This window comes from Streptomyces sp. NPDC025784 (genome assembly GCF_055558435.1).
Genome location: NZ_JBVHMN010000007.1, coordinates 189323 through 301944 on the forward strand (window position 1 = coordinate 189323; position 112622 = coordinate 301944).

The following is a 112622-nucleotide window of genomic DNA, read 5'->3' on the forward strand; positions in this document are numbered from 1 at the left end:
GTTCCCCGCGCCCCTGAGGGGGCCCGGCCGGGGGCGGCGGTTCGTGGGTGGGGCTGTGCCTGGTTCCGGTCCGTGGTGTGCCGCGGGTGGGTGGGGGCTGGTCGCGCAGTTCCCCGCGCCCCTGAGGGGGCCCGGCCGGGGGCGCGAGGAACTGCGCGCCGAGCCACGGGGCACCCACGCAGGACCGCGAGGCCTCAGCCGCATACCCCCAGGGGCGCGGGGAACTGCGCGCCGAGCCACGACGTGCCGGGGCTGGATCGCGAGGCCTCAGCCGCATACCCCCCAGGGGCGCGGGGAACTGCGCGACCGGCCCCCACCCACCCGCACAGGACCCGGCTCCCGACCACGTCCCCCCCGGGGGTCGCGGGGGACTGCGCGCCCAGCCCGCATCGGCCCGCGCAGGGCGACGGACCCGGGGGCTTCCTGGGCGCCGCCGCCCCGGGACGAGGGACGGCGGGGCCAGGACCCTCCCCGTCGCGCGGTACCTTCGTGCCGCGACCGGGCGCGGCGCAGCACTCGCGGTCGCGCCAGCCGAGAGGGAGAGTGAACCGTGAGCAAGTTCGTGCGGCCGGCAGCCGAGGGCGCGGACCCGTTCGGGACGGCGCGCCTGCGACGGGGCGTACTGGACGCCTGGGCGACGAGCCCGGCCCGGTTCCGGGAGGACGCCAACGCGGAGGAGGACCTGGTCCTCGGCGGTTACCGCGACCGGCTCGTGGTGGAGCTCGCGCAGAACGCGGCGGACGCGGCGGCCCGGGCGGGCGTACCCGGCCGCCTGCGGCTGACCCTCCGCGACGGCGTGCTCGTCGCCGCCAACACGGGAGCCCCTCTCGACGCGGCGGGCGTGGAGTCGCTGTCGACGCTGCGCGCGTCCGCGAAGCGGGACGCCCCCGACACGGCGGTCGGCCGGTTCGGCGTCGGCTTCGCGGCCGTCCTCGCGGTGACCGACGAGCCCGCCGTGGTGGGCCGGCACGGCGGTGTCCGCTGGGCCCTCGCGGAGGCCCGGGAACTGGCCGCCGACACGGCCCGGCACAGCCCCGGACTGGGCGACGAGATCCGCCGCCGGGACGGCCATGTGCCCCTGCTGCGCCTCCCGTTCGCGGCGGAGGGCACCGCTCCGGACCCGTACGACACGGTCGTGATCCTGCCGTTGCGGGACCCGGCGGCCGAGGCTCTCGCCGAGCGGCTGCTGAAGAACGTCGACGACGCCCTGCTGCTGGCCCTGCCGGGCCTGGAGGAGGTGGTCGTCGAGGCCGGGGCCGAGGAGGTCCGCACCTTGCGGCGGCGCGCCGAGGGCGACGGTGTCGTGGTCGAGGACTCCCGGGACGGCACCAGCCGCTACCGCACCGTCTCCCGCCAGGGCCCGCTGGAGGCGTCGCTGCTCGCCGACCGCCCGGTCGAGGAGCGGCTGCGCCCGTACTGGTCGGTGACCTGGGCGGTGCCGGTCGACGGCGACGGTTCGCCGGCCCGCCCCCGCACCAGCCCGGTCGTGCACGCGCCCACGCCCAGCGACGAGCCGCTGGGGGTTCCCGCGCTGCTGATCGCCTCGCTCCCGCTGGACACGACCCGGCGCCACGCGGCGCCGGGCCCGCTCACCGACTTCCTGGTGCAGCGCGCGGCGGACGCGTACGCGGAGCTGCTCGCGGCCTGGCGGCCGGTGGACACCGGGATCATCGATCTGGTGCCCGGCCCGCTGGGCAAGGGCGAACTGGACGGGGCGCTGCGCCAGGCGATCCTGGACCGGCTGCCGCGCACCGCGTTCCTGCCGCCGGCGGCCCCGCTCGACCAGGCACCCGAGGTTCCGGCCGACTGGCCGGAGGGCGCGGCGGTGGAGAATCCGGCCGCGCTGCGGCCCCGGGACGCCGAGGTGGTCGAGGGAGCGGGCGCGGAGACCGTCCGGGTGCTCGCCGAGGTGCTGCCCAGTCTGCTTCCCGCCGGGCTCGAACGCCGGGTGGAGCTGCGGACCCTGGGCGTCGCCCGGGTGCCGCTGACGGAGGCGGTGGACCGGCTGGCGGGCCTGGAGAAGGACCCGGCGTGGTGGCACCGGCTCTACGACAGCCTCGCGGGCGTGGACCCGGACCGGCTCTCCGGACTGCCCGTGCCGCTCGCCGACGGCCGGACGACGATCGGACCCCGGCAGATCCTGCTGCCCACCCCCGACGGCACGGGGTCCGCCGCTCCGGACGCCCTCGCCCGGCTCGGCCTGAAGGTCGCCCACCCGGATGCCGCCCATCCGCTGTTGGAGAAGCTGGGCGCCCTCCCGGCGACCCCGCGTGCCGTGCTCACGACCCCGCAGGTGCGGGCCGCCGTCGCCACCTCGCTCGACGACGAGGGCGTGGCGTGGGACGAGGACGCGCCGGACGCGGAGGAGCTGGCGGACACCGTGCTCGCGCTGGTCCGCGACGCCGGTCTCGAACCGGGCGACGAGCCCTGGCTGGGCGCGCTCGCCCTCCCGGACGACGAGGGGGAGCCGGCGCCCGCCGGTGAGCTGGTGCTGCCCGGCAGTCCGTTCGCGCAGGTCATGCGTGAGGGTGAAGTCGGCTTCGTGGACGCCGAGTTGGCGGAGCGCTGGGGCGAGCAGCCGCTGGCGGCCTGTGGCGTGCTGGCCGACTTCGCGCTCGTGCGTGCCACCGACGTCGTCCTCGACCCGGACGAACTGGAGCCGCGCGACGGGGACTTCGCCGAGCCCGACGACGCGGGACTGCTCGACGCCGTCGACGTGTGGTGCGAGGACGTCCTCGACCGGCTGCCCGACACGCCCGTGCCGCCGGTGGCCACGGAGATCGTCGCCGTGCGGGATCTGGACCTGGTGGACGACGAGCGGTGGCCGCAGGCACTCGCCCTGCTCTCGCAGCCGCCGCTGCGGGACGCGCTGACGCAGCCGGTGCGCATCCTGCTGCCGGACGGGACGCACGAGATCGTCCGGCCCTACACGGCGTGGTGGCTGCGCGGGCACCCCGTCCTGGACGGACGGCGCCCTGCCGGACTGCGGGCCGCCGGCGGCGATCCGCTGCTGCACGGCCTGTACGACGAGGCCGACGCCACCGGATTCGACGACGAACAGGTGCTGCGGGCGCTGGGTGTCCGTACCTCGGTGGCCGCCCTCCTCGACGAGCCCGGCGGTGCCGCGGAGCTGCTCGACCGGCTCGCCGACCCGGACCGCGAGGTCTCCGGCTCCCAGCTGCATGCCCTGTACGGCGCGCTGGCGGATCTCGATCCCGAACAGGTGACGCTGCCGGACGAGCTGCGGGCCGTCGTGGACGGGGAGGTGCGGGTCGTGGACGCGGCCGACGCCGTGGTCGTCGACTCGCCCGACCTGCTGCCCTTCACGGACGGTGTCCCGCTGCTGCCGGTACGGCCGTCGCGGGCCGCCGATCTCGCCGAGCTGTTCCAGGTGCGGCGGCTCAGCGAGTCGGTGACGGGCGAGGTGACGTCCGAGGGTGCCGAGCACGAGGTGCCGGCGTCCGTGCGGGTCCTGCTGGGGCCGTCGGTGCCCACCTCGTACGTCGAGCACGAGGAGCTCGTCGTCGACGGTGTCGAGCTCGACTGGCGGCGGACACGGGACGGGGTGCTGCACGCCTCCACCCTGGAGGGCGTGGCGGCCGGGCTGGCCTGGGCGGCCGGTCAGTGGCCGCGCCGCTTCGAGGTGGCGGCCCTGCTGGAGGACCCCTTGCGCACCGAAGAGCTCGCGCGGGACCGCTGGTTCGACTGAGCCGACGCGGCCGGGACGGGGAAGCGCCGAGGGGCGTTTCCCCACGCGTCGCCATGGCGTTGGTAATACGCGCACAAAGTCTTCATCTGCCGTACAACCTTTCGCCGCGGTCGCAGATCTGATCTTCGAGTCAACAGACTCCACGATCACTTGGGCCCCGTGTGAAGACGAGCCGTACGGAACGAAAGCCGTCGGGGCCCCTTTCTCCACTTGGGGAACGCATGCGCATACGAGCCACCGTGGCCGCCGTCTCCGGCGCCCTGGCCCTCACCGCCTTCGCCGTCCCGGGCGCCCACGCCACCGACTCCGCGCCGTCCTACCGCGCGGGTGTCACCAAGGCGCAGGAAGCCGCCCGCGCGGACGGCAAGGCCGCGTTCAGCACCTCCGCCGCAGCCGACACCGGCACGCCGTACGCCCTCGACGCCACCTTCTCCAACATCAAGGTGAACGGCGGCAAGGCGATCGCCGTCGGCATCAGCAACCACGTCACCGTCCCGGTCACCTACACCATGACCCACGGTGCCGACGTCGACATCGACGCCGTCGACTTCCTGACCGGCCCCTACATTTACAAGGGCTCGTTCGACATGCCGGACAACATGCTGTTCGGCGACGACCCGGCGAGCTGCACCGCCACCTCGTCGACCGTCGCCACCTGCAAGGGCGACATCGACATCTACCCGGCCGAGGGCGAGCTGCTCAACTCGGACGCCGGCAGCTGGCACGCCGCGGCGCTGGCCATCGCCTACAACGGCGAGGACTGGACCAGCGACGACATCAACTGGGACAACGTCGGCATCGCCGACCAGGGCGGCTTCGCCTCCCCGAACGTCCAGCGCTACTCCAAGCTGACGGTCAACGCCTCGCCGGAGCCGGTGAAGAAGGGCAAGACCATCACGGTCACGGGCAAGCTGTCCCGCGCCAACTGGGAGGACAACCTCTACCACGGCTACACGGGCCAGTCGGTGCAGCTGCAGTTCCGCAAGAAGGGCAGCGACACCTACACCACCGTCAAGACCATCAAGACGGACAGCACGGGCAACCTGAAGACGACCACGACGGCCTCCGTCGACGGTTACTACCGCTACAGCTTCGCGGGCACCTCGACCACCCCGGCCGTCAAGGCCACGGGTGACTACGTCGACGTCCAGTAGTCGCTCGTCCGGTGTCCCCGCGCCTCGTCACGAGGCGCGGGGACACCGCATTTCCGGATCGTGACGTCCCGGCGGCGCCGTGGGGAGCGCCGCCCGGATTCATGGCGTGCAGCCGGCGTACTGCGGTGCGGCTCCAGTTCCGCAAGAAGAGCAGCAGCACGTACACCACGCTCAAGACGGTCAGGACCGACAGCACGGGCAACCTGAGGACGACCACCACGGCCACGGTCGACGGTTGCTACCGCTACAGCTGCGCGGGCACCACCACGACCCCCGCCGTCAACGCCACGGGTGACGGCGTGGACGTGCGGCAGACGGCTCGCGGGACGCACACCCGGATCACGCGGGGAAGCGGCGGTCGACCCACTTCCACAGGAATTCCAGGGCGGCCGCCGCCACCACCGAGATGCCCACCGCGAGCCACGGCATCGTGGTGCCGACCAGTTTCAGCGCGAAGAAGTGCTGCAGCCCCGGCACCATGAGCACCAGCAGGAACGCCCCGCCCATCGCGGCGACGAGGCAGATCCGCCACCAGGTGTAGGGCCGGGCGATGATCGCGAGGACCCACATCGAGATCAGGAAGAGCGTCAGCGTCGCGGCGCTCGTCTCCGCATCCAGCGAGCCCTCGCCCGTGTAGTGGTGGCGGGCCAGCAGATAGGTGATGAAGGTGGCCACCGCGGCGACCGTGCCGCCCGGGATCGAGTACCGCATCACCCGCCGCACGAAGTTGGGCCTGGCCCGCTCCTTGTTGGGGGCGAGCGCGAGGAAGAACGCCGGGACGCCGATGGTGAGCGTGGACAGCAGGGTCAGGTGGCGGGGCAGGAACGGGTACTCGACCTGCCAGCACACCACCAGCACGGCCAGCAGGACCGAGTAGACCGTCTTCACGAGGAAGAGGGTCGCCACCCTGGTGATGTTGCCGATGACCCGCCGGCCCTCGCCGACCACCGAGGGCAGCGTGGAGAAGCTGTTGTTGAGGAGGACGATCTGGGCGACGGCCCGGGTCGCCTCCGAGCCCGAGCCCATCGACACACCGATGTCGGCGTCCTTGAGCGCGAGGACGTCGTTCACGCCGTCGCCCGTCATCGCGACCGTGTGCCCGCGTGACTGGAGGGCGCCCACCATGTCCCGCTTCTGCTGCGGGGTGACCCGCCCGAACACCGTGCCCTTCTCCAGCGACTTCGCCATCTCCTCCTTCTCGTCGGGGAGGTGGCGTGCGTCCACGACCGAACCGGTCAGGCCGAGCTTTCCGGCCACCGCGCCCACCGACACCGCGTTGTCGCCGGAGATGACCTTGGCCCTGACGTCCTGCTCGGAGAAGTAGCGCAGGGTGTCCGCCGCGTCCGGGCGCAGCCGCTGCTCCAGGACGACCAGGGCGGTGGGCCGGGTGCCGGCCGCGACCTGCGGATCGTCGAGGTCCTTGGTGGCGCGGGCGAGCAGCAGCACCCGCAGCCCCGCCTCGTTGAGCCGCTCCGTCTCGGCGAGCGCCGGGTCCCCCTCGGGCAGCAGGACGTCGGGGGCTCCGAGGAGCCAGGTGCTGGACTCGCCGTTGCCCTCGCTGAAGGAGGCGCCGCTGTACTTGCGGGCCGAGGAGAAGGGCAGCGACTCGGTGCAGCGCCACTCCTCGCTGTCCGGGTAGGCGGCGATGACCGCCTGGAGGGAGGCGTTCGGCCGGGGGTCCGATTCGCCGAGCGCGCCGAGCGCCTTGCGCGCGTACGCCTCGTCGGCGTCCTGGAGGGTCCGCAGCTCGGTGACGTCCATGCCGCCCTCGGTGAGGGTGCCCGTCTTGTCGAGGCAGACGGTGTCGATGCGGGCGAGTCCCTCGATCGCCGGAAGCTCCTGCACGAGGCACTGTTTCCGGCCGAGCCGGATCACACCGATGGCGAAGGCGACGGAGGTGAGCAGGACCAGGCCCTCGGGGACCATCGGGACGATGCCGCCGACGGTCCGCGCGACGGAGTCCTTGAAGCCGTGCTGCTTGACGACGAGCTGGCTGATGACGAGGCCGATCGCGGTCGGGATCATCATCCACGTCACGTACTTCAGGATCGTGGAGATGCCGCTGCGCAGTTCGGAGTGGACGAGGGTGAAGCGTGACGCCTCTTCGGCGAGCTGGGCCGCGTAGGCCTCCCGGCCCACCTTCGTGGCGGTGAAGGCGCCGCCGCCCGCGACGACGAAGCTGCCCGACATCACCTCGTCGCCGGGGTGCTTGACCACGGGGTCGGCCTCACCGGTGAGCAGCGACTCGTCGATCTCCAGGCCGTCGGCCTCGGCGCAGGAGCCGTCGACGACGATCTTGTCGCCCGGCCCGATCTCGATCAGATCCCCGAGCACGATCTCCGACGTGCTGACCTCGGCGGCCACTCCGTCCCTGCGGACGGTGGGTTTCACCTCGCCGATCACGGCGAGCGAGTCGAGGGTCTTCTTGGCCCGCCACTCCTGGATGATGCCGATCCCGGTGTTGGCGATGATCACGTACCCGAACAGGCTGTCCTGGAAGGGCGCCACGACGAGCATGATCAGCCAGAGCGCACCGATGATCGCGTTGAACCGGGTGAAGACGTTGGCGCGGACGATCTCCCCGAGGGAGCGGCTGCTGCGCACGGGGACGTCGTTGACCTCGCCGCGGGCGACCCGCTCGGCCACTTCGGCGGCGGACAGCCCGTCCGCCCGCCTGGAGACGGGTATGGGCACGGGGTGAACGGGGTCGAGTTCGGCGCCCGCGTCGATGTGCGTCATGCATTCGACGGTACGTGCGGATATACGGCTTCACCCGCTGAGCGCCCCAAAGATCCGACCAGGGGAGGACGGGCGGAGCGGGTGTGTGATGCCGTGGGTGTAGGTGGGGATGCAGGCGTGGGGAGGGCCGCCGTCACTCCGCGGCGGTGGCGCCGGTTGCTCCGGTCGTCGCGGCGGAGGCGTCCCGGCCGGCGGCGTCCCGTTTGATCGCGGCGTCGCGCTTGCGGACGTACCAGATGCCGATGAGCCCGAGTCCCGCGCCGGCCAGGCACGTCCACAGCCACCAGAGGTGTCCGTGGTCCTCGAACCAGCCGTAGAAGGGCAGCTGCACCAGGAAGAGGACGAACCAGAGGATCGTGCCGCCGGTGATGGTGGCGACGACGGGGCCCTCCAGGGGCTCCGGCGCCTCGTGCTTGGGGGTCCACTTCGCCATGTGCACAGCTTACGAGGCCGTGCCGCGAGCGTCGCCGGAGCCCGGGTGTGGCCTTGCGCGGCAACGGTCTACGCGCGGAGATAGCGATTTCGGACTCATATGTTCATACTGAAACGGTCTGAGTCTGGCTCTTTCTCTTCGTATGAAACACCAACAGAAGCCTCGAAGAAGCTGCTGGTGATCACTGGAGGGCCGGACTCGATCAGGTTCCCAGCCCGGCGCCTCTCCCCAGCTCTCGGTCCGTCCGAGCGCGGGACCCCCCGATCGCCCGGCGCCCGTAAAGGCCACCAAGGCCCCCGTCCTCATGAGGTCACGCATGTCCACCTCGGCCGTCACCAAGGCCCCCACCCCGGAGCAGCCGGAGCCCCGCCCCGCGCAGGGTGCCCTGGACCGCTACTTCAAGATCTCCGAGCGGGGCTCCAGCGTCCCGCGCGAGATCCGCGGCGGTTTCGCCACCTTCTTCGCGATGGCCTACATCATCGTGCTGAACCCGATCATCCTGGGCAGCGCGAAGGACATGTACGGGAACCACCTGGACAACGGCCAGCTGGTCACCGCCACGGCTCTCACGGCGGCCTTCACGACGCTCCTCATGGGCGTCATCGGCAACGTCCCGATCGCGCTGGCGGCCGGGCTCGGCGTGAACACCGTCGTCGCCCTCCAGCTCGCCCCCCGGATGTCGTGGCCCGACGCCATGGGCATGGTGGTGCTGGCCGGCTTCGTGGTGATGCTGCTGGTCGCCACCGGCCTGCGCGAGCGCGTCATGAACGCCGTGCCGCTGGGCCTGCGCAAGGGCATCGCGATCGGCATCGGCCTGTTCATCATGCTGATCGGTCTGGTCGACTCCGGCTTCGTCTCCCGTATCCCGGACGCCGCCCAGACCACGGTCCCGCTCCAGCTCGGCGCCGACGGTCACCTCAACGGCTGGCCCGTCCTGGTCTTCATCCTCGGCACGCTGCTCACCCTCGCGCTGATCGTGCGCAAGGTGCCGGGCGCGATCCTGATCTCGATCGTCGCGATGACGGTCGTCGCGGTGATCATCAACTCCGTCGCGACGATCCCGTCCTGGGGTCTGACCACCCCGAAGTGGCCGGGCAACCCGCTCGCCACCCCGGACTTCGGCCTGGTCGGCAAGGTCAGCCTGTTCGGCGGCTTCGAGAAGGTCGGCGTGCTGACCGGCGTGCTCTTCGTCTTCACGGTCCTGCTGTCGTGCTTCTTCGACGCGATGGGCACGATCATGGGCATCAGCGACGAGGCCAAGCTGACCGACGCGCAGGGCAACATGCCCGGCATCAACAAGGTCCTCTTCGTCGACGGCATCGCGGTCGCCGCGGGCGGTGCCACCTCCTCCTCGGCCACCACCTGCTTCGTGGAGTCCACGGCGGGCGTCGGCGAGGGTGCGCGCACCGGTTTCGCGAACGTCGTCACGGGCGCGCTGTTCGCCGTGGCCCTGTTCCTGACGCCCGTCGCCACGATGGTCCCGTCCCAGGCCGCCACGCCCGCGCTCCTCGCGGTCGGCTTCCTGATCATGTCCGGCTCGGTCAAGGAGATCGACTGGGCGGACTACACGATCGCCGTCCCCGCCTTCGTGACGATGCTGATGATGCCGTTCACCTACTCGATCACCAACGGCATCGGCATGGGCTTCATCACCTTCGTGGTGCTGCGCCTGGCCGCGGGCCGCGGCCGCGAGGTCCCGGTCGCGATGTACGTGGTGTCGGCGGTCTTCGCCTTCTACTACCTGATGCCGGCGCTGGGCCTGACATAGGCGTCCGCGGTGCGAGGCCCGCCGGGCCGCGTACCGTCGTGCGGGGGCTCATGTGACCCCGTAGAACTTCTCCGTCTCCTCGACCGCGGTCTGGAACCGCTCGTCGAAGTCATCGCGAATGAGCGTCCGGACGACATAGTCCTGGACGCTCATTCCGCGTTTGGCGGCGTGATGCCGGAGCCGGTTGAGCAGCTCCCCGTCCATCCGCAGGCTGAGCACGCTGGTCCCCATGCCGTCGAGAGTCGCGGCAGCCGGGCGGGCGACGGGTCACTTTCCGCGGCGGGCTCACTCATATGAGTGATGTCGTGATTCAGTGGCGCGGTTCACGGGCACCCCGGTGGTCCTTAGCGAGAGTAATGAGTTACGCTAAAGAACATGCCTGACCTCACCCATGGCGACGACGAAGCCGCCGTGAACGCCTTGCGCTCCGCAGTGATGCGCCTGTCGCGTCGACTCAAGCACCAGCGGGTCGACGAGTCGCTGAGCCCCACCGAGATGTCGGTGCTCGGCACCCTCGCCCGCTGTGGCACCGCCACGCCCGGCGAGCTCGCCCGCAAGGAGCACGTGCAGCCGCCCTCGATGACCCGCATCGTCGCGCTGCTCGAAGCGAAGGGGCTGGTCAGGCTGGAGCCGCACCCCGAGGACCGGCGCCAGAAGGTCGTGACGCAGACCGACAAGGCGGAGACGATGCTCGAAGAGAGCCGCCGCAAGCGGAACGCGTTCCTGGCCCGGCTGGTCGAGTCCCTCGACGAGGACGAGTGGGCCAAGCTCCGCGAGGCCGCCCCCGTGCTGGAAAAGCTCGCACATCTGTGACCATCCGCGGCCCTCCTCCGGGAGGGCCGCTCCCGAGAGACCGCCGACGCCCTCCCGTGACGCCGACGTCCACGAATGCCGAGGAGGCGAGCCCTTTTGAGTACGGGATCCGGAGCAGACTCCGCCCCCGCACCAGCCACCCACGACTCCCCGTCCACCCCCCACAGCGACGCGTCCGGCACCTTGGACCGGGCCACCGCGCAGAACCCGGCCGGCCCGAGGAACACGCCCGCCGAGCAGCGCCCTTCCGGGGCCCGGCGCACCTCCCGTTCCTCCATGTTCAGCTCGCTGAGGATCCGCAACTACCGGCTCTTCTTCCTGGGCCAGGTCGTCTCCAACACCGGCACCTGGATGCAGCGCATCGCCCAGGACTGGCTGGTGCTCAGCCTGACCGGCTCGTCCGCCGCGGTCGGCATCACGACCGCCCTGCAGTTCCTGCCGATGCTGCTGTTCGGGCTGTACGGCGGTGTCCTCGTCGACCGGCTGCCCAAGCGTCCGACGCTCCTCGCCACCCAGACCGCCATGGGCCTCACCGGCCTCGCGCTGGCCTTCCTGACCCTCTCCGGCCACGTCCAGGTCTGGCACGTCTACCTCGCGGCCTTCGCCGTCGGTCTCGCCACGGTCGTCGACAACCCGGCCCGGCAGTCCTTCGTCTCGGAGATGGTCGGCCCGGGCCAGCTCCAGAACGCGGTCAGCCTGAACTCGGCGAACTTCCAGTCGGCCCGTCTGGTCGGCCCCGCCGTCGCGGGCGTGCTGATCACCGGGGTCGGCACGGGCTGGGCGTTCCTCTTCAACGGCCTGTCGTTCGTGGCGCCCATCGTCGGCCTGCTGCTGATGCGGGCCCGTGAACTGCACATGGTCGAGCGGGCGCCGCGCGGCAAGGGCCAGCTCCGCGAGGGGCTGAACTACGTCGCCGGCCGCCCCGAGCTGATCTGGCCGATCGTCCTCGTCGGCTTCATCGGCACCTTCGGCTTCAACTTCCCGGTGTGGCTCTCGGCGTACGCGGACGACGTCTTCCACGCGGGCGCCGGAGCGTACAGCCTGTTCAACACGCTGATGGCGATCGGCTCGCTGGCCGGAGCGCTGCTCGCCGCCCGCCGCGGCACGGCCCGGCTGCGCGTCCTGATCGCGGCGGCCATCGGCTTCGGCGCCCTGGAGGTGGTCGCGGCGACGGCGCCGTCCCTGTGGCTCTTCGCGCTCCTCATGGTCCCGATCGGCATCTTCGGCCTCACCGTGAACGTCACCGCGAACACCTCGGTCCAGATGGCCACCGACCCCGCCATGCGCGGCCGGGTCATGGCGCTGTTCATGATGGTCTTCATGGGCGGCTCACCGCTGGGCGCGCCGCTGGTCGGATGGGTCACCGACGCCTACGGCCCGCGCGTCGGCTTCGCCCTCGGCGGCCTGGTGTCCGTGGCGGCCGCGACCACGATCGGGCTGATCCTCGCCCGGATCGGCGGCCTGCGCCTCGCCCTCGGCTGGCACCACGGCCACCCCCGGGTCCGCTTCGTGCCGAAGGAGCGCACGGAGCAGCGCGAGGAACAACTGGCCACGGCGGCCTGACACCGCCTCCGTCGCCCTTCCGGGGAGGGTCGCCCGATGATCCGTTCCCTGGGAGGGTGACGGCATGAGACTTTTTGCGGCGGTACTGCCTCCGGAGCAAGTGATCCGCGAACTCGCCGTCGAAGTGGACGAGTTGGAGCGGATGGCCGGGGCGGACGCCCTGCGCTGGACGGGCCGGCCCGGCTGGCACTTCACCCTCGCGTTCTACGGCGAGGTGGCCGAGAAGACCGTCCCCGACCTGTCGGAACGGCTGGCGCGGGCGGCCCGCCGCACCGGCCCCTTCCCGCTGTCCCTGCACGGCGGCGGCCACTTCGGCGGGCGCGCCCTGTGGGTGGGAGTGGCGGGCGACCTGCGGACCATGCGGCTGCTGGCCGACCGGTCGGAGGCGGCGGCGCGCCGGGCGGGCATCTCCATGGACGAGCACCGCCCCTACCACCCGCACCTGACGGTGGCCCGCAGCCGCACCTCCGCGCGCTTCGCGCCGTACGTCACCGCCCTGGACGGCTTCGCCGGGCGGGAGTGGACGGTGGGTGAGCTGTGTCTCGTCCGCAGCAATCTGCCGACGTCGGGAGTGCCCGGTGAGCAGCCACGTTATGAGACGGTGGCGAGCTGGCCGCTGGGGGTGGGCGACGGGACCGGGGACGAGGCCGGTTAATCTCGAATGCGTGGACCCGAAGACCCGTAACCGGATCATGGCCGGTGTGCTCGTGCTGATGTTCGTCGTGGTGGCGCTGTCGGCGGCGGTCAGGTAGCCGACCGCCGCCGCGCGCCGCCGTGCCCTCGCCGGCTACCAGGCGAACGCCTCCGGGGACGGCCCCGGACCCGGGAAGATCTCGTCGAGCGAGGCGAGGACCTCCTCCGACAGTTCCAGCTCGACGGCGCGCAGCGCCGACTCCAGCTGCTGTGCGGTGCGCGGGCCGACGATGGGGCCCGTGACGCCGGGCCGGGTCAGCAGCCACGCCAGCGCCGCCTCGCCGGGCTCCAGGCCGTGCTTGTCGAGCAGATCCTCGTACGCCTGGATCTGGGCGCGCACGGTGGTGTCGGCGAGGGCGTCGGCGGACCGGCCGCTCGCCCGGCGGCCGCCCTCGACCTCCTTCTTGATCACACCGCCCAGCAGGCCGCCGTGCAGCGGCGACCAGGGGATGACCCCGAGCCCGTACTCCTGCGCGGCCGGGATGACCTCCATCTCGGCGCGCCGCTCGGCCAGGTTGTAGAGGCACTGCTCGCTGACGAGGCCGATCGTGCCGCCGCGCCGGGCGGCGGCCTCGTTGGCCTGGGCGATCTTGTATCCGGGGAAGTTGCTGGACCCGGCGTAGAGGATCTTGCCCTGCTGGACCAGCACGTCGATCGCCTGCCAGATCTCCTCGAAGGGAGTGGAGCGGTCGATGTGGTGGAACTGGTAGACGTCGATGTAGTCGGTCTGCAGGCGCTTGAGGCTGGCGTCGACCGCGCGCCGGATGTTGAGCGCGGAGAGCTTGTCGTGGTTGGGCCACACCTCGCCGTCGGCGGCCATGTTCCCGTACACCTTGGTGGCGAGGACGACCTTGTCGCGGCGGTCGCCGCCGCCGGCGAACCAGTTCCCGATGATCTCCTCGGTACGGCCCTTGTTCTCGCCCCAGCCGTACACGTTCGCCGTGTCGAAATAGTTGATCCCCGCGTCCAGTGCCGCGTCCATGATGGCGTGGCTCGCGGTCTCGTCGGTCTGCGGACCGAAGTTCATGGTGCCGAGGACGAGGCGGCTGACCTTGAGTCCCGTGCGTCCGAGCTGCGTGTACTCCATGACTGCCTAGCCAACGGCGTGGAGTGCGCTCTAGGCAAGGGCGGCGTGGCCGCCCACGCCCGGAAGGGGCTGCCGGCCGGTGCGGCGAGAGTGCGTGCCGGGCGTCGCGACGGGGCGAACGTTGCCTGCCGCGGCACTAGTCGCGCGGGAACTCCCCGGTCCTGACGGTGAGTCCGACGGGCGTGTTCGTCATGTCGACGTCGCCGCCGAAGGCGACGGTCGTCTCGGTGACGTAGTCGCCGTCCTTGGGCTGGGTGAACAGATGGCACTTGCCCTGGTAGGGGTCGGCGACGAGATAGACGGGCACCTCGGCGTTCGCGTACGCGGTCTTCTTGGGGCCGTAGTCGTTGACCGCCGTGGCTTTCGAGATCACTTCGGCCACGAACTCGACGTCCTGGCAGCTCCACAGGCCTTTCGAGTCCTTCTCGGCCTGTTCCGACATGAGGGTCACGTCGGTGGCGAACCCGTTGAGGTGGCCCGGGTAGTCGATGCGCACGTCGGACTTCACGCGCCTGCGCGGGTACTTGGTACGCAGCTGGTCGTAGATGTCCGCGATGATTTCCCAGTGGGTGTCCCGCTGCGGCGACATGAAGACGGCCCCCTCGACGATCTCGACCTTGTATCCCTCGGGGGTGGTCCGCTCGAGCGACCCGAACAGGGCGTCCAGAGTCAGCTCGCCGTTGTCGTCGGCCATCTCGATCCTGTCTTCGAGGACGGTCATCGTGGCGCTCCTCCGCGGCCGCGCCCCGGTCGAGCGCAGCCGCGCGGTTCAACGATACGCACGGTGACCGGGATGCGCCCGGAATCGGTCAGGCGGATTCCGCCAGGTAGGGGGAGCCCAGGTCCCAGGCCTGGTACATGGCCTCCGCGAAGGCCTCGGCGATCTTGTGCTCGCCGCTCGCGTTCGGGTGGGTGCCGTCGTACGTGTCGAGGTGGATGTCGTACGAGGCGGGCGGCGAGGCCAGCAGGAGCGGCGAGCGGGGTTCGTCGAGGTCGGCGACGGCCTTGGCGAGGAGTTCGTTGAAGGCGGCGACGTCGGCGGCGAACGGGGCGTCGGACTCGGCGCGGACGTTCGGGATGACCGGGAGCAGGGCCATCCGTATGCGGGGGTTGGCGGCGCGGGCCTCGGCGACGAAGGTGCGGGCGTTGGCGGCCGTCTGGGCCGCGTTCGTGTAGAAGCCCAGGTCGATCAGGCCCAGCGACACCAGCAGCACGTCGGCCCGGTGCGCACGGACCGTCTCGCGGATCACGGGGGCCATGTGCTGCCAGCCCTCGCCCCAGCCGGCCAGGTGCGCGCGGGGGAAGTCCGGGTCCGCGTACTCGTACGAGTCGGGCGAGCCCGTCGCCTTGTCGTAGAGCGTCTCGCGCGGACCGACGATCTGGAACGGGCCCCCGTACGTCGCGCGCAGGTGCTGCCACATTCGGTAACGCCATGTGTGTTCGCCCGCGCTACCGATCGTCATGGAGTCGCCGACGGGCATGAACCTGAGCATCCGCTCATCATGGACGATCGGCGGGGCCGCCACGGGCCGTGCGGGTGTGAGGCTGGACACGCCGTCCCGGACGCCCGGCGGTGGTGCCGACGGCCCTGAACCGCCCGCCGGGATGGCAGGCTTGGGACCATGCGCCGATCGCTTCCGTTCCTCGCCGGAGCCGCCCTCGTCGTCGTGCTGTCGGCGCCGGCCGTCGCCGACAGCGGTGGCGACGGCGGGTTCACGATCAAGGACCCCCGGATCACCGAGTCCAGCGGCCTCGCCGCCTCGCACCGGCACCCGGGCGTCTACTGGACCCACAACGACAGCGACGACGGGGCGTACCTGTACGCGGTCGACAGCAGGACGGGACGGACCGTCGCCACCGTCACCATGACGGGGGTGGGCGCTCCCCGGGACGTCGAGGCGATCTCCATCGGGCCCGACGGCGACCTCTACGTCGGCGACATCGGCGACAACCTCGGCGGCAAGTGGGACCACGTGTGGATCTACCGGCTGCCCGAGCCGAAGGTGCTGAAGGACCAGACGGTCCGCGCCACGCAGTACGTCGTGAAGTACGCGGACGGTCCCCGCAACGCGGAGGCGCTGATGGTGCACCCGAAGACCGGGCGGGTCTACATCGTCGACAAGAACGAGGACGGCGGTCACCTCTACGAGGGCCCCTCCCGGCTCTCCGCGTCCGGCACGAACGTGTTCCGGCCCGTCGCCCCCGTCGACCTGTGGGCCACCGACGCCGCCTTCTCGCCCGACGGCCGGCAGCTCGCCGTACGCGGGTACTTCGGCGGGATCGCGTACGAGTGGAACGGCGGGAAGATCAAGCGTCAGGGCCGGCTGAACGTCCCCCTCCAGGGGCAGGGCGAGTCGGTCACGTACAGCCCGGACGGTTCGAAACTCATGTACGGCAGCGAGGGCGCGGACAGCGCCGTGCAGCCGGAGGACGCGCCGGGCTCCGCCGATTCCGATGGCAAGTCTCCGTCGAACGGCGGGGGTTCGTCCGCCGACGGGGGTGACGGCGGCGGGTTGAGCGGCGGCTTCAAGGTCGGCGCCCTCGCGGTCGCGGCGGCCTGCGCGGTGCTCTTCGGGTTCAGGCGGCTGCTGCGCCGCAGCTGAGCGGCTCGGCGGGCCGCCGCCCCGTCGTATCTATTGACGTGTCCATGGTCTATCCGTTCCATGGAGGGTGCGCGGTGCATGGGAGCGCTCCCATTCTGTTCCGGGGCCGCGCCTCCCCCGAGAGGACCCATCCCTATGTTCCGCAGCCTGCGAAGAGCGCTGTGCGCCGTGACGGCCGCACTGCTGTTACCGCTGGCGGGTGCGCAGACCGCCCGCGCGGCGGACCCCGGCGCCGGGTACTGGCACACCAGCGGCCGGCAGATCCTCGACTCCGCCGACCGGCCCGTCCGGATCGCCGGGATCAACTGGTTCGGCTTCGAGACCGGCAACCACGTCGTGCACGGCCTCTGGTCGCGCGACTACAAGAGCATGATCGACCAGATGAAGTCGCTGGGCTACAACACCATCAGGCTCCCCTACAGCGACGACCTGTTCAAGGGCACCCTGCCCGACAGCATCGACTTCTCCGGCGGCAAGAACGCCGACCTCCAGGGGCTCGACTCCCTCCAGGTCATGGACAGGATCGTGACGTACGCCGGCCGGGACGGCCTCAAGGTGATCCTCGACCGGCACCGGCCCGACTCGGGAGGGCAGTCCGCCCTCTGGTACACCCCGGCCGTCCCCGAGTCGACGTGGATCGCCGACCTCAAGGCACTGGCGGCGCGGTACGCGGGTCAGGACACCGTCATCGGGATCGACCTGCACAACGAGCCGCACGATCCGGCCTGCTGGGGCTGCGGCGACACGGCCGTCGACTGGCGGCTGGCCGCACAGCGGGCCGGGAACGCGGTCCTGTCCGTCAACTCGCGGCTGCTGGTCTTCGTGGAGGGCGTACAGACGTACAACGGCGTCTCGGGCTGGTGGGGCGGCAACCTGATGGGGGCCGGGCAGTACCCGGTCCAGCTGGACGTGGCGAACCGGGTCGTCTACTCCGCCCACGACTACGCCACCAGCGTGGCCCAGCAGAGCTGGTTCGGCGACCCGTCCTTCCCGGCCAACATGCCCGGGGTGTGGGACAAGTACTGGGGCTACCTCTTCAAGCAGAACATCGCGCCCGTGTGGGTCGGCGAGTTCGGTACGACGCTCCAGTCGTCGGTGGACCAGAAGTGGCTGGCGGCGCTCGTCTCCTACCTGCGGCCGACCGCCACCTACGGCGCCGACAGCATCTCCTGGACCTTCTGGTCCTGGAACCCCAACTCCGGTGACACGGGCGGCATCCTCAAGGACGACTGGACGACCGTGGACACCGTGAAGGACGGCTACCTCGCGAGCGTCAAGGCGCCGGGATTCCCGTCGACCGGGGACGGCGGCGGTGGCGGCGGTGGCGGCGGCACGGCCGCCTGCGCCGCCGCCTACACGGTCAGCAGCGACTGGGGCGGCGGCTTCAACGCCGACGTCAAGGTGACCAACACCGGCACCACCGCACTCACGTCCTGGAAGGTGACCTGGACATGGAGCGGCAGCCAGCGGGTCACCAGCATGTGGAACGCCACGTACACACAGAGCGGGGCCACCGTGAGTGCCGTCAACGCGGCCCACAACGGGGCTGTCCCGGTGGGCGGTTCGGCGGGCTTCGGCTTCGGCGGGGCGCCGGGAGGCGGTGGCACGCCCGCGGTCACGTGCACGGCGGCCTGAAGGCGCGGCGGCACCCCTCCACGGACCCGGGGCACGACGGCGTGACCGGCGCGCCGTCGTGACCGCGGACGAGAAGGAGCCCGGCGCGGTCCACCGCGCCGGGCTCCCTGTCCGCTCACGGGCGGGAAGCGGTCAGAGCTTCTCGATGACGTAGTCGATGCACTTCGTCAGCGCCTCGACGTCCGCCGGGTCGATCGCCGGGAACATCGCGATGCGCAGCTGGTTGCGGCCGAGCTTGCGGTAGGGCTCGGTGTCGACGATGCCGTTGGCGCGCAGGACCTTGGCGACGGCGGCGGCGTCGATCTCGTCGGCGAAGTCGATCGTGCCGATGACCTGGGACCGCTTGGCCGCGTCGGTGACGAACGGCGTCGCGTACTTGGACTCCTCGGCCCAGCCGTACAGGCGGGTCGACGAGTCCTTGGTGCGGGCCGTGGACCAGGCGAGACCGCCCTGGCCGTTGATCCACTCCAGCTGCTCGTTGAGCAGGAAGAGCGTGGCGAGGGCCGGGGTGTTGTACGTCTGGTTCTTGCGGGAGTTGTCGATCGCCGTGGGCAGCGAGAAGAACTCCGGGACGTGGCGGCCGGAGGCGTGGATCCGCTCGGCGCGCTCGATCGCGGCCGGGGAGAAGACGCCGATCCACAGGCCGCCGTCGGAGGCGAAGGACTTCTGCGGGGCGAAGTAGTAGACGTCGGTCTCGGCGATGTCGACCGGGAGGCCGCCGGCGCCGGAGGTGGCGTCCACCAGGACGAGGGAGCCCTCGTCGGCGCCCTGCACCCGGCGGACCGGGGCGGCGACACCGGTGGAGGTCTCGTTGTGGGTGAAGGCGTACACGTCGACGCCCGCCTCGGCCTGCGGCTCCGGGTGGGTGCCCGGGTCGCTCGCGATGACGGTCGGCTCGGCCAGCCAGGGAGCGAGCTTGGCGGCCTTGGCGAACTTCGAGCTGAACTCGCCGAAGTTGAGGTGCTGCGACTTGTTCTCGATCAGACCGTGGGTCGCGACGTCCCAGAACGCGGTGGAGCCGCCGTTGCCGAGGACGACCTCGTACCCGTCGGGGAGGGAGAACAGCTCGCGCACGCCTTCGCGCACCTTGCCGACCAGGTTCTTGACCGGGGCCTGGCGGTGGGACGTGCCGAGCAGGGAGCTGCCGGTCGCGGCCAGCGCGTCCAGCGCCTCCGTACGCACCTTGGAGGGGCCCGCGCCGAATCGTCCGTCGGCGGGCTTGATGTCAGCGGGGATCTGGATGTCAGCCACGAGCCGGAGCGTATCCCTTCGGAGAAACCGGACGGAAACGTGTCCGTTCGATGAGACGACCCCGTCGGCCCGCGGACTTGTCAAGACCTACGAGACGGCCCGGCCCCGCGCGGTCGTGCGGGGCCGGGACCACGGGGTCTACGGGTTCAGCCGCACCGGCAGCTCGAACAGGTCGTTCTGGGTGACCACCGGCTTGTTGCGCAGGTCGGCGGCGGGGACGGCCAGGTCGAGGGACGGGAAACGGGCGTACAGGGCGGGCAGGGCGACGCCCGCCTCCAGACGGGACAGGGCCGCTCCGGGGCATACGTGCGGGCCGTGGCCGAAGGAGATGTGCCGGTTCTGGACCGTGCGGGTGATGTCGAAGTCGCCCGCCGTCGGACCGTGGGCCTGCTCGTCGCGGCCGAGAGCGCCGTAGGAGACGATCAGCGCGTCCCCGGCCGGGATGACCTTGTCGCCGACCGGGACGTCCTCCGTGGCGAAGCGGATCAGGACGTGAGAGGTCGGGGTGGACCAGCGGAGCGTCTCCTCGACGACCGCCGACCAGTCGGCCTCACCCGACAGGACGAGGGCGCGCTGCTCCGGGTGGGTGGAGAGGTTGACCACCGCGTTGACGATGAGCGAGATCGTCGTCTCGTGGCCGGCCGCGACCATCAGCTGGAGCGTGGAGACGATCTCCTCGTCGGTGAGGTGGTCACCGTCCTCGGAGGCGAGGATCAGCGCCGAGGTGAGGTCGTCGCCCGGCTCGGCGCGCTTCGCGGCGACCGTCTCCGCCATGATCCCGGCCAGCTCGGTGAGTGTGGCGATGACCTCCGCGGGCGGGGTCTGCGTCGAGAAGAACTTCTCGAAGAGCTCCTTCAGGCGCGGCAGCCGGTCCTCCGCGATGCCCATGAGGTCGGCCACGACGTACATCGGCAGCGGGTAGGCGAAGTCGGCCTTGAGGTCGACGACCTCGCCCTCCAGGCCGTCGAGCAGCCCTTCGGTCAGCTTGGTGATCCGCTCCCGCATCTGCTCCACGCGGCGCGGGGTGAGGGCCTGCGCGACCAGCGTGCGCATCCGCCGGTGGTCGGCGCCGTCCACGGTGAGCATCGAACGGCCCGGGTTGGCGAGCCCGATCAGCGGCCAGTCCGGGGCGATCTCGCCGCGCTGCCAGGCACCCCAGACGTTGATGTCCTTCACGAGCCGGGGATCGGTCAGCAGCTTCTTGGCCTCGGCGTGGTGCGTGACCGCCCACACCGGTACGCCGCCGGGCAGTTCGACGGCGGCGAGCGGGCCCGCGGCGCGCAGCGCGGCGCTCTCGGCCTCCAGGTCGGTGACGAAGGGGTCCAGGGCTATGCGGGTCTCTTCGGTGCCGGTGGTCATGCGGGGGTGCCTCCAAGGGCGGGGTGGGATGCGGTGGGTGCCCGGGGGCAGCCCCCGGACCCCGGCCGGACGGAGCAGGCCGGCCGGGTGCGCGCGAGGTGTCAGCGCGCGGGTACGGGGGTGAACGTCACCGGCAGTCCGGTCAGGCCCCGCAGCCACGGGGAGGGACGCCTGGTCAGCGACTCGGCGGGTACGGCCAGGTCGATGTCCGGCAGCCGGTCCAGCACGACCTCGATGCCGGTCCGCGCGATGACCTCGGCGACCTCCTGAGCCGGGAACGGGCAGCGGTGCTCGCCGTGGCCGAAGGAGAAGTGGGCGCTGTTGCCGCCGGTGAGGGCGGAGCCGTCGGTGCGGACCTGGGGGTCGGCGTTGGCGCCCTGGAGGCCGAGCAGCAGCAGGTCGCCGGCGCGGACCCGGCGCCCGCCGAGCTGGGTGTCGCGGGAGGCCCAGCGGCCCGCCACGTTCTGGGTCGGGGTGTCCTCCCACAGGACCTCGTTCATGGCCTCGCCGACGCTGTGCCGGCCGCCGAACAGGGAGGCGGCGAACCGTTCGTCCGTGAGCATCAGACGCAGCGAGTTGCCGATCCAGTCGGCGGTCGGCTGGTGGCCCGCGGCCATCATGACCATGAGGTCCTGGACGATCTCCTCGTCCGTGAAGCCGGACGGGTCGGCGAGCATGCGGGAGACGACGTCGTCCGCGGGCTCGTCCTTCCGGTCGGCCAGCAGCTGTGCCATCGACGTGGCCAGGTGCTGCTGTCCGGCGAGTGCGCCCTCACGTCCGTTGACCATGTCGTTGAGGGCGGTGACGAGGCCGGGGCCCTGTTCGTCGGAGAAGCCGTAGAGGCGCGCGAGGACGCGTACCGGCAGCAGGGCCGCGTAGTCCTCGACGATGTCGGTCTCGCCCTTCGTGCACACCGCGTCGATGAGCTCGTCGGCGAACTTCTCCGCGTGGCTGCGCAGTTCGAAGGCGTCGACGGTTTCGAGCGCGTTGCTGATCATCGCGGCGCGTTCACGATGGCGCTCGCCGACGGTGTACAGGATGGAGGGCTGCCTGCGGCCGATCATCGGGAGCAGCGGCCAGTCGTCGGGGATGCGGTCCCACTGGTTCCACAGCTCGGAGTCCCGGCTGAACAGCTGCGGGTCGCCGGTGACCTGGTGCAGTTCGCGGTAGCCCAGCACCAGCCATGCCGGGATGTCGCCGTCGAGCACCACGGGTACGACCGCGCCGTGGTCGCGCCGCATCTCCCGGTACAGCTCGGCCGGTTCGGTCTGGAACCGGGGGCCGCTCAGCGGCACGGGGGCGGGGGTCACAGTGCCGGCTCCGGTGAGTTCGGGGCGCCGTGCGCGGCGGCGCCGTGAGGGGCGTACAGGGAGGCGAGGTGCTCGACCAGGGTGATCAGCACCCGCTTGGCGGACTCCCGGGAGCGGGCGTCGCAGTCGATCAGCGGCACGTGCGGATCGAGGTCGAGTGCCTCGCGGATCTGCGCGGGGGTGTGCGTGGGCCCGCCGAAGTCGTTGCAGGCCACGATGAACGGGGTGCCGTGGTGCTCCAGCCGGTCGATGGCGTACCAGGAGTCGTCGATGCGCCGGGTGTCGACGAGGACGACCGCGCCGAGCGTGCCGGAGAACAGCCGGTCCCAGAGGAACCAGAAGCGCTCCTGCCCGGGCGCGCCGAACAGGTACAGCACATTGTGGGCGTCCAGGGTGATGCGGCCGAAGTCGAAGGCGACGGTGGTGGCGGACTTGCCGCGCACCTCGCTGATGTCGTCCACGGCGGCACCGGCCTGCGTCATCGTCTCCTCGGTGTTGAGAGGACGGATCTCGCTGACGGAGCGGACCAGGGTCGTCTTGCCGACGCCGAAGCCGCCGACGATCACGATCTTCAGGCCGTTGTCGGCCGACGCCTGAAGGGGGGTACGGGCGCTCGCGGGCGCGAGGGCGTCAGAGGTTACGGAGTCCAACGAGCACCTGCTCCAGGATGTCGGGATCGGGGAGACCTGAGGGGACCGCCGCGTGCGGATGGCGGGCGCTGACCCGGCCCGCGGCGAGCAGGTCGGCGAGCAGGATGCGGGTGATGGACACCGGCAGCCGCAGCTCGGCGGCGATCTCGACGACCGCCGTCGGCCGCTCGCACAGCCGCAGGATCGCGGCGTGCTCGGACTGCATGCCCGCCACCGGGTCGCACTCGGCGACCACCAGGGTCACGAGGTCGAAGGGGGTGTCGGGCCCGGACCGGCTGCGCCCTCCCGTGAGGGTGTACAGCCGGTCCGGCGCGTCGTCCCTGCCCGGTCGGCTCATGACGTACGGGGCTGCGCGCTCAGGTGTTCGCCGAGTTGCTCCACGAGTTCGCTCATGTTGTGCCCGACCAGACCCGCGTCGGCGTCCTCGGCGGTGACCACGGCGAGGTGCGCGCCGTCGCCCGCCTCCACGATGAACAGGACCCCGCCGTAGAACTCGGCCATCGCCGAGCGCACGCCGCCGCTGCCGTCGCCGAACTCGACGGACGCCCCGTGGGACAGCGACTGGATGCCGGCGGCGATCGCGGCGAGCTGGTCGGCCTGGTCGACCGAGAGCTCGGGGGTGCGGCACAGCTTCAGGCCGTCGCGGGAGAGCACGAGCGCGTGCCGCGCGCCCGGGGTGCGCTCAAGGAGGCCCTCGATGAGCCAGGAGAGCTTCTCGTCGGCGGTGGTGGTGCCGGTCATGGGGTGGTGTCGCCTTCCGGGTGCGAGTGCGGGGTCGGGTGGATGCTGGGGGACGCCGTCGGTGCGACCGTCTCGTCGCGCGCGGCGTTCTCGGGCCCGTCGGGCGGTACGTCGGCCGCGGGGGCCTGCTGCCGAGCGGCCTCCGCGGCGCCGGCCGCCGCGCCGCGCACCGCGTCGCGGAAGCTGCCGAAGCGGGCGACGGCCCGTGCCTTCGCCTCGTCGGGGGTGCGGGGCTTCGGCTCGGCGGCCGGGGGCGTGGCGTGCGAGCGGCTGCGCTCGGCGTGCGCGAGGGTCCGGCCGCGGCGGCGCTTGGGCAGGCCGCCGGTCGACGGGGCCGCCGCTTCGTGCCGGGGCGAGTCGTGGGAGGGGACCGGGTCCGGGTCGAGGTCCTCGACGGCGCGGGCGGCGGCGTACGACACCTCGGTGCGCGCGCTGACGGCGGGGCGCGATGCCGGGGCGGGGTCGGCGGACAGCGGTGCGGACGGCTGGGTCAGCAGGTCCTGGGGGATGAGCACCAGGACGCCGGTGCCGCCGCGCGCGGAGGGCCGGAAGGACACCGTCAGGCCGTGCTTGCGGGCGAGCCGGCCGACCACGGCGAGGCCGAGCCGGGTACCGGTGAGGCCGCCGAGCTCGGCGACGTCGCCGGACACGGCCCGTTCGGCGCGGCGCAGTTGGACGTCGCCCATGACCAGGCCGCTGTCCTCGACGGAGACGATGACGCCGGCCGGGACCTCCTCCACGTACACGTGGACCTCTGCGGTCGGCGGCGAGAAGTTCGCCGCGTTGTCGAGGAGTTCGGCGAGCGCGTGCATCACGCCCTCGGCGGCGTGTCCGGCGACGGCGGCCTCGCTGGCGGAGTGCACGCGCACCCGCTGGTAGCCGCTGATGCGGCCCATCGCGCCGCGCAGGATCGACTCCATGACGATCGGGCGGGCCCAGCGGCGGCCGGAGCGCGCGCCGGTCAGGACGGCGACCGAGTCGGCGAGCCGGCCCGCCTGCGCGGTGCGGTGGTCGAGGTGGAGGAGATCGGCGAGGACGTCCTCGTCGGAGTGCCTCTCCTCCATGCCGCGCAGGTCGGCGAGCATGCCGGTGGCCAGCGCCTGCATGCGGCCCGCCGCGTTGGCGGTCGCCGAGAGCGCGGCGGCCCGGTCGCCCGAGGCCTGCCGGGCGCGCTGCGCCTGCCGCGCGTTCTCCTCGGTGAGACGGTCCCGTTCGCGGGTGAGCCGTTCCTGCTCCTCGGCCAGTTGCCGCCGCTCCGCGGCGAACTGCTCGGTGAGTTGCTCGCGTTCCGACGCGAACTCCTCGGTCAGCCGGACGCGTTCGCGGGCGGCTGCCTCGGTGAGACGGGTCCGCTCGCGTGCGGCGTCGTCGGCGAGGCGGGCCCGTTCCTGGTTGAACTCCTCGGTCAGCCGGGCCCTTTCCTGGAGGAGCCGTCCGGCGTCCTCGGTCACGGTGTCGAGGCGGCGGCGCGCCAGTTTCACGCTCTGCACGGCGTGCGCGGCCACCGCGACGGCCGCGCAGAGCAGGATCGCGGCGGCGCCCGTGCCCCAGGCGAGCGGTGCGCGCGCCGAGTCGGGAGCCAGGGCGACCGCGCAGGTCACCGCGAGGGCGGCCGGGACGGCGGTGATCAGCGGAGCGGGCGCGACGGCGCGGAAGGTGGGTCGTTCGCCGTGGGGGAGAGGCGGGGTCATCAATCGGTCCTCGGTCGTCTTCTGGGGCGAGAACGTGTCCTCGGTCGTGTCCTGGGCGAGAAGCGACACCCGGTGCTCAACTTGCGATCACTATATGAGAGTTCGTGATCGCATTGGGAAGGTTCTGGGAGCGGTTTCAGGACCCGGGCGCGAAACGGGATGCGCGGAGCACCGGTGGCACCGACGCACGGCGGCATCCTGGGAGGCATGACGGATCTCGGGAAGCAGGGGACACCGGTACCGGCGACCGACGCCCGGGCACTGCGGGAAGGGCTGCGCCGGGCGGTCCGCGGCGAGGTCGACTTCGGCACCACCGCGCGGGCACTGACCACCATGGACGCGTCCAACTACCGCCGCGTCCCGCTCGGCGTCGTGTCCCCGCGCGACGCCGACGACGTGGCGGCGGCGCTCGCCGTCTGCCGCGCGCACGGCGTGCCCGTCGTGGCCCGCGGCGGTGGCACGTCGATCGCCGGGCAGGCCACGGGCACCGGCGTCGTCCTCGACTTCACCCGGCACATGAACGCCATCGTCTCGCTCGACCCGGACTCCCGGACCGCCGTGGTCCAGCCCGGCGTCGTCCTCGACCGCCTCCAGGAGGCCGCCGCCCCGCACGGCCTGCGCTTCGGCCCGGACCCGTCGACGCACGGCCGCTGCACGCTCGGCGGAATGATCGGCAACAACTCGTGCGGATCGCACTCGGTGGCCTGGGGCACGACCGCGGACAGCGTGCGGGACCTGTCGGTGGTCACCGCGCGGGGCGCGCGCCTGAGGCTGGGCCGGGACTGGGCGGGCGAGCCGGCCGGGCTCCGCGACCTGGTGGACGGTGAACTCGCGCGCCTGCGCACCGGCTTCCCGGACCTGCCGCGCCGCATCTCCGGCTACGCGCTCGACGCCCTCCTGCCGGAGCGCGGCGCGGACGTCGCCCGCGCCTTCTGCGGCTCCGAGGGCACCTGGGGGGTACTGACGGAAGCCGTCGTACGGCTCGTGCAGGACCCGCCCGCCCGGGCACTGGCCGTGCTCGCCTACCCGGACGAGAGCGCGGCCGCACAGGCGGCGGCCGGGCTGCTGCCGCACGGGCCGCTGACCGTGGAGGGGATGGCCGCCGATCTGGTGCCGGCCGGGGCCGGGCTGCCGCGCGGCGGGGCCTGGCTGTTCGTGGAGACGGGCGGGGTGTCCGGCGGCGAGGCCCGCGCGCGTGCGGACGCGATCGTGCGGGCCGCCGACGTGACGGACGCCGTCGTGGTCACCGACCCGGCCGGGCAGCGCGCCCTGTGGCGCATCCGCGAGGACGCCAGCGGCACCGCGACCCGGATGCCGGACGGCAGCGAGGCCTGGCCCGGTTGGGAGGACTGCGCGGTGCCGCCCGCCCGGCTCGGGGCGTACCTGCGCGACTTCCGCGCCCTGCTGACGTCGTACGGCCTGCGCGGCACGCCGTACGGGCACTTCGGCGACGGCTGCATCCATGTGCGCATCGACTTCGACCTCGTCAGCACGGCGGGGGTGGCCCGCTTCCGGAGCTTCTCGCAGGAACTGGCCGAGGTGGTCGTCTCGCACGGCGGTTCCCTCTCCGGCGAGCACGGCGACGGACAGGCGCGGGCGGAGCTGCTGCCCCGGATGTACGGCGCCGGCATGGTCGGCCTCTTCGAGCGGGCGAAGGACCTCTGGGACCCCGACCACCTGCTCAACCCCGGCATGCTCGTACGGCCGCACCGCCTCGACGAGAACCTGCGGTTCGCGGCGCTGCCGGGCCGGCCCGTGGACGTGGAGTTCGGGTATCCGGCGGACGGCGGGGACTTCTCGGCGGCGGTGCGCCGCTGTGTGGGCGTCGCCAAATGCCGTACGACCGGGGCGTCGGCGACCGGCGTGATGTGCCCCTCCTTCCGGGCGACCGGCGAGGAGGAGCACTCGACGCGTGGGCGCGCCCGGCTGCTGCACGAGATGCTCGCGGGCGAGGTCGTGACCGACGGATGGCGTTCCACGGAGGTCCGCGACGCGCTGGACCTGTGCCTGTCCTGCAAGGGCTGCCGGTCGGACTGCCCGGTCGGCGTCGACATGGCCACGTACAAGGCGGAGTTCCTCCACCACCACTACGCCGGGCGTCGCCGGCCCGCCGCGCACTACGCGATGGGCCGGCTGCCCGTGTGGCTCGCCGCGGTGTCCCGGACACGTTCCGCCCGGCTGGTCAACGGCCTCGCCTCCGTACGCCCGTTGGCCGCCGTCGCCAAGCGGCTGGCCGGGATCGCGCCGGAGCGGGAGATCCCGCGGCTGGCGGCGGAGACGTTCAGCCGCTGGTGGACCCGCCGGTTCCGGGACCGGGTGAAGGCGTTCGTGCGCGCGCGGCGGCGGCCGGGGCCGCGACCGGCCTTCCCGGGGTTCGGCGGCACCGTCGTGGTGCTCTGGCCGGACACCTTCACCGAGCACCTGTCGCCGTCCGTGGGGCGGGCGGCCGTCCGCGTCCTGGAGGCGGCCGGGCTGACGGTCCTGCTGCCGGCGACGAAGCGGATGACTCCCGGTCCGGCCGGGAAGCGCCGGCCGCCGCGGCCGGACGCGGGCGGTCGGCCCAGGGGACCGGGGACCGGGGCGTCCGACGGGAGCGACCGGATCGGCCCGGGGACCGCGGAGGAGAACGGAGGCCGGCCGCGGGCCGGGGGCTCCGACGGGACCGGAGACGGGCTCCGGACCCGGTGGGGGCCGGTCGGCGACGGGGTGACGCGCGGGCCGGCCGGTCTCTCGCTGCTTCTCGCGCGCCGCCGCAGCCGCGTCTGCTGCGGGCTGACGTACGTCTCCACCGGACAGCTCGACCGGGCCCGTGCCGTGATGCGCCGCTCGCTCGATCTGATGGAGCCCTACCTGGAGGCGGAGGGCATTCCGGTCGTCGTCCTGGAGCCCAGTTGCGCCGCCGCCCTGCGCACCGACCTCCCGGAGCTGCTGCACGACGACCCCCGCGCGGCGCGGCTCGCGGCGGCGGTGATGACGTTCGCCGAGGCCCTGGAGCGCCACGCCCCGGACTGGACCCCGCCCCGGCTGGACCGCCCGGTCGCCGGCCAGACCCACTGCCATCAGCACGCGGTGCTCGGCGACGCCGCCGACCGCCGGCTGCGCGAGGCGGCCGGACTGACCGGCACCCTCGCGGGCGGCTGCTGCGGTCTGGCCGGGAACTTCGGCTTCGAGAAGGGCCACTACGAGGTGTCCAGGGCCTGCGCGGAGGAACAGCTCCTCCCGGCGGTGCGCGCGGCCACGGACGACACGCTGCTCCTCGCGGACGGCTTCTCCTGCCGCACCCAGCTGGCCCAACTGGCCGACAGCGGGGCACGGCACCTCGCCGAGGCGCTGGCGGACGCACTGCCCGACCCCGGCCGAGATCCCGCGGTCGCAGCCGTTCCGCCAGACCGGGGCGGGCCGGGGGCCGACGCGGGTCGGCCGTAACCCGGCCCGGGCGCCCGGGATCCGACGCGGGTCGTCCGGGCTGCGACGGGGGTCGGCCGGGACCCGGTGCGGCATGCCCGGCACGCGACGCGAGGTGGGCCGCTCGGGACCCGGTGCGGCATGCCCGGCACGCGAGGTGGGCCGCTCGGAACCCGGTGCGGGCCGCCGGGCCCGACGCGGATCGGCCGGGATCCGGCGCTGGTCGCGGGGACCCGGCCCGGGCCACCGCGGATCCGACCAGGGCGGCCGGGGTCCGGCGGAACGGCGTCGGCCGGGATCCGGTCCTGTCCACCCGAAATCCCGTGCGGGCCGCCCGGGTCGCGACCCGAGTCGGCCTGATCCCGCTGCGAGCCGCCCGGGTTCCCGACCCGGGCCGCCCGGCACTCGCCCCGGTGGCCCGGCCCCGGCACCTCCGAATCCGCCCCAGGCCGCCCCGGACCGGACGGTGGCCGGGGCCCGGCCGGGGTCCGGGCGGGCATGGCCCGGGGCCCGGCGAGGGGGGCCGGCGGGCGTCGCCGTCCGCACCGTGGGACAGTTCCGTCATGGGTTCACACGCCTGACCAAGTCCATTACTCTGGACTGACAAGTGCAGCATGGTGAACGAATCCCGCGTCGATCCCCTGGAAGGTCCCGTGAACACCCCCAGCGCCGTCCCGTCCTCCCCGGCCTCGGTCGCCCCCGCGATGGCTCCCGCCCCCGCGCCGGGCGCGCCCACGGCGGGCGGACCGGGCCGACGGGGCGCTCTCGGGCCCGTGGGGCTGGTCCTCGCCGGCGGCATCTCCGTGCAGTTCGGCGGCGCCCTCGCGGTGAGTCTGATGCCGCGGGCCGGCGCGCTCGGCGTGGTGACCCTCCGGCTGCTGGTGGCGGCGGTCGTGCTGCTCGCGGTCTGCCGCCCCAGGATGCGCGGGCACTCGCGCGCCGACTGGGGCACCGTCGTCGTCTTCGGTCTGACGATGGCCGCGATGAACGGCCTCTTCTATCAGGCGGTCGACCGGATCCCGCTGGGTCCCGCCGTCACGCTCGAAGTGCTCGGCCCCCTCGCGCTCTCGGTGCTCGCCTCCCGGCGCGCCGTGAACCTGGTCTGGGCCGGCCTCGCGCTCGGCGGCGTCTTCCTGCTCGGCGGCGGAGGGTTCAGCAGCCTCGACCCGGCCGGTGTGGCCTTCGCGCTCGGCGCCGGCGCCATGTGGGCGGCGTACATCGTCTTCAGCGCCCGTACGGGCAGGCGCTTCCCCCAGGCCGACGGGCTCGCCCTCGCCATGGTGGTCGCGGCGGTGGCCTTCCTGCCGCTGGGTATCGCCGAGTCCGGATCGAAGCTCCTCGTCCCCACCACGGTGGTGCTGGGCGCGGCGGTGGCCGTCCTCTCCTCGGTCCTGCCCTACACCCTCGAACTCCTCGCCCTGCGGCGGCTGCCCGCCTCCACCTTCGCCATCCTCATGAGCCTCGAACCGGCCGTCGCCGCCACCGCGGGCTTCCTCGTCCTCGGCCAGGCGCTGTCCGTCACCCAGGCCCTGGCGATCGCCCTGGTCATCGCGGCGAGCATGGGGGCGGTGCGGACGCAGGTGGGCCGCGGCAGGGCCAAGGGCCTGGAGCAGGAGCCGCTGCCGGCGGCCGGGGATTCCGCGGGCTGACGTCCCGCGGTGCCCCGGTTCAGCTCGTGCGCTGCACCGGACCGGGACGGCCGTACGGCCGCTCGTGCTCGCCGAACCACAGGTGCGGCGCCCGCGCATGGGCCGACGCGGCCAGTTCGCGTCCCCATCGGCGGCCGGAGTACGTCGGGATCCCGATCCGGTAGCGGCGATCGGGCAGCCCGGGGCGCAGCGGCTCGTCCCGGACGACCAGCGGCCGGAGCACGGGGTCGTCGGCGTCGACGTCGCCGTACGGGCACAGTTCGAGGCTCATGACCTTCCGGCCCGCCCTCGCGCTGCCCTTGTGCGCCCAGTGGAGGCCGACGCCGGCGAGCGACTGCCACGGCACCGCCGCGTAACGCTCGGGGCCGTGCCACCACCACACGCCGTACGCGTCGAAGGCGAGCAGGGTCCGGCGCCCCGCCCACAGCGCATAGGACATCAGCGCCCCCAGTCCGCCCCAGAACAGCAGCCACACCACGGCGAAGGCCCACCGTCCGGCGCCCACTCCGTGCTGCGCCGCGCTGACGGCCAGGGGGAGCGGGGCGAGGCAGAGGGCGATCAGTGTGCCGGGCAGTCCGGTCCGCAGCCGCCGCATGCCGAAGCGGTGGACGGTGGCGTCGGGACCGGGACGGGAGGGGGTCGGAAGCATGGCGGCAGAGCCTATCCGGGTGACCTGATCACGACAAAGTCCCCGCTTCGTGCCGGATTCCCGCGCACCTTCCGCCCGCCCGCCCGCCGTGGCCACGAGAATTAATGCAAGCATGCTTGCTTGTTTCTGCGGTCGCTGACATGCTCCGGGGCACACAACGTCGTGCCCCGAGGGAGCGCATCGTGTCCGACGCGTCGTCAGTGATCGACGATCTGCAGCAGGAGAGCGAGGAACTCGACCGGCTGGTCGCGGAGTTGGAAACAGGCCGGTGGGCGCTCAGCACACCCGCCGCAGGGTGGACCGTCGCCCACCAGATCGCCCACCTCGCCTGGACCGACCACTCCGCACTGCTCGCCGTCACGGACGCGGACGCCTTCCACGCCCTGGTCGAGAAGGCGCTCGCGGCCCCCGACTCGTTCGTGGACCAGGGGGCCGAGGACGGCGCCCGGCTCGCGCCCGCCGACCTGCTCGCACGGTGGCGGGACGGGCGGACCGCGCTCGACCGCGCCCTGCGCGAGGCCCCGGCCGGCGCCCGCTTCCCCTGGTACGGGCCGCCCATGTCCACCGCCTCCATGGCCACCGGCCGGCTCATGGAGACCTGGGCCCACGGCCAGGACGTCGCCGACGCGCTCGGCGTGGTCCGCGCCCCCACCGACCGGCTGCGGCACGTGGTCCGCATCGGCGTCCGGGCACGGAACTTCGCGTTCGGCGCCCACGGACTCCCCGCACCCGCCGAGGAGTTCCGGGTGGAAGTCACCGCCCCCTCCGGCGCCCTGTGGACCTACGGCCCCGAGGACGCGGCCCAGCGCGTCACCGGTCCCGCGCTCGACTTCTGCCTCCTGGTCACCCAGCGCGCCCACCGCGCCGACCTCGCCGTGCGCGCCGACGGCACCGACGCCGACCGCTGGCTCGACATCGCCCAGGCCTTCGCGGGCCCGCCCGGCACCGGCCGCGTGCCGCGGGAGACGGCCCGGTGAGCGCCCCGGCAGCCCCGCTCCGCATCGGCAACGCCTCCGGCTTCTACGGCGACCGCTTCGACGCCGTGCGCGAGATGCTCACCGGCGGCGAACTGGACGTCCTGACCGGCGACTACCTCGCCGAGCTGACCATGCTCATCCTGGGCAGGGACCGCCTCAAGGACCCTGCCGCCGGCTACGCCCGCACGTTCCTGCGGCAGTTGGAGGACTGCCTCGGCCTCGCCCACGAGCGCGGCGTGCGCATCGTCACCAACGCCGGGGGGCTCAACCCCGCCGGACTCGCCGCCGCCGTAAGGAGACTGGCGGAACGGCTCGGCATCCCGGTGCGCGTCGCCCATGTCGAGGGCGACGACCTCACCGCGGATCATCCCGGCAGTCTGGCCGCGCACGCCTACCTCGGCGGCTTCGGCATCACCGCCTGCCTGCGGCAGGGCGCGGACGTCGTGGTCACCGGACGGGTGACCGACGCGGCCCTGGTCACCGGGCCCGCCGCCGCCCACTTCGGCTGGGGGCCCACGGACCACGACCGGCTCGCGGGCGCCGTCGTCGCCGGTCACGTACTGGAGTGCGGGACCCAGGCCACCGGCGGCAACTACGCGTTCTTCCGGGACGGCGACGTGCGCCGGCCCGGCTTCCCGCTGGCGGAACTCCACGAGGACGGCAGCTGCGTCATCACCAAGCACGACGGCACCGGCGGCTTCGTCGACGTCGGCACGGTCACCGCGCAACTGCTCTACGAGACGGGCGGCGCCCGGTACGCGGGACCCGACGTCACGGCCCGGCTGGACACCGTACGGCTCGGCCGTCAGGGCCCCGACCGCGTCCGGATCGAGGGCGTGCGCGGCGAGGCGCCGCCACCGACGCTCAAGGTCGGCCTCAACAGGCTCGGCGGCTTCCGCAACGAGGTCGTCTTCGTCCTCACCGGACTCGACGTCGAGGACAAGGCCGCGCTCGTCCGCGAGCAGATGACGGACGCGCTCGCCAAGTCGCCACCCGCCGAGGTGCGGTGGGAACTGGCCCGCACCGACCGGTCCGACGCGGACACCGAGGAGACGGCGAGCGCGCTGCTGCGGCTCGTCGTGCGGGATCCCGACCAGCAGACCGTCGGGCGCGCGCTGAGCGGGGCGGCCATCGAGCTGGCGCTCGCCAGCTACCCCGGCTTCCACGTGGTGGCGCCCCCCGGCAAGGGCGCGCCCTACGGCGTCTTCGAGGCCGTGCACGTCCCCCAGGCAGCTGTCGCCCACGCGGCCGTCCTGGACGACGGACGCAGGATCCCGGTGCCCGGGGCGCCGGACACCCGCGTCCTCGACGACGCCCCGGACCCCGTCCTGCCCGACCCGCTGCCGCCGGGGCCGACGCGCCGCGTACCGCTCGGCCGGGTCGCCGGCGCCCGCAGCGGGGACAAGGGCGGGAACGCCAACGTGGGTGTGTGGGCGCGCACGGACGACGCCTGGCGCTGGCTGGCCCACGAGCTGACGGCCGACCGGTTCCGGGAGCTGATGCCCGAGAGCGCCCCGCTGACCGTCGTCCGGCACGTGCTGCCCAACCTGCGCGCCCTCAATTTCGTCGTCGAGGGGATCCTCGGCGAGGGCGTCGCCTCCCAGGCCCGCTTCGACCCCCAGGCCAAGGCCCTGGGCGAATGGCTCCGCTCCCGTCACCTGGACATTCCGGAGAGCCTCCTGTGACCGTCCTTCCCACCGCGCTCGACACCGAGAGCCCCGAGTACGCGGCCCACCGCGAGACGATGGCCGCCAAGCTCGCCGAACTGGAGGGCGAGCACGCCAAGGCCCTCGCGGGCGGGGGCGAGAAGTACGTGGCCCGACACCGCGCGCGCGGCAAGCTGCTCGCACGCGAACGCATCGAACTGCTGCTGGACCCGGACACGCCCTTCCTGGAGCTGTCGCCGCTGGCGGCCTGGGGCAGCGAGTACACCGTCGGCGCCTCCCTCGTCACCGGCATCGGCGTGGTCGAGGGGGTCGAGTGTCTGATCACGGCGAACGACCCGACCGTGCGCGGCGGCGCCAGCAACCCGTGGAGCCTGAAGAAGGCCCTGCGGGCCAACGACATCGCGCTCGCCAACCGGCTGCCCTGCATCAGCCTCGTCGAGTCGGGCGGCGCCGATCTGCCGTCGCAGAAGGAGATCTTCATCCCCGGGGGCGCGATCTTCCGCGACCTCACCCGGCTGTCGGCGGCGGGGATCCCCACCGTGGCGGTCGTCTTCGGCAACTCCACCGCGGGCGGCGCGTACGTCCCGGGCATGTCCGACCACGTGATCATGGTCAAGGAGCGGGCCAAGGTCTTCCTCGGCGGGCCGCCGCTGGTGAAGATGGCCACGGGCGAGGAGAGCGACGACGAGTCGCTGGGCGGCGCCGACATGCACGCGCGCGTTTCGGGACTCGCGGACTACTTCGCCGTCGACGAGGAGGACGCGCTGCGGCAGGCCCGGCGCGTGGTCGCCCGCCTCAACCACCGCAAGGCGTACGGCGATCCTGGCCCGGCCGCCCCGCCCAAGTACGACGAGGACGAACTGCTCGGGATCGTCCCCGGCGACCTCAAGCACCCCTTCGACCCGCGCGAGGTGATCGCCCGGATCGTCGACGGCTCGGACTTCGACGAGTTCAAGCCCCGCTACGGGACCAGCCTGACGACCGGCTGGGCCGCCCTGCACGGGTACCCCGTCGGCATCCTCGCCAACGCCCAGGGCGTGCTCTTCAGCGCCGAGTCCCAGAAGGCCGCCCAGTTCATCCAGCTCGCCAACCAGCGCGACATCCCGCTGCTGTTCCTGCACAACACCACCGGCTACATGGTGGGCAAGGAGTACGAGCAGGGCGGCATCATCAAGCACGGCGCCATGATGATCAACGCGGTGAGCAACTCCCGGGTCCCGCACCTGTCGGTGCTCATGGGGGCGTCGTACGGAGCCGGGCACTACGGCATGTGCGGGCGCGCCTACGACCCGCGCTTCCTGTTCGCCTGGCCGAGCGCCAAGTCGGCGGTCATGGGCCCGCAGCAGCTCGCGGGCGTCCTGTCCATCGTCGCCCGGCAGTCGGCCGCGGCGAAGGGACGGCCCTACGACGACGAGGCCGACGCCGCGCTGCGCGCCATGGTGGAGCAGCAGATCGAGTCCGAGTCGCTGCCGATGTTCCTGTCCGGCCGGCTGTACGACGACGGGGTCATCGACCCGCGCGACACCCGCACCGTCCTCGGCATGTGCCTGTCCGCGATCCACACGGCGCCCTACGAGGGCGTGCGCGGTGGCTTCGGCGTCTTCCGGATGTGAGGTCCCTCCAGTGATCAGCTCAGTCCTTGTCGCCAACCGGGGCGAGATCGCCTGCCGTGTCTTCCGCACCTGCGGGGAACTCGGGATCCGGACCGTCGCCGTGTACTCGGACGCCGACGAGAACGCCCTGCACACCCGCATGGCGGAGGCGGCGGTGCGGCTGCCGGGCGCGGCCCCGGCGGAGACCTATCTGCGCGCCGACCTGATCGTGAAGGCGGCGCTGAACGCGGGCGCGGACGCCGTGCACCCCGGCTACGGCTTCCTCTCCGAGAACGCCGACTTCGCACGCGCCGTCCTCGACGCCGGCCTCGTGTGGATCGGGCCGCCGCCCGGGGCGATCGAGGCGATGGCCTCCAAGACCCGCGCCAAGCAGCTGATGGGCATCGAACCCCTCGCGTCGGTGACGGACGGCGACCTGCCCGTGCTGGTGAAGGCCGCCGCGGGCGGCGGCGGACGCGGCATGCGGATCGTGCGGGACCTGGCCGACCTGGACGGGGAGCTGGCGGCGGCGCGCGCCGAGGCGCTGAGCGCGTTCGGCGACGGCGAGGTCTTCGTCGAGCCGTACGTGGAAGGCGGCCGGCACGTCGAGGTGCAGGTCCTCGCCGACACGCACGGCACGGTGTGGGCGCTCGGCACCCGCGACTGCTCCCTCCAGCGCCGTCACCAAAAGGTCGTCGAGGAGGCGCCGGCGCCTGGCCTGGGCGACGAGCTCGCCGCCGAGCTGCACGCCTCGGCCGTGCGCGCCGCCCGCGCCGTCGACTACGTGGGCGCCGGGACGGTCGAGTTCCTGGTCGCGGACGGCCGGGCGCACTTCCTGGAGATGAACACCCGCCTGCAGGTGGAACACCCGGTGACGGAGGCCGTGTTCGGCATCGACCTGGTGGCGCTGCAGATCCGGGTCGCCGAGGGCGGCACCCTGGAGGACGAGCCGCCCCGGGCGCGGGGACACGCGGTCGAGGCCCGCCTGTACGCGGAGGACCCGGCACGCTCCTGGGCCCCGCAGACCGGGGTCCTGCACCGCCTCGCCGTCCCGGACGGCATCCGCCTGGACACCGGGTACGCCGACGGCGCCGAGATCGGCATCCACTACGACCCGATGCTCGCCAAGGCGGTCGCCCACGCCCCCACGCGCGCCGAGGCGGTGCGGAAACTGGCGGGCGCCCTGGAGCGGGCGACCGTGCACGGCCCGGTCACCAACCGGGACCTCCTCGTCCGCTCCCTGCGGCACCCGGAGTTCGCCGAGGCCCGCATGGACACCGGGTTCTACGACCGTCACCTGGACGAGCTGACCGAGCCCGCCCCCGACCCGTACGCGCCGCTGGCCGCGGCCCTCGCCGACGCGCACGGCCGGTCCAGGTTTGGCGGCTGGCGCAACGTGGCCTCGCAGCCGCAGGTCAAGCGCTACCTGATGGCCGGCACCGAGCACGAGGCGCGCTACCGCCACACCCGCGAGGGCCTCGCGGCCGAGGGGGTGCGCGTGGTGCGCGCCGACGACTCTCTCGTGGTCCTCGAAGTCGACGGCGTACGACGCGACTTCGCGATCGCGCGCCACGGCGACCAGGTCTTCGTGAACGCCACCGCGCTGACCGCGCTGCCGCGCTTCGGCGACCCCACCGCCCAGCAGGACCCGGGCTCGCTGCTCGCACCCATGCCCGGAACCGTCGTACGCGTCGCCGAGGGCCTGGCCGTCGGCGCCTTCGTACGGGCCGGGGAACCGCTGCTGTGGCTGGAGGCGATGAAGATGGAGCACCGGATCTCCGCGCCCGCCGCGGGCACGCTCACGGCCCTGCACGCGGCCCCCGGCCGGCAGGTCGAGGTGGGCGCGCTGCTCGCGGTCGTGCAGCCGGCCCCGCACGACGACACCCCGTAACGCCCCGGTGCGGCGGCCCGCGCCGCCGCACCGCGCGCGCGACCCGGCCGGACCGCGCGACCCGTCATGAACCAGCCGTACTTTCCGTCTTCAGGAGGCTCCATGAGTTCCGCCGTCGAGACCGAAGAGCACAAGGCACTCCGTTCCGCCGTGGCCGCCCTGGGCGCGCGCTACGGCCGCGACTACCTCGCCAAGGTCGTCGCCGACGGGGGGCACCCGGACGAACTCTGGTCCGAGGCGGCCAAGCTCGGCTACCTCGGCGTGAACCTGCCCGAGGAGTACGGCGGCGGAGGCGGTGGCATAGCCGAACTCTCCATCGTTCTGGAGGAGCTGGGCGCCGCCGGCTGCCCCCTGCTGATGATGGTCGTCTCGCCCGCCATCTGCGGCACCGTCATCGCACGGTTCGGCACCGAGGAGCAGAAGCGGCAGTGGCTGCCCGGACTCGCCGACGGCACCCGCACGATGGCCTTCGGCATCACCGAGCCCGACGCGGGCTCCAACTCGCACCGGATCACCACCACGGCCCGCCGGGACGGCACCGACTGGGTCCTCACCGGCCGGAAGGTGTTCATCTCGGGCGTCGACATCGCCGACGCGACGCTCATCGTGGGCCGCACGGAGGACGCGCGGACGGGCAGCCTGAAGCCCTGCCTGTTCATCGTGGAGCGGGACGCCGAGGGCTTCGGCCGCCGTCCCATCGACATGGAACTGCACGGCGCGGAGAAGCAGTTCGAGCTGACCCTGGACGACGTGCGGCTGCCCGCCGACGCACTCGTCGGCGACGAGGACGCCGGCCTGCTCCAGCTCTTCGCCGGCCTCAACCCCGAACGGGTGATGACGGCCGCGTTCGCGATCGGCATGGGCCGGTACGCCCTCGCCAAGGCCGTCGGCTACGCCCGCGAGCGCACCGTGTGGAAGGCGCCCATCGGCGCCCACCAGGCCATCGCGCACCCCCTGGCGCAGTCCCACATCGAACTCGAACTGGCCCGCCTGATGATGCAGAAGGCGGCCCACCTCTACGACCGCGGGGACGACGTGGCGGCCGGAGAGGCGGCGAACATGGCCAAGTACGCCGCCGGTGAGGCCTGCGTACGGGCCGTCGACCAGGCCGTGCACACCCTCGGCGGCAACGGCCTCACCCGTGAGTTCGGCCTCGCCTCCCTGATTACGGCCTCGCGCGTGTCTCGTATCGCGCCGGTGAGCAGGGAGATGATTCTCAACTACGTCTCCCACCAGACCCTGGGTCTGCCCAAGTCGTACTAGGACCTGGCGAGCCGCTCTAGGAGGAACCGTGTTCCGCAGCGAGTACGCAGACGTCCCGGCCGTCGAGCAACCCATCCACGAGGCCGTCCTCGGCGGTGCCGCCGAGCGCGGCGACACGCCCGCGCTCGTCGACGGCGTCGACGGCACCACGCTCACCTACGGCCAACTCGACCACTTCCACCGCCGGCTGGCCGCCGCGTTCGCCGAGGCCGGCGTCCGCAAGGGCGACGTGCTGGCCCTGCACAGCCCCAACACCATCGCCTTCCCCACGGCGTTCTACGCGGCCACGCGCGCCGGGGCCTCGGTCACCACGGTGCACCCGCTCGCCACGGCCGAGGAGTTCGCCAAGCAGCTGCGCGACAGCGCGGCGAGCTGGATCGTGACCGTGTCGCCGCTTCTGGAGACCGCCCGCCAGGCGGCCGAACTCGCGGGCGGGGTACGGGAGATCTTCGTCTGCGACCAGGCGCCGGGGCACCGTTCGCTGATCGAGCTGCTCGGCAGCACGGCGCCCGAGCCCGAGGTGGACATCGACCCCGTCGAGGACGTCGCGGCACTGCCGTACTCCTCGGGCACGACGGGTGTCCCCAAGGGCGTGATGCTCACCCACCGGTCCATCGCCACCAACCTCGCACAGCTCTCGCCGTGCATGCCGATGGGCACCGGCGACCGCATCCTCGCCGTGCTGCCCTTCTTCCACATCTACGGGCTCACCGCCCTCATGAACGCGCCCCTGAGGCAGGGCGCCACCGTCGTCGTGCTGCCGCGCTTCGACCTGGACACCTTCCTCGCGGCCATCCAGAAGCACCACATCACCGGTCTGTACGTGGCCCCGCCGATCGTCCTGGCCCTCGCCAAGCACCCGGCCGTAGCGCAGTACGACCTGTCGTCCCTGAAATACATCATCTGCTCGGCCGCGCCGCTGGACGCCGCCCTGGCCGCCGCCTGTTCGCAGCGGCTCGGACTGCCGCCCGTCGGCCAGGCGTACGGCATGACGGAACTGTCGCCCGGCACGCACGTCGTCCCCCTGGACGCCGAGAACCCGCCGCCCGGGACCGTCGGCAAGCTGATAGCCGGCACCGAGATGCGGATCGTCTCCCTGGACGACCCCGCCAAGGACCTGGGCGTCGGCGAGGCCGGCGAGATCACCATCCGCGGACCCCAGGTCATGAAGGGCTACCTCGGGCACCCCGACGCCACCGCCGCGATGATCGACGCGGACGGCTGGCTGCACACCGGGGACGTCGGCCATGTCGACGCCGACGGCTGGCTCTTCGTCGTCGACCGCGTCAAGGAACTCATCAAGTACAAGGGCTTCCAGGTCGCGCCCGCCGAACTGGAGGCGCTGCTGCTCACCCACCCCTGCATCGCCGATGCCGCCGTCATAGGGGTCTACAACGAAGACAACAACGAAGTCCCGCACGCCTTCGTGGTGCGCCAGCCGTCCGCACCGGACCTCACCGAGGGCGAGGTCATGATGCACGTCGCCGAACGCGTCGCCCCGTACAAGCGGGTCCGCATGGTCACCTTCGTCGACGGGGTCCCCCGGGCCGCGTCCGGGAAGATCCTGCGCCGTCAGCTGCGGAGCCTCTCATGACCGTCGTGCACGCGGCACACGACCGCGCCGTCACCACGCTGACCCTCGACTCGCCCGCCAACCGCAACGCCCTGTCGGCCGTCCTCGTGGGCGAACTCGCCGACGCGCTCACCCGGTGCGGCAAGGACGACGGCGTGCGCGCCGTCGTCCTCACCCACACCGGGAACACCTTCTGCGCGGGCGCCGACCTGCGCGACCCGCCGCACCCGGACGCCCTCGTCGCACTGCTGCGGCAGATCGTCGAGCTGCCCAAGCCCGTGGTGGCCCGGGTGACCGGCCATGTGCGGGCGGGCGGGCTCGGCCTGCTCGGCGCCTGCGACATCGCGGTCGCGGGAGAGGGGGCGAGCTTCGCCTTCACGGAGGTGCGCATCGGCGTCGCACCCGCCGTGATCTCCCTCACCCTGCTGCCCCGCACCGACCCGCGCGCCCTCGCCCGTCACTACCTCACCGGCGAACGCTTCGACGCCGCCGAGGCGGTCCGCACCGGTCTGCTGACGGCCGCCGGCCCCGACGCCGACGAGGTGCTCGCCCCGGTCCTCGACGGTCTGCGCCGGTCCTCGCCCCAGGCTCTCGCCGAGACCAAGGCGCTGCTCACGGCTAAGGTGCTGGAGACCTTCGACCGGGACGCGGGCGGGCTGACCGCGCTCTCGGCCCGGCTGTTCTCCTCCGCGCAGGCCGCCGAGGGGATGACCGCCTTCCTCGAACGACGGGATGCCGCATGGGTGGTGTGAGCACGACGGAACACGTCGGGCGTCTTCCGCATGTCCCCAAGCAGGACCGCAGCCGGGCCACCCGGCAGCGGCTCCTGGAAGCCGCCGTGGCCTGCCTCGCCGAACACGGCTGGGCGGGCTCCACGGTCTCCGTCGTCGCCGAGCGCGCCGGTGTCTCCCGGGGCGCCGCCCAGCACCACTTCCCCACCCGCGAGGACCTGTTCACCGCGGCCGTCGAGTACGTCGCCGAGGAGCGTTCCACCGCCCTGCGCGCCCTCTTCCCGGACGGCGCCGTCGACCGCCGCGTCGTGGTGGCAGCCCTCGTCGACCTCTACACCGGGCCGCTCTTCCGCGCCGCCCTGCATCTGTGGGTCGCCGCGTCGAACGAGGACCAGCTGCGGACGCGGGTCACCGAGCTGGAGGCCCGCGTCGGCCGGGAGAGCCATCGCATCGCGGTCGACCTGCTGGGCGCCGACGAGTCCCGGCCGGGCGTGCGCGAGACGGTGCAGGGCCTGCTCGACATGGCCCGCGGTCTCGGCCTCGCCAACCTCCTCACCGACGACGGGGCGCGGCGGGCGCGGGTGGTGGAGCAGTGGGGAGCACTGATGGAGCAGGCGCTGGACTGAGGCCGCGGGCCGGAGCCCCGGGCCCCGGCCCGTCCCTCAGGGGCTGAGGCGCTCCACCCGCCAGCTGCCGTCCGCTTCGGCCACGTAGCGGAGCCGGTCGTGGAGCCGGTTCTCACGGCCCTGCCAGAACTCGACGGCCTGCGGGGCGACGCGGAAACCGCCCCAGTTCGGCGGCACCGGGACCTGCTCGCCCTCCGGGTACCGGGCGCTCAACTGCGCGTAAGAGGACTCCAGTTCGTCCCGCGAGGCGATGACCGAGGACTGCTCGCTGGCCCAGGCGCCCAGCTGCGAGCCGTGCGGGCGGGTGCGGAAGTACGCCGCGGTCTCGTCCCGGGCGGTGCGCCGCGCGGTGCCGGTGACGATCACCTGCCGGGCCATGGGGTGCCACGGGAAGAGCAGCGACACGTACGGGTTCTCGGCCAGCTCGCGGGCCTTGCGCGAGCCGTAGTTGGTGTAGAAGACGAAGCCCTGCTCGTCGTACTGCTTGAGCAGCACGGTGCGGGAGCTCGGCCGGCCGTCGGCGTCCGCCGTCGCGACGACCATCGCGTTCGGTTCGTGCACGAAGCCGTGCACCGCCGCCTGCGCGGCCTGCCGGAACCAGTGGCCGAACTGATCCATGGGGTGTGCCGCGACATCGTCCTCGGTGAGGCCCTCGGCGCGGTAGTGCGCGCGCATCGCGGCGGGGTCGACGGCCAGCTCCTCCTCGGAGGCGTCCGCGGCTTCGGCGGCACGCTGGACGAGGGGTTCGGCGGCGGAGTCGTCCGGGAAACGATCGTTCACGCGGTCATCTTGCCGTATACGCGGCCCTCCCCGGGAAGGAGTGTGGTTCATCACTGCGTGGCACTGAGTGCCGCACACCCTCCCCAAAGGTGGCACCCGGGGATATCGTGCTGCTGCCGTTCCGGTTGGATGACCGCCAGCCGCACGGGGCATCACCGGGGTGAGACCGCTTCGGACCGCGAGTCGCAGAGGGCTGTTCGGACGACTTCCGAGATCTTTCGGGAATCGCCCGGAGTCTTCGCCGCCGACCGTGGAACCGGACCGGCCGGTCGAACGACCATCGACCGTCGCCCTGTCGTCCACGCCTGACACATGGTCGCGCGAACCCACGTACACCCCGTACGTGCCGTACACCCCCACACCGCCATCTGTCGCACACGTCACGAGGAGCCGCCTGATGTCCGACTTCGTACCCGGACTCGAAGGAGTCGTCGCGTTCGAAACGGAGATCGCCGAACCGGACAAGGAGGGCGGCGCACTCCGGTACCGGGGCGTCGACATCGAGGACCTGGTCGGCCACGTCTCGTTCGGGAACGTGTGGGGTCTCCTCGTCGACGGCGCCTTCAACCCCGGCCTGCCGCCCGCCGAGCCGTTCCCCATCCCCGTCCACTCCGGCGACATCCGCGTCGACGTGCAGTCCGCACTCGCGATGCTCGCCCCCGTCTGGGGCCTCAAACCCCTCCTCGACATCGACGAGGAGCAGGCCCGCGACGACCTCGCCCGCGCCGCCGTCATGGCGCTGTCGTACGTCGCCCAGTCCGCCCGCGGCCAGGGCCTGCCCATGGTCCCGCAGAGCGAGATCGACAAGGCCCACTCCGTGGTCGAACGGTTCATGATCCGTTGGCGCGGCGAGCCCGACCCCAAGCACGTCGCTGCCGTGGACGCCTACTGGACGTCGGCGGCGGAGCACGGCATGAACGCCTCCACCTTCACGGCCCGCGTCATCGCGTCCACCGGCGCGGACGTGGCGGCGGCGCTCTCCGGGGCGGTCGGCGCGATGTCCGGGCCGCTGCACGGCGGCGCGCCCTCCCGCGTCCTCGGCATGATCGAGGAGATCGAACGCACCGGGGACGCCGAGGCCTACGTCAAGCAGGCCCTCGACAAGGGCGAGCGCCTGATGGGCTTCGGCCACCGGGTGTACCGCGCCGAGGACCCCCGCGCGCGGGTGCTCCGGCGTACCGCCCGCGACCTCGGTGCCCCGCGCTTCGAGATCGCCGAGGCCCTGGAGAAGGCGGCCCTGGCCGAGCTCCACGCCCGCCGCCCGGACCGCGTCCTGGCGACGAACGTCGAGTTCTGGGCCGCCATCATGCTCGACTTCGCCGAGGTCCCGGCGCACATGTTCACCTCGATGTTCACGTGCGCCCGCACCGCCGGCTGGTCGGCGCACATCCTGGAGCAGAAGCGCACGGGCCGCCTGGTGCGCCCCTCCGCGCGCTACGTGGGCCCCGCCGCGCGCGGCCCGCAGGAGATCGTCGGCTACGAGGACATCGCGCACTGAGGGGCTCCGGGCCCCACTCGCACGCCGGTCGTCACGCGGGGGTGAGCAGCTCCGCGTGATGACGGGCGGCGACCAGCGGGTGGGCGCGCAGCTTCCCCTTCAGCTCGTTGAAGCCGTACTCCGCGAAGAGCGGGTTGTCCGGGTCCGTCGTCACACCGGGGGCGGCGGACGCGTACGGGAAGGGCAGCGGCTCGACCCGGGCGTCCAGCCGGGGGTTGTAGAAGAACGGCACCGAGAACCGCTCGGTGGCCCCGGCGGGACTCACCACCCGGTGGTTGGTGGCCAGCAGGTACCCGTTCGTGGCCACCTCCAGCAGCTCGCCCAGGTTGACGACGAACGCGCCCGGCAGCGGCGGCACGTCGTGGAACAGCCCGTCCTCCCGCTGCACCTGGAGCCCGCCGACCTGGTCCTGGAGCAGCAGCGTCAGGAAGCCGTAGTCCTTGTGCGCGCCGACCCCCTGATCGGCGCCGTCCCCGGCGCTCCCGGGGTAGCGCACGAGCTTCAGGTGCGGGTGCGCCCGCTCCCCGAAGACCGGGTCGTAGAAGCCGGCCGGAGCCCCGATCGCGGTCAGCAGCTCGCGCAGCAGCCGCTCGGCGACCGAGCTCAGCCGGTCGATCCAGGCGAGCGCCGCGGTGCGCAGCTCGGGCAGGGCCGCGGGCCACTGGTTCGGGCCCTGGAGCCACCAGTAGGCGGGCTCGCCGGGGCCCGGCACGTGCGGGGCCCGCTCGGCCCCTATGTCCAGCTGGTCGCGCCAGTCCCGGCTGCCGCCCGTGCGCTCGTCGCCGGTGCGGGTGTAGCCGCGGAAATGCGGCGAGTTCACGTTGTCGAGGGCGAGCCGGTCGGCTTCGGGGAGGGCGAAGAACCGGTGCATCGCCCGCAGCAGCGCGCCGGTCTCCTCCTCGCTCACCCCGTGCCCGACGAGCTGGAAGAAGCCCACGTCGTGGGCTGCGCTGTGCAGCTGCGCGTGCAGCAGGGCACGGGCCTGGGGTCCGCGCTCGGCCGCGGACAGATCGATGATCGGAAGCTGCCGGGAGCCGTGCTGCGGCCCGGGCAGGCGGTGGTTCGGGGAAGACGTGTACGTCGTCATGGGTGCGTCCGCAGGGTGTACGGGTGCCCGGGCGGCCGCCGGGGGTGGGGCGGGGGCCACGGGTGCCAAATGGAAGAGGAGGCCGTGCGAAGAGGGGCTGGGTCAGGCAGAGCGCCGACAGCCCATGCTCGTGACGCGCACGAAGTCCACGTGGCGGCGTCGAACGAGCATCGGAAGCATGGCCCAAGAGTACTGCGGGCCTTCGGATACGGGTGTGTCCCGCCTCACACGCCGTGAAATCGCCCGGGGCGGGCGTGGAGCGCGGCTCCGGCGGCACCGCGGACGCGGGTGCCGGGCGCGGAACGCCCCGTGGAACGCAGACGACCTGTGGGCTCGGGTCCCTCCGCCTCGCGGCGGAGGAGCCGGCCGGACGTACCGGCGAGCCCACAGGTCGGGTGACTGCTTGGGATTGGGGCCGGCTGCACGCTCGATTCACGTGCTGGTCCGGCACCGCACTGGATGTGGTGACGGGCCGCTAGCCCGCAGCCACCTCACGCGTCCGGTTTCCATACATCTGCCGAACCACCTCCCTTCTCGTGTGCACCACACACTAGGAACCGATCCCGCACGCTTCAACCGTTTTTTTGGAAAGTGTCCGCGGCGCCCGTGCGGGACGTTCCCGCAGGCCCGGTGCGGTGGCCGGGAAAGTCATGGGTTTCCGGGGCGGGCGGGACGGAAATCCGGCGTACAACGATTTCGTCCAATCTTTGGGGAAGGCGATGTGGGCTGGGTCACGTTCGAGTTGAATGATTGCCAGTGAGTGAACTGTCGCGCCGTACGTGCGGACACACAGCCTGCAGGGGGTCCAGGTGAGTGCTTCCCGGCGTAGTGGGACCACCGACGAGCTGGGGCCCGACGAGCCCGAGCGGGACGGTTCGGATCTGCTTGCCGCGCTGTTGGACGGGATGGACGCGGCGCTGTGTGCCTTCGACGCCGACGGCGTCGTCACCCATTGGAACCGTGAGGCCGAGCGCATCCTGGGCTGGACCGCCGCCGAGGCCGTCGGCCGGCACGGGTTCGCCGGATGGGCGGTGCGCACCGCGGACGCCGAGGAGGTCGAGGCGCGGCTGCTGTCCGCCATGCAGGCACCCGGACGGCAGGTCCACGAGTTCGCCCTGCTGACCAAGGAGGGCGGCCGGGTGCTGGTGCGCACCCAGTCCGCCGCCGTGCGCGGACCGGACGGCAAGCCCGCCGGCGTGTACTGCGCCTTCAGCGAGGTGCACGCCCAGATCGACCTCGAACGGTCCATCGCGCTCAGCGAGGCGCTGTTCGAGGACGCCAGCTGGGGCGTCGTCCTCGTCGACGCCGACCTGCGGCCCGCCGTCGTCAACGCCCACGCCGCGCGAGCCCTCGGGACCGGCCGTACGTCCCTGCTCGGCCGCCCCCTCGGAGAGCTGCTCTCCCAGGGCGTCGAGGACCTGGAGGGCGCGCTCACCCATGTGCTCGCCGAGGGCGCCCCGCCCGCGCCCGCGGAGATGTGGGTGAGCCTGCGGACCCCGGAGGGCGAGAAGCGGCGCTGCTGGCGCAGCGGCTTCCTGCGCCTCGCCTCGCCGCTCGCCGAGGAGCCCGTACCGCTCGGCGTGGGATGGCTCTTCCAGGACGTGACGGAGGCCAAGCAGGCCGAGCAGGAGGCGGCTCAGCTGCGCTTCCGCGCCATCCAGCTGCACCGGGCGGCGCGGGCCGCCGCCGAGTGCGAGGACCCGGCGGAGGCCGCCACCGTCCACCTCGACTTCGCGCTCGCCGGCTTCGCCGACCACGCGCTGATCGACCGGGTGGCGGGCGGCTCGCTGCGCGACGGGGAAGGCCCCGTCCGGCTCGTCAGGGCCGCGGCCACGCCCTCGGGGGCACCTGGTCCGAGCATGCCGACCGGCAAGGCGGGACTGCCCGTGCGCTACGGGGACGGGCATCCCGCGCTCCAGTGCGTGGACCGCGCCGGGTCCGTACGGGCCAGCGCGGGTGCCGCCGGGACCGAGCAGGCACGCGAGTGGGCCGTGGCCCGCCAGTGGCCGCCGGACTCGGTGCACGCGCTGTGCGTGGTGCTGCGCAGCCGGGGACGGACCCTGGGCGTCGTGACGTTCCTGCGGGGCGCGGGACGCAGCCAGTTCGAGCGCGCGGACGCCACGTACGCGGAGGACGTGGCCGTACGGATCGCGATGGCGCTGGACCTGGAGGGACTGCTGGGGAGCGCCGGTCCCGTGGGGAGCGAGTAGGGCCCGGTCCCGCCGCCCGTGCGCGCCCGCAGGAGACGGGTCCTGGAACTGCCGGGAGGCTCCCAGGGCTGCCGGGCCCGCCTCGGGACCGCCCGCCCACGGCCCGGCGGCCGCCGGGCCGCGGCGGTACCCGTGGCGGGCCGTCCCGGGGCTCCGGCGGGCCGGGTCAGCGCCGGTAGAAGATCCGGTCCCCGTACTCCGTCATCACCCGGTTGTTCCAGTCGTGGCCGCCGTCCACGTTGCCCGAGCGCAGCAGGGGCGGCTCGATGCCGCGGCCGGCCAGGGTGCCCGCCGCCGTCGCCATGACGGCCTGGAGCAGGGCCGTGGTCACCACGGTGGACGCGGGGGCGAAGGGGGCCTCGATCGCGTCGAGGGCGAGTTCCGCGTCACCGACCGCGATCTTCGAGTCGAGGACCACGTCGCAGTGGTCCTTCAGATAGGTGCCCGAGACGTGCCGTGACGTCGTCTCGGTGGCGTAGGCGACCGAGGTGACGCCGATGACCTTCACCCCCAGCGCGCGGGCGTTCATGGCCATCTCCACCGGGAGCGCGTTGCGGCCGGACAGCGAGATGATCACGAGCAGGTCGCCGGAGCGCAGCGGGCTGCAGTCGAGGACCGCGCTCGCCAGCCCGTCGACCCGCTCCAGGGCGGAGCCGAGCGTGGCGGGCATGACGTCGACGCCCACGACCCCCGGCACGGTGAGCAGGTTCATCAGGGCGAGGCCGCCCGCGCGGTACACGACGTCCTGCGCGGCGAGCGAGGAGTGCCCGGCTCCGAAGGCGAACAGCCGCCCGCCGTCCGCGACGGTGTCGGCGATCAGGGTGCCGGCCGCCTCGATGTCCGCGGCGTCCTCGTCCCGTACCCGCTGGAGCAGGCCGATCGCGGCGTCGAAGAACTGCCCGGCCAACTTGCTGTCGCTCATCGGCGAAGCCCTTTCCACGTCTCGTCGTATCGTCGGGGTCGACGCGCACGGCCGAAGGGCGGCTGAACCGGAGTCCCGGTACGGCCGTACTCCTGTCGTGTCGCGGATCACGTTGCGGTCTGGACCACTGCGCTGTCAACAACGCCCGCCCGTCCGGGCGGGTTCGTCGCTCCGGCCCGTTCCGTGTCCGCACGGCCGCTGCGGGCAGGCTCGACCGCCCGGTTTCGACGGCCGGGCACGGTTGTCAGTGGTATGCGTCAGAATTGAGTTCAGGGCCAGCGCACACGCCGGTGGGCCGTCGAGTCTCCGGCAGAGCTAATCGAGGGGCACGAATGTCCGGACTGATCGACACCACGGAGATGTATCTCCGCACCATCCTCGAACTCGAGGAGGAAGGCGTGGTCCCCATGCGCGCCCGGATCGCGGAGCGGCTCGACCAGAGCGGCCCCACGGTCAGCCAGACGGTGGCGCGCATGGAGCGCGACGGCCTGGTGGCGGTCGCCAGCGACCGCCATCTGGAACTCACCGAGGAAGGGCGGCGGCTGGCCACCCGGGTGATGCGCAAGCACCGTCTCGCGGAGTGCCTGCTCGTCGACGTGATCGGTCTGGAGTGGGAGCAGGTGCACGCCGAGGCGTGTCGCTGGGAACACGTGATGAGCGAGGCCGTCGAGCGGCGCGTCCTGGAACTGCTGCGCCACCCGACCGAGTCGCCGTACGGCAACCCGATCCCCGGCCTGGAGGAGCTCGGCGAGAAGGACGGCGCAGACCCGTTCCTGGACGAGGGCATGGTGTCCCTGTCCGAGCTCGACCCGGGCATGGACGGCAAGACCGTGGTGGTCCGCCGGATCGGCGAGCCGATCCAGACGGACGCGCAGCTGATGTACACGCTGCGGCGCGCGGGCGTGCAGCCCGGCTCCGTGGTGAGCGTGACCGAGTCGGCGGGCGGGGTCCTCGTGGGCAGCGGCGGTGAGGCCGCCGAGCTGGAGGCGGACGTCGCCTCCCACGTGTTCGTCGCCAAGCGCTAGCGCCCGCGTCCTGGGCGGCGCTCCGGGGCCCGTGCCCGTGACGGGCCGCCCGCGCCGCCCACCGCAGGCGCCGGCGCGACCGGTACCCGCGAGGGGCAGCTCCCGGGGGCCGGCGCGGGGACGGCATCGGCCGGTCCCGCGCCGGTTCCCGGGCGCACGCCGTCCCGTGTACCGCGCATTCCGGCCGATCCGCTTGGGACATGTCAACTTCCGCGGTACCAGGGGCAGTTGTGGCGTCTCCGCGATCCCACCGAAACCAAGATTCAGTGTGCGGAATCGCAGCGGCGGGACCGTATGCGTGCGAGGCTGTCGCGTGAGGCATATGACCTGAGGGCTCTTGACCGTGTCCGAGAGCGATGGTGCGCGGTCGGGGAGGGGGCGCAAGGATGTGCCGTAGTCGTGGAGAGGGCCCCGGCGCCGCATGGCGCCGGGGCCTGTCCTCCCCTGTGCTGACCCGGAGCCCCGAGCTCTCAGGGTCAATCCCCTCGGACCGGTTTCCCCGAGCGGTCCGCCTCCCGCTGAAGATCTCCCCTCGGCGGCGGCGGTCAATCCTGGGACATGGTCACTCGAATGAGGGGTGTTGCAGCCAGGAGGCCCATTTTCGAAACCCCATTCGATAACGTGGCGGTGCGTCAGGGGTACATGTAGAGCAGCACACCAGCAGGAAGCGGTACGAGTGGACCGGCCGGTTCGAGCGGGAGTGAGCCGGTCCGAGCGAGCTAGGGGGGTGCCCGATGGTGCGGCGCATCGACGTGAGGGGAACGGGCGGCGTACGCCTCGCCGCCTGGGAGTTCGCCGACCCGCCGAAGACAGACCCGCCCAGGGCTTCGGAGGAGTCGCCCGGCGTGCTGTTACTGCACGGCCTCATGGGCCGTGCCTCGCACTGGGCGTCCACCGCCCGCTGGCTCTCCGAGCGGCACCGTGCCGTCGCGCTCGACCAGCGCGGCCACGGTCAGAGCGACAAGCCGCCGGAGGCGGAGTACACCCGCGAGGCCTATGTGGAGGACGCCGAGGCCGCTCTCGAACAGCTCGGTCTCGCCCCCGCCGTCCTGATCGGCCATGCCATGGGCGCGCTGACCGCCTGGCAGCTCGCCGCCAAGCGCCCCGACCTCGTCCGCGGAGTGATCATCTGCGACATGCGGGCCTCCGCGCTCGGGGCCGCGTCCCAGCGCGAGTGGGAGGACTGGTTCAAGGCCTGGCCCGTGCCCTTCGCGACCCTCGCCGACGTGCGGAAGTGGTTCGGTGAGGACGACCCCTGGGTGGAGCGCCCCAACCCGTCCCGCGGCGAGTTCTACGCCGAAGTGATGCATGAGTCCCCGGAGGGCTGGCGCCCGGTCTTCGAACCGGAGCAGATGCTCAAGTCCCGCCAGACCTGGGTGTACGACGCCCACTGGGAGGAGCTCGCGCAGGTCCGGTGCCCCGCCCTGGTCGTCCGGGGCCTCGACGGCGAACTGGGCCGGGCCGAGTCCCAGGAGATGGTCCGTGTCCTGCCGCGCGGCCAGTACGCGGAGGTGGCCGACGCCGGGCACCTCGTGCACTACGACCAGCCGGAGGCCTGGCGCGCGGCCATCGAGCCGTTCCTCGACGGCGTCCTCACCGTCTAGGTCCCGCGCCGGCTCGTTGTCCGGCGCCGCCGTCCGGGTCCGCCGTCCGGGTCCGCCGTCCGGGGTGGGCGGGGCCCCTTCCGGATGCCTGGCGCCGGCCCGCCGCCAGGTCCCCGCGACGGTCCCTGATCCGCGGGATCCGTAGCCGGGACCGGCCCGTGGCTCAGCCCTTGCTGACCGCCGCCAGTATCTCCGGCAGTCGCCCTGCCGTCCGCGGTGCCGCCATCCGCAGTCCCAGCTCCGTGACAAGGGCCCCGTATCCGGCGCCCAGCGGCAGCACCAGCCAGCTCCAGTCGTCGCCGCCCGACGTCACGTTCAGCCAGATGGTGAGCGCGATGACGGGGGCCGCGAGCAGCGCCGCCGAGACCATGCCGCCGACGACGGAGATCCAGGCGAGGCCCGCCTGCCCCGGGGCCACGTTCTTGTAGCCCTCCTGCGGGATCGAGTACGGGAAGCGCGCCGAGGACCACGCGCCGGTCGCCAGCATCGCGCCGAGCAGCGCGAAGGACAGACCGAGCACCTCCGGCAGCTTCGGCCAGTCGCCGAGCATCGCCGTCGTCAGGACGGTCACGAGCGTCGCGTACGGCAGGGTGATCACCAGCAGCGCCAGCGCACGCCCGCGCAGCTCGACGTACGCGTCCCGGGTGGACGAGATCGTCATCGCGACGATCCAGAACGCGGACGTGTCCTGCCCGAACTGGTTGTACATCTGGATGCCGAGCATCCCCGCGGCGAAGCACGCGAAGTAGATCGAACCGGTGCCCTGGAGAGCGTTGAACACCGGCACGATCAGCCCGATGGCCAGCGACGTCACCCATGCCGCCTTGGTCTTCGGATCGCGCCACACATAACGCAGGCTGCGCTCCATGACGGTCCCGGTGCGCCCGGACGGCAGCAGTCGGGCCGCTCCCGACCCCCCCTTCTCCCGCGCGGCCGGCTCGGCCGCCCGGAGGGTCGAACCGTCCGGCGAGGTCATCAGACGGGTCAGATGCCGGGACCACAGTGCCAGCAGCCCCGCCAAGGCGGCCACAGCCAGCAGCAGTTGGACCATGCCGGTCGCGTACGATCCGTCGCTCACCGAGTCCACCGCGCCGATCGCGGAGGCGGGCGGCACCCAGCGCAGTACGTCCGCCACGGGGTCGAGCTGCGACAGACCGCCCGCCGAACCGAGCCGCTGCGCACCGAAGTTGACCAGCTGCGCGCCGACCGCGACCACCAGACCGCTGAGCACCGCCAGATCACGGCCCTTGCGGCTGGACAGCAGCCGGATGTTGGCGGCGGCGACGGCCCGTGCGAGGGCCACGGAGACGAGGAGGGCGACGGCCACGGCGACGACGGCGGTGACGTACGCCGCCGCGCCGTGCGCGACGGAGAGCACCGAGCCGAGCAGCAGACAGAGCGTGAAGAGGGGCCCGACGCCGACCAGGGAGGCCGCCAGCAACGCCCGTACCAGCGGGCGCGGACGCAGCGGCAGCATCACCAGGCGCGTCGGGTCGAGGGTCTCGTCGCCGCTGGGGAAGAACAGCGGCATCACGGCCCAGCCGAGCGCGAGCAGCGCCACCAGCAGCAGGGCGACGGCGAGGGCGTGCGCGTTGCCGCGCAGCGCGATCAGGCCGATCAGCTGAAGGGCGGCGAAGAGCAGGACGAGGACGACCGAGGAGATGTACGCGGCCCGCCGGCCGGCCGACTGGCGCAGCCCGTTGCGCAGCAGCGACAGCTTCAGCCGTACGACGACGGGGGTGATCGACGCGGACGGGACACCCGTGGCGGCGCTCATCGTGCCCCGCCGCCCAGCCAGTCCAGATCGGCTCCGGCGGTGCGGCCCTGCGCGCCGACCAGTTCGAGGAAGGCTTCCTGGAGGGAGGGCGCGCCGCCGCGGACCTCGGTGAGCGGGCCGTGCGCGCGGATGCGCCCCGCGGCCATCACGGCGACCCAGTCGCACAGCGACTCCACCAGCTCCATCACATGGGAGGAGAACACGACTGTGGCGCCGGAGCCGGTGTAGCGCTCCAGGACACCGCGGATCGTCTGCGCGGAGACGGGGTCGACGCCCTCGAACGGCTCGTCGAGGAAGAGGATCTCCGGGTTGTGCAGGAGGGCGCAGGCCAGGCCGATCTTCTTGCGCATGCCGGTCGAGTAGTCGACGACGAGTTTGTGCTGGGAGCCCGCGAGGTCGAGCACGTCGAGGAGCTGGGTGGCGCGCTTGTCGACCTCGGCGCCGGGCAGACCGCGCAGCCGGCCCGTGTAGGCGAGGAGTTCGCGCCCCGAGAGCCGTTCGAACAGCCGCAGCCCCTCGGGCAGCACGCCGATGCGCGCCTTCACCTCCACCGGGTCGCGCCACACGTCGTGGCCGACGACCTCGACGGTGCCCTGGTCAGGCCTGAGCAGCCCGGTCACCATGGACAGCGTGGTGGTCTTGCCGGCCCCGTTCGGGCCGACGAGCCCGATGAACCGGCCCGCGGGCAGCTCCAGATCGATCCCCGCGACGGCGATCTGTTCCCCGAACCGTTTCCAGAGCCCCTGTACGCGTACGGCGGGCACACCGGCCCCTGCTCCCTCGGTCATGCGAGAACCCTACGTGGGTGAGGCGACCGCGGACGGCCGTGCGCCCGCCGACGCCGAACGGCGGTGGCGGGCAAGGCGGTCGGCGGTGCTACCGGTCCCGTCCGCACGCGTACGTCAGGGGCGAGATGAGCTCCTCCGCGTCCGGGAGCCACCGGTTGGCGGGCGTGGGGCGGCGGGCCCACTGCACGGCGCCGCGGGAACCGAAACGGGTGGGCGGTGCGGGCACGTACGAGCCCTCGCCGAGCGCCAGCAGATCGAGGGAGGCGGCCGGCCAGCCCAGCTTCCGCACCAGGTCGGGGACCTTCGCGGCGGCACCCGGGAGCACGAAGAAATGCATGCGGCGGTCCGGGGTGCAGGTGACCGGACCGAGGGTCAGCTCCATGCGCTCCATGCGGGCCAGGGCGAGGAAACCGGCCGTCTCCGGGACGTCGATCGCGTCGAACGTCCGCCCCGTGGGCAGCAGGATCGAGGCCGTCGGCTGCTTCGACCACAGTCGGCGCGCGACGGTCGCACTGCCCGTCGCCTGAGTCGCCCAGTCCTCGCGCGCCGGGTGCGCGCCGGGTGAGGCGCACGCGGGCTCGCCGCAGGAGCAGTGCTGCACCCCGTCGACGGCTTCCAGCCAGGTGCCCGGGACCACGTCCCAGTGGCGTTCATCGGCATAGCGCATGGCGGTTTCCTGCAGCGTTTCGCCACGCTGCTGGGGGATGTGTGCGGACTCGGTGCCTGCCATGGTCTTTTCCACGTGGAACTCAACTCCCGGGTCCACCTCGGGTTACGGGGGACACACGCGCGGGGGAGGAGCATCGATTCCGCGTCTGGGGCGCATGGATGCACGTGTGGGGGCGCGCGGGAGGAACGACCGCGGGGAGTGGGTAGGCAGCGGTGGGGTCGGCAACCGCCTTTACCCCGGCAAACCTCACATGTCTCGCATCTTCGGCATGTCTGCGGGGCATTGATCTTCCTGGCCGACTTCTTTCGGTGCGGTCGGCCGCTGAAGACACGTCAAGTCGGTGCGTGGGCAGGCACCGCAGCCACGGGCGGGTGAGTCGAAGGGGCGTGCCGGTGCGAGGGGCGACGCGCAAGGGCCCGCGGGGCCCGCGCGCGATCGCCCACTCGGCACCGGTCGGCACGCTCCGGAGGCGAACCGCCGGAGAGCAGGGGGTACGCCATGGCCGCAAGGCCTCTCATCGCCAGGCAGCCGAACGAACGGCTCCAGGCGCTCATCCAGGAAGCGGGCTGTTCCAATGCGGGGCTCGCGCGCCGGGTCAACATGTGCGGCGCGGAACACGGTCTCGATCTGCGCTACGACAAGACGTCCGTGGCGCGCTGGCTGCGCGGACAGCAGCCGCGCGGGAGGGCCCCGGCGATCATCGCGGAAGCGCTCGGACGCAAGCTGGGCCGCACGGTCACGATCGACGAGATCGGCATGGCCAACGGCAAGAACCTCGCGTCCGGCGTGGGCCTCCAGTTCTCGCCGACCGTACTGGGCGCCATCGAGCAGGTCTGCGAACTGTGGCGCAGCGACGTGGGACGACGGGACTTCCTGTCCGGCTCCTCGGTCGCCGCCTCCGCGCTCGTCGAACCGAGCCGGGACTGGCTGATCTCCGCGCCGGACGCGCAGGTGGCGCGTTCGGCGGGCCCGCGGGTCGGGCTCTCGGACGTGGCGGCGGTCCGTGCGATGACCCAGGCGCTCGTCGACCTGGACCACCAGTACGGCAGCGGGCATGTGCGCCCGGTGGTCGTGCACTACCTCAACAGCGTGGTGTCCGGACTGCTCGCCGGCTCCTACCGGGAGGCGGTCGGGCGCGACCTGTTCGCCGCGGTCTCACGGCTGACGGAACTCGCCGGGTACATGGCCGTCGACACCGGCCAGCCGGGGCTCGCCCAGCGCTACTACATCCAGGCCCTGCGACTCGCCCAGGCGGCAGGCGACCGCGGGTACGGCGGCTATGTGCTCGCCGCGTCCATGAGCCATCTGGCCGCACAGCTCGGCAATCCGCGTGAGATCGCGCAGCTGGCGCGCGCCGCGCAGGAGGGCGCGCGGGGGCGGGTGACGCCCCGCGCCGAGTCGATGTTCCACGCCGCGGAGGCGCGCGGGCACGCGCTGATGGGCGACGCGCGCGCCGCTCAGCTGGCGTCCGGGCGCGCGGTGACCGCACTGGAGGGTGCGGACGCGGCCTCCGGGGACGACCCGACATGGATCGCGCACTTCGACGAGGCCTATCTCGCCGACGAGCTGGCGCACTGCCACCGCGACCTGGGGCAGGCGGAGGCGGCGGCGCGGTGCGCGGAGGAGTCCCTCGCCGGGCACCCCGAGTCGCGGGCCCGGCGCAGGGCGATCGGCTATGTGCTGCTCGCCACGGCGCAGGTGCAGCAGCGCGAGGTGGAGCAGGCCTGCCACACCGGGATGCGCGCCGTGGAGCTGCTGGGCACGCTGCGTTCCAACCGGGGTGCGGAGTATCTCGACGACCTCCAGCAGCGGCTGGAGCCGTACCGGGACGAGCCGGTGGTGCGGGAGTTCGGCGCGCGCATGGACCTCCAGGCCGCGGCCTGAGCCCGGGGGCGGGGCGTGCGGACGACATGAACGCACGGTCCGCACGGGCGTGAACGGTGGGGAAACGGACGCGGCGGTGAAGAAGGGAGCCGTAAACAGCGCCGCGCGGGACGGATTCGTTACCCGGGTCACAGGGGGCGGGCGTCACGTCCCGTGCTGCGTGGCACCGGGTTGTGGGGACCCGGTAGCGTGAGCCGACGATTCCGAAGGTCCCCCATTCGTAGGAGTCCCGGTGACGCAGAGCGGACAGGGCGAGGAGCCCTCGGCGCGGCCCGCGCGCGAAGGCATCGTGCTGCCCTCCGACGGCGGCGCGCCCCTGCTGCCCGGTACGGCGGGCGACGCCGCGACCCCGGCGGGCGGTCAGGCCTGGGGCCGGCCATGGGGCCCGGACCAGTCGGCCGCGCCCGCGCCGGGCAGCGCCGAGGGCTGGGGGGCGCCCGAGGGCGACGCCCGGGCATGGGGAGCCGCCGAGCCGCCGGCACCGTCCGCGCCCGCCTCCGGCTGGGGCACATCCGACTCCTCCCAGGGCTGGGCCGCCTCCGGCGCGCACGCGGCTCAGCAGCCGCACGGATTCACGCCGCAGCCGCCGGCCGATGCGGGCCCGCTGCCGCCCGAGGGCGCGCAGGCCCCCTTCGGAGTGCCGGGCGGCGCCGCTCCGCAGGTGCCGGGCGCGCACGCGGGCAGCGGGTACGGTTACCCGCCCCCGGTGCAGCACCCCGGCACCGCCCTCCCGCAGGAAACGGGCGGGTACGGCAACCCCGGCGCGGCTCTCCCGCAGCAAACGGGCGGGTACGGCAACCCCGGCGCCGCTCTCCCGCAGGCCACGGATGGCTACGGCACCCCCGGGGCTCCGGCCTCCGCGCCGCTGCTGCCGGCTGCCATGGACGGCGCCACGCAGTACATACCTCACATGCCGCCCGCCCCGGCCGGTGACGAGGGAGCGACCCAGTTCATCCCGCCCGTCCCCGCCACGCCCGACGAGGGCGCCACCCAGTTCATCCCGCCGGTCGCCCCGGGGGCACTGCCGCCCGAGATGCCGGCCGGCGACGCCACGCAGTTCCTCGGCCGGGCGCCGCAGGGCGGCCCCGCCGGGCCGCTGCCCACCGGTGGACACCCGGACGCCGAGGCCACCCAGTTCATCGCCCCCGTTCCCGCACAGCCCGGGTCGGAGCCGTACGGCATACGCCCGGGCGGGCCGGAGGACCGGCAGCCCCCGGCGGAGTTCGACAACCTCTTCCGCAGCGAGCCGGAGGGGTCGGCGTCGACGCAGCAGATGCCGCGCTTCGACCCCTCCGCCCAGCGGGCCCCGTACGGCGCGCAGGCCCCGTACGCGTCACCCGCCCCGGGCGGCCGGGCCGCCGCGCGGCGCGGCGGCACCCCCGACGTCGAGGAGGGCGGCGGCCGCGGCGGGCGCAGCGGCTCGCGCATCCCGGTGATCGCGGCCATCGGCATCGGCATCGCCGTGCTCGGTGTCGGCGCCGGTGCGCTGCTCAGCGGGGGCGGGGACTCCGACACCAAGGACGACGGCAGCAAGACCGTGTCGGCGACGGCTCCCGCCACGCAGCAATCGGCGTCGCCGGCCGCGGACCCGGTCAAGGCGCAGGCCGTCGAGCTGGACAAGCTCCTCGCGGACAGCAGCAACAGCCGTGACTCGGTGATCAAGGCCGTGGCGAACGTGCGGGCGTGCAACAACCTGGACCAGGCGGCCAGCGACCTGCGCGACGCGGCCAAGCAGCGGGGCGAGCTGGTCACCCGGCTCGGCGCGCTGTCCATGGACAAGCTCCCGAACCACGCCGCGCTGTCCACCGCGCTCACCAACGCCTGGAAGGCCTCCCAGTCGGCCGACAGCCACTACGCGGCCTGGGCCGACCAGGTGGCCGGCAAGAAGGGCTGCCGCAAGGGCCATGCCCGCGAGACCGGGCAGACCCAGGCGGCCACCCGGGCCAGCGGCACGGCCTCCGCGGAGAAGGAGAAGGCCGCCCGGCTGTGGAACTCCATCGCCTCCAAGTACGGACTGACGCAGCGGACGCGGATCCAGCTGTGAGCCGTCCCTGATCGTGGGAGGGCGCGGGTGATCTCAGTCCGCGTTCTCCAGCGTCCGGGACACGTTCACGAACCCGCGCCGCTCCGGGGTCAGCAGACCCTGGCGTACCACCTGGAAGGTGACGTCGGCGTTGACCAGGCGCGGGAAGTCGACGGCCGCGATCAGGTCCTCGAAGCGCCAGCTGAGCGTCGGGGTGAGCCCGCCCGTGGTCACCTTCAGTCCGTTGTCGAGGGCGCGCCGGACGGCCAGTGAGGTCACCTTCTCGTCGCCGAGCGACGCGATGACCGCCTTCAGCACGGTGTACGCGATCCAGGTGGTCTGCACTCCGGCGTCCGCGGGGTCGATCCGGTTGTCGCCGAAGGCCTGCTCCTTGATCACGGAGCGCATCTGGTCCCAGCGGGAGTCGTTCGAGGTCGGGTACCAGCCGGTGACGTAGGAGCCCTCGTACGGGCCGGACCTGCCGCCCGTGGCGTCGATCAGCGACTGGTCGACGCTGCCGAGCACCGTGCCCGTGCTCACCTTCGGATAGTTCTGGCGGTCGCGCCGGAAGGAGTCCATGAAGGTGTCCGTGCGGTCGCCGAGCGCGGGCACCACACAGCCCCGCTCGCCGGGGTCGGAGGTGGCGTGGGTGAGCGCCTGCTGCGTCTGCCGTGCGTACTCCGTCGCGTCCTCGGCGGCCCGCTGGTCCGCCGCGGCCGAGTGGGCCCGCGACTTCAGGCCCGAGTCGAGCAGCACCGGGAGCTGGTCGCCGGCGATGGTGTCGGGACGGATCAGCGCGACCGGACCGCAGTTCTTGGCGAGCTGTTCGCCGAGCCCGGCCAGCAGCGCGGGCTCGCCACCGTTGACGGGGTAGGACAGCGGGCTGGTGAACTCGTCGTCGGTGACGCCGTAGCCGCCGATGTACGGGATGCCCGCGCTCTCCAGCGGAGCGAGGAAGTCCCGGCTGTGCTGGCTGTAGGAGCCGACGACCGCGACGACGTTCTCCTCCGCCGCGCGCTGCGCGCACTGCGCGGCGAACACGGCGTCGTTGTGGTCGTTGCAGGTGAGGACCTTGAGCGGGTGGCCGTTGATCCCGCCGTGCGCGTTGACCCAGCGGGCGTAGGCCTTCGCCATGGCGGGCATGCCGGGTTTGTTGGTCGCCGAGGTCTTCTCGGGCGCCCAGGTCATGACGGTGACGGAGTCGTCCCCGGAACCCCCCGTGGCACCAGGGATGACCCCGCATCCGACGGCGATCGACGCACACGCGGCCAGCGCGCCCGCGGACAGCAGCGTGGCCCTCAGGGGCCGGGGGAGGACGGAGGAGCTGGTGCGCGTACGCCGACTGCCGGTCATGGACACGCACGATTCCGTCACATCACTAACCCTCGAGTGACCCGTGGTCAACGAAAGGTGACGCAGAGGTGAATTACGGGGGCCGGTGATCCGGATTTCGCGGGGAACGTACGATCGATGACCGTGCAAGGTTCGGAGAACTCTTCCCGTCGCGGCCGTCGCTCATCCACCATGGGCGGCATGCCACTCAACGACATGCCGTGGTGGCGCTGGCGCAGCAATGTGCGCTCCGCGCTGCACATGCTCTCCGACCCCGCCTTCCAGCGTGACGTCTGGCTCGCGGGCATCGACGGGTACGGGGACGTCACCGACGCCGTGTACCGCCTGGTCGAGGACACCTGGCTGGACAACTGGTCCGCCGAGAAGTACGTCGGCACGATATTCCGGGACTCCCAGGAGGCGGCCCTCGTCGACACCGCGGTGCTGCGCGTGCTGCGGATCATGCACCAGGTCGGGCCCGACGCGCCGGTCTCCGCGTACCTCGACCACCACGCGTGGCCGGAGGCCGTCCGCGCCGCGCGCGACGCGCACGTGCGGCTGGCGGCGAGCGACGGCGAGGACCCCGACACCCCGCCGCGCACGCTCGAGGTGCTGCGCATCCTGACGCGCTCGGCCTAGCGCCCGCCACGTCCCGACGGCGTCCGTGTGGCGGGACGGCTGCCCGTTCCGGGGGTCTGATATGGGACCCTGTGCTGCATGAATGAGCAGTCCGTCCGCGGGGCCGCACCCGCCGCCGAGCAGTACGTCCTGATCCTCTCCTGCCCGGACAAGCAGGGGATCGTGCACGCCGTGTCGAGCTATCTGTTCATGACCGGCTGCAACATCGAGGACAGCCAGCAGTTCGGCGACCACGACACGGGGCTGTTCTTCATGCGGGTCCACTTCTCTGCCGAGGCGCCGGTGACCGTGGACAAACTGCGGGCGAGTTTCGCGGCGATCGGTGACTCCTTCCACATGGACTGGCAGATCCACCGTGCCGAGGACCGGATGCGGGTCGTCCTCATGGTCAGCAAGTTCGGCCACTGCCTGAACGACCTGCTGTTCCGCGCACGGATCGGCGCACTGCCCGTCGACATCGCCGCCGTGGTCTCCAACCACACCGATTTCGCCGAGCTCGTGGCGTCGTACGACGTCCCCTTCCACCACATCCCGGTGACCAAGGACACGAAGGCGGAGGCCGAGGCGCAGCTCCTCGAACTGGTCCGCGGCGAGAACGTCGAACTCGTCGTGCTGGCCCGCTACATGCAGGTCCTCTCCGACGATCTGTGCAAGCAGCTCAGCGGGCGGATCATCAACATCCACCACTCCTTCCTGCCGAGCTTCAAGGGCGCGAAGCCCTACCACCAGGCCCACGCCCGGGGCGTCAAGCTCATCGGCGCGACCGCGCACTACGTCACCGCCGACCTCGACGAGGGCCCGATCATCGAGCAGGAGGTCGAGCGGGTCGGCCACGACGTGACGCCCGACCAGCTGGTCGCCATCGGCCGCGACGTGGAGTGCCAGGCGCTGGCGCGGGCCGTCAAGTGGCACGCGGAGCGCAGGATCCTGCTGAACGGGCGCCGGACGGTGGTCTTCGCCTAGGGGCGTCCCGGGCCGGATGCAAGGGGTCTCACCCCCTGCATCCGGCTCGGCGACTACATCCGGCTCAGTGACGCCGCGGCGAAGAGCACGTCCCTGATCGCCTCGCGGTCGCCGTCCTGACCGGCGGCGGCCTCCTGCGGGGAGACATGGCCCGCGGCGAGGCGGCAGAACTCCACGCCGTCCAGCGCGACATGGGCCACCTCCCGCTCCGCGGAACCGACCGCGCCCGGTGAGTCGAGCGGGATCATCCACTCACCGCCCCCGGACCCCTCGATCTCCAGGCGCAGGCTGCGCCCCGGCGCCCCCGCGGCGACCAGATGACGGGCCGGGGCCCCGGACAGCCCCGCCCGCCGCCGCCCCGCGAGTGTGGCGGGCAGCATTCGCGCGGCCAGGTCGATCATCTTGTGCAGGTGCCGGGGGGCGGGCGGCTCGTACGGGTAGTCGACGGCCTCCGCGATGTCGCCCGCGTGGACCCAGCACTCGAAGGCCCGGTCCAGCATCGCGTCGCTCAGCGGCAGCCCGAAGCCGCCGTACGCCACGGTGAGACCGCCCGAGCCGGTCCCGGCCTCGCCCGCCGACGCCCCCTCGACGGCGAACGACACCGTACGGACGAGGTGGTGGCTCTGCTCCCGCCAGGGCAGGCGCACGGCCCGGGTGGGCGGGAAGTGCGAGGCACGCCAGTACGCCTCGGTGCGGCCCTCCGGGGTGGCGGGGTCCGTGGACTCCGGGACGGCCGGGCCGAGCGGGTCCTCCAGACCGAGCGCCGTCGCGACGAGCCCGTCGACGCTCAGCAGGTGCGCGATGACCCCGGCGACCGTCGTACGGCGGCTCACCGGCCGGTCGGCGGCGAACCAGCGCAGCCGCACCGGCGCGTGCCACTCGGCGCCCCCGATGTCCTGGAGCAGTGCGTCGAGCCGGGCGGTCTCGGCGTCGTACGGAGCCGCCCAGTCGGGCACCGGGATGCGCGGCGGGCGCCGGTCGAGGCAGCTCTCCAGGACACGGGTGCGCAGCGTCGGATCGAGGTCGAGGCTCTCGGGCGGGTGCAGCAGCCCGACCGCCTCGCGCAGCCGCAGCGCCTCGTCGGCGCAGGAGCCGCAGTCCCCGAGATGCTCCTCGACGGCCACTGTCTCGTCCGCCGAGCAGGCGGCCAGCGCCCATGCGCCGAGCAGGGACTTCAGCACCCGGTGGTCGAGGACGAGCGGCGCCGGGGCGGTGGCGGTGGCGGGGTCGGGCAGCGGGAGTCCGGTGTCCTCGACGGAGGAGCGGGGCAGCGGTATGCGCGGGGGCCCGCCCGGTTGTCCGGAGGCTTCGCCGTGCTCCGGGGAGCCGGGGCCGCCCGGACCGTCGGAGCCGCCGCCCGCGGGGGAGCCGGGCCCGTCGTGCGCCGGCGCCCCGGCGTCCGTGCCGGGCCCGGCGTCCGTCCGCTCGTCGGGCGTGTCCTCCCAGGGACTGCTGTCGGGGGCCTCTTCCCGGTCGTCGCCTCCGTCGTGTGCGGCGTGCGCTTCGAGCGCGTCGTGTCCGTCGCGTCCGTCGTGCCCGTATGCGTCGGGCCCGTGGGCTTCGTGCTCGTCGAAGGCCTCGAACCGGTCGGCTCGTCCGTTCACCGCGCACCCCCGTATTCGGGCGGGGCGCCGGTGGGGCCGGCGTCGTGGGCGGTGGACAGGAGCTGGAGCCCGAGACGGAGCCTGCGGCGGGCCTCGTCCTCGGTGACGCCCAGGTCGGCGGCGGCCTGGCGATAGTCCCGGCGCTGGAAGTACGCGAGCTCCAGCGCGGCCCGCAGCGGGGCCGGCATGGACGTCACGATGTAGTCCGCGCGGGCCGCGACGGACGCGCTGCGCACCTTCCGCTCCAGCTCCTCGGTGGTGCCGTGACCGCCCCGGGCGAGGGCGGCGGTCTCGTTCACCCGCAGTCGCTGGACGGCGAGGCGGTGGGTGAGCGTGGCCACCCAGGAGCGCAGCGGGCCCTGTCCGGGGTCGTACGTCTCGGGGTTCTCCCAGACGTGGGTGAAGACCTCGCGGGTGATCGCGTCGGCCGCGCGCTCGTCTCCGAGTACGCGGTGGGCCAGACCGTGCACGAGCGAAGCGAACCGGTCGTAGAGCTCACCGAGCGCCGCGGCCTCCCCGCGTGCGAGCCGCTGCTGCATCTTGCGGTCCCAGCGGGGCGGTGTGTCCCTCTTGGTCATGCGGCCCCCTCACCCCTGGTCGTGCCGGCGCCCGTCCCTGTCGCCCGTGCGTGTGCCTGTGTGCGTCCTGCTCCCGTCCAGCCTGTGTGCACGGCTGTCTTGAATGTAGTCGGCACGTCTTGCGGCGCACGCCCCTTTGCGTCAATACGCGCCCCTGGACAGGCCGCAGATGGTAGAAGCCCGTCACCTTCCCCATCGAATCCGATCAAAACGCGACCGAAGCAGACCGTAGTCGTCCGAAAAAGCGCGCTCGGCTGACATTTTCGACCGTGGACCGGCGTTTCTTCCTGTGCGGACCGGTGTTTCATGGAACGACGGCTGGGCAGCCGCGCTGGAAGGAAGCGAAGCGACTGCTTCCGTTTCTGTTGGGCGAGGCGAGCGAGAGGCGTGGCGGTGACGCTCAAGGTGACCGACGGCGTACAGGGCGAGTGGGCCGTGCTCCGGGTGTCGGGCGAGCTGGATCTCCTCACGTCACCGGTCCTGCGCCAGCGGGTGCACGACGCGGTGGCCGAGGGCCGGCGCAGTCTCGTCCTCGACCTCTCCGAGGTCTTCTTCTGCGACTCCAGCGGTGTCGGCGTCCTCATCGCCACCCGCCGGCTCATCCGCTCCTGCCGGGGCCGGCTGAGACTGATCCTGCCCGCGCGCGGCGCGCTCGACGGCTCCCACGTCAACCGGGTCCTCGGCGCCCTCGGCGTGCGCCGGCTCTTCGACGTCTACCCGGACGTCACCTCCGCCGTCGACGAGGAGTCCAGCCCCCTGTCGGCGTGACGTGTTCCACCCCGCGGTCCTCCGGTGCCACACAGTTGTCCCAGAATTCCCGCGGTCTTGGTACAACCGTCGTTTTCCCGTGCCCGCGGCGGGTCCGGCGTCGTACGCTCCGTCCCAGATGAACCCCAGTCCGGTCAGACAGGAGACCGGCTGAGATGTAAGGCGGTCCGAACACACCATGGTCAGTACCGAGTACGAACGCAGGATTGCCGACCGGTTCGCCGGCTTCGACCAGGACGGCAACGGCTACATCGACCGTGAGGACTTCAACGCCGCGACCAAGGCGGTCCTCGCCGAATTCGGTACGACGGCCCGGTCGGACAAGGGCCAGGCCCTGTACGGCGGCGCCGAGGCGTTCTGGCAGGGCATGGCGGGGATAGCGGACCGGGACGGCGACCAGCGCATCACCCGCGAGGAGTTCGTCAGCGGTGCGGTCAAGCGGCTGCGCGACAACCCCGAGCGGTTCGCGGAGATCGCCCGTCCCTTCCTGCACGCGGCCCTCGCCGTCGCGGACTCCGACGGGGACGGCGCGGCGACGGTCGAGGAGGCCGAGCGCGTCCTCAAGGCGCTCGGCGTGCGCGACGAGGTCGCCGCCGTGGCCGCGGCCGCCCTCGACACGGACTCCGACGGCCGGATCGGCGAGGCGGAGGTCGTGACCGCGTTCGCCGGCTACTTCACGGTGCCGGAGTAGCGCCGTCCCGAGCCGCCGGGTCCCCGCCCGGCTCGGACGGTGCCGAATACCGCTCCCTGAGCTTGTACTTGAGCACCTTGCGCAGTGTGTCGTTGCGTGGAAGGGCGTCCACCACCTCCAGTTGCTCCGGCAGCTTGTGCACGGACAGCCCTTCCCCGCGCAGGTGGGCGGTCACCGCGTCCAGGGTCAGCACGTCCGCGCCCGGCGGCTGTTCGACCACCGCGCAGACGCGTTCGCCGCGTTCGACGTCCGGCAGCCCGATCACCGCGGCGTCGGCGACGCCGGGGTGCCGGTGCAGCAGGTCCTCGATCTCCTTGGCGGAGATGTTCTCGCCCTTGCGGATGATGATGTCCTTCAGGCGTCCGGTGAGGACGAGATGTCCGCTCTCCGTCAGATGCCCGACGTCCCCGGTGACCAGGAACCCGTCCGCGTCGAACGCGGTGGCGGTCTGCGCGCCGTCCAGGTACCCCTGGCAGACGGCCTCGCCGCGCAGCCGCACCTCGCCGTCCACGATCCGTATCTCCATGCCTTCCGGGGGCCTGCCCTCGGTGGTCGCCAGGTTCTCGGCGGTGTCGTCCGGCGCGCCCATCGTGATCATCGGGACCTCCGTCATCCCGTATCCGTGAGTGAGCTGCACCCCCATCTCCCGTACGACGGCGTGGTAGACCTCGGGCGGCTTGGGCGCGCCGCCGCCCGCGAGGAGCCGCAGGGTGGGGACGACGGGCACCCCGGGCTGCTTGCGCTGCTCGGCGAGGAACATCGAGTAGAAGGCCGTGGAGCCGCCGGCCACCGTCACCCCGTGCCGGCGGTAGTCCTCCAGGGCGGCGGGCAGCGCGAAGTGCTCGAACATCACGGCCGGGAAGCCGTACAGCAGCAGCATCACCGTGTAGTCGGGCCCTGCGATGTGCGCGTAGGGGAACGCCATCGAGCCCACGTCGTCGGCCGTCAGACGCAGCGCGTGCGCGAGGCACGAGCCGCCCGCGATCAGCGAACGGTCCGTGTGCAGGACGCCCTTGGGGTCGGAGGTCGTGCCGGAGGTCCAGTAGATCCAGCGCACCGAGGTGCCGTCGGCGGGCGGCGGCGGGAGTACCGCCGGATCGCCGTCCGGCAGCGCGTCGTACGCCTCGAAGACACCCTTGGCGCCGAGCCGCCGTGCCATCGCGGAGTGGTCGAAGCCCCGCCACTCGCCCGGCACCGCGAAGAACTCCGCCCTGGACTCGCGCAGGGCGAAGCCCACCTCGCGGTCGCGGTAGAAGGGGATGACCGGGGACTGCACGGCGCCGAGGCGGGCCAGCGCGAAGGACAGCAGCGCCGTCTCGATGCGGGTGGGCAGCTGCCAGGCCACCACGGTGCCGGGGCGTACGCCCATGTCGTACAGGCCCGCCGCCACCCGCTCGGCGCGGTCGCGCAGCGCGCCGAAGCTCAGCGACCGGTCGCCCTGGAGGAGGACGGGCCGGTCGGGGGTGAGCGCGGCGCGGCGGTCCACCAGTTCCCAGAGCGTGCGCGCGGAACCCAGGGCGTGTGCGGTGTCGTTCACGTCGGCCCTCCTTCGGCCGGATCTCGCCGGCCCGGCTTCAGCTGACGGTCAGTCAGATCCTGGCAGAGCGTAGGGCTCGCCGCCTTGTCGGTCCATAGGCGCGGGGCTAGCCTGCTTGTGTCGAGAGATCTGACGGGTCATCAGATAAGTTCGCCAGGCGGAGGGGAACCATGACCGAACTGCCCCGCATCATCAGCGTCGACGACCACGTGATCGAGCCCGCGCACCTCTTCGAGACCTGGCTGCCGCGGAAGTACCACGACCGGGGACCGAAGCCGCTGACCGCCGGCATCGGCGAACTCGCCTACGTGGGAGGCAAGTACCAGATCACGATGGACCCGGACGGCCCGCCCACCGACTGGTGGATCTACGAGGACCTCAAGTTCCCGTACAAGCGCAACATCGCCGCCGTCGGCTTCGACCGCGACGAGATGACGCTGGAGGGCATCACCCGCGCGGAGATGAGGCGCGGCTGCTGGGACCCCGCCGAACGGCTCCGGGACATGGACCTCAACCACGTCGAGGCCAGCCTCTGCTTCCCGACCTTCCCGCGCTTCTGCGGGCAGACCTTCGCCGAGGCGTACGACAAGGAGGTGGCCCTGGCCTGCGTGCGCGCCTACAACGACTGGATGGTCGACGAGTGGTGCGGCGACAGCGGCGGCCGGCTCATCCCGCTCTGCCTGATCCCGCTGTGGGACGTCGGCCTCGCGGTCGCCGAGATCCGGCGCAACGCCGCCCGCGGCGTGAAGGCCGTGACCTTCTCCGAGATCCCCACCTACCTGGGACTGCCGTCCATCCACTCCGGCTACTGGGACCCGTTCTTCGCCGTCTGCCAGGAGACCGGCACGGTCGTGAACATGCACATCGGGTCGAGCAGCCAGATGCCCGCCGCGTCCCCGGACGCCCCGCCCGCCGTGCAGGCCTCGCTGTCCTTCAACAACGCGATGGCCTCGATGATGGACTTCCTCTTCTCCGGGGTCCTCGTCAAGTTCCCGCAGCTCAAACTCGCCTACTCCGAGGGCCAGATGGGCTGGATCCCGTACGCCCTGGAACGCGCCGACGACGTCTGGGAGGAACACCGCGCCTGGGGCGGCGTCCGGGACACGATCCCGGAACCCCCGTCGACGTACTACTACCGGCAGATCTTCTGCTGCTTCTTCCGCGACAAGCACGGAGTCGCGTCCCTGGACGTCGTCGGACGGGACAACGCCACCTTCGAGACCGACTACCCGCACGTCGACTCGACCTTCCCGCACACCAAGGAGGTCGCCCTCGACCACGTGAAGGGTCTGGACGACGAGACGATCCACAAGCTGATGCGCGGCAACGCGATCCGCATGCTCGGCCTGGACCTGTAGTGGACCTGGACCACACTCCCGAGGAGGAGGAGTTCCGGGCCCGGCTGCGCGAGTGGCTCGCCAAGGCGCTCCCGACCCTGCCTCCCAAGCCGTCCCCCGACGACTGGCCGGGCAGACGGGCCTACGACCTCGGCTGGCAGCGGATGCTGTACGACGCCGGGTACGCCGGACTGCACTGGCCCGTCGACGCCGGCGGCCGGGGCGCCACCCCGACACAGCACCTCATCTACCTGGAGGAGACGGAGAAGGCGGGCGCCCCCTATGTGGGGGCCAACTTCGTCGGACTGCTGCACGCCGGCCCGACCATCGTCTCCGAGGGCACCGCCGAGCAGCGGGCGCGCTGGCTGCCGCCCGTGCTGCGCGGCGAGGAGGTCTGGTGCCAGGGCTTCAGCGAGCCGGACGCGGGCTCCGATCTCGCGGCACTGCGCACCCGTGCGTGGCGCGACGGCGACGAGTACGTGGTGAGCGGGTCCAAGATCTGGACCTCTCACGCGGAGGTCGCGGACTGGTGCGAGCTGCTCGTCCGCACGGACCCCGACGCCCCCAGGCACCGGGGCATCACCTGGCTCGCCCTGCCCATGGACGCGCCGGGCATCACCGTCCGGCCGCTGCGGACCCTCGCGGGCTCCACCGAGTTCGCCGAGGTCTTCCTCGACGAGGTGCGCGTCCCGGTCGGCCACCGCGTCGGCGCCGAGAACGACGGCTGGCGGGTCACCATGGTGACGCTGTCCTACGAGCGGGGCACCGCCTTCGTCGGGGAGGTCGTCGCCTGCCGCCGGGTGCTGGGCGCCCTCGCCCGCCGGGCGCGCGAGAACGGGCGCTGGGACGACGCCGTGCTGCGCCGCCGTCTGGGCAGGCTGAACGCCGAGTTCCGCGCGCTGTGGCGGCTCACCCAGTGGAACGTCGGCGAGGCGCAGCGGACGGGGTCGGTGCCCGGCGTCGGCGGCTCGGTCTTCAAGCTGCGCTACTCGCACGCGCGCCAGGAGCTGTACGACGCCGCGGCCGAGGTGCTCGGCCCCGAGGCGCTCGACCTCGGGCAGGAGTGGACCCTCGACCGGCTCTCGTCGCTGTCGTACACGATCGCGGCGGGCACCTCGCAGATCCAGCAGAACATCGTGGCCGAGCGCATCCTCGGCCTCCCCAAGGGACGGTGAGCGGCGCGCCATGGACTTCCAACTCACGGACGATCAGCAGGCGTTGCGGTCCGGCGTGCGGGAGCGGCTGGCGGCACGCTTCGGCCGCGACGCACTGCGTGCCGCCGTCGACGACGGGCCGCCGCGCCTGGATGCGGCCCTGTGGCGCGAGCTCGGCGAGGCGGGGTTCTTCGCCCTGCGGCTGCCGGAGGCCGAGGGCGGCGTCGGGCTGGGTCTTCCGGAAGCGGTGCTCGTCTTCGAGGAGGCGGGACGGGTGCTGCTGCCCGGGCCGCTGATCGCGACGCACCTCGCGGCGGGGGCCGTGGCGGGGGCCGCCACCGGCGAGACGGTGGTGACCGCCGTCGACGGAGGTCTCGTGGAGTGGCTGGAGGCGGCCGACGCGGTACGCGGGGACGCGGCGGGCGCCGAATCACTGTCCTCGGTGGACCCGCTCACCCCGCTGCACAAGGTGCCCGTGCCCCCGGCCCGGGACCGTGAGGACGGCCGGGAGACGGGCCGGGACGGTGCCGCGCGGCTCCTCACCTCGCTCCTCACCGCCGCGGAGCAGCTCGGCAGCGCCGCCCGCACCTGCGAGCTGGCCGTGCAACACGCCCGGACGCGCGAGCAGTTCGGTCAGCCGATCGGCGCCTTCCAGGCGGTGAAGCACCTGTGCGCGCAGATGCTGGTGCGGGCGGAGGTGGCGCGCGCGGCCGTCTACGCGGCCGCCGTGACCGCGGATCCGGTGGACGTCGCCGCGGCCCGGGTGCTCGCCGACGAGGCCGCCGTGCGCGGCGCCCGCGACTGCCTCCAGGTGCACGGCGGCATGGGCTTCACCTGGGAGTCCGACGTCCACCTCCATCTGAAGAGGGCGTGGGTGCGGACGTACCGTGCGGGCGGCGCTACCGAGAGTGAGGAGATTCTGTCCGGTGACCTTTCCGTGGCGATCGCCTGAAAGGCCCCCTGGGCAGGCATGTCACGGGAAGAGGCCAAGAAATGTCGCGGATCGTGGCATACCGGAATTACGGAGCGTTGATATCGGGTTGTGTCCTAGGCGTGACTTGTCACGGCCTGGAGTCGGCGCCGGGCTCGGGTACCTTGTGTGGGATGCGAGTGGTTCTGAGGCTGAGCCATCCCGGTGTTGCCCGCGAGGCGGCGCCGGATCCGGCGATGCGTGCCGCTCGTGAGGCGGGCCGGGCCCCCGAGCCCGCCTGTTCGACTCCCCACGGCGAGCGTCGCACAGTATGCCGCACGCGTACTCCTTCGCGCTGGAATATGCCCGAAGCGCTTGTTGGGGTGACTGTACGTCAACCATGCTGTCTCGTAAGGGAATCACGTTCCGTGATCCTTGTTCTGGCCATGCAGAAAATGGCTACGATCGTGGCCCTTGTGAGGCGCGAGGCGATGTGTCCGCCGGTTCGGATGGTGTGAGCGGTGCAGGTGCTTCAAGTGCAGCTGGAGATCCGGCCCGACCCCGCGGAGGTGGGGCGAGCCCGGCGATGGGCCAGGTCGAGGCTCGCCGGGTCCGGCATAGGGGCCGATGAACCACTCGCCGAGACGCTGATCCTGCTCGTCTCCGAACTCGTCACCAATGCCGTGGTGCACACCGGCTGTCCCGCCGTGCTGCGGCTGTCCCTGCCGGGCGGGTGCGAGGCGGCCACCGTCCGCCTGGAGGTGGCGGACACGAGTGCCCGGCCCCCGATCCCCCGCCATGCCGAGGGCGACGAGACCAATGGCCGCGGCCTGGAGCTTGTCGACGGACTCGCGGACCGCTGGGGCTGGAACCCCGAAGGCGTCGGCAAGCGGATCTGGTGCGAGGTGGACCGCTGCGCACCGGGAGCCTCGACGGGTGCCGCCCATCCGGGCTACGAGGACTTCGCGTACGAGGCTGTCTAGGGCCTGTCTCCCCGGCCGGACGACGGTCCAGGGCCCGCCTTCCGGGCCGCCCGTGCCACCCACCGCGCGCAGCCGGGGTCGCGTCGGGCCCGCGGGGCCGTGAGCGCCTTCGTCGCGCCGAGCTCGCCGTGCCGTGATGCGCCGCTGCCGCCCCGTCATGCCCCCCGATGCTCCGCATTGCCGGCTTCTCCGGTCCGACGCGGCCGGTCCGCCCCGTCCGGAGCGCGGGGTGCACGATCCGGGCACATGCGCACGGGCCCGCGATGCCGGGCCGCGGTCGCGGCCGAATGCGCCGGGGTGTGCTTCCGTCCGTGCTGTCGCAAAAAGGGATTTACGTGGATGAACCGCCGAACGGGTGTTGACGTCGCGTGTCCGTTTGATCACGCTTGTGGTCAGCGATTCGCCGCGAGGGGACGGCGAGGGTTCCGGTGACGGGAGCCCTCGGCGAGTGTGAGTCGCATTCGGCGTCGGCTCCTCCCCGGGCCAGGAGGAGCAGGGCGGGTACGCCGGAGCCGGATGGCGGCGCGCAGTGCCGTGCTCGGGGCGCGCAGTGACGCGCCGCCAGCCGATCCAGGTCCCCGGTGCTTCGCGGCGGCGGCCGACGCGGGCCGAGGGTGGTTCTCGACGGCGGCCGGCGCGGGCCGACGGTGGTTCCCGGTCGGCCTCGGGGTGTCTCGTTTCGCGGCGGCGGCCGGTGGCCGGCCGCCGTGCCGCATGACGGACGGCCCTCAGAGCACCGCGACCGGTGCCACCGGAGTCCCCGTGCCGCCGACGAAGGGCTCGGGCATGGCCGACAGCAGGAACGCGTAGCGCCCCTCTTCTCCACAGGCTGTGGACAACTCTTCGAGATTCCAGTTCTGGCCCTGGAGCATCCCCATCTCGACCAGGTCGAGCGCGTGCACGGGCAGCCACAGGTCCTCGATCTCGGGCGGGAAGATCTCGAAGGTGAGGGTGTCGTTCGCGACCGCCGCGACGTCGCGTGCGTGGAACCACTCCGGGGTGTGCACCGACAGGCCCGGTGAGGGATAGCCGTAAGCGTGCTTGTCCCCGGCGAGATACACCTGGACCTGGCCCGTGCGCACCAGGACGACGTCGCCCGCCCGGACCCGTGTGCCCGCCAGCTCCTCGGCGGCGTCCAGGTCGTCGGGCGTCACGGCGTGCCCGCCGTCGAGGCGCTCCACGCCCCGCGCCCGCGCGACGTCGAGCAGGACGCCCCGGGAGACGACGTGCCGCGGCTTGTCGATCCCGCTGAACTCGGCGCCGCCGTGCGGGGTGACCGTGCCGGCCGGGCGGCCGTTGTAGATCTTCCCCGAGTGGGAGACGTGGGTGAGGGCGTCCCAGTGGGTGCCCGCCTGGAGCCCCATGGTCACGGCGTCGTCGCTGCACGCGACGGTCCCGGGGCCGAAGAGCTCCTGGTTGATCTGCACCATGACGTGCAGCGGATTGACGCGTCCCGGGATCATGCCGGTCTGTACGCCGTCCTGCCTCAGGGGCAGCGCCAGCGGCACACGGCGTCCCGAGCGCACGCTCGCGGCGGCCTGCCGTACGACCTCGTCGGTGATCAGGTTCAGCGTCCCGATCTCGTCGCCCGACCCCCAACGGCCCCAGTTGTTCACGCGCTTGGCGATCTCGTGGAACTCCGGACGGAGCGCCGGCTGCGACATGAGTCCTCCCCGGGGGCTTGTCTCCAGGTATCTGACGGGTCGTAGAATCCGAGTTGAATCTAACGGACCGTCAGAAACTGCGGGAAGGGGCCGGGCGTGGGGAACTTCTTGGCAGGCAAGGTCGTCGCCGTCACGGGAGGCGGACGGGGGATCGGCCGGGCCGTCGCCCTCGCCGCCGCGGCGGCGGGCGCGCGGGTCGTCGTCAACGACTACGGCGTGTCCGTCGAGGGCGCCGAGCCCACCAGCTCGGTCGCCGAGGCCGTCGTCAAGGAGATCGAGGCGGCCGGCGGGGATGCGGTGGCCGTCGCCGACGACATCTCGACCATGGCGGGCGGGCAGCGCGTCGTGGACACCGCGCTCGCCTCGTACGGACGGATCGACGGCGTGGTGTGCGTGGCGGGGATCCTGCGTGAGCGGATGCTGTTCAACATGTCCGAGCAGGAGTGGGACCCGGTGGTCGCCACCCATCTGAAGGGCACGTTCACGCTGTTCCGGGCCGCCTCCGCGGTGATGCGCAAACAGGGCTCGGGCACGCTGATCGGTTTCACCAGCGGCAACCATCAGGGGTCCGTCTCGCAGGCCAACTACAGTGCGGCGAAGGGCGGGATCATCTCGCTCGTCCGCAGCGCGGCGCTGGGGCTGCACAAGTACGGAGTGACGGCCAACGCGGTCGCGCCGGTCGCCCGGACCCGCATGTCCGCGGGCGTCCCCATGGAGCTCAAGGAGATCGGCGAGCCGGAGGACGTCGCCGCGCTGGTCGTCTACCTGCTGTCCGACCGGGCGCGCGAGGCCCGGATCACCGGCCAGGTGTACACGATCGCCGGTCCCAAGATCGCGGTGTGGGCGCAGCCCCGCGAACTGCGCGCCGGGTACGCGGACGGCACCTGGACCCCCGAGCGGATCGCCGACTTCCTGCCGGGCACCGTGGGCGTCGACCCGATGCCGCTGCTGGAGCAGGTCGAGGCCATGGCGCGGGCGGCGGCCGACAAGGCACGACCGAACGCGTGAGGGCCCTGGCGGACGGGGAGGGGGAGCGCGCATGGAGTTCGGATTCGGCGCCGAGGACGAGGAGTTCCGGCACGAGGCACGGGCGTGGCTGGCGGCACACCTCACCGGCCGGCCCCAGCGCCGGGACTGGGAGCGGGAGCTCGGCCGGGGCGGCTGGATCGGCCTCGGATGGGGCGAGGACGGGTACGGCAACCGGCGGGCGAGCCTGATCCAGCAGGTCGTCTGGGCCGAGGAGTACGCCCGCGCGAAGGCGCCCGCCCGCTCGGGACACATCGGGGAGAACCTGCTCGCCCCGACCCTCGTCGCGCACGGCACACCGGAGCAGAAGTCCCGTTTCCTGCCGCCCGTCGCCCGCGGCGACGAACTCTGGTGCCAGGGCTACAGCGAGCCGGGCGCGGGCTCGGACCTCGCCGCCGTGCGGACCGCGGCCGTACGGGACGGCGGCTCGTACCGCGTCACCGGGCAGAAGATCTGGACCTCGCTGGCCCACGAGGCCGACTGGTGCTTCGTGCTGGCCCGCACCGGGGCCGGCTCCGTCCGCCACCACGGCCTGTCCTTCCTGCTCGTCCCGATGGACCAGCCCGGCCGCGTCGAGGTCCGCCCGATCCGGCAGCTCACCGGCACGAGCGAGTTCAACGAGGTCTTCTTCGACGGGGCGGTGGCGCGCGCCGAGCACCTGGTCGGCGGCGAGGGCCACGGCTGGCGCGTCGCGATGAGCCTCCTCGGCTTCGAGCGGGGAGTCTCCACACTGGCCCAGCAGATCGGGTTCGCCGAGGAGTTGGGGCGCGTCGTGGAGGCGGCCGTGGCGACCGGGGCGGTCACCGATCCCGTCGTGCGCGACCTGCTCGTGCGCCAGTGGGCCGAGCTGCGCACCATGCGCTGGAACGCCCTGCGCACGCTCGGCGGCCCGGACGCGGGCGGCACGGGGGCGCCCAGCGTGGCGAAGCTGCTGTGGGGCGGCTGGCACCGGCGCCTCGGCGAACTGGCGATGCGGGTACGGGGCGCCGCGGCGGCGGTGGGACCGGTGGACTGGTCGGCCGCGGCACCGTACGAACTGGACGCGCTCCAGCACCTGTTCCTGTTCAGCCGGGCCGACACCGTCTACGGCGGCTCGGACGAGGTGCAGCGCACGATCATCGCCGAGCGCGTGCTCGGCCTGCCGAAAGAGCCCAGGGGATAGCCCCGGGACACGAACCCACGGGAGGGCCCCGGGACCGGAACCCGGTGGCGGCCCGGGACAGAGGGGAGCACGGCGCGATGCGAGGCGTGATCTTCGACGGGAAGCAGACCCAGGTCGTGGACGACCTGGAGGTACGGGAGCCGGGTCCCGGCGAGGTGCGGGTCGCCCTCTCCGCGGCCGGACTCTGCCACAGCGATCTCTCCGTGGTGGACGGGACCATCCCGTTCCCCGTGCCCGTGGTGCTCGGGCACGAGGGCGCGGGAGTGGTGGAGAAGACCGGCGACGGCGTCACCCACGTCCGGCCGGGCGACCATGTGTCACTGTCCACGCTGGCCAACTGCGGCGCCTGCGCGGAGTGCGACCGGGGGCGGCCGACGATGTGCCGCAAGGCGATCGGAATGCCGCAGCAGCCGTTCACGCGGGCCGGGCGGCCGCTGTACCAGTTCGCCGCCAACTCGGCCTTCGCGGAACGCACGGTCGTGAAGGCGGTGCAGGCGGTCCGGATCCCCGAGGACATCCCGCTGACGTCCGCCGCGCTCATCGGATGCGGGGTCCTGACCGGTGTCGGCGCGGTCCTCAACCGCGCCCGGGTGGACCGGGGCGACAGCGTCGTCGTGATCGGCACCGGAGGCATCGGTCTCAACGTGCTGCAGGGCGCGCGGATCGCGGGCGCCCTGAAGGTCGTCGCGGTCGACGCCAACCCGGTGAAGGAGTCCGCCGCCCGCCGGTTCGGCGCGACGCACTTCCTGACCTCGACGGAGCGGGTGAAGGACATCCTGCCGACCGGCGCCGACCACGTCTTCGAGTGCGTCGGCCGGGTCGAACTCGTCCGCGAGGCCGTCGACCTGCTCGACCGCCACGGGCAGGCGGTACTGCTCGGGGTGCCGCCGGCGACGGCCGAGGCGTCCTTCCTCGTCTCCTCCCTGTTCCTGGACAAGTCGATCCTGGGCTGCCGCTACGGTTCCTCCCGCCCGCAGCGCGACATCGCGCTCTACGCGGAGCTGTACCGCGAGGGCCGTCTGCTGCTGGACGAGCTGGTCACGGCGACGTACCCGGTGGAGGACTTCGACAAGGCCGCGGAGGACGCGCACCAGGGGAGGGTGGCGAGGGCGGTGCTGACCTTCTAGCCCCCGGGCGCCGCGACCGGGCGGCCGCCGCCCCGCTCACCGGCCCGGCGCGGACGGCGTGAGGGAGTCGCCGGAGCCCGCGTCGCCGCCGGGCCCGGGGCCGGTGCTCCCTGCCCGGAACGTCCGCCGGTACACGGTGGGTGTGACCCCGAGCGCCGCCTGGAGGTGCTGGCGCATCGACTGCGCCGTGCCGAAGCCCGCGTCCCGCGCCACCTGGTCGATGGACAGGTCGCTGGACTCCAGCAGGTGCCTGGCCCGTTCGACGCGCTGCTGGGTGAGCCACTGCCCGGGGCTGACGCCGACCTCCTCGCGGAAGCGGCGGGTGAAGGTGCGCACCGACATGGCCTCCTGCTCGGCCATGTCGCGCAGCTGGATCGGCTCGTGCAGGCGGCCGAGCGCCCAGGCGCGGGCCGCGGTGGTGGTGGCCGCCTGCGCCTCCGGGACCGGGCGCTGGATGTACTGCGCCTGGCCGCCGTCGCGGTGCGGCGGTACGACCGTGCGGCGGGCCACCTCGTTGGCGACGGCGGCACCGTGGTCCCGGCGCACGAGATGGAGGCAGAGGTCGATCCCGGCCGCGACCCCGGCGGAGGTGAGGACGTCGCCGTCGTCGACGAACAGGACGTCCGGGTCGACCTGGATCTTCGGGAAGAGCTGCTGGAAGTGGTCCGCGTGCATCCAGTGCGTGGTGGCGGGGCGCCCGTCGAGCCGGCCGGCGGCGGCGAGGATGTAGCCGCCGATGCAGATGGAGACGAGCCGGGTGCCGGGGCGGATGCGGGCGAAGGCCGAGGCCAGCTCGGGGGTGAGGACGCCGTCCTCGTAGACCGGGCCGAGCTCGTACGACGTGGGGACCACCACGGTGTCGGCGGTGTCGAGGGACTCCGGTCCGTTCGCGACGAGGACGGCGAAGTCGGCGTCCGTCTCGACCGGGCCGGGCGCCCGGACCGAGCAGGTGACGACCTCGTAGAGGGGCCGGCCCTCGGCGTCCCGTGCCTTGCCGAAGATCCGCTGCGGGATGCCCAGCTCGAAGGGCATCAGGCCGTCGAGCGCGAGGATGGCGACGCGGTGCCGCCGGTGCGGTGCCTGAGGTTCGGTCATGGCCCGATCCTAACGAATGCTGTCCCTCGGGCCAGTGGTTCGCGCGGAGCCCGTCCCCGAAGCTCTATGTCGTGACCCAGACAACCGAAGCCGCCGCGCCCGTCGAGGACCCCCGACCCGCACGCCCCTTTGGCGCGCACCGCATCCACCGCGCCTGGTTCGTCGCCGCCGTCACCTTCGTGACGATCATCGGCGCGGCGGCTTTCCGCTCGCTGCCGGGACTGCTGATCGATCCGCTGCACCAGGAGTTCCACTGGTCGCGCGGCACGATCGGAGCCGCCGTCTCGGTCAACCTCGCGCTGTACGGGCTGACGGCGCCGTTCGCCGCCGCGCTGATGGACCGCTTCGGCATCCGGCGCGTGGTCGCCGTCGCGCTGACGGTGATCGCGCTCGGCTCCGGTCTCACCGTGTGGATGACGGCGGCCTGGCAACTGCTGCTGTGCTGGGGCCTGCTCGTGGGCCTGGGCTCCGGCTCGATGGCCCTGGCCTTCGCCGCGACGGTCACCAACCGCTGGTTCACCGAGCGCAAGGGCCTGGTGACGGGCATCCTGACGGCCGCCTCGGCGTCCGGCCAGCTGATCTTCCTGCCGGTGCTGTCCTGGATCGTCGAGGAGCACGACTGGCGTCCCGCCGCGGTCACCGTCTCCCTCGCCGCCCTCGCGGTCGTCCCCTTCGTGTGGCTGCTGCTGCGCGACCACCCGGCGGACATGGGCCAGAAGCCGTACGGTGCCACGGAGTTCGTGCCGAAGCCCGAGCCGGTGCCCGGAGCCGCCCGGCGCGCGGTGACCGTCCTGCTCTCCGCCGTCCGCACGGGACCCTTCTGGCTGCTCGCCGGAACCTTCGCGATCTGCGGCGCCTCCACGAACGGCCTCGTGCAGACCCACTTCGTGCCCGCGGCCCACGACCACGGCATGCCCGTCACGGCGGCCGCCTCGCTCCTCGCGGTCGTCGGTGTCTTCGACGTCGTCGGCACGGTCGCCTCGGGCTGGTTCACCGACCGCTTCGAGCCCCGCCGGCTGCTGGCCGTGTACTACGCGCTGCGCGGCATCTCGCTGCTGTTCCTGCCGATGCTCCTCGCCCCGAGCGTGCACCCGCCGATGATCTTCTTCATCGTCTTCTACGGCCTCGACTGGGTCGCCACGGTCCCGCCCACGCTGGCCCTGTGCCGTGAGCAGTACGGCGAGGACAGCGCCATCGTCTTCGGCTGGGTCCTCGCCTCCCACCAGGTCGGCGCCGCCCTCGTCGCCTTCCTCGGCGGTGTCGCGCGGGACACCTTCGGCTCGTACGACGTCGTCTGGTACGCCTCGGGCGCGCTGTGCGCGGCGGCGGCGCTGATGGCGCTGGTGATCCGGCGCAGGCGTCCGGTGGCGGGCGCACCCGCGGCCGCGCTCGCGTGACGGTCGGGGGTGCCTGGGAGCCGCGGTCCACGTGAGGGCCGCGGCTGTCGTCCCGGCCGCGGTCCACCTGTCGGTCGCGGGCCGTGTGCCGGTCGCGTTCCTCGTGCCGGCCGCGGTCTAGAGGAAGCGGCCCTTGTGGAAGAGCAGCGGTGCCGCGTCGTCGGCGCCGGTGCCGAGGGCGTCCACCCGGCCCACCACGATCAGATGGTCCCCGCCCGTGTGCACCGCGTGGATCGTGCAGTCGATCCAGGCCGCGGCCCCCGCGAGCCGCGGCGAGCCGGAGACCGGCGCCGCGTCGTACGGGACCCCGGCGAACTTGTCCGCGCCGCTGACCGCGAAGCCGCGGCACAGATCGCCCTGGCGGGCTTCGAGGACGTTCACGCAGAAGACTCCCGCGCGGGCGATCCGTGGCCAGGTCGTCGACGTACGGCCGACCATGAAGCAGACCAGCGGGGGGTCGAGGGAGAGCGAGGCGAAGGACTGGCAGGCGAACCCCGCCGGCCCCGCCGGTGCCTCGTGATCCGTCGCCCCGGTGTCCGGGGCGGTGACCACGGTGACGCCGCTGGCGAAGTTGCCGAGCACCCGGCGGAACTCGGCCTGGTCGACCGGCGCGCGTTCGTCGTCGCCGACCGCGCGGAGGTCCGGTCGCGGCAGCGCCTCGACGGGCCCCGCGGCGGTGGGGGCCCCGGCCGACCGGAGGTAGCGGACGGCGGCTGCGGCCATCCCTGCGTGTCCCATCACATACCCCATTGAAGCTGACGGTTCGTCAGATTGGAAGGGGTGGGGTGACGGAAGGAGGGGCGGGACGGGAGGTGCGGGGCGGAAGGGGTCCGGGGGAGCGATGCCGAGCGGCGGCGGAGGCGCGGCGGACGGACCCGGCGTGCGGGCGTGCGGGCCGGGGCGGTCGGTGAACCCCTCGTGTGCCGTCGCGCACCGGCCGCGTATCTTTCGCCCATGGGGTGGGGAGACACGGGTCGGCCCAGGCGTCCGCGGCTGACATGGGACAACGCCGAACTGAACGCCGCCGCCGCGGTCTGTGCCGTACAGCTCGCGGCGGCCGCCACGGTCTGGTGGGTCGGGACGTTCGACGACGACGATCACGGGGCCGGGACCGGCGGCGCACTCGCCGCCGCGGGCCTGCTGTGCATGGTCGTCCTCGGCCCGCTGCTGCTCGCCGCGCTCGGCATGCTGCACGCGGCCGTCCACACGATGCCGGCCGCCACGCTGGCCCGGCTGACGACCCGGCGCGCCCCCGGTCCCGAGACCGTCCGGCACCTGGCGTCCGTGATCCTCCTGGGCGCCCTGTGGGCCACCGGCGCCGTCACCCTCGGCGGTCTCCCGCCCACCGGCGCACCCGCCCTGCTCCTCGCCGCCTCCGGGATCCTGCCCGCGCTGGGCGTCGGATACGTCCGGCGGCGGGCGCGCGCCACCGGCCGCGCGTCACGCGTCCGTCGCATCTGGTCCCGCTCCGCGCTCGCCGCCCTCGCGGCATGCGCCCTGGTCGCGACGGCCGGCGCGGTGGGACTGTCCACGGGACTGATCGAGGAGTACGAGCCCCCGGCGCTGACCACCGCACAGCTCGTCGGGGTCTGGCACGGCGACGGCGGCGCGGTGCTGCGGTTGCGGTCCGACGGCCGTGCCGACCTCGCCAAGCTGCCCGCCGAGCCCGAGTTCGACGACGTCGCGCAGCGGGACTTCACCCGCTGCGACGGGACGGGCAGCTGGTTCCTGGACACCGAGGGCCGCTACGACCCTTACGCGGGCGGGGACGGGCCCGAGGTGCGGGACGGCGTCGTCGTACGCGTGAAGGACTGCGGCCATGACACCTACTGGACCATCGGGGGCAGTGAGAGCGGCCCCGAACTGTTCGTGCTCTTCGGCGACCCGGACAGCGGCGACCTGCGCGTCCTGACCCGCGACTAGAGGAGGGGGCTGTCCGCCGCCGGGCCGACGGCGGATGCCGAGCGGCCCACGGCGGATGCCGACGGCTCAGCGGCCCTCGAAGCGGGGGGTGCGCCGTTCCACGAAACTCGTGACACCCTCGACGGCGTCCGCCGTCGTCATGTTGATCTCCTGCGCGGCCGCCTCCGCGGCGAAGGCCGTCGCGCGGTCGGTGTCGAGAGAGGCGTTGACCAACTGCTTGGTGAGGGCCAGCGCACGGGTCGGGCCGGCGGCGAGCCGCTCCGCCCACTCGCGTGCGGTCTTCTCCAGGTCGTCCGGCGGCACGACCCTGTTGACGAGCCCGATCCGCTCCGCGTCCGCGGCCGACAGCGCGTCGCCGAAGAACATCAGCTCCTTCGCGCGCTGCGGACCGACGAGCCGCGGCAGCAGATGGGCGCCGCCGCCGTCGGGGACCAGGCCGCGGCGCACGAACACCTCGATGAACCGTGCCGGTTCCGCCGCGAGCACGAGGTCGCACGCGAAGGCGAGGTGCGCGCCGATCCCGGCCGCCGTGCCGTTGACGGCCGCGATCACCGGCTTCTCGCAGTCGAGGACGGCGGCGATCAGGCGCTGCGCGCCGAGCCGGATCGTCCGGGCGACGTCGCCGGCGACCCGCTCCCCGGTGGGCGGGCCGCCGCGCAGGTCCGCGCCCGCGCAGAAGCCGCGCCCCCGCGCGGTGATCACGACGGCCCGCACGGCGGGGTCGGCGGACGCCTCGGTGAGCAGCGCGATCAGCCGCTCCCGCTGGTCCCAGGTGAGGGCGTTCATCGCCTCGGGCCGGTTGAGGGTGATCCACGCGACGGCGTTGTCAGTGGCGTGAAGTATCAATGAGTCGAGGGCGTTCTCGGACTGTTGGGATGTTTCCGACGGTTCGCGGGCCTCGCGTGGTCCAGGCGTTTCGCGCGGGCCGGCGGACCCACGGGATTCCGGGGATTCACGGGGGGAGTCGGACATGGGGGTACTCCGATGCGTGCGGGGGACGGTGGGCCGTGCGGAGGGCCGGTCAGTGGCAGACCACCATGGCGTCCAGGGCCACCGCGCCCTGCCCGCGCGGCAGCACCATCAGCGGATTGATGTCCAGCTCCGCGACGTCGTCGCCGAGTTCGAGGGCCATCCGCTGCACGCGCAGGGCGACCTCGACGAGCGCGTCGACGTCCACCGGCGGCCCACCGCGCACCCCGTCGAGCAGGGCTCGCCCCCGCAGCTCGGACAGCATCGCCCGCGCCTGGTCCTCACCGAAGGGCGGCACGCGCACGGCCGTGTCCCGCAGCACCTCGACGAGAACACCGCCGAGTCCCACGGTCACGGTCGGCCCGAAGAGCGGGTCGTGGGTGACGCCGACGACCATCTCGACACCCCGCTCGACCATCTGGCACACGAGCACACCGTCGAGCGAGATCCCCTCGTAGCGTGCGATGTCGGTCAGCTCGCGATAGGCGTCGCGGACCTGGCTGGCGGAGGTCAGCCCCACCTTGACCAGGCCGAGTTCGGTCTTGTGGGCGATCTGCGCGCCGGAGGCCTTCATGACGACCGGGTAGCCGACCAGGCTCGCCGCCCGTACGGCCGCGGCCGCGCTGGTCACCAGTTGCTCGCGCGGCACCCTGATGCCGTAGGCGCGGAGCAGCTGCTTGGCCGCGTGCTCGCTCAGCTGCTGGCCGGGGCGCATCAGTGCCTGCGCCTTGCGGAAGGAGGGCGAGGGCGTGCGGGGCGCCTCGTCGAAGGGGGAGCGGTAGGCCGCGACGAACCGGTGGTGGTCCAGGTGGGCGCGGACGGCGGTGATGCAGTTGGCGAAGGTGCGGAAGGTGGCGACCCGCGAGGACCCGAGCAGTGTCTCGCGGTAGGCGGCCTCCGTTCCGACCGGCGACCCCCACACCACGCACACCAGCTTGTCCGTCTGCTCCGCCGCGTCCACCAGATCCCGGGCGAGCCGGTCGCTCATCGGCGGGAAGGGGCCGGTGATGGGGCAGATCAGCACCCCCACGGAAGGGTCGGCGAGGATCGCGTCGATGATCTTCCGGCCGCGCCAGTCGCCCACGGGATGCCCGCCGTTGTCGACGGGGTTGGTGACGTTCAGGTAGTCGGGTATCCACTGGTGCAGCTCGGCCTGCTTCTCCTCGGACAGCGTGGGCAGCGCGAGCCCGGCCTCGCTCGCCAGGTCCGCGAAGTGCGCGCCCGTGCCGCCCGAGATCGAATAGACGACGACGCCGTCGGCGTGCGGGGTGCGTGCCCGTGCCAGCAGGGCGGCGGTGTCCTGGAGCTCGTCGAGCCCGTCGACGCGGATCACTCCGTACTGCCGCATGGCCGCGTCCACCACCGCGTCGGCCCCGGTCAGCTTGCCGGTGTGCGAGGCGGCCGTGCGGGCGCCGGTCTCGGTGCGGCCGACCTTGACCGCGACGACGGGCACCCCGCGCCGGGCCGCGCGGTCCGCGGCGAGCAGGAAGGAACGGCCGTCCTTGAGGCCCTCGACGTAGCAGGCGATGGCCCCGATGCCGGGCTGTTCGGAGAAGTAGGAGATGAAGTCGGCGGTCTCCAGGTCGGCCTCGTTGCCGGTGGGTGCCCAGTGGGAGAGCCGGACGCCCAGCTCCTGCAGGGCGAACACCGGGCGCCCCTGGTGCCCCGACTGGGTGATGAGCGCGATCGCCGGACCCGCCAGGTCGTCGCGGAAGTGCTCGAAGGCGTTGAGGTTCGTGTTGGGGCCGAGCAGGCGGAGCCCGGAGCGCCGGACGGCGGCGGCGAGACGGTCCTGCGCCTCGGCGCCGTCGGCTCCGGTCTCGGCGAATCCGGAGGCGAAGGCGACGGCGAACCTCACCTTGGCCTGGGCCAGTTCCTCGATCACGGGGAGGGGGTCGCCGACGAGCAGCACGGCGAGATCGACCTGCTCGGGCAGGTCGGCGACGGAGGGGAAGCAGGGGACGCCGAAGACGGACCGGCGGGTGGGGTGCACGGGGTGCAGCCGGGCGCCGACCCGCTCCGCCCAGGCGATGAGCTGCCGGGTGATGCCGGTGTTGGGCCGTCCCTCGGTGTCCGAGGCGCCGACCACGGCCACGGACTCGGGACGGAAGAAGCGGTCCAGGTCGGGGACGTCGGCGTACAGCGGACGCCCGCTGACGTCCAGGTCGTCGACCTCGGCCGGCCGGCCGTGCACGACCGGCGACGGTTGCTCGCCGCAGGCGATGACCCGGGCCCGGCGGGAGTCGGTGGTGAGGGTGCCGTGGGTTGATCCAAGCATCGGTCCGCCCGCTCCTGTGTGACAGCCAACTTTTAACTGACGCACTGTCAGATTACGCAACTGACGCTGCGTCAGGAACCTTCGTGCAGGCAAAGGCTGTGCGCGAGGACGGGGTGCGGTGGTGCGGCCTCGTCCCCGGTGGCCCGGCGGGAGGCGCGTGCGGGGTACGGCGGGTACGTGGTTCGTACCCGCCGCCCGGCCGGGCGGAACCGTCACAGCGTCGCCAGGACCTCCTTCGCCACGCGCTCGCCCGAGCGGACGGCGCCGTCCATGTAGCCGTTCCAGTAGGTGGAGGTCTCGGTGCCGGCCCAGTGGATGCCGCCGACGGGCCTGCGCAGGGCCGGGCCGTACTCGGTGAGCACCCCGGGCGGGGCGTAGGCGACCGGACCGCCGCGCGAGTACCCCTCGTTGTCCCAGCGCTGGAGCACGAAGGAGGTGGGCGACTTGGCCTTGTCGCCGAAGTACACCGCGTAGTCCTTCAGCACGGCGGCCTTCACCTCGTCGGCCGTCGCGCTGTCGAACGCGCGCATCTCGTCGGCCTCGATGAAGCCCATCAGGGCGCCGTAGGAGGCGTCCGGCGGCGAGTTGTCGAAGGTGGAGCGGACGGTGCCGGTGTCACTGACGACCTGACCGTTGAGGCCGTCGGCGCGCCAGAACGGGGTGTCGTACACGGCGATCGCCTTGCCGATCGACCCCATCGGCAGTCGCTGGCAGAGCTGGTCGCGGTCGGCGGGCAGCAGCGGGTCGTACGCGATGCGTGCGGCCAGTGGCGGCGGGAGCGCCACGACGACGCGCCGCGCGGAGACCGTCGTCCCGTCGGCGGCCACCAGGTATCTGCTGCCGGAGAGCGTGACGGAGCGCACCGGGGCGCCGAGCACCACCCGGTCGCCCAGGGTCGCGGCGAGCTTGACCGGCACCTGCTGGGAGCCGCCGACGAAGCGGGACTCCTGGGCGCCGTTCGCGGTCTCCGTCAGACGCTCCAGGGTGCCGGGGCTGGACTCGTTCCCGGCGGCGGCGATGTAGAACAGCACGAAGAGCAGGGAGAGTTCGCGCGGCTGCGCCGAGAACACGGATGTGCAGGCCACGTCGATGAGGAACTTGGCCGAGGGGACGACCGCCTTGGCGTTCAGCCAGCTCTCGAAGGTCTGCTTGTCCCACTCCGCGGCCTTGGCGGCGGTCCACGGCGCGGCGACGGGAACCTGCTTGGCCATGTCGTCGAGTTCGGCCTGCACGACGGCGGCGTTGGCGAGCCCCGCCAGGTCGACCGGAGGGACCGAGCCGAGCAGGCCGTCGGTGGCGTACGGGGTCCTCTTCCCGTCCTTGTAGAGCAGGTTCTTGCCGGTGTTGTAGGTGGTGAAGGTGGCCACGCCCAGGCTCTCGGCGAGGGCCTTGATCCGGTCCTGGGTGGGGCCGATGAACTCGCCGCCGCCCTCCGTGACACCGCCGTTCGGCAGCTCCAGGTTGACCACCCGGCCGCCGACGCGGTCGCGGGCCTCCAGGACGACCACGGACCGGCCCGCCGCCACCAGGTCGCGGGCCGCGGTCAGCCCCGCGAGTCCGCCGCCGACGACGGCGACGTCGGCCTCGCGGGCGGCGGTGGCGGCCGCGGCGGGGCCCGCTGTCGCGCCGGTGAGGGCCACGCCCGTCGCGGCGGCGCCGCCCAGGACCGAGCGCCGGGAGAGCCGGGCCGCCGGCCGGGGGGTGAGCTGTCTTTCACGTGCCACGTTCATCCTCCGTCGATGCGAGTCGAATCACGAGAGGTGGATGGAGCCGGAACCGGAAAGTGAGCAGGGCTCGCATTCTGGCCCGCGTGACTGGATCGGTACAGCGCCGGCGCCACATCTGACGCGCGGGTAACACAGTTGGTGCGTCGGGGAGTTGACCGCTGCCGCTGCCGCTGCCGCTGCCGCTGCCGCTGCCGCTGCCGCTGCCGCTGCCGCTGCCGCTGCCGCTGCCGCTGCCGCTGCCGCTGCCGCTGCCGCACGCCGGAGACCGGAGGTGCAATCGCATGCTGGAGCTGGAGCTGGAGCTGGAGCTGGAGCTGGAGCTGGAGCTGGAGCCGGAGTCGACGCTGCTCGCCGCAGACCGGAGCCGGAGTCGACGCTGCTCGCCGCAGACCGGAGCCGGAGCCGTAGTCGCACGTGGCTGACCGGAGCCGGAGCCGGAGCCGGAGCCGGAGCTGGGGCCGGAGTCGACACTGCTCGCCGCAGACCGGAACCGGAGCCGTGTAGTCGCACCTGGCACGCCGGACCGTGGCCGGCGCCGTGGCTGCGGCCGGAGCCGCACGCCGCAGACCCCCGGCGCGCCCGGCGAGCGAGGGGCGCGGTGTCGGTGCACGCGGGGAGTGGCCCCGGCGAGCCGCCGCGATGGCAGAGCGCCGGGCGCGGGAGCCGAGCGTCGGGTGCCCCACCGGGGCAGGGGCCGGGCGGGGTGCGCGGGTCAGCGGGCGGCGGGTGCGGATCCTCGCGCCGTGGCCGTGTGGCGGGCCACCGACTTGGCGATCTTCTGGGCGTCGAGGGCGAGTTCGCGGAACATGCCGCTGATGGGGTTGGTGAAGCCGGTGAAGTAGAGACCCCGGGCGTCCTTCGGGGAGCGGGCGCCGTGCACGACCGGGCGGCCGCGTGGGTCGAGCACACCGAGGTGACCCACGACGTCCTCCAGCGCGCGGACGTAACCGGTGGCCGCGATCACCGCGTCCGGACCGATCCGCTGCCCGTCGGCGAGGATCACCTTGCCGTCCTCGAAGCCGTCCACGGCGGCCACGATCTCCACCTTGCCCTTGCGGACGGCGTCGATGAGGCCGACGTCCTGGACGGGGATGGAGCCCTCGTTGACGCGGGAGTAGAGCCCGGTCCCGGGGCGGGGCAGCCCCTGGGCCGACAGGTCGGGGACGCTCAGCCTGGCCATCGGCCGGGCGAGTCGGTCCACCAGCCGCACCGGCAGCCTTCGGACCAGGATCCCGGTGAACTGCGCGGCCCACCCGGCGGTCGAGCGGCGCACGATGTGCGGTGCGGTGCGGACCGACAGGCGTACGCGGCGGGCGCCGCCCTCGACCAGGTCCACGGCGATCTCGGCGCCCGTGTTGCCGATGCCGACGACGAGGACGTCACGGCCGGCGTAGGGCGTGGGGTTGCGGTACTGCCCGGCGTGCAGCAGCTCGCCGGTGTAGTCGTCCCGGCCGGCCCAGTCGGGCAGGCGGGGTGTGTGGTTGTAGCCGGTGGCGACGACCACGGCGCTGCCGGTCAGCTCGCGTCCGCCGGTGGCGCGCAGCAGCCAGCCGTCGCCGCCCGGCGCGGGCTCGATGCGCGAGACCTCGACACCGGTGACGATCTCCAGCTGGTGGTGCTCGGCGTACTTCTCCAGGTAGCGCACCACGTCGTCGCGCGACACCCAGCGCCCGAAGGAGCGCGGCATGGGCAGCCCGGGCAGCGCGGACAGCCGCCGCGTGGTGTGCAGGTGCAGCCGGTCGTAGTGGCGCCGCCAGGAGGCGCCGACCTTGTCGGACTTCTCCAGCACGACGGCCCGTACGCCCTGGGCGCGCAGCGCGTACGCCGCCGCGAGTCCGCCGGGGCCGCCGCCGATCACGTACACGGGGCGGTCTTCGTGGGACGGCACCGTGCGGGCTGTCGAGGAAGCAGTCGAGTCGGCCATGAGCGCGAGCGTAATCACGACTTAGCTTGATAGGTCTCGGTCAAGACCGGAATCGGTTGCGAACTGATCACGGCTGTAGGAGGAGTGGGTGGGGCCGGTGGCGTAGACGGCCTCGTTGTGGCGGGGGTGTGGAGTGGGTGGCGGTGCCGCGCCGGTCCGGCGGACGGTGCGCCGGAGCCGGTGCACGCCTCTTGCGCGGTCCGCACGCTTGCGCTGAACTGACGTACCGTCAGATTTCGGCGGCGGCGGGAGGATCGGCCATGGACACCATCTGGCTCAGTGGCGCGGAATGGCTGGCCGTGCTCCGGATCGGACTCGGCCTGTGGTGGCTGGAGAGCTGGCGGCACAAGGACAGGAAGGGCTGGTTCGAGCGGGGCACCGGGATCGCCTGGGCGGCGGATGTCGCAGCCAAGCACCGCTGGAACGCCGTGCGCTCCGGCTTCGACGTGGTCGTCGGTCCGCGCCCGCGCACGATGGCGTACGTCGTCGTCTACGCCGAACTGGCCCTCGGACTCGGGCTGGTCAGCGGCCTTCTGACGCCGGTCGCGCTGGTCGGCGGACTCCTGCTGAACCTCCTCTACCTCGTCCTCATGATCCACGACTGGGCCGAGCAGGGGCAGAACTCGATGATGGCGCTGATCTCCCTGGTCGCCCTGTTCGGGATGTCGTGGCAGACGTGGTCGCTGGACGACGCGTTCGGGCTCTTCCGGTGAGCGGGGCGGAGAGCGGCGCGTCCGGCGCGCGGTTCGACCTTCCCGAGATGGACGCCTTCACCCGGCCGTACTGGGACGCTGCGGCCGAGGGCCGGCTGCTGCTGCGCCACTGCGCCGCCTGCGACCGGGCGCACCACTATCCCCGGGAGTTCTGCCCGCACTGCTGGAGCGAGGACGTCGCCTGGCGGCCCGCGAGCGGGCGCGCCACGCTCTACACCTGGTCCGTCGTGCACCGTAACGACCTCCCGCCCTTCGGCGGACGCGTGCCGTACACCGCCGCCGTCGTGGATCTCGCCGAGGGGCCGCGGATGATGACCGAGGTGGTCCAGTGCCTCCCCGCGGCCCTGCGGGTGGGGATGGAGCTGGAGGTGACGTTCCGGGACGCGGAGGCGGTGCGGGTGCCCGTGTTCCGGCCCCCGGTGTGAGCGGACCGCGACGGTGACGGCGACGGCGACGGCCCGGCACGGTCCTGGCCGCTGCCGTCGTGGCTGCCACGGTCCGGGTCGCGGCCGTCGCGACCGCCACGGAGCCGGTCGCCACGAATCCGATCGCCGCGGCCACGGGTGCCAGGACTCCGGTCACCACGGACCCGATCGCCGCGGCCACGGGTGCCAGGACCCGGTCACCGCGGACATGGCCGCACGGACCGGGATCCGAACAAACCCCACGACTCCGTGTGGAGCGAGGGGATTGAATGGCCCGATGAGCAACGTCCACCAGCAGTACGCAGTGAACCCCTTTCCCGAGCTGCGTGGTCACGGCCTGTGGCTGCGCCCCTGGGACGCGGAGTCCGACGCCGACGCCGCGTCGTGGCTCCGCGGGCTGTCCGACCCGGAGTTCCAGCGCTGGAACACGCCGCTCAAGTTCGTGCGGGACATCGACGCGGCCCGGGAGTCGCTGCGTTCGCGGGCCGAGAGCGCGCGGGAGGGCACCGGTGTCGCCTTCCGCGTCACCGACCCGGACACCGGGGACGCGCTCGGCCACATCGGCATCAACGCCATCGACCACGTGATGCGCCGCGCCATGGTCGGCTACTGGGTGCTCCCCGAGGCCCGCGGCCGGCACGTCGCCACCCGTGCCCTGCTCCTGGCCACCCGGTTCGCCTTCACCGAACTGGCCCTGCACCGCCTCGAACTGGACCACGCCGCCGGCCACGACGCCTCCTGCCACATCGCCGAACGCTGCGGCTACCGGTGCGAGGGCACGCTGCGCGGCGCGATGTTCGAGGCGGGCCGTCACGACGCCTTCCGTGACTGCCATCTGCACGCCCGCCTCACGACCGACCCGGAACCGGAGGTCCCGGACCTCGCGGAGGGCGCGCGCTGAGATCCCCCCGGGGGAGCCGTCGCTGCCGGGGGGCCGCGGAAATCCGGAGGCGGGACACGGCCGGCCCGCGGGACCATGGGGCATGGACCCCGCTTCCCGTTCCTCCGCCGCGTCCGCCGCGTCCCGCGACTGGCAGGTCACCCATGACCTGGACCGTTTCCTCGGGCAGGCAGGGGACTTCCTGCGCTCCGAGCCCGCGCTGCACACCGTGGCGCTGTCCGTGACGGCGGCCCTGCGCCGGCGCGGGCACCGGGCGTTCGGGCAGGAGGCGCCCGTCTTCGGATTCCTGGAGCGGGAGGGCGCCGTGCGGGCTGCCTTCTTCCGCACGCCGCCGTACGGGCTGAGCCTGACGCGGTTGTCCGCGCGGGACGCGGACGCGCTCGCCGCCCGGCTCGTCGACGAGCGGCACCGGCTGCCCGGCGTGAACGGGGACAGCGCCACCGCGGCCGCGTTCGCCGAGGCCTGGCAGCGGCGCACGGGAGCCGGCGCCGTGCTGCGCCGGAGCGAGCGGCTGTACCGCCTCGGCACGCTGACGGCGCCGGCGCCGGCACCGCCGGGCAGGGCGCGGGTCGCGACCGCGGCGGACCGGGACCAGGTCGCCCGGTGGTGCGCGGAGTTCGCCGAGGTCCTCGGCGAGGACGCCGACCGGGACCACGGGGCCTGGGCCGACGACCGCGCGGCCTACGGAGGGGTCACTCTCTGGGAGACCGACGACGGCAGGCCGCTCGCCATGGCGAGCGTGACCCCCCTGATCGCCGGACAGGTCCGCGTCGGTCCGGTCTACACCCCGCCGCAGCAGCGCGGCCGTGGCTACGCCGGCGCCGCCACCGCGGAGGTCAGCAGGGCCGCGCTGGACTCCGGCGCCGACGACGTACTGCTCTTCGCCGATCTCGCCAACCCGACCAGCACCGGGCTGTACCAGCGCATCGGCTACCGCGCCGTCGCCGACTTCGCGGTGTACGACTTCACGGCCGCGGCGACTGCCTGAGCCGCTCGGCGACGGTGCCCCCTGAGCCGTACGGCCGCGGCGGCCGCCCGGACCTCACGGCCACAGCAGTTCCTTCAGCCAGCCGCCCGAGGCCGTGCGGCGGTAGCGGAGGCGTACATGGCGGCGGCGGGCGTCGCCCTGGAAGAACTCCACCTCCTCGGGGCGGAGGCGGTACAGCGTCCAGGTGGGGGCCGGGGCGTCCGGCTCCCGGCGGGCCCGGTCCCAGGCGGCGTCGGACACGCGCTCCAGCTCCTCGTACGAGGGCAGTACGTCGCTCTGGCGGCCCACCAGTGCGGCGGCCAGCGCGCCGGTGGAGCGGGCGTGCAGGTCCGCCTGGCCCTCCTCGGGCGGTGCCGCCGTGACGGGCCCGCGCAGGCGGATCTGGCGGCCCTGGGCAGGCCAGTAGAAGCCGAGGGCCGCGTAGGGGCGCGACCCGAGCTGGCGTCCCTTGCGGCTCGTCGCGTGGCTCGCGAACGCCCAGCCGTCGGCGTCCGCGCCGTGCAGCATCACGGTCCGCACGTCCGGAAGTCCGTCCTCGTCCGCCGTCGCCAGCGACATGGTGTGCGGCTCGGGCTGACCGGCCGCCACCGCCTCCGCGAACCACCTCACGAAGAGGGGCAGCGGCTCCTCGGGCGCTTCGTCCGGCGCGAAGCCGGGCAGCTCGGTGTCCCACACCCGCAGCGACCTGAGCAGCTCATGAAGATCCGGTTCCATGCCTGTGAGTATCGCCCCCGTGTCCGGCGGCAGTAGGTTGGGCCGCCTGCCGGAGCTCAGCGAGGGGAAGGCGGGGGATCCGTGCGCGCGACCGAACCGGCCCTGTTCCGAAGGGCCCTGTCCGGGGCGGGCTCGCGCCGGCCGGTCCGGGGCCGCCGCGGGGGCGCGGTCCGCCCGGACGGCCGGGCCGTGAGGCGCGTGACCGCCGCCGTCCTCGGCGGCGCCGTGCTGCTGGGGCTCGCCGGGTGCGGCCCTCTGGAGAAGCCCCCGAAGCCGTCGCTCTCGGCGCCCGGGCTCTTCTACGTGCGCCCCACCGGCGACAAGTCCGGTCCCGAGGACAAGGAGCCGTACCACGTGACGGTCGGGAACGACACGGGAGCGGGCGCCCGCCGGCTGACCGTGGAGGTCCTGCCCGGCTCCGAGCACGCGGTCCGGCTGCGCCGGCACGGGCACTGCTCGGGCGACACCCTCCACGTCACCTGTGACGTGGACCCCTCCTACAACAACTGGGTGAACGGCGAACGCGTCCTGCCGGTCGCCGCCGAGGGCAGCAGGCCCGGCGACACCGGGACCGTCCGGGTCACCTATACGACGAAGGACGGGAAGGAACTCTCCGCCCGTACCCGGGTCGTGGTCGGGGAGCCCGTGGTCGAGGTGCGCACCGCAGCGCCGCTGGAGGACGTCCGCCCGGGTGCCGAGATCACCGCGCCGGTCGTCGTGCACAACGCCGGAGAGGTGCCGGTCGTCGGCCTCGGGCTCGAACTCGGCTCCGGGACACAGGAGTTCACGCGGCAGTATTCCAACTGCCGCTACCCGGAGACCCATCACGGGCACACCGCGGTCTGCCGGTTCCCCCGGCTGCGCATCGCCCCAGGGGAGACCGTCGTGCTGCGCCCGGCGCTGCGCATGCGCGCCTCGGCCGCGTCCATGTACGGCTACTTCACCCAGGAGGCCTGGGCGCTGGACATGGGACCGGGCCAGTACGGCAGCTGTCCCAAGGGCGGCGAGCCGGGCGACGGGCCGGCTCTGCGCGCCGAGGTCACCCGGGGCGGGCACGGCAGGTTCGCCCAGCGGACCGTGAGCACCGAGGTCCGCCTCGACACCCGCGCCGACTACGAACTCTCCGACGTCACGGTGCACGGCGACCCGGGGGACGAGCGCGGGGTGCGTCTCACCGTCCACAACGAAGGGCCCGGCGATCCCGGCCGGTCCGCCCGGCTGGTGTTCGAGCCCCCGCTCGGCTCCGGTGTGGTGGAGCAGCCCATGGAGGAGGTCGACGACGGCTACTTCGAGCCCTACTGCGAGGAGAAGGACTCCACATACACCTGTGACGTGGGCGAGCTCGCGCCGGGGAAGAGCCGTACCTTCGACTTCACGCTGCACCTCGGGGAACCCGCGACGGGCAGGGTCGCGCTGCGGACCGTCGAGGCGCCGGACGTGGGGCGGCCGGACCGCCGGGACCCGGACCCCACCGACGACTCGGCCCTGGTCACCGTCGCGCCCTGATCACCCGCCGGGCCCCGGCCGGACGCGCCGGGCCGCTCAGTCGCGCCCCAGCACCACCGTGCCCGAGGAACAGAACCAGCCACCGGTGCCGGAGGCGACGGCCAGCCGCGGCAACGTGCCGTCCCGGCGGCGCACCTGCCGCCCGTCCGCCTCCCCCCGGAGCTGTCGCACCGCCTCCACCAGCAGGAACAGGCCGCGCATGCCGGGATGCTGGGCCGACAGGCCGCCCCCGTCCGTGTTCACCGGCAGGTCGCCGGACAGGGTCAGCCGGCCCTTCTCGACGAAGGCGCCGCCCTCCCCCTTCGCGCAGAACCCGAGGTCCTCCAGCGTCACCAGCGTCATGTAGGTGAAGGCGTCGTAGATCTCGGCGAGGTCGATCTCCTCGGGACGGACGCCCGCCCGTCCGAAGGCGTGCCGCCCGCTGACCGACGCGGGCGAGACCGTGAAGTCCTCCCACTCCGACATGCTGGTGTGCGACACGTGCTCACCGGCGCCGAGGATCCAGACCGGTGCCGTGCGGCAGTCGCGCACGTACTCCTCGGCGGCCAGCAGGACCGCGGCGCCCCCGTCGGAGCGCAGGCAGCAGTGCAGCTTGGTGAAAGGGTCCGCGATCAGCGGCCCGTCCAGCACCTCGTCGACGGTGATCGGCTCCCGGAACATCGCCTCCGGGTTCGCCGCCGCGTTCGCCCGCGCCTGCACCGCCACCGACGCCAGCTGCTCGATCGTCGTGCCGTACGTGTGCATGTGCCGGCGGGCGGCCATCGCGTACTTGGCGATGAGCGTGTGGCCGTACGGAACCTCGAACTGGAGCGGACCGCGGGACCCGAACGACAGGTTCCCGGTGCGCCGGCCCGCCTTGATGTCGGCGCGAGCCGTGGAGCCGTACACGAGGAGGACGGCGTTGGCGTGACCTGCGGCGATCGCGTCGGCGGCGTGGGCGGCCATCACCTCCCAGGTGGAGCCGCCGACCGAGGTGGAGTCGACCCAGTCCGGGCGCAGTCCGAGGTATTCGGCCACCTCGGCCGGGGCGAGCGTGCCGAGGCCGGCGGAGGCGAAGCCGTCGACGAGGCCGCGGTCCAGACCCGCGTCGGCGAGGGCCCGTCGTGCGGCCTGGGCGTGCAGTGCGTACGGCGTCACGTCGTCCACGCGCCCGCAGTCCGAGAGGGACACGCCGACGACGGCGACTTTCCGGCTCCCTGGCGTCATGAATCTGACGGTACATCAGATCGGGTCGGGAAAGGGAGGTCGTCGCGGGCCTGTGCATTCGACCCCCTCCGTCCTAACATGACGGGCCGTCAGATGGGCCGTTCATGCAGGGCCCGTCGGATACGCGTGTCCCGTGAGGCCACGTGGCCGCCGCAGGAGGAGCCCGCCGATGGACGCCAGCTTCACCGCCGAACAGGACGAGATCCGCCGCACGCTCAGGGAGTTGCTGCACAAACGCTGCGGCCCGGAGGAGCTGCGCGCCGCCGTGGGCACACCCGCCGGGTACGACACGGCGCTCTGGGAGGCGTTCGGCCGGCAGCTGGGGCTGCCCGGACTCGCCCTCCCCGAGCGGTACGGCGGGGTCGGCTGCTCGGTGACCGAACTAGCCCTCGCCTGCGAGGAGTCGGGCCGGGTGCTGGCGCCCGGTCCGCTGCTCGCGACAGCGGTGATCGCCGCGCCGCTCGTCCTCGCCCTCGGCACCGAGGCGCAGCGCACGGCGCTGCTGCCCCGCCTCGCGTCCGGTGAACTGACCGCCGCACTCGCCGTGCCGGGCACGGCACTGGCGACGGCCCTCGGCCTGGTGGGAGACAACCGGGGCGACTGGTCCGGCGGCGGCCGGGCCGGCGGGGTGCAGGCGCGCCGGGCCGACGGCGTGTGGCGCCTGTACGGGCAGGCGGCACAGGTGCTCGACGGGCACAGCGCGGGGCTGCTCGTGGTGGCCGCGCACACGGGCGGGTTCGCCCGCTCGCGGACGCTGCTGTTCCTCGTCCGGGCGGGAGCGGAGGGACTCGTCCGCGTGCGGCAGACCGCACTGGACGAGACCCGGCCGCAGGCCCGCGTCGAACTGCGCGACGTGGAGGCCGAGTTGCTGGGCGGGGGCGAGGCCGGGAGCGAGCAGCGGGACGCGGCCGGCTCCGGGGTGCCGGGCGTGCTCGCCGCCGTAGGGAACACGGCCGCGGCCGTGCTGGCCGCCGAGGCCGTGGGCGCCGCGGACCGCGCCCTGGAACGGACCGTCGAGTACGTGCGCCAGCGGGAGCAGTTCGGGCGGGCCATCGGGTCGTTCCAGGTGGTCAAGCACCGGCTCGCGGACGTCTACGTGGCTGTGCAGGCGGCGCGCTCGGCGGCGTACTACGCGGCCTGGGCCGCGGCGAAGGGGGAACGGGTGGGGCCCCTGGCCCTCGCGCAGGCCCTGGAAGCACTGCGCACCGCGGCGGCGGAGGGGATCCAACTGCACGGCGGCATCGGGTTCACCTGGGAGCACGACGCCCACCTGTACTTCAAGCGGGCGTCCGGCGACGAGCTGCTCTTCGGGCCCGTGCACCGGCTGCGCGGGCATGCGGCGGACGCGGCACGGCTCTTCGACGGCGGGGAGGTGTCGGTATGACGGCCCAGGGGCAGGGGCAGGGGCAGGGGCAGGGGCAGGGGCAGGGGCGGGGACCGCGCCGGGTCCCCGGCGTCCGGCTGGTGCAGAAAGTGTCCTCGACCCGCGCCTTCGCCCGGGTCGCGCCGCACGTCGTGCCCGCCCTCGACCGGGCCGTGCACCGGCTGACCCGGGGGAAGGTGCTGCTCAGCGCGCAGATGCTGCCGGGGGTCGTGCTCATCGCCCGCGGCGCCCGGAGCGGGCTGGAGCGGCGTACTCCGCTGGCGTGCATGCCGGAGGGGCCCGGCCCCGACACGTGGCTTCTCATCGGGTCCAACTTCGGCCGCGCCGGCCACCCCGCCTGGACCGCCAACCTGCTCGCCCGTCCCGACGCCGTGATCAGCTGGAAGGGTGAGGACATCCCCGTGGCCGCCCGGCTGCTGGCGGGGGAGGAGCGGGCCGCGGCCTGGAAGGCGGCGCTGGCGTTCTGGCCGCCGTACGCCACCTACCAGGCGCGGGTCGACCGGGAGATCCGGCTGTTCCGGATCGAGCGCCGCCGCCCGCCCGCGCGCTGACAGCGCCCGCCGGCGGGGCCCGGCGTCACAGCGTGGCCAGGCGCTCCACCAGCAGGAACCCGCCGATGCCGAGCATCGCGGCGCCGGAGGTGCGGGCCACCGCACGGGCCGCTGCGGGTCGGGCCCGCAGCACGGCCCGGGCCAGCAGACCGACGGTGAGATAGACGGCGGCGCAGGCGGCCATGTGGACGGTCCCGAGCAGGCCGGTCTGCGCGGCCACCGGAACCCCGCCCGGCCGCAGGAACTGCGGCAGCACAGAGAGGTAGAGCAGCAGGCCCTTGGGGTTGAGACCGCTGATGGCGGACCCGCGCAGAAACGTGCGCAGCGGCGGCGCCGCGGGGGCGTCCTGGGCCGCTCCCGGCGTCGCCGGCCTGCGCAGCACGCCCCAGCCCAGCCACAGCAGGTAGCCCGCCCCCGCCACCGTCAGCCCGGTGAGGAGCGCGGGCGACCCCGCGACCAGCACCGCGAGCCCGGCCGTCGCGAGCAGTGTGTGCAGCGCGTACCCGGCGACGAGCCCGGAGACGGCGGGCAGCACCGAGCCCCGCAGCCCCGCCGAGATCGCGTACGCCCAGTCGGCGCCCGGCACGCACACCAGCAGCAGATCCACGGCCAGAAACGCCGTGACCAGTCCCCAATCCATAAGAGGGACATTAGGCGCGATCGCCCCAAAGGTGTTTTCGAAGTTTGCTCATGATCGCGCCTTTGGGGGAAGAATCTGCCTCATGGACGCCGTGGACCAGAAGATTCTTGCCGAGCTCCAGCAGGACGGCCGGCTCACCGTCACCGAGCTGGCCGCCCGGGTGCGGCTGAGCGTCTCGCCCTGTCACCGGCGGCTGCGCGAGCTGGAGCGGTCCGGTGCCATCCGGGGCTATCGCGCGGTCGTGGACCCCGCCGCCGTCGGTCTGACCTTCGAGGCACTGGTCTTCGTCTCCATGCGCCAGGAGGACCGGGACACCGTCGCCGACTTCGAGCGGGCGCTGGCGGACATTCCCCACGTCCTGGACGCGCAACGGCTCTTCGGGGAGCCGGACTACCTGCTGCGGGTCGCGACCGCCGACCTCGCGGCCTTCCAGCGGCTCTACGACGACCGGCTGGCGACGCTGCCGGGCGTGCAGCGGCTGACGTCGACGCTCGTGATGAAGCACGTCGTCACGGACCGCCCGCTGCCCTCGTAGCGGCCGGCACGGGGACGCGCACAGCGCAGCGGGCGGCAGTCCACACCGGTGGACTGCCGCCCGCATGACAGGAATTGAGCAGGGGATCCGAGCAAGAAAAGAGGAGGCGCTACTTCGTCGGCTTCTTCCCGGTCACGCCGAGGTGCACCAACAGCGCCAGGTTCGGCTTGAGTTCGGCCTGCTTGACGCCCCAGGACTGGAAGCCCTTCTGGTGCGAGGCCACCGCCGCGAGCATGGCGACGAGGGAGCCGGCCATCGCCGCCGGGTTCACGTCCTTGTCGACCTTGCCCTTGGACTGGAGCTCGGTGACCGTGTCCGTAAGGGAGTTGTTCACGGAGTTCAGGATCTTCATGCGGATCTTGTAGAACCGCTTGTCGCCCTCGGCGGCGCCGAGGTCGACGACTCGCAGGATCGCGTCGTTCTTGCGCCAGAACTCCAGGAAGCCGTCCACGAGCTCCTGGGCGGTCTGCCAGCCGGCCTTGCCGACCCACGAACGTCCTTGGAGCAACTGGGTCAACGCCGCGCCCTCCGCGGCCATTTGCTCGGCGATCTCCAGGACGGCGCCTTCGACGTCCGGGAAGTACTGGTAGAAGGTCGCCGGCGACGTGCCCGCCTTCCGGGCGACATCAATGACTTTGACGTCCCGGTAGGGCGAGGAGCTGAGCATCTCGCTGAGGCAGTCGAGCAGCTTCTGCCGGGTCGCCTGCCCACGCCGTCCGGCCACGCGGCCGTCGACGGTACGCACTTGTCCTGTCATGCCGTCAGCTTACCGAGGGGTGATCGGAGCGCGATTCGGCCGAGTGCAAATGGGGTGCGGGGGCCCGCCACGGGAGTTCACGGGGGTGGGCGCGCCCGCTCTGCGGGATGCGGGGAGGGCCGTTAGCTTGGCCGCATGGCCGAATCAGCCGTTTTCTCCGAGGGCGTGCCCTGCTGGGTCGACGCGCAGCTCCCCGACGTGGACGCGGGCAAGCGCTTCTACGGCGAGCTCTTCGGCTGGACCTTCGCCGAGGGGTACGGCCCGGCCGGCTGGGCCCGCCTCCGCGGCGAGGCCGTCGCGGCCCTCGCGCCCAAGCGGGACGGCCGGATGCCCACGGTGTGGACGGTCTACTTCGCGGCGCCCGACGTCACCGCCCTCTCCCGCCAGGTCATGGAGGCGGGCGGGCGGCTCATCACCGCCCCCGAGCCGGTCGACACCCTGGGCACCGCCGCCCTGGCGACCGACCCCGAAGGCGCCGTGTTCGGCCTGTGGCAGACCGGCACGCACCCCGGCTTCGGGCGGCGCCACGAGCCCGGCTCCTTCTGCTGGGCCGAGCTGTACGCCCGGGACACCACGACCGTCGACCGGTTCTACGGATCCCTCTTCCACGACGCCCTCTTCGGCCCCGACGCCACCCCCGATTTCGGCCGGGCCCCGGTCTCCGACGTCTTCCCGGCCGAAATGCCACCCCACTTCCTCGTCCACTTCGGGGTCGAGGACTGCGACGCGGCGCTGCGGACGGTGGGCCGGCTCGGCGGCCGTGTCCAGGCCGCGCCCTTCGAGGCCTCGTACGGGCGGGTGGCGGTGGTCACGGACAACCAGGGGGCCTCCTTCGCCGTACTGGAGAGGTGAATCGGCCACCGGTCGCGGGCGGCTCGGCGGTCCACCAGCGGAAAACCCTGCCCCTTTGTCCTGATAGATCATGAGACACCCCGATTCGCCCCCTGGTTCGCAACCTTTGGCTCGGCCAGGAAGAATCGGGGTGCGTGCCGCCATGGCGGTGCGGTGGTGAGACGCTGCACGGGGTCGCGTTCATACGTGGACGGCGCGGCCCGTACGGGGAGGTGGCAGGCAAGTGGTGGATCAGCTGACGCAGCACGATCCGCGGCGGATCGGGCCGTTCGAGGTGCTGGGGCGGCTCGGTGCCGGCGGCATGGGGCTGGTCTATCTCGCGCGCTCGGCGTCCGGCCGGCGCGTGGCGATCAAGACGGTCAGGACGGAACTCGCCGAGGACCAGCTGTTCCGGGTCCGCTTCTCGCGCGAGGTCGAGGCGGCCCGCGCCGTGTCCGGCTTCTACACGGCGGCCGTCGTGGACGCCGACGCGCGCGCCGCGGTGCCCTGGCTGGCCACGGCCTACGTGCCCGCGCCCTCGCTCGAAGAAATAGTGAACGAGTGCGGGCCGCTCCCGGCCCAGGCGGTGCGCTGGCTGGCGGCGGGCGTCGCGGAGGCCCTCCAGTCCATCCACGGCGCGGGTCTCGTCCACCGCGACCTCAAGCCCTCCAACGTCCTGGTCGTCGAGGACGGGCCGCGTGTGATCGACTTCGGCATCGCGTCCGGCGTCTCGAACACCCGCCTGACCATGACGAACGTCGCCGTCGGCACACCTGCCTACATGTCGCCCGAGCAGGCCAAGGACTCCCGCAGCGTCACCGGCGCGAGCGATGTCTTCTCGCTCGGCTCGATGCTCGTCTTCGCCGCCACCGGCCACGCCCCCTTCCACGGCGCGAACCCCGTCGAGACGGTCTTCATGCTGCTGCGCGAGGGCCCGGACCTGGAGGGGCTGCCCGACGAGCTGCGCCCCCTCATCGAGTCCTGCATGCAGATGGAGGCCACGGCACGCCCGAACCCCGCCGACCTCCAGGCCCAGCTGGCCCCCCATCTCTTCGGCTCCGGCTCCGACGACAGCGGTACGGCGTCGGCCTGGCTGCCCGAGCGGGCGGTGGGCCTCATCGAGACGCGCCGCGGGGGCCGTCCGGCCCCCAAGCCCGCCACCGGCGGCGGACGCAGCGCAGGGGGCCGCTCCGCCGTGCCCGCGCCGCCCTCGCACGCCCCCGTGCCCGTCGGGGCGCCCGACACCGGCCCGGTGCGCCTCGCGGGCGCCCAGGTGCCCATCGGCCCCGGGCCGCGCGTCGCCGACGCCCGTGCCGCCGCCGTCAAGGCGCCGCCTCCGGAGGCGGGCCTGGCCGCCTCCTGGTCCCGGCCGCACGCCGGGGTGAACGGCGCCGACCCCGTGCCCGCCGTGGCGCCGGCCCCGCCCGCCGAGTCGGCCTCGGGCTGGCGGCCCTGGCGCTTCCGCATGTCCAACGACGTGTGGGGGACGCCCGCGGTCGCCGACGACCTGGTCTACGTCACCTCCTTCGAGGTCCACGCGCTGGACGTGGCCACCGGACGCCGCCGGTTCAAGACCCGGGACGTGGCCTGGTCCATGGCGGTCGCCGACGGCCGTATCCACGCCTCGGACGGGCCCACGCTGTTCGCGCTCGACGCCCGCGAGGGCGGCGATCTGTGGCGCCTGTCGACGGACGCCTGGGTGTACTCCCTCAAGGCGGACCGGGGCACCGTCGTCACCGGCACCCGCGGCGGCGGCGTACAGGCGTGGGAGGCCTCCAGCGGCCAGAAGCTGTGGGAGATCACCGGCGCCCAGACCGACTTCGAGTCCCCGGAGGCCGGACCGGCCCTCCACGACGGCACGGTCTACGTCTGGAAGGACGCGCGGCTGCGCGCGCTGGAGGCGCGCACCGGTGAGGAGCGCTGGTCCTACCCGGTCGGCGACGCGGCCTCCTGCGGCGGCGTACCGGTCCGGATCACCCAGGCCCCCGACGGCTACGTCTACGTCTGCGCCGGCACCCGCGTGCTCGCCGTCGACGTGGCCGGCGGACACGTCCGCTGGCACTTCGAGGCCCCGGCGGTCTTCCTCTGCCCGCCGACCTTCGCCCCCGGCCCCGCGGTCACCGGGGGCGGCGTCTACCTCGCCGACTACCTCGGCACGGTCTACGCCCTCGACGCCACCGACGGCCGCGACCGCTGGCGCATCGCCACCGAGTCCCGGGCCTCCGTCGAGCCGGTGCTCGTCGCCGCCGGCCACGTCCACGTCGGCAGCGGCAAGGGCCTCTACACGCTCGACGCCGTCACCGGTACGCCCAAGTGGCGGTTCCAGGCGGGCGGCGACCTGGTGGGTGCCCCGGCGGTGGCCGAGGGCCGGATCCACTTCGGCTCCACCGACCATCTGCTGTACACCCTGAAGGCCGACGACGGCCGGCTGCGCTGGAAGCTCGCCACGGGCGGCGAGATCACCGGTGCCCCGGTGGTCAGGGACGGGGTCGTCTACGCCTGCAGCAAGGACCGCTGCGTGTACGCCCTGGACGCGGAGAAGGGGACGGGCACGGCCCGCACGACGTAGCGCGCGCCGGGCCCGGCGGACGGTGACGGCCGTCGTGCCGGGCACGGAAGGGAGTCCGGACGGCGGCCGTCGCAGCAGACGCTACGCCCGGTCCGGGAACCCCGCCACGCGACGCCGACTCCCCCTGGGGGAAGGGCTAGCGCAGCCGGAACCCGGGCCGTCGTCCGGTGAACAGCCCCGCCTGCCGTTCCGTCGGCAGATTGCCGAGCGAGACGAGCTGCGGGGCGTGCGCGAGGGCCTGCGCGCGGGCCGCCTCCTTGGTGAGCCACAGCGCCCGTACGGTCCCCTGCACGGCCTCGGGCGGATACGAGGCGATGACGGCGGCGCACTCGACGGCCGCGTCCAGCGCGGCACCGGGCGGGGTGAGTTCGGACACCAGCCCCACCTCGTGGGCCCGCCGCGCCGAGATCCGTTCGGCGGTCCCCATCAGTGCCATCCGCGCCACCTCGCCGAACGGCATCCGCTGCGCCATGTGGACGGACTCGTAGGCGCTGACCATTCCGTAGGTGGTGTGCGGGTCGAAGAAGGTCGCCGTCTCGTCCGCGACCACGAACTCCGCCTCGCCCAGCAGGTAGAAGGCGCCGCCGCAGGCCATTCCGTTGACGGCGGCGATCACCGGCTTCCACAGGTCGTTGGCCTTCGGCCCGATGGTGAGGAGGGGGTCGTCCACCATGAACGGGGAGCCCGGCTGCGGCACCGCCGCGTCCCGGTCGATCCCGGTGCTGAAGGCCCGCTCCCCGGCGCCGGTGACGACGACGGCCCGCACGCCGTCGTCGTAGCGGAAGTCCCGCCAGGCAGCGGCGAGTTCGGCGGCGGTGCCGAGGTCGATGGCGTTGAGCCGGGCGGGCCGGTCGATGGTGACGACGGCGACACCGGTGTCCTTGTCGGCGCTGACGCGCAGTCCGCCGCCGCTCATGGCCGCTCCAGGACCCAGCGGGGCACGGACACCCCGTCGACCTCGGTGAAGACCGCCTGCACCCGTGCGCCGATCCGCAGCCGCTGCGCGGGGACGGAGTTCAGCGGGGCGTCGGGGGCGGTCACCAGATTGCCCACGAGACGGATCCGCGGGGCGTCCGCGAGCTCCACCACGATCGCGTTGTACGGCGCCTGTTCGGCGTAGGCGGGCAGCAGCGGGGGGTGCGGGACGACGTACGACCACACGCGCCCCCGGCCGCTCATCCTGCGCCATTCGCTCGCGAAGGAGTGGCAGTGCGGGCAGCAGGGGCGGGGCGGGAAGCGGAGTTCGCCGCAGTCGGCGCAGGCCTGGACGCGCAGTTCACCGTGTGCGGCGTACCGCCAGAAGGGGGCGCCGTCGTCGTCGGGCACGGGGGAGAGCAGGCTGTCGGACATCTCAGCTCCTCAGCAGAAGGGCGGAGGTCGGGACGCCTTCCCCCGCGGTGACCAGGCAGGTCGCCGCCCCGGGCACCTGTGCGGTGCTCGTGCCGCGCAGCTGCTTCACCCCTTCGTTGATGAGGTTGAAGCCGTGCACGTACGCCTCGCTGAGTCCGCCTCCGCCGGTGTTGACCGGCAGCCGTCCGCCGATCTCCAGCGCGCCGCCCTCCGTGAACGCGGCGCCCTCGCCCCGCGCGCAGAATCCGTAGCCCTCCAGGGAGAGCGGTATGAGTGGGGTGAAGGCGTCGTAGATCTGCGCCACGTCGACGTCCTCGGGAGTGAAGTCGGCGTGTTTCCACAGGTGTCGGGCGGCCGTCCAGGCGGGCCCGGTGAGCGGGTCGTCGTTCCAGTAGTTGACCATCCCGTGGTGCTGGGCGGGCAGGCCCTGGGCGGCGGAGTGGACGTAGACGGGCCGGGTGCGGCAGTCGCGGGCGCGTTCGGCGGACACCAGGACGCAGGCCAGCGCGCCGTCGGTCTCCAGACAGTTGTCGAAGAGGCAGAGCGGTTCGCTGATCCACCGGGAGGTCATGTACATCTCGCGGGTGAGCGGGCGTTCGTACATGATCGCGGCGGGGTTCTGGTTGGCGCGGTTGCGGCAGGCGAGGGCGACGTTGAAGAGGTGGTCGCGGGTGGCGCCGTACTCGTGCATGTACCGGCGGGCGAGCATGCCGATCTCGTCGGCGGGGCGCAGGAGTCCGAAGGGGCGGGTCCACTGCGCCGGGGTGGGGAGCTGGACGGTGGTGTTCTTCCACGGGCGGGGGCCGGAGCCGCGTTTGCGTGACCGCCAGGCGACGCCGACGGTGGCCTGCCCGGCGGCGATGGCGGCGGCCAGGTGCGCGACCGTGGCGCAGGAACCGCCGCCCCCGTAACCGACCTTGCTGAAGAAGGTGAGGTCGCCGAGGCCGACCGCCTTGGCGACCTCCACCTCGTCCGTCTCCTCCATGGTGTAGGAGGCGAGTCCGTCGACCTCCGAGGCCGCGATGCCGGCGTCGTCGAGGGCGGCGAGGATCGCCCGGCAGGCCAGGGCCTTCTCGGACTCCGGGAGGCGTTTGGCGAAGGGGGTCTGCCCGATCCCGACGACGGCTGTGGCGTCCTTGATCCCCGGCATGGGTGCACCTCCGCACAAGGTCCCGGCTGCTGACAGGGCGTCAGGCTACAGCTAATCTGACGGACAGTCAGCTAGTGATGTGCGGGCGGGAGGTACGCGATGCGCGGTGACCTGGAGTGGACGAGCGTCCCGGGGCTGGTGCGGTCGGCCACGGAGCGCTTCGCGGACCGCGAGGCGGTCGTCGACGGCCGCACCCGCGTCTCGTACGAGGAACTGGGCGCCCGGGTCGAACGCGCGACGGCCGCCTGCATGGCGAACGGGGTGGAGCCCGGCGACCGGGTCGCCGTCTGGGCGCCCAACACCCTCGACTGGATCGTCTCCGCCCTCGGCGCCGTAGGCGCCGGTGCCGTCCTCGTCCCCCTCAACACCCGTTTCAAGGGTGCGGAAGCGGCCTACGTCCTGGCCCGTAGCCGCGCGAAACTGCTGTTCGTCACGGGCACCTTCCTGGGCACCTCGTACGTGGCGTCGCTGCGCCGGGCCGCCGGGGAGGGCCCCGGATCCGGTCCGCTCCCGGGCCTGCCGCACCTGGAGCAGGTGGTGGTCCTCGCGGACGACGCCCCCGCCGACTTCCGTACCTGGAAGGACTTCCTGGCCGAGGGCGAAGGCGTGGGCCGGGACGACGTACGACGGCGCGAGGACGCCCTCTCCGGCGCGTCGCCCTCCGACATCGTCTTCACCTCGGGCACGACCGGCCGCCCCAAGGGCGCGCTGATCACCCACGCGCAGACGCTGCGCGGCTACGCGATCTGGAGCGACCTCGCGGGCCTGCGCGAGGGCGACCGCTATCTGATCGTCAACCCGTTCTTCCACACCTTCGGCTACAAGGCCGGGATCATCGCCTGTCTGATGCGCGGCGCGACCATGGTCCCGCAGTCCGTGTTCGACGTGGACACCGTGCTGGCGAACATCGCCGCGGAGCGCATCTCCGTCCTCCCGGGCCCGCCCACCCTCCACCAGTCCCTGCTGGACCACCCGTCCCGGGACACCCACGACCTCTCCGCCCTGCGCCTGGTGGTGACGGGCGCGGCCGTCGTCCCGCTGCGCCTGGTGGAACGGCTGAAGTCGGAGCTGCGGATCGACACGGTGCTGACGGCCTATGGTCTCTCCGAGGCCAGCGGCATCGTCACCATGTGCCGCCGGGGCGACGCCGCGCCGGTGATCGCCGCCACCTCGGGCCGGGCCATCCCGGGCAGCGAGGTGCGGGTCGTGGACACCGCGGGAGGCACTGTCGGGCCCGGCACGCCCGGAGAGGTCCTGGTCCGCGGATTCAACGTGATGCAGGGCTACTTCGAGGATCCGGAGGCCACCGCCGCGGTCCTGGACCCGGACGGCTGGCTCCGCACGGGGGACGTCGGCGTCCTCGACGAGGCGGGCAACCTCCGCATCACCGACCGGATCAAGGACATGTTCATCGTCGGCGGCTTCAACGCGTACCCCGCGGAGATAGAGCAGCTCCTCGGCCTGCACCCGGACGTGGCGGACGTCGCCGTGATCGGTGTCCCCGACGGCCGCCTCGGCGAGGTGGGCAAGGCCTACGTGGTCCGCCGCGCGGACTCCACACTGACCTCCGACGACCTCATCGCCTGGTCCCGCCGCGAGATGGCCAACTACAAGGTCCCGCGCGCGGTGGAGTTCGTGGCCCAGCTGCCGCGCAACGCGAGCGGGAAGGTGGTCAAGGGGGAGCTGCGGGGCCGCTGACGGACGAGCGGGCCGGCCGGCGTCGTGCGGACATGCCTCGGCCGCGACGGCTCCCCCTCCGCGCCGCCGCGGCCGATCCCCGTTCCAGGCAGTCCTCAGTCGCGGCGCAGCGCCGGCGGCACGGGAGCGTGGCTGTCCATCGTGGTCACGCCGTCCTTGGCCGGCGGGGCCGGGGCGTGGCTGTCCATCGTGGTCACGGCGTCCTCGCCGGGCACGGGCGCGTGGCTGTCGTCCGTGGTGGCGACGGGGTCCTTGGCCGGCGGAGCGGGCGCGTGGCTGTCCATCGTGGTGGCGTCCGTGAGGTCGTCGGTCTTCTTCTCGTCGCTCATGGCTGGGCCCTCCCGTGAAGTTGAAGGTGTGCTGTGGGGAACGCCCGTTCGGCAACTCCCCCGTGGGTCGCCGAACGGGCGTTCCAGGGCCGCTCACCCTACAAGTGGGGCCCACGCCGATCCGTCTGCCCCCCGACGCGACGGGTCGATGCACTGAGACTGGCAGCCGCCCATAAACGTTCGATGAACGCCGTCCGGGGTGCGGCTCAGGCGGCGGCGACGGGGCTGAGCAGAGCGCGCAGTTCGTCGGCCTCGGGGGCGCTCGCCTCCTCGTGGATGGTGAGCGCCTCGTTCCAGCAGGCGCGTGCCCGGTCCACCTGCCCGAGACCCTGCAACGACCGCCCGAGGAGGGTGAGGACATTGGCGCGCATCCAGTCGCCGCCGATGCAGCCGGTGCTGAGGGCCTGTTCGGCGTGCTGGGCCGCCTTGCCGAGACCGCGGCCCGCCAGGTGCACCTGCGCGATGCGGAAGTGCGTGGTGCCCTCCCACAGGCGCTGCCGGTTCTCGACGAAGATGGCGAGCGCCTGGGTGAGTTGCTGCAGTGCCTCGACGTGGCGCCCGGCGTGGCCGAACGCGATCCCGAGCGCGTAGCGGGCGTTGGCGAGCCGGACGGTCAGGCCCAGCTCGTCGTAGATCGCGATGCCCTGCTGGGCCAGCTCGATGCCCGCCGCGGTGCGGTTCATGGAGACCAGCACCCGGGAGAGGTTGCACAGGGCGCTCGCCTCGCCGGGACGGTTGCCGTCGGCGCGGAAGCTGTCGATCGCCTTGAGCAGGTGCGCCTCGCCGGCGGCGTGCTCGTTGCGGCAGATGGCGATGATGCCGAGTTCGTTGGGCGCGTTGCCGCTGGTCCAGGGGTCCATGGCCGCCCTGCCGAGGACGACGGCCCGGTCGGCCTCGGCGGCCGCCTCGTCGAAGCGTCCCGCGGTGCTGAGCACCTGGGTGAGCGTGACCCGGGCGCGCCCCGCCGCGTGGGCGTCGTCGAGGGCCTCCGCGGCGTCCCGGGCGGCCCTGGTCGCCGCCTCGTACGTCAGGGAGCTGGCCCCCGATTCCGCGAGGTCCTTGGAGGCGAGCAGGAGATCGACCCCCCGGCGCAGCGTGTCCGGGCCGAGCGACTGCTGGACGAACGCCAGGATGCAGGCCGCCTCCGCGTGCAGCCAGTCCAGTGCCTTGCCGTCGTCGGCGAACTCCTGCCCCTGCTGGCGGGTCACCTCGAGATGGTCCACGGTCCGGTCGCCGGGGCGTTCGATGGCGTAGACCGCCGTGGCCGAGGCCAGGTAGAAGTCCAGCAGCCGCGACATCGCCGCGGCGCGTTCGCTCGGCGGCTGTTCGTCGCGCTCGGCGCAGGCACGCGCGTAGAGCCGTACGAGGTCGTGGTAGCGGTAGCGGCCGGGGGCCGCGGACTCCAGGAGCGAGGTGTCGACGAGGGACTCCAGGAGGTCCTCGGTGTCCTCGACGCCCAGGTCGAGCACGGCGGCCGCCGCGGGCAGCGAGATGTCCGGGCCGTCGGCCAGGCCCAGCAGCCGGAAGGCACGGGCCTGGGCGGGCTCCAGCTGGCCGTAGCCGAGTTCGAAGGTCGCCTTGACGGCGAGGTCGCCCGCCTGGAGCTCGTCCAGCCGGCGCCGCTCGTCGGCGAGCTTGGCGGCCAGGACGGACACGGTCCAGGTGCGGCGGGCGGCCAGCCGGGAGGCGGCGATGCGGATGGCCAGAGGGAGGAAGCCGCATGCGGCGACCACGTCCAGGGCGGCCTCCCGCTCGGACGCCACCCGCTCCGCGCCGACGATCTTCGTGAAGAGCTGGAGGGCTTCCTCGGGGGACATCACGTCGAGGTCCACGAGGTGCGCGCCCGCGAGGTCGACCATCCGCACCCGGGAGGTCACCAGCGCCGCGCAGCCCTCGGTGCCGGGCAGCAGCGGACGCACCTGTGCGGCATCCCTCGCGTTGTCCAGCAGGACGAGCACGCGACGTCCGTCCAGCACGGAGCGGTAGAGGGCGGCCCGTTCCTCCAGGGAGTCGGGGATCGCAGAGTCGGCGGTGCCCAGCGCCCGCAGGAAGGCCCCGAGCACGGTCTCGGGTTCGGCGGAGCGTGCGCCGGCGCCCTGGAGGTCCACGTACAGCTGACCGTCGGGGAAGGCCCCGCGGGACTGGTGCGCGACGTGCACGGCGAGGGTGGTCTTGCCCACGCCGCCGATCCCGGCGAGCGCGGAGACCGCCATCACGCTGCCCTCCGCGGAGGTGGCGGAGGCCAGGACCTCGCTGAGCTCCTGGACGAAGGAGGCGCGGCCGGTGAAGTCGGTGACGGTGGCCGGCAGCTGGGCGGGGCGCACCGGTGCCGCGGCGGGCTCGGCGGCCGGGGCGGACGGCTCGGCGAGGCCGGGGTCGGCCTGGAGGATGCGCTGCTGGAGCTCCTTCAGGCCCGCCCGCGGGTCCACGCCCAGCTCGTCGGCGAGCAGGCGCCGGGTGTCCGCGTACACCGCGAGGGCCTCGGCCTGGCGGCCGCTGCGGTAGAGCGCGAGCATCAGCAGTTCGCGCAGCCGTTCGCGCAGCGGGTGCGCGGCCGTCAGGGCGGTCAGCTCCGAGACGGCCTCCGCGTGGCAGCCCTGCTCCAGGTCCATGTCGAGGCAGGACTCCAGGAGTTGCAGCCGCCATTCGTCGAGCCGTGCCCGCTGGGTCTCCGCGTACGGGCCGGGCACGCTCGCGAGCGCCTCGCCGTCCCAGTGGCCGAGCGCGTCCCGGAGCAGTTCGCGGGCGCGGCACAGGTCTCCGCCACCGCGGGCCTTCTCCGCGTCGGCGGCCAGTTCCTGGGCACGGGCGAGGTCCAGCGCCCCGTCGCCGAGGGACCGGATGGCGTATCCGCCGGACTCGCTGACCAGGACCTCGGTTCCCAGGGCCTTCCTGAGCCGTGACGCGTAGGTGCGGACGGCGGCCAGTGCCTGGGAGGGGGGTTCGTCACCCCAGAGGGCGTCGATGAGTTCGGATGCCGTGGCCGTGCGGCCCTCGCGCAGCAGCAGGGCCGCCAGCAGGGCGCGTTGTTGTGGTGACCCGGCGGGCAGGGCGTCGTCCCCGCGCCAGGCGCGCACCGGTCCGAGCACGCTGAAGCGCAACGCCGCCGATCCCTCGGGACGCCGCTGCTCCGGTACCCGCGGCACACCGACCATCGCTGTCCCCCTGCCGAACCGTCAGTACAACGAGGCCAGTTTGCCTTGTTCATGGCGGATGCGTCAGCCGTGGGAGACGGCTGTCACAGGGCGCCGGACGGGACACCACAAGGTCCTCACACAGTCTCCTCACATGTCCGCACACAATCGCCCAGTCCACGGGCGGCTGCACCGGCGGTCGGGCAGAGAGCTGACGGGTCGTCAGATCAGCGCTACCGTGGGCCGTATGGAGACCACGCAGAGCAAGGCGGGCCCTTCGGTGACCTCCGAAACGCCCTTCCCGAAGATCATCTCGGTGGACGACCACACGGTGGAGCCCCCCGACGTCTGGCGCGACAGGCTCCCGGCCAGGTACCAGGACACCGGCCCCCGCATCGTCCGGGCGCCGCTGAAGGAGATGACGTTCCTCGGCGGGAAGTTCGCCCCGGTGATGGGCGCCCCGGGCGACGACGGTCCGGTCGGCGACTGGTGGGTGTACGAGGACCTGCACCGCCCGCTCACCCGGCTCGACACGGCCGTCGGGTACTCCCGCGACGAGATCAGGCTCGAAGTCATCACGTACGAGCAGATGCGACCAGGCTCGTACGACGTGCCCCGGCGCCTGGCCGACATGGACGTCAATCATGTCCAGTCCGCTCTCTGCTTCCCCACGTTCCCGCGCTTCTGCGGCCAGACGTTCACCGAGGCCAAGGACCGTGAGCTGGCTCTTCTCGCGGTGAAGGCCTACAACGACTGGATGGTGGAGGAATGGTGCGGACCGCGGGCCGCGGGCCGCCTCATACCGCTGACCCTCATTCCGCTGTGGGACGCCGAACTTGCGGCGGAAGAAGTACGGCGCAATGCGGCCCGTGGCGTACGCGCGGTGGCCTTCTCCGAGATCCCTCCCCATCTGGGGCTGCCCTCCGTCCACACCGACGCCTGGGACCCCTTCCTCGCCGCGTGCGACGAGACCGGCACGGTCGTCGCCATGCACATCGGCTCCTCCAGCCGCATGCCCTCGACCTCCGCCGACGCCCCGCCCGCCGTCGGCTCCACCATCACCTTCGCCAACTGCTGCTTCTCGATGGTGGACTGGCTGATGAGCGGCAAGTTCGAGCGCTTCCCGAACCTGAAGGTCATGTACGCGGAGGGGCAGATCGGCTGGATCCCCTACATCCTCGAACGGGCCGACGTGGTGTGGGAGGAGAACCGGGGCTGGGGCGGTGTCGCGGACAAGGTGCACCGGCCGCCGTCCGAGCTGTTCGCCGACCATGTGTACGGCTGCTTCTTCGACGACGCCTTCGGCCTGCGGAACCTGGACGCGATCGGCGTCGGCAACGTCCTGTACGAGACGGACTACCCGCACTCGGACTCCACCTGGCCGAAGTCCCGGGAGGTCGGCGAGGCGCAGATGGCCCATCTCGCCCCCGAGGTCGTCGAGCGGATCGTGCGGCGCAACGCGATCGACCTGCTGGGGCTCACGGAGGACGGCCTCTGGGCGCCCTGAATACCGGCCCGCCTCTTGTCTGACGATCCGTCAGCTACGACGATGGGCGGCAGCCCGAGCGACATGACGGATCGTCAGATGGGAGGGCGTGCCATGCAGGTGCTGCCCGAAGGACGACTGGCGTACGGGATGCAGCTCCCGGTCCAGTCGCAGAGCACGCTCTACGCGGAGGCGTGGGAGGCCTCGGCGGGCCCGGCCGACCTCGTCGAGATCGCCCGCAGTGCCGACCGCGCCGGTTTCGACTACATCGCGAGCTGCGACCACGTCGCCATCCCGCGCCGCCTCGCCGGGGCGATGAGCACCATCTGGTACGACCCCGTCGCCACCCTCGCGCACCTGGCGGCCGTGACGGAGCGGGTCCGGCTGCTCAGCCATGTCGCGATCGTCGGACTGCGGCATCCGCTCGTCACGGCCAAGCAGTACGCGACCCTCGACCACCTGTCCGGCGGCCGGCTCGTGCTCGGGGTGGGCGCCGGGCACGTGCGCGAGGAGTTCGACGCGGTCGGGGCCGACTTCGAGCGGCGCGGAGCGGTGCTCGACGAGACCGTGGACGCGCTGCGTGCCGCCCTCGGTCCCGAGGAGTTCCCCGTCCACCACGGCAAGCTGTACGACTTCGAGGGACTCGGGCAGCGGCCGAGGCCGGCCCAGGGCCGGGTGCCCGTGTGGGTCGGCGGCTCCTCGCCCGCCGCCGTGCGCCGTGCCGCGCTCCGCGGCGACGGCTGGCTGCCGCAGGGCGACCCGCGCGACCGGCTGCCCGCGCAGATCGCCCGGCTCGGCGAGCTGCGCGCGCAGGCGGGCGTCGAGGACCCGCTGACCGTCGGCGCGATCACCGAGCCGCTGTACGTCGGCGAGCCGGGCTGGGACGTCGGGCGGCGCACCCTGCACGGATCGCCCGAGGTGCTCGCCGAGTCGCTGCGGGCGTACCGCGCGATGGGTGTGCACCAGATACAGGTGCGCTTCCGCAGCCGCAGCCGCGGCGAGCTCACCGACCAGATGGCCGCGTTCGGCGCGCAGGTCGGGCCCCTCCTCGGCTGAGGCGGGGCACGGTTTCGGACCCAGGAGGTGCGGCCGGGCCCGCCCTCGCCCGCACCCACCCCAACCAGGCAGAGCAGGGAGACACGGCATGGGCAAGCTGGACGGACGCGTCGTCATCGTCACCGGCGCGGCGCGCGGACAGGGTGAGCAGGAGGCGCGGCTCTTCGTGGCGGAGGGCGCTCGGGTCGTCCTCGCCGACGTGCTGGACGACCAGGGCGAGACCCTCGCCAAGGAGATCGGGGCCCGCTACGTCCACCTCGACGTGAGCAGCGAGGACGACTGGCGCGCGGCCACGGCCGCCGCGAAGGACGCGTACGGACGCGTCGACGGGCTCGTCAACAACGCCGGCATCCTGCGCTTCAACGAACTGGTCGACACGCCCCTCGACGAGTTCCAGCAGATCGTGCAGGTCAATCAGGTCGGGGTGTTCCTCGGCATCAAGACCGTCGCGCCGGAGATCGCCGCCGCGGGCGGCGGCACGATCGTGAACACGGCCTCGTACACGGGACTCACCGGCATGGCGTGGGTGGGCGCGTACGCGGCGACCAAGCACGCCATCGTCGGGCTGACCCGGGTGGCCGCCCTGGAGCTCGCGGCCAAGGGGATACGGGTCAACGCGGTGTGCCCCGGCGCCGTCGACACCGCCATGAGCAACCCCGCCCAGCTCGACCCGGGCGCGGACCCCGAGGAGACCTCCGCCGCCCTCGACGCGCTGTACCGCAAGCTCGTGCCGCTGGGGCGCGTCGGGCGGCCGGAGGAGGTGGCCCGGCTGGCCCTGTTCCTGACCGGCGAGGACTCGTCCTACATCACCGGGCAGCCGTTCGTGATCGACGGGGGATGGCTGGCCGGCGTCAGCGTCATCTGACGCGTCGTCAGCTATTGACGGCTCAAGGGCGCGGTGCAACAGTCGGCGCATTGGATCTGACGATCTGTCAGATGAAGACGTGGGGACGGTGAACCTCCTTGGAATTCGGGCTCTTTGTACAGGGATACGTGGGCAAGCGGGCCGAGACCGATCCGCTCGCCGAGCACAAGGCGCTGATGGAGGAGACCGAGTACGTCATCCAGGCGGACAAGTCCGGCTTCAAGTACGCCTGGGCGTCCGAGCACCACTTCCTGGAGGAGTACTCGCACCTCTCGGCGAACGACGTCTACCTCGGCTACCTGGCGCACGCGACCGAACGCATCCACCTCGGCTCGGGCATCTTCAACCCGCTCGCCCAGGTCAACCACCCGGTGAAGGTCGCCGAGAAGGTCGCCATGCTCGACCACCTCTCGCGCAACCGCTTCGAGTTCGGCTCGGGGCGCGGCGCCGGCTCGCACGAGATCCTCGGCTTCATACCGGGCGTCACCGACATGAACTTCACCAAGGAGATCTGGGAGGAGACGATCGCCGAGTTCCCGAAGATGTGGCTCCAGGACGAGTACGTCGGCTTCCAGGGCAAGTTCTGGTCGCTGCCGCCGCGCAAGATCCTGCCGAAGCCGTACGGGAAGTCGCACCCGGCCATGTGGTACGCCGCCGGCTCACCGCCCTCGTACGCCATGGCCGCCCGCAAGGGCCTCGGAGTGCTCGGCTTCAGCATCCAGAAGGTCTCCGACATGGAGTGGGTGCTGGAGCAGTACAAGACCGCGATCGTGAACGCCGAACCGATCGGCGACTTCGTCAACGACAACGTGATGGTGACGACGACCGCCATCTGCGCGCCCACCCACGACGAGGCCATCGACATCGCCGTCCGCGGCGGACTGCACTACCTGCCGTCCCTCGTCTTCCGCTACCACGACACCTTCCCGCGCCCCGAGGGCTTCCCCGTCTGGCCCGAGACGCTCCCCGAGTACACCCCCGAGTTCGTCGAGCTCCTCGTCGAGGAGGAACTGCTGATCTGCGGCGACCCGGACGAGGTGCTCACCCAGTGCAAACGCTGGGAGCAGGCGGGCGCCGACCAGCTCAGCTTCGGCCTGCCGGTCGGGGTGCCCAAGGAGGAGACCCTGCAGACCATCCGGCTGATCGGCGAACACGTGATCCCGAAGATCGACACGGATCCCGTGCACCGGACCACGCGGTTCCGGCAGAGCGCCTGAACGCCGCGGGGCCGCGGACCGCCGGGCGACCGCGGACCCCCGGCGGCCGGCCGCGCAGTTCCCCGCGCCCCTTCGGGGGCGCCCACCGCCGCGGAGTTCAAGGAGGGACGCCGCCATGCTCGATCACGTCATCAGGGGCGCGACCGTCGTCGACGGGACCGGCGCGCCCGCGTTCGTCGCCGACGTCGGTATACGCGACGGCCGTGTCGCCGCCGTCGGGACGGTCACCGAGGAGTCCCGCACGGCCGAGGACGCGGCCGGCCTCGTCCTCGCACCCGGCTTCGTCGACCCGCACACGCACTACGACGCCCAGCTCTTCTGGGACCCGTACGCGACGCC

The 112622-nt window shown here is 72.9% G+C and carries 94 protein-coding genes and 1 pseudogene (1 of these 95 cut by a window edge); 55 read left to right on the plus strand and 40 right to left on the minus strand.

The features are described 5' to 3' along the window. Positions 1 to 550 precede the first annotated feature (550 nt). The 3 genes and pseudogenes from ACZ4IF_RS18185 to ACZ4IF_RS18195 form a co-directional block, all read left to right on the plus strand. On the plus strand, positions 551 to 3709 hold the full coding sequence (locus tag ACZ4IF_RS18185) for a sacsin N-terminal ATP-binding-like domain-containing protein (RefSeq protein ID WP_467563982.1): 3159 nt from the start codon (positions 551 to 553) through the stop codon (positions 3707 to 3709). A 221-nt stretch (positions 3710 to 3930) separates the two neighbouring features. Then, the gene (locus ACZ4IF_RS18190; protein ID WP_467563984.1) at positions 3931 to 4863 is read left to right on the plus strand and encodes a hypothetical protein; all 933 of its coding nucleotides are present in this window, start codon (positions 3931 to 3933) and stop codon (positions 4861 to 4863) included. A 125-nt stretch (positions 4864 to 4988) separates the two neighbouring features. Continuing rightward, positions 4989 to 5174 (plus strand): annotated as a pseudogene (locus ACZ4IF_RS18195) (hypothetical protein); the annotation flags it as partial. Positions 5175 to 5202: 28 nt separating this feature from the next. Here the strand turns inward: ACZ4IF_RS18195 and ACZ4IF_RS18200 are convergent. Further along, positions 5203 to 7602: a cation-translocating P-type ATPase gene (locus tag ACZ4IF_RS18200; protein ID WP_467563986.1), complete on the minus strand. Its 2400-nt coding sequence runs from the start codon at positions 7600 to 7602 to the stop codon at positions 5203 to 5205. A gap of 133 nt (positions 7603 to 7735) precedes the next feature. Next, positions 7736 to 8035, minus strand: coding sequence for a DUF2530 domain-containing protein (locus tag ACZ4IF_RS18205; protein ID WP_467563988.1), 300 nt, complete (start codon positions 8033 to 8035; stop codon positions 7736 to 7738). Positions 8036 to 8351: 316 nt separating this feature from the next. Here ACZ4IF_RS18205 and ACZ4IF_RS18210 point away from each other — a divergent pair, with 316 nt between their 5' ends. Then, a complete protein-coding gene (locus tag ACZ4IF_RS18210) occupies positions 8352 to 9803 on the plus strand; it encodes an NCS2 family permease (protein ID WP_467563990.1) in 1452 nt (483 codons plus the stop codon). A gap of 48 nt (positions 9804 to 9851) precedes the next feature. Here the strand turns inward: ACZ4IF_RS18210 and ACZ4IF_RS18215 are convergent, their stop codons facing one another. Then, entirely contained in the window at positions 9852 to 10034 is a 183-nt protein-coding gene (locus ACZ4IF_RS18215; protein ID WP_362519917.1) for a ribbon-helix-helix protein, CopG family, read from the minus strand. A 144-nt stretch (positions 10035 to 10178) separates the two neighbouring features. On the opposite strand from ACZ4IF_RS18215, the gene ACZ4IF_RS18220 reads away from it, so the two are divergent. The 3 genes from ACZ4IF_RS18220 to thpR all read left to right on the plus strand — a co-directional run bounded on the left by ACZ4IF_RS18220 (position 10179) and on the right by thpR (position 12834). Next, positions 10179 to 10616 carry a MarR family winged helix-turn-helix transcriptional regulator gene (locus ACZ4IF_RS18220; protein WP_432172564.1) on the plus strand — a complete coding sequence of 146 codons (438 nt, stop codon included), beginning with the start codon at positions 10179 to 10181 and terminating at the stop codon, positions 10614 to 10616. 276 nt (positions 10617 to 10892) lie between these two features. Beyond that, a complete protein-coding gene (locus tag ACZ4IF_RS18225) occupies positions 10893 to 12179 on the plus strand; it encodes an MFS transporter (protein ID WP_467563993.1) in 1287 nt (428 codons plus the stop codon). A gap of 64 nt (positions 12180 to 12243) precedes the next feature. Beyond that, positions 12244 to 12834: an RNA 2',3'-cyclic phosphodiesterase gene (gene thpR / locus ACZ4IF_RS18230; RefSeq protein ID WP_467563995.1), complete on the plus strand. Its 591-nt coding sequence runs from the start codon at positions 12244 to 12246 to the stop codon at positions 12832 to 12834. 132 nt (positions 12835 to 12966) lie between these two features. On the opposite strand, the gene ACZ4IF_RS18235 is transcribed toward thpR, so the two are convergent. The 3 genes from ACZ4IF_RS18235 to ACZ4IF_RS18245 all read right to left on the minus strand — a co-directional run bounded on the left by ACZ4IF_RS18235 (position 12967) and on the right by ACZ4IF_RS18245 (position 15452). Next, positions 12967 to 13959: an aldo/keto reductase gene (locus ACZ4IF_RS18235; RefSeq protein WP_467563997.1), complete on the minus strand. Its 993-nt coding sequence runs from the start codon at positions 13957 to 13959 to the stop codon at positions 12967 to 12969. A 136-nt stretch (positions 13960 to 14095) separates the two neighbouring features. Beyond that, positions 14096 to 14680, minus strand: a complete 585-nt coding sequence (locus tag ACZ4IF_RS18240; RefSeq protein WP_467563999.1) for a Uma2 family endonuclease — start codon at positions 14678 to 14680, stop codon at positions 14096 to 14098. 88 nt (positions 14681 to 14768) lie between these two features. After that, complete coding sequence (locus ACZ4IF_RS18245) at positions 14769 to 15452, minus strand: GDSL-type esterase/lipase family protein (RefSeq protein WP_467564001.1); 684 nt, start codon at positions 15450 to 15452, stop codon at positions 14769 to 14771. A gap of 129 nt (positions 15453 to 15581) precedes the next feature. On the opposite strand from ACZ4IF_RS18245, the gene ACZ4IF_RS18250 reads away from it, so the two are divergent. Both ACZ4IF_RS18250 and ACZ4IF_RS18255 read left to right on the plus strand, forming a co-directional pair. After that, positions 15582 to 16562 carry a WD40 repeat domain-containing protein gene (locus ACZ4IF_RS18250; protein ID WP_467564003.1) on the plus strand — a complete coding sequence of 327 codons (981 nt, stop codon included), beginning with the start codon at positions 15582 to 15584 and terminating at the stop codon, positions 16560 to 16562. 135 nt (positions 16563 to 16697) lie between these two features. Next, a complete protein-coding gene (locus ACZ4IF_RS18255) occupies positions 16698 to 18197 on the plus strand; it encodes a cellulase family glycosylhydrolase (protein WP_467564005.1) in 1500 nt (499 codons plus the stop codon). A gap of 132 nt (positions 18198 to 18329) precedes the next feature. Here ACZ4IF_RS18255 and serC read toward each other — a convergent pair whose 3' ends face one another. The 7 genes from serC to ACZ4IF_RS18290 all read right to left on the minus strand — a co-directional run bounded on the left by serC (position 18330) and on the right by ACZ4IF_RS18290 (position 25199). Then, complete coding sequence (gene serC, locus ACZ4IF_RS18260) at positions 18330 to 19448, minus strand: phosphoserine transaminase (protein WP_467564007.1); 1119 nt, start codon at positions 19446 to 19448, stop codon at positions 18330 to 18332. Between the two features lie 138 nt (positions 19449 to 19586). Then, positions 19587 to 20807: a cytochrome P450 family protein gene (locus ACZ4IF_RS18265; RefSeq protein WP_095935070.1), complete on the minus strand. Its 1221-nt coding sequence runs from the start codon at positions 20805 to 20807 to the stop codon at positions 19587 to 19589. Between the two features lie 101 nt (positions 20808 to 20908). Then, positions 20909 to 22117 carry a cytochrome P450 gene (locus ACZ4IF_RS18270; RefSeq protein ID WP_467564009.1) on the minus strand — a complete coding sequence of 403 codons (1209 nt, stop codon included), beginning with the start codon at positions 22115 to 22117 and terminating at the stop codon, positions 20909 to 20911. Then, positions 22114 to 22767: a GTP-binding protein gene (locus ACZ4IF_RS18275; protein WP_359488576.1), complete on the minus strand. Its 654-nt coding sequence runs from the start codon at positions 22765 to 22767 to the stop codon at positions 22114 to 22116. The genes ACZ4IF_RS18270 and ACZ4IF_RS18275 overlap by 4 nt, the downstream gene beginning before the upstream one ends. After that, entirely contained in the window at positions 22748 to 23104 is a 357-nt protein-coding gene (locus tag ACZ4IF_RS18280) for a DUF742 domain-containing protein (RefSeq protein WP_028802893.1), read from the minus strand. The genes ACZ4IF_RS18275 and ACZ4IF_RS18280 overlap by 20 nt, the downstream gene beginning before the upstream one ends. Next, on the minus strand, positions 23101 to 23508 hold the full coding sequence (locus ACZ4IF_RS18285) for a roadblock/LC7 domain-containing protein (RefSeq protein ID WP_028802828.1): 408 nt from the start codon (positions 23506 to 23508) through the stop codon (positions 23101 to 23103). Before ACZ4IF_RS18285 ends, ACZ4IF_RS18280 begins: the two co-directional genes overlap by 4 nt. Beyond that, the gene (locus ACZ4IF_RS18290) at positions 23505 to 25199 is read right to left on the minus strand and encodes an ATP-binding protein (RefSeq protein WP_467564012.1); all 1695 of its coding nucleotides are present in this window, start codon (positions 25197 to 25199) and stop codon (positions 23505 to 23507) included. Before ACZ4IF_RS18290 ends, ACZ4IF_RS18285 begins: the two co-directional genes overlap by 4 nt. 207 nt (positions 25200 to 25406) lie before the next feature. Between ACZ4IF_RS18290 and ACZ4IF_RS18295 the strand changes: the two genes are divergently transcribed. Continuing rightward, positions 25407 to 28625 carry an FAD-binding and (Fe-S)-binding domain-containing protein gene (locus tag ACZ4IF_RS18295; protein WP_467564014.1) on the plus strand — a complete coding sequence of 1073 codons (3219 nt, stop codon included), beginning with the start codon at positions 25407 to 25409 and terminating at the stop codon, positions 28623 to 28625. A gap of 632 nt (positions 28626 to 29257) precedes the next feature. Continuing rightward, positions 29258 to 30253 carry an EamA family transporter gene (locus ACZ4IF_RS18300; RefSeq protein WP_467564293.1) on the plus strand — a complete coding sequence of 332 codons (996 nt, stop codon included), beginning with the start codon at positions 29258 to 29260 and terminating at the stop codon, positions 30251 to 30253. Positions 30254 to 30272: 19 nt separating this feature from the next. Here ACZ4IF_RS18300 and ACZ4IF_RS18305 read toward each other — a convergent pair whose 3' ends face one another. Beyond that, entirely contained in the window at positions 30273 to 30902 is a 630-nt protein-coding gene (locus ACZ4IF_RS18305; RefSeq protein WP_467564016.1) for a hypothetical protein, read from the minus strand. A gap of 182 nt (positions 30903 to 31084) precedes the next feature. On the opposite strand from ACZ4IF_RS18305, the gene ACZ4IF_RS18310 reads away from it, so the two are divergent. The 8 genes from ACZ4IF_RS18310 (at position 31085) to ACZ4IF_RS18345 (ending at position 41222) form a co-directional block, all read left to right on the plus strand. Then, positions 31085 to 31879, plus strand: a complete 795-nt coding sequence (locus ACZ4IF_RS18310) for a TIGR03084 family metal-binding protein (RefSeq protein WP_467564018.1) — start codon at positions 31085 to 31087, stop codon at positions 31877 to 31879. Continuing rightward, on the plus strand, positions 31876 to 33564 hold the full coding sequence (locus ACZ4IF_RS18315; protein ID WP_467564020.1) for an acyclic terpene utilization AtuA family protein: 1689 nt from the start codon (positions 31876 to 31878) through the stop codon (positions 33562 to 33564). The genes ACZ4IF_RS18310 and ACZ4IF_RS18315 overlap by 4 nt, the downstream gene beginning before the upstream one ends. Further along, positions 33561 to 35159 (plus strand): acyl-CoA carboxylase subunit beta, encoded by a 1599-nt coding sequence (locus ACZ4IF_RS18320; RefSeq protein WP_359488566.1) that lies wholly within the window; start codon positions 33561 to 33563, stop codon positions 35157 to 35159. Before ACZ4IF_RS18315 ends, ACZ4IF_RS18320 begins: the two co-directional genes overlap by 4 nt. 10 nt (positions 35160 to 35169) lie before the next feature. Next, entirely contained in the window at positions 35170 to 37029 is a 1860-nt protein-coding gene (locus ACZ4IF_RS18325; RefSeq protein WP_467564022.1) for an acetyl/propionyl/methylcrotonyl-CoA carboxylase subunit alpha, read from the plus strand. A 102-nt stretch (positions 37030 to 37131) separates the two neighbouring features. Next, positions 37132 to 38292 carry an acyl-CoA dehydrogenase family protein gene (locus tag ACZ4IF_RS18330; protein ID WP_467564023.1) on the plus strand — a complete coding sequence of 387 codons (1161 nt, stop codon included), beginning with the start codon at positions 37132 to 37134 and terminating at the stop codon, positions 38290 to 38292. 28 nt (positions 38293 to 38320) lie between these two features. Then, positions 38321 to 39886 (plus strand): 4-coumarate--CoA ligase family protein, encoded by a 1566-nt coding sequence (locus ACZ4IF_RS18335; RefSeq protein WP_467564025.1) that lies wholly within the window; start codon positions 38321 to 38323, stop codon positions 39884 to 39886. Continuing rightward, positions 39883 to 40617, plus strand: coding sequence for an enoyl-CoA hydratase family protein (locus ACZ4IF_RS18340; protein WP_467564027.1), 735 nt, complete (start codon positions 39883 to 39885; stop codon positions 40615 to 40617). The genes ACZ4IF_RS18335 and ACZ4IF_RS18340 overlap by 4 nt, the downstream gene beginning before the upstream one ends. Next, a complete protein-coding gene (locus ACZ4IF_RS18345) occupies positions 40605 to 41222 on the plus strand; it encodes a TetR/AcrR family transcriptional regulator (RefSeq protein ID WP_359488555.1) in 618 nt (205 codons plus the stop codon). The genes ACZ4IF_RS18340 and ACZ4IF_RS18345 overlap by 13 nt, the downstream gene beginning before the upstream one ends. 36 nt (positions 41223 to 41258) lie before the next feature. Here ACZ4IF_RS18345 and pdxH read toward each other — a convergent pair whose 3' ends face one another. Beyond that, positions 41259 to 41897 carry a pyridoxamine 5'-phosphate oxidase gene (gene pdxH, locus ACZ4IF_RS18350; protein ID WP_467564295.1) on the minus strand — a complete coding sequence of 213 codons (639 nt, stop codon included), beginning with the start codon at positions 41895 to 41897 and terminating at the stop codon, positions 41259 to 41261. Between the two features lie 502 nt (positions 41898 to 42399). Here pdxH and ACZ4IF_RS18355 point away from each other — a divergent pair. Beyond that, a complete protein-coding gene (locus tag ACZ4IF_RS18355) occupies positions 42400 to 43500 on the plus strand; it encodes a citrate synthase 2 (protein WP_359488553.1) in 1101 nt (366 codons plus the stop codon). A gap of 31 nt (positions 43501 to 43531) precedes the next feature. Here ACZ4IF_RS18355 and ACZ4IF_RS18360 read toward each other — a convergent pair whose 3' ends face one another. After that, positions 43532 to 44587, minus strand: a complete 1056-nt coding sequence (locus ACZ4IF_RS18360) for an isopenicillin N synthase family dioxygenase (protein WP_467564030.1) — start codon at positions 44585 to 44587, stop codon at positions 43532 to 43534. 809 nt (positions 44588 to 45396) lie between these two features. On the opposite strand from ACZ4IF_RS18360, the gene ACZ4IF_RS18365 reads away from it, so the two are divergent. Beyond that, positions 45397 to 46797, plus strand: a complete 1401-nt coding sequence (locus ACZ4IF_RS18365) for a PAS domain-containing protein (protein ID WP_467564032.1) — start codon at positions 45397 to 45399, stop codon at positions 46795 to 46797. 166 nt (positions 46798 to 46963) lie between these two features. Here the strand turns inward: ACZ4IF_RS18365 and ACZ4IF_RS18370 are convergent, their stop codons facing one another. Then, the gene (locus ACZ4IF_RS18370) at positions 46964 to 47719 is read right to left on the minus strand and encodes an SIS domain-containing protein (RefSeq protein WP_467564034.1); all 756 of its coding nucleotides are present in this window, start codon (positions 47717 to 47719) and stop codon (positions 46964 to 46966) included. A 332-nt stretch (positions 47720 to 48051) separates the two neighbouring features. Between ACZ4IF_RS18370 and ACZ4IF_RS18375 the strand changes: the two genes are divergently transcribed. Together ACZ4IF_RS18375 and ACZ4IF_RS18380 are read left to right on the plus strand one after the other, a co-directional pair. Then, entirely contained in the window at positions 48052 to 48744 is a 693-nt protein-coding gene (locus tag ACZ4IF_RS18375; RefSeq protein WP_028802813.1) for a metal-dependent transcriptional regulator, read from the plus strand. A gap of 734 nt (positions 48745 to 49478) precedes the next feature. After that, positions 49479 to 50348 (plus strand): alpha/beta fold hydrolase, encoded by an 870-nt coding sequence (locus tag ACZ4IF_RS18380; protein ID WP_467564036.1) that lies wholly within the window; start codon positions 49479 to 49481, stop codon positions 50346 to 50348. A gap of 163 nt (positions 50349 to 50511) precedes the next feature. Here ACZ4IF_RS18380 and ACZ4IF_RS18385 read toward each other — a convergent pair whose 3' ends face one another. The 3 genes from ACZ4IF_RS18385 to ACZ4IF_RS18395 form a co-directional block, all read right to left on the minus strand. Further along, on the minus strand, positions 50512 to 52125 hold the full coding sequence (locus tag ACZ4IF_RS18385) for a transporter (protein WP_467564038.1): 1614 nt from the start codon (positions 52123 to 52125) through the stop codon (positions 50512 to 50514). Further along, positions 52122 to 52913, minus strand: coding sequence for an ABC transporter ATP-binding protein (locus ACZ4IF_RS18390; RefSeq protein WP_467564040.1), 792 nt, complete (start codon positions 52911 to 52913; stop codon positions 52122 to 52124). Before ACZ4IF_RS18390 ends, ACZ4IF_RS18385 begins: the two co-directional genes overlap by 4 nt. A gap of 88 nt (positions 52914 to 53001) precedes the next feature. Next, complete coding sequence (locus ACZ4IF_RS18395) at positions 53002 to 53643, minus strand: bifunctional DNA primase/polymerase (RefSeq protein ID WP_467564042.1); 642 nt, start codon at positions 53641 to 53643, stop codon at positions 53002 to 53004. 438 nt (positions 53644 to 54081) lie between these two features. Here ACZ4IF_RS18395 and ACZ4IF_RS18400 point away from each other — a divergent pair, with 438 nt between their 5' ends. Beyond that, positions 54082 to 55467 (plus strand): transcriptional regulator, encoded by a 1386-nt coding sequence (locus ACZ4IF_RS18400; protein ID WP_095935048.1) that lies wholly within the window; start codon positions 54082 to 54084, stop codon positions 55465 to 55467. 232 nt (positions 55468 to 55699) lie between these two features. After that, on the plus strand, positions 55700 to 57511 hold the full coding sequence (locus ACZ4IF_RS18405; protein ID WP_467564044.1) for a hypothetical protein: 1812 nt from the start codon (positions 55700 to 55702) through the stop codon (positions 57509 to 57511). A gap of 33 nt (positions 57512 to 57544) precedes the next feature. Here ACZ4IF_RS18405 and ACZ4IF_RS18410 read toward each other — a convergent pair whose 3' ends face one another. Then, a complete protein-coding gene (locus ACZ4IF_RS18410) occupies positions 57545 to 58843 on the minus strand; it encodes an ABC transporter substrate-binding protein (RefSeq protein WP_467564046.1) in 1299 nt (432 codons plus the stop codon). Between the two features lie 117 nt (positions 58844 to 58960). Between ACZ4IF_RS18410 and ACZ4IF_RS18415 the strand changes: the two genes are divergently transcribed. After that, positions 58961 to 59461, plus strand: coding sequence for an SCO4402 family protein (locus ACZ4IF_RS18415; RefSeq protein ID WP_359488536.1), 501 nt, complete (start codon positions 58961 to 58963; stop codon positions 59459 to 59461). A 78-nt stretch (positions 59462 to 59539) separates the two neighbouring features. Then, entirely contained in the window at positions 59540 to 60424 is an 885-nt protein-coding gene (gene purU / locus ACZ4IF_RS18420) for a formyltetrahydrofolate deformylase (RefSeq protein WP_028802804.1), read from the plus strand. A 53-nt stretch (positions 60425 to 60477) separates the two neighbouring features. Here the strand turns inward: purU and ACZ4IF_RS18425 are convergent, their stop codons facing one another. Both ACZ4IF_RS18425 and ACZ4IF_RS18430 read right to left on the minus strand, forming a co-directional pair. Beyond that, positions 60478 to 62028, minus strand: coding sequence for a zf-HC2 domain-containing protein (locus ACZ4IF_RS18425; protein WP_467564049.1), 1551 nt, complete (start codon positions 62026 to 62028; stop codon positions 60478 to 60480). Continuing rightward, positions 62025 to 62606, minus strand: a complete 582-nt coding sequence (locus ACZ4IF_RS18430; RefSeq protein ID WP_467564051.1) for a sigma-70 family RNA polymerase sigma factor — start codon at positions 62604 to 62606, stop codon at positions 62025 to 62027. The genes ACZ4IF_RS18425 and ACZ4IF_RS18430 overlap by 4 nt, the downstream gene beginning before the upstream one ends. Positions 62607 to 62993: 387 nt before the next feature. On the opposite strand from ACZ4IF_RS18430, the gene ACZ4IF_RS18435 reads away from it, so the two are divergent. Continuing rightward, positions 62994 to 63374, plus strand: a complete 381-nt coding sequence (locus ACZ4IF_RS18435; protein WP_359488529.1) for an STAS domain-containing protein — start codon at positions 62994 to 62996, stop codon at positions 63372 to 63374. Between the two features lie 178 nt (positions 63375 to 63552). Beyond that, positions 63553 to 64065, plus strand: a complete 513-nt coding sequence (locus tag ACZ4IF_RS18440) for an EF-hand domain-containing protein (RefSeq protein WP_467564053.1) — start codon at positions 63553 to 63555, stop codon at positions 64063 to 64065. On the opposite strand, the gene ACZ4IF_RS18445 is transcribed toward ACZ4IF_RS18440, so the two are convergent. After that, complete coding sequence (locus tag ACZ4IF_RS18445; protein ID WP_467564055.1) at positions 64049 to 65602, minus strand: class I adenylate-forming enzyme family protein; 1554 nt, start codon at positions 65600 to 65602, stop codon at positions 64049 to 64051. The genes ACZ4IF_RS18440 and ACZ4IF_RS18445 overlap by 17 nt on opposite strands. Positions 65603 to 65772: 170 nt before the next feature. On the opposite strand from ACZ4IF_RS18445, the gene ACZ4IF_RS18450 reads away from it, so the two are divergent. The 4 genes from ACZ4IF_RS18450 (at position 65773) to ACZ4IF_RS18465 (ending at position 69986) form a co-directional block, all read left to right on the plus strand. After that, positions 65773 to 66960 carry an amidohydrolase family protein gene (locus ACZ4IF_RS18450; RefSeq protein WP_467564057.1) on the plus strand — a complete coding sequence of 396 codons (1188 nt, stop codon included), beginning with the start codon at positions 65773 to 65775 and terminating at the stop codon, positions 66958 to 66960. Further along, positions 66960 to 68114, plus strand: coding sequence for an acyl-CoA dehydrogenase (locus tag ACZ4IF_RS18455; protein WP_467564059.1), 1155 nt, complete (start codon positions 66960 to 66962; stop codon positions 68112 to 68114). Before ACZ4IF_RS18450 ends, ACZ4IF_RS18455 begins: the two co-directional genes overlap by 1 nt. Before the next feature lie 10 nt (positions 68115 to 68124). After that, complete coding sequence (locus tag ACZ4IF_RS18460; RefSeq protein ID WP_467564061.1) at positions 68125 to 69045, plus strand: acyl-CoA dehydrogenase family protein; 921 nt, start codon at positions 68125 to 68127, stop codon at positions 69043 to 69045. A gap of 479 nt (positions 69046 to 69524) precedes the next feature. Then, entirely contained in the window at positions 69525 to 69986 is a 462-nt protein-coding gene (locus tag ACZ4IF_RS18465) for an ATP-binding protein (protein ID WP_467564063.1), read from the plus strand. Between the two features lie 728 nt (positions 69987 to 70714). On the opposite strand, the gene ACZ4IF_RS18470 is transcribed toward ACZ4IF_RS18465, so the two are convergent. Further along, a complete protein-coding gene (locus tag ACZ4IF_RS18470) occupies positions 70715 to 71650 on the minus strand; it encodes a cyclase family protein (protein WP_467564065.1) in 936 nt (311 codons plus the stop codon). Positions 71651 to 71746: 96 nt separating this feature from the next. Here ACZ4IF_RS18470 and ACZ4IF_RS18475 point away from each other — a divergent pair, with 96 nt between their 5' ends. The 3 genes from ACZ4IF_RS18475 (at position 71747) to ACZ4IF_RS18485 (ending at position 74965) form a co-directional block, all read left to right on the plus strand. Then, on the plus strand, positions 71747 to 72658 hold the full coding sequence (locus ACZ4IF_RS18475; RefSeq protein ID WP_095935034.1) for an SDR family NAD(P)-dependent oxidoreductase: 912 nt from the start codon (positions 71747 to 71749) through the stop codon (positions 72656 to 72658). Positions 72659 to 72689: 31 nt separating this feature from the next. Continuing rightward, positions 72690 to 73838 carry an acyl-CoA dehydrogenase family protein gene (locus ACZ4IF_RS18480; protein ID WP_467564067.1) on the plus strand — a complete coding sequence of 383 codons (1149 nt, stop codon included), beginning with the start codon at positions 72690 to 72692 and terminating at the stop codon, positions 73836 to 73838. A 77-nt stretch (positions 73839 to 73915) separates the two neighbouring features. Next, the gene (locus ACZ4IF_RS18485; protein ID WP_467564069.1) at positions 73916 to 74965 is read left to right on the plus strand and encodes a Zn-dependent alcohol dehydrogenase; all 1050 of its coding nucleotides are present in this window, start codon (positions 73916 to 73918) and stop codon (positions 74963 to 74965) included. Positions 74966 to 75001: 36 nt separating this feature from the next. On the opposite strand, the gene ACZ4IF_RS18490 is transcribed toward ACZ4IF_RS18485, so the two are convergent. Further along, positions 75002 to 76060, minus strand: a complete 1059-nt coding sequence (locus ACZ4IF_RS18490; protein ID WP_467564071.1) for a GlxA family transcriptional regulator — start codon at positions 76058 to 76060, stop codon at positions 75002 to 75004. A gap of 71 nt (positions 76061 to 76131) precedes the next feature. On the opposite strand from ACZ4IF_RS18490, the gene ACZ4IF_RS18495 reads away from it, so the two are divergent. After that, positions 76132 to 77457 (plus strand): MFS transporter, encoded by a 1326-nt coding sequence (locus ACZ4IF_RS18495; RefSeq protein ID WP_467564073.1) that lies wholly within the window; start codon positions 76132 to 76134, stop codon positions 77455 to 77457. A 117-nt stretch (positions 77458 to 77574) separates the two neighbouring features. Here ACZ4IF_RS18495 and ACZ4IF_RS18500 read toward each other — a convergent pair whose 3' ends face one another. Then, complete coding sequence (locus ACZ4IF_RS18500; RefSeq protein WP_467564075.1) at positions 77575 to 78195, minus strand: flavin reductase family protein; 621 nt, start codon at positions 78193 to 78195, stop codon at positions 77575 to 77577. Between the two features lie 216 nt (positions 78196 to 78411). Between ACZ4IF_RS18500 and ACZ4IF_RS18505 the strand changes: the two genes are divergently transcribed. Continuing rightward, positions 78412 to 79380 (plus strand): hypothetical protein, encoded by a 969-nt coding sequence (locus ACZ4IF_RS18505; RefSeq protein ID WP_467564077.1) that lies wholly within the window; start codon positions 78412 to 78414, stop codon positions 79378 to 79380. Positions 79381 to 79446: 66 nt separating this feature from the next. Here the strand turns inward: ACZ4IF_RS18505 and ACZ4IF_RS18510 are convergent, their stop codons facing one another. The 3 genes from ACZ4IF_RS18510 to ACZ4IF_RS18520 all read right to left on the minus strand — a co-directional run bounded on the left by ACZ4IF_RS18510 (position 79447) and on the right by ACZ4IF_RS18520 (position 84351). Beyond that, positions 79447 to 80352 carry an enoyl-CoA hydratase/isomerase family protein gene (locus ACZ4IF_RS18510; protein WP_467564079.1) on the minus strand — a complete coding sequence of 302 codons (906 nt, stop codon included), beginning with the start codon at positions 80350 to 80352 and terminating at the stop codon, positions 79447 to 79449. Positions 80353 to 80401: 49 nt separating this feature from the next. Beyond that, entirely contained in the window at positions 80402 to 82627 is a 2226-nt protein-coding gene (locus tag ACZ4IF_RS18515) for an acetate--CoA ligase family protein (protein ID WP_467564081.1), read from the minus strand. A gap of 212 nt (positions 82628 to 82839) precedes the next feature. Next, positions 82840 to 84351 carry a flavin monoamine oxidase family protein gene (locus ACZ4IF_RS18520; RefSeq protein ID WP_467564082.1) on the minus strand — a complete coding sequence of 504 codons (1512 nt, stop codon included), beginning with the start codon at positions 84349 to 84351 and terminating at the stop codon, positions 82840 to 82842. 284 nt (positions 84352 to 84635) lie between these two features. Here ACZ4IF_RS18520 and ACZ4IF_RS18525 point away from each other — a divergent pair, with 284 nt between their 5' ends. Further along, entirely contained in the window at positions 84636 to 84776 is a 141-nt protein-coding gene (locus ACZ4IF_RS18525; protein ID WP_467564084.1) for a hypothetical protein, read from the plus strand. A gap of 290 nt (positions 84777 to 85066) precedes the next feature. Here ACZ4IF_RS18525 and ACZ4IF_RS18530 read toward each other — a convergent pair whose 3' ends face one another. After that, the gene (locus ACZ4IF_RS18530; RefSeq protein WP_467564086.1) at positions 85067 to 86278 is read right to left on the minus strand and encodes a flavin-containing monooxygenase; all 1212 of its coding nucleotides are present in this window, start codon (positions 86276 to 86278) and stop codon (positions 85067 to 85069) included. 260 nt (positions 86279 to 86538) lie between these two features. Between ACZ4IF_RS18530 and ACZ4IF_RS18535 the strand changes: the two genes are divergently transcribed. The 4 genes from ACZ4IF_RS18535 to ACZ4IF_RS18550 all read left to right on the plus strand — a co-directional run bounded on the left by ACZ4IF_RS18535 (position 86539) and on the right by ACZ4IF_RS18550 (position 89305). Further along, positions 86539 to 86991, plus strand: a complete 453-nt coding sequence (locus ACZ4IF_RS18535) for a DoxX family protein (protein ID WP_467564088.1) — start codon at positions 86539 to 86541, stop codon at positions 86989 to 86991. A 47-nt stretch (positions 86992 to 87038) separates the two neighbouring features. After that, entirely contained in the window at positions 87039 to 87416 is a 378-nt protein-coding gene (locus ACZ4IF_RS18540; protein WP_467564090.1) for a Zn-ribbon domain-containing OB-fold protein, read from the plus strand. A 277-nt stretch (positions 87417 to 87693) separates the two neighbouring features. Beyond that, positions 87694 to 88317: a GNAT family N-acetyltransferase gene (locus ACZ4IF_RS18545; protein WP_467564092.1), complete on the plus strand. Its 624-nt coding sequence runs from the start codon at positions 87694 to 87696 to the stop codon at positions 88315 to 88317. A gap of 82 nt (positions 88318 to 88399) precedes the next feature. Continuing rightward, positions 88400 to 89305, plus strand: coding sequence for a GNAT family N-acetyltransferase (locus ACZ4IF_RS18550; RefSeq protein ID WP_467564094.1), 906 nt, complete (start codon positions 88400 to 88402; stop codon positions 89303 to 89305). A 54-nt stretch (positions 89306 to 89359) separates the two neighbouring features. Here the strand turns inward: ACZ4IF_RS18550 and ACZ4IF_RS18555 are convergent, their stop codons facing one another. Further along, entirely contained in the window at positions 89360 to 90019 is a 660-nt protein-coding gene (locus ACZ4IF_RS18555) for a pyridoxal 5'-phosphate synthase (RefSeq protein ID WP_467564096.1), read from the minus strand. Between the two features lie 198 nt (positions 90020 to 90217). On the opposite strand from ACZ4IF_RS18555, the gene ACZ4IF_RS18560 reads away from it, so the two are divergent. Further along, a complete protein-coding gene (locus tag ACZ4IF_RS18560; protein ID WP_467564098.1) occupies positions 90218 to 91525 on the plus strand; it encodes a COG1470 family protein in 1308 nt (435 codons plus the stop codon). Between the two features lie 36 nt (positions 91526 to 91561). On the opposite strand, the gene ACZ4IF_RS18565 is transcribed toward ACZ4IF_RS18560, so the two are convergent. Beyond that, positions 91562 to 92731 carry a thiolase C-terminal domain-containing protein gene (locus ACZ4IF_RS18565; RefSeq protein ID WP_467564100.1) on the minus strand — a complete coding sequence of 390 codons (1170 nt, stop codon included), beginning with the start codon at positions 92729 to 92731 and terminating at the stop codon, positions 91562 to 91564. A 169-nt stretch (positions 92732 to 92900) separates the two neighbouring features. Here ACZ4IF_RS18565 and ACZ4IF_RS18570 point away from each other — a divergent pair, with 169 nt between their 5' ends. Together ACZ4IF_RS18570 and ACZ4IF_RS18575 are read left to right on the plus strand one after the other, a co-directional pair. After that, entirely contained in the window at positions 92901 to 94115 is a 1215-nt protein-coding gene (locus ACZ4IF_RS18570) for an acyl-CoA dehydrogenase family protein (protein ID WP_467564102.1), read from the plus strand. Next, positions 94112 to 94666, plus strand: coding sequence for a nitroreductase family deazaflavin-dependent oxidoreductase (locus ACZ4IF_RS18575; RefSeq protein WP_467564104.1), 555 nt, complete (start codon positions 94112 to 94114; stop codon positions 94664 to 94666). Before ACZ4IF_RS18570 ends, ACZ4IF_RS18575 begins: the two co-directional genes overlap by 4 nt. A 25-nt stretch (positions 94667 to 94691) precedes the next feature. Here the strand turns inward: ACZ4IF_RS18575 and ACZ4IF_RS18580 are convergent, their stop codons facing one another. Then, complete coding sequence (locus ACZ4IF_RS18580) at positions 94692 to 95306, minus strand: LysE family translocator (RefSeq protein ID WP_467564106.1); 615 nt, start codon at positions 95304 to 95306, stop codon at positions 94692 to 94694. 82 nt (positions 95307 to 95388) lie between these two features. Between ACZ4IF_RS18580 and ACZ4IF_RS18585 the strand changes: the two genes are divergently transcribed. Further along, positions 95389 to 95841: an Lrp/AsnC family transcriptional regulator gene (locus ACZ4IF_RS18585; protein WP_095935015.1), complete on the plus strand. Its 453-nt coding sequence runs from the start codon at positions 95389 to 95391 to the stop codon at positions 95839 to 95841. Between the two features lie 109 nt (positions 95842 to 95950). On the opposite strand, the gene ACZ4IF_RS18590 is transcribed toward ACZ4IF_RS18585, so the two are convergent. Further along, positions 95951 to 96598, minus strand: coding sequence for a TetR family transcriptional regulator (locus ACZ4IF_RS18590; protein WP_467564108.1), 648 nt, complete (start codon positions 96596 to 96598; stop codon positions 95951 to 95953). 135 nt (positions 96599 to 96733) lie between these two features. On the opposite strand from ACZ4IF_RS18590, the gene kbpA reads away from it, so the two are divergent. Continuing rightward, positions 96734 to 97450 (plus strand): AfsK-binding protein KbpA, encoded by a 717-nt coding sequence (kbpA, locus tag ACZ4IF_RS18595; protein WP_467564110.1) that lies wholly within the window; start codon positions 96734 to 96736, stop codon positions 97448 to 97450. Positions 97451 to 97673: 223 nt separating this feature from the next. After that, a complete protein-coding gene (locus ACZ4IF_RS18600) occupies positions 97674 to 99998 on the plus strand; it encodes an outer membrane protein assembly factor BamB family protein (protein WP_467564112.1) in 2325 nt (774 codons plus the stop codon). A gap of 136 nt (positions 99999 to 100134) precedes the next feature. On the opposite strand, the gene ACZ4IF_RS18605 is transcribed toward ACZ4IF_RS18600, so the two are convergent. The 3 genes from ACZ4IF_RS18605 to ACZ4IF_RS18615 are packed head-to-tail and all read right to left on the minus strand — an operon-like array spanning position 100135 to position 102498. Then, entirely contained in the window at positions 100135 to 100914 is a 780-nt protein-coding gene (locus ACZ4IF_RS18605; RefSeq protein ID WP_359488474.1) for an enoyl-CoA hydratase/isomerase family protein, read from the minus strand. Next, a complete protein-coding gene (locus tag ACZ4IF_RS18610; protein ID WP_359488891.1) occupies positions 100911 to 101336 on the minus strand; it encodes a Zn-ribbon domain-containing OB-fold protein in 426 nt (141 codons plus the stop codon). Before ACZ4IF_RS18610 ends, ACZ4IF_RS18605 begins: the two co-directional genes overlap by 4 nt. A 13-nt stretch (positions 101337 to 101349) precedes the next feature. Then, positions 101350 to 102498, minus strand: coding sequence for a lipid-transfer protein (locus tag ACZ4IF_RS18615; protein WP_467564114.1), 1149 nt, complete (start codon positions 102496 to 102498; stop codon positions 101350 to 101352). 99 nt (positions 102499 to 102597) lie between these two features. Between ACZ4IF_RS18615 and ACZ4IF_RS18620 the strand changes: the two genes are divergently transcribed. Continuing rightward, the gene (locus tag ACZ4IF_RS18620; RefSeq protein ID WP_467564116.1) at positions 102598 to 104196 is read left to right on the plus strand and encodes a FadD3 family acyl-CoA ligase; all 1599 of its coding nucleotides are present in this window, start codon (positions 102598 to 102600) and stop codon (positions 104194 to 104196) included. Between the two features lie 95 nt (positions 104197 to 104291). Here the strand turns inward: ACZ4IF_RS18620 and ACZ4IF_RS18625 are convergent, their stop codons facing one another. Continuing rightward, a complete protein-coding gene (locus ACZ4IF_RS18625) occupies positions 104292 to 104525 on the minus strand; it encodes a sigma-like protein (RefSeq protein WP_095935009.1) in 234 nt (77 codons plus the stop codon). Between the two features lie 206 nt (positions 104526 to 104731). Continuing rightward, the gene (gene afsR / locus ACZ4IF_RS18630; RefSeq protein WP_467564118.1) at positions 104732 to 107680 is read right to left on the minus strand and encodes an SARP-family global regulator AfsR; all 2949 of its coding nucleotides are present in this window, start codon (positions 107678 to 107680) and stop codon (positions 104732 to 104734) included. Positions 107681 to 107906: 226 nt separating this feature from the next. Between afsR and ACZ4IF_RS18635 the strand changes: the two genes are divergently transcribed. The 5 genes from ACZ4IF_RS18635 to ACZ4IF_RS18655 form a co-directional block, all read left to right on the plus strand. Next, positions 107907 to 109166, plus strand: a complete 1260-nt coding sequence (locus ACZ4IF_RS18635) for an amidohydrolase family protein (protein WP_467564120.1) — start codon at positions 107907 to 107909, stop codon at positions 109164 to 109166. A 93-nt stretch (positions 109167 to 109259) separates the two neighbouring features. Further along, positions 109260 to 110201 (plus strand): LLM class F420-dependent oxidoreductase, encoded by a 942-nt coding sequence (locus ACZ4IF_RS18640; protein WP_467564296.1) that lies wholly within the window; start codon positions 109260 to 109262, stop codon positions 110199 to 110201. An 88-nt stretch (positions 110202 to 110289) separates the two neighbouring features. After that, entirely contained in the window at positions 110290 to 111066 is a 777-nt protein-coding gene (locus ACZ4IF_RS18645; protein WP_467564122.1) for an SDR family NAD(P)-dependent oxidoreductase, read from the plus strand. Between the two features lie 98 nt (positions 111067 to 111164). After that, entirely contained in the window at positions 111165 to 112283 is a 1119-nt protein-coding gene (locus ACZ4IF_RS18650; RefSeq protein ID WP_467564124.1) for an LLM class flavin-dependent oxidoreductase, read from the plus strand. A 115-nt stretch (positions 112284 to 112398) separates the two neighbouring features. Continuing rightward, positions 112399 to 112622, plus strand: the beginning of a protein-coding gene (locus ACZ4IF_RS18655; protein ID WP_467564126.1) for an N-acyl-D-amino-acid deacylase family protein. It continues 1507 nt past the right edge of the window; 224 of the gene's 1731 nt are visible here — the first part of the coding sequence; the start codon lies at positions 112399 to 112401; its stop codon lies beyond the right edge, outside the window.

What these genes read in the sequence shown, in the direction of transcription:
- ACZ4IF_RS18190 (WP_467563984.1), top strand. Translation starts at nt 3,931, where the DNA reads ATGCGCATACGAGCCACCGTGGCCGCCGTCTCCGGCGCCCTGGCCCTC.
- ACZ4IF_RS18200 (WP_467563986.1), bottom strand. Translation starts at nt 7,602, where the DNA reads ATGACGCACATCGACGCGGGCGCCGAACTCGACCCCGTTCACCCCGTG.
- ACZ4IF_RS18205 (WP_467563988.1), bottom strand. Translation starts at nt 8,035, where the DNA reads ATGGCGAAGTGGACCCCCAAGCACGAGGCGCCGGAGCCCCTGGAGGGC.
- ACZ4IF_RS18210 (WP_467563990.1), top strand. Translation starts at nt 8,352, where the DNA reads ATGTCCACCTCGGCCGTCACCAAGGCCCCCACCCCGGAGCAGCCGGAG.
- ACZ4IF_RS18215 (WP_362519917.1), bottom strand. Translation starts at nt 10,034, where the DNA reads ATGGGGACCAGCGTGCTCAGCCTGCGGATGGACGGGGAGCTGCTCAAC.
- ACZ4IF_RS18220 (WP_432172564.1), top strand. Translation starts at nt 10,179, where the DNA reads ATGCCTGACCTCACCCATGGCGACGACGAAGCCGCCGTGAACGCCTTG.
- ACZ4IF_RS18225 (WP_467563993.1), top strand. Translation starts at nt 10,893, where the DNA reads ATGTTCAGCTCGCTGAGGATCCGCAACTACCGGCTCTTCTTCCTGGGC.
- thpR (WP_467563995.1), top strand. Translation starts at nt 12,244, where the DNA reads ATGAGACTTTTTGCGGCGGTACTGCCTCCGGAGCAAGTGATCCGCGAA.
- ACZ4IF_RS18235 (WP_467563997.1), bottom strand. Translation starts at nt 13,959, where the DNA reads ATGGAGTACACGCAGCTCGGACGCACGGGACTCAAGGTCAGCCGCCTC.
- ACZ4IF_RS18240 (WP_467563999.1), bottom strand. Translation starts at nt 14,680, where the DNA reads ATGACCGTCCTCGAAGACAGGATCGAGATGGCCGACGACAACGGCGAG.
- ACZ4IF_RS18245 (WP_467564001.1), bottom strand. Translation starts at nt 15,452, where the DNA reads ATGCTCAGGTTCATGCCCGTCGGCGACTCCATGACGATCGGTAGCGCG.
- ACZ4IF_RS18250 (WP_467564003.1), top strand. Translation starts at nt 15,582, where the DNA reads ATGCGCCGATCGCTTCCGTTCCTCGCCGGAGCCGCCCTCGTCGTCGTG.
- ACZ4IF_RS18255 (WP_467564005.1), top strand. Translation starts at nt 16,698, where the DNA reads ATGTTCCGCAGCCTGCGAAGAGCGCTGTGCGCCGTGACGGCCGCACTG.
- ACZ4IF_RS18265 (WP_095935070.1), bottom strand. Translation starts at nt 20,807, where the DNA reads ATGACCACCGGCACCGAAGAGACCCGCATAGCCCTGGACCCCTTCGTC.
- ACZ4IF_RS18280 (WP_028802893.1), bottom strand. Translation starts at nt 23,104, where the DNA reads ATGAGCCGACCGGGCAGGGACGACGCGCCGGACCGGCTGTACACCCTC.
- ACZ4IF_RS18285 (WP_028802828.1), bottom strand. Translation starts at nt 23,508, where the DNA reads ATGACCGGCACCACCACCGCCGACGAGAAGCTCTCCTGGCTCATCGAG.
- ACZ4IF_RS18290 (WP_467564012.1), bottom strand. Translation starts at nt 25,199, where the DNA reads ATGACCCCGCCTCTCCCCCACGGCGAACGACCCACCTTCCGCGCCGTC.
- ACZ4IF_RS18295 (WP_467564014.1), top strand. Translation starts at nt 25,407, where the DNA reads ATGACGGATCTCGGGAAGCAGGGGACACCGGTACCGGCGACCGACGCC.
- ACZ4IF_RS18305 (WP_467564016.1), bottom strand. Translation starts at nt 30,902, where the DNA reads ATGCTTCCGACCCCCTCCCGTCCCGGTCCCGACGCCACCGTCCACCGC.
- ACZ4IF_RS18330 (WP_467564023.1), top strand. Translation starts at nt 37,132, where the DNA reads ATGAGTTCCGCCGTCGAGACCGAAGAGCACAAGGCACTCCGTTCCGCC.
- ACZ4IF_RS18340 (WP_467564027.1), top strand. Translation starts at nt 39,883, where the DNA reads ATGACCGTCGTGCACGCGGCACACGACCGCGCCGTCACCACGCTGACC.
- ACZ4IF_RS18345 (WP_359488555.1), top strand. Translation starts at nt 40,605, where the DNA reads ATGGGTGGTGTGAGCACGACGGAACACGTCGGGCGTCTTCCGCATGTC.
- pdxH (WP_467564295.1), bottom strand. Translation starts at nt 41,897, where the DNA reads ATGCGCGCGCACTACCGCGCCGAGGGCCTCACCGAGGACGATGTCGCG.
- ACZ4IF_RS18355 (WP_359488553.1), top strand. Translation starts at nt 42,400, where the DNA reads ATGTCCGACTTCGTACCCGGACTCGAAGGAGTCGTCGCGTTCGAAACG.
- ACZ4IF_RS18360 (WP_467564030.1), bottom strand. Translation starts at nt 44,587, where the DNA reads ATGACGACGTACACGTCTTCCCCGAACCACCGCCTGCCCGGGCCGCAG.
- ACZ4IF_RS18370 (WP_467564034.1), bottom strand. Translation starts at nt 47,719, where the DNA reads ATGAGCGACAGCAAGTTGGCCGGGCAGTTCTTCGACGCCGCGATCGGC.
- ACZ4IF_RS18375 (WP_028802813.1), top strand. Translation starts at nt 48,052, where the DNA reads ATGTCCGGACTGATCGACACCACGGAGATGTATCTCCGCACCATCCTC.
- ACZ4IF_RS18380 (WP_467564036.1), top strand. Translation starts at nt 49,479, where the DNA reads ATGGTGCGGCGCATCGACGTGAGGGGAACGGGCGGCGTACGCCTCGCC.
- ACZ4IF_RS18385 (WP_467564038.1), bottom strand. Translation starts at nt 52,125, where the DNA reads ATGAGCGCCGCCACGGGTGTCCCGTCCGCGTCGATCACCCCCGTCGTC.
- ACZ4IF_RS18390 (WP_467564040.1), bottom strand. Translation starts at nt 52,913, where the DNA reads ATGACCGAGGGAGCAGGGGCCGGTGTGCCCGCCGTACGCGTACAGGGG.
- ACZ4IF_RS18395 (WP_467564042.1), bottom strand. Translation starts at nt 53,643, where the DNA reads ATGGCAGGCACCGAGTCCGCACACATCCCCCAGCAGCGTGGCGAAACG.
- ACZ4IF_RS18400 (WP_095935048.1), top strand. Translation starts at nt 54,082, where the DNA reads ATGGCCGCAAGGCCTCTCATCGCCAGGCAGCCGAACGAACGGCTCCAG.
- ACZ4IF_RS18410 (WP_467564046.1), bottom strand. Translation starts at nt 58,843, where the DNA reads ATGACCGGCAGTCGGCGTACGCGCACCAGCTCCTCCGTCCTCCCCCGG.
- ACZ4IF_RS18415 (WP_359488536.1), top strand. Translation starts at nt 58,961, where the DNA reads ATGACCGTGCAAGGTTCGGAGAACTCTTCCCGTCGCGGCCGTCGCTCA.
- purU (WP_028802804.1), top strand. Translation starts at nt 59,540, where the DNA reads ATGAATGAGCAGTCCGTCCGCGGGGCCGCACCCGCCGCCGAGCAGTAC.
- ACZ4IF_RS18430 (WP_467564051.1), bottom strand. Translation starts at nt 62,606, where the DNA reads ATGACCAAGAGGGACACACCGCCCCGCTGGGACCGCAAGATGCAGCAG.
- ACZ4IF_RS18440 (WP_467564053.1), top strand. Translation starts at nt 63,553, where the DNA reads ATGGTCAGTACCGAGTACGAACGCAGGATTGCCGACCGGTTCGCCGGC.
- ACZ4IF_RS18450 (WP_467564057.1), top strand. Translation starts at nt 65,773, where the DNA reads ATGACCGAACTGCCCCGCATCATCAGCGTCGACGACCACGTGATCGAG.
- ACZ4IF_RS18460 (WP_467564061.1), top strand. Translation starts at nt 68,125, where the DNA reads ATGGACTTCCAACTCACGGACGATCAGCAGGCGTTGCGGTCCGGCGTG.
- ACZ4IF_RS18470 (WP_467564065.1), bottom strand. Translation starts at nt 71,650, where the DNA reads ATGTCGCAGCCGGCGCTCCGTCCGGAGTTCCACGAGATCGCCAAGCGC.
- ACZ4IF_RS18480 (WP_467564067.1), top strand. Translation starts at nt 72,690, where the DNA reads ATGGAGTTCGGATTCGGCGCCGAGGACGAGGAGTTCCGGCACGAGGCA.
- ACZ4IF_RS18485 (WP_467564069.1), top strand. Translation starts at nt 73,916, where the DNA reads ATGCGAGGCGTGATCTTCGACGGGAAGCAGACCCAGGTCGTGGACGAC.
- ACZ4IF_RS18490 (WP_467564071.1), bottom strand. Translation starts at nt 76,060, where the DNA reads ATGACCGAACCTCAGGCACCGCACCGGCGGCACCGCGTCGCCATCCTC.
- ACZ4IF_RS18500 (WP_467564075.1), bottom strand. Translation starts at nt 78,195, where the DNA reads ATGGGACACGCAGGGATGGCCGCAGCCGCCGTCCGCTACCTCCGGTCG.
- ACZ4IF_RS18505 (WP_467564077.1), top strand. Translation starts at nt 78,412, where the DNA reads ATGGGGTGGGGAGACACGGGTCGGCCCAGGCGTCCGCGGCTGACATGG.
- ACZ4IF_RS18510 (WP_467564079.1), bottom strand. Translation starts at nt 80,352, where the DNA reads ATGTCCGACTCCCCCCGTGAATCCCCGGAATCCCGTGGGTCCGCCGGC.
- ACZ4IF_RS18515 (WP_467564081.1), bottom strand. Translation starts at nt 82,627, where the DNA reads ATGCTTGGATCAACCCACGGCACCCTCACCACCGACTCCCGCCGGGCC.
- ACZ4IF_RS18525 (WP_467564084.1), top strand. Translation starts at nt 84,636, where the DNA reads ATGCTGGAGCTGGAGCTGGAGCTGGAGCTGGAGCTGGAGCTGGAGCTG.
- ACZ4IF_RS18530 (WP_467564086.1), bottom strand. Translation starts at nt 86,278, where the DNA reads ATGGCCGACTCGACTGCTTCCTCGACAGCCCGCACGGTGCCGTCCCAC.
- ACZ4IF_RS18535 (WP_467564088.1), top strand. Translation starts at nt 86,539, where the DNA reads ATGGACACCATCTGGCTCAGTGGCGCGGAATGGCTGGCCGTGCTCCGG.
- ACZ4IF_RS18540 (WP_467564090.1), top strand. Translation starts at nt 87,039, where the DNA reads ATGGACGCCTTCACCCGGCCGTACTGGGACGCTGCGGCCGAGGGCCGG.
- ACZ4IF_RS18545 (WP_467564092.1), top strand. Translation starts at nt 87,694, where the DNA reads ATGAGCAACGTCCACCAGCAGTACGCAGTGAACCCCTTTCCCGAGCTG.
- ACZ4IF_RS18550 (WP_467564094.1), top strand. Translation starts at nt 88,400, where the DNA reads ATGGACCCCGCTTCCCGTTCCTCCGCCGCGTCCGCCGCGTCCCGCGAC.
- ACZ4IF_RS18555 (WP_467564096.1), bottom strand. Translation starts at nt 90,019, where the DNA reads ATGGAACCGGATCTTCATGAGCTGCTCAGGTCGCTGCGGGTGTGGGAC.
- ACZ4IF_RS18565 (WP_467564100.1), bottom strand. Translation starts at nt 92,731, where the DNA reads ATGACGCCAGGGAGCCGGAAAGTCGCCGTCGTCGGCGTGTCCCTCTCG.
- ACZ4IF_RS18570 (WP_467564102.1), top strand. Translation starts at nt 92,901, where the DNA reads ATGGACGCCAGCTTCACCGCCGAACAGGACGAGATCCGCCGCACGCTC.
- ACZ4IF_RS18575 (WP_467564104.1), top strand. Translation starts at nt 94,112, where the DNA reads ATGACGGCCCAGGGGCAGGGGCAGGGGCAGGGGCAGGGGCAGGGGCAG.
- ACZ4IF_RS18580 (WP_467564106.1), bottom strand. Translation starts at nt 95,306, where the DNA reads ATGGATTGGGGACTGGTCACGGCGTTTCTGGCCGTGGATCTGCTGCTG.
- ACZ4IF_RS18585 (WP_095935015.1), top strand. Translation starts at nt 95,389, where the DNA reads ATGGACGCCGTGGACCAGAAGATTCTTGCCGAGCTCCAGCAGGACGGC.
- ACZ4IF_RS18590 (WP_467564108.1), bottom strand. Translation starts at nt 96,598, where the DNA reads ATGACAGGACAAGTGCGTACCGTCGACGGCCGCGTGGCCGGACGGCGT.
- kbpA (WP_467564110.1), top strand. Translation starts at nt 96,734, where the DNA reads ATGGCCGAATCAGCCGTTTTCTCCGAGGGCGTGCCCTGCTGGGTCGAC.
- ACZ4IF_RS18605 (WP_359488474.1), bottom strand. Translation starts at nt 100,914, where the DNA reads ATGAGCGGCGGCGGACTGCGCGTCAGCGCCGACAAGGACACCGGTGTC.
- ACZ4IF_RS18615 (WP_467564114.1), bottom strand. Translation starts at nt 102,498, where the DNA reads ATGCCGGGGATCAAGGACGCCACAGCCGTCGTCGGGATCGGGCAGACC.
- ACZ4IF_RS18620 (WP_467564116.1), top strand. Translation starts at nt 102,598, where the DNA reads ATGCGCGGTGACCTGGAGTGGACGAGCGTCCCGGGGCTGGTGCGGTCG.
- ACZ4IF_RS18625 (WP_095935009.1), bottom strand. Translation starts at nt 104,525, where the DNA reads ATGAGCGACGAGAAGAAGACCGACGACCTCACGGACGCCACCACGATG.
- afsR (WP_467564118.1), bottom strand. Translation starts at nt 107,680, where the DNA reads ATGGTCGGTGTGCCGCGGGTACCGGAGCAGCGGCGTCCCGAGGGATCG.
- ACZ4IF_RS18635 (WP_467564120.1), top strand. Translation starts at nt 107,907, where the DNA reads ATGGAGACCACGCAGAGCAAGGCGGGCCCTTCGGTGACCTCCGAAACG.
- ACZ4IF_RS18640 (WP_467564296.1), top strand. Translation starts at nt 109,260, where the DNA reads ATGCAGGTGCTGCCCGAAGGACGACTGGCGTACGGGATGCAGCTCCCG.
- ACZ4IF_RS18645 (WP_467564122.1), top strand. Translation starts at nt 110,290, where the DNA reads ATGGGCAAGCTGGACGGACGCGTCGTCATCGTCACCGGCGCGGCGCGC.